Source organism: Candidatus Nitrotoga sp. M5, assembly GCF_927904885.1.
Classification (GTDB): Bacteria; Pseudomonadota; Gammaproteobacteria; order Burkholderiales; family Gallionellaceae; genus Nitrotoga.
This window is the reverse complement of the sequence record NZ_CAKMNW010000023.1, coordinates 1-115343: the sequence shown is the minus strand read 5'-3', so window position 1 is coordinate 115343 and position 115343 is coordinate 1. Positions and strand designations below refer to the sequence as shown.

General features: G+C 48.2%; 105 protein-coding genes, 1 tRNA gene and 2 pseudogenes (1 of these 108 running past the window's edge). 53 read left to right on the top strand and 55 right to left on the bottom strand.

Features of this window, described 5'->3' with window-relative positions:
• From MJ770_RS07010 to MJ770_RS06975, 8 genes are all read right to left on the bottom strand, one after another.
• Positions 1–353: the start of a copper resistance protein B gene (locus MJ770_RS07010; protein WP_239250895.1), read on the bottom strand. It extends 499 nt beyond the left edge of the window; the window shows 353 of its 852 coding nt (coding positions 1–353); its start codon is at positions 351–353; its stop codon lies off the left edge, out of view.
• Between the two features lie 10 nt (positions 354–363).
• Entirely contained in the window at positions 364–2190 is a 1827-nt protein-coding gene (locus tag MJ770_RS07005) for a copper resistance system multicopper oxidase (RefSeq protein WP_239250894.1), read from the bottom strand.
• A gap of 430 nt (positions 2191–2620) precedes the next feature.
• Positions 2621–2851: a hypothetical protein gene (locus MJ770_RS07000; RefSeq protein WP_239250893.1), complete on the bottom strand. Its 231-nt coding sequence runs from the start codon at positions 2849–2851 to the stop codon at positions 2621–2623.
• Between the two features lie 292 nt (positions 2852–3143).
• The gene (locus MJ770_RS06995; protein WP_239250892.1) at positions 3144–3476 is read right to left on the bottom strand and encodes a YnfA family protein; all 333 of its coding nucleotides are present in this window, start codon (positions 3474–3476) and stop codon (positions 3144–3146) included.
• A 63-nt stretch (positions 3477–3539) separates the two neighbouring features.
• Positions 3540–4487 carry a hypothetical protein gene (locus MJ770_RS06990; RefSeq protein WP_239250891.1) on the bottom strand — a complete coding sequence of 316 codons (948 nt, stop codon included), beginning with the start codon at positions 4485–4487 and terminating at the stop codon, positions 3540–3542.
• A 146-nt stretch (positions 4488–4633) separates the two neighbouring features.
• Entirely contained in the window at positions 4634–5029 is a 396-nt protein-coding gene (locus MJ770_RS06985; protein WP_239250890.1) for a hypothetical protein, read from the bottom strand.
• A gap of 55 nt (positions 5030–5084) precedes the next feature.
• On the bottom strand, positions 5085–5438 hold the full coding sequence (locus MJ770_RS06980; protein ID WP_239250889.1) for a DUF1428 domain-containing protein: 354 nt from the start codon (positions 5436–5438) through the stop codon (positions 5085–5087).
• A gap of 212 nt (positions 5439–5650) precedes the next feature.
• Positions 5651–7999, bottom strand: coding sequence for a heavy metal translocating P-type ATPase (locus MJ770_RS06975; RefSeq protein ID WP_239250888.1), 2349 nt, complete (start codon positions 7997–7999; stop codon positions 5651–5653).
• Positions 8000–8878: 879 nt separating this feature from the next.
• On the opposite strand from MJ770_RS06975, the gene MJ770_RS06970 reads away from it, so the two are divergent.
• Positions 8879–9505, top strand: coding sequence for a glutathione S-transferase family protein (locus MJ770_RS06970; RefSeq protein ID WP_239250887.1), 627 nt, complete (start codon positions 8879–8881; stop codon positions 9503–9505).
• Positions 9502–10449 (top strand): DUF5996 family protein, encoded by a 948-nt coding sequence (locus MJ770_RS06965; protein WP_239250886.1) that lies wholly within the window; start codon positions 9502–9504, stop codon positions 10447–10449. The genes MJ770_RS06970 and MJ770_RS06965 overlap by 4 nt, the downstream gene beginning before the upstream one ends.
• 145 nt (positions 10450–10594) lie before the next feature.
• Here the strand turns inward: MJ770_RS06965 and MJ770_RS06960 are convergent, their stop codons facing one another.
• The 4 genes from MJ770_RS06960 to MJ770_RS06945 all read right to left on the bottom strand — a co-directional run bounded on the left by MJ770_RS06960 (position 10595) and on the right by MJ770_RS06945 (position 12819).
• Positions 10595–10876, bottom strand: coding sequence for an MliC family protein (locus MJ770_RS06960; protein ID WP_239250885.1), 282 nt, complete (start codon positions 10874–10876; stop codon positions 10595–10597).
• A gap of 310 nt (positions 10877–11186) precedes the next feature.
• Positions 11187–11552: a VOC family protein gene (locus MJ770_RS06955; RefSeq protein ID WP_239250884.1), complete on the bottom strand. Its 366-nt coding sequence runs from the start codon at positions 11550–11552 to the stop codon at positions 11187–11189.
• Between the two features lie 88 nt (positions 11553–11640).
• Positions 11641–12258 (bottom strand): LysE family translocator, encoded by a 618-nt coding sequence (locus tag MJ770_RS06950; RefSeq protein WP_239250883.1) that lies wholly within the window; start codon positions 12256–12258, stop codon positions 11641–11643.
• A gap of 276 nt (positions 12259–12534) precedes the next feature.
• The gene (locus MJ770_RS06945; protein WP_239250882.1) at positions 12535–12819 is read right to left on the bottom strand and encodes a DUF3817 domain-containing protein; all 285 of its coding nucleotides are present in this window, start codon (positions 12817–12819) and stop codon (positions 12535–12537) included.
• Positions 12820–13572: 753 nt separating this feature from the next.
• Here MJ770_RS06945 and MJ770_RS06940 point away from each other — a divergent pair.
• The gene (locus tag MJ770_RS06940) at positions 13573–16008 is read left to right on the top strand and encodes a hypothetical protein (RefSeq protein WP_239250881.1); all 2436 of its coding nucleotides are present in this window, start codon (positions 13573–13575) and stop codon (positions 16006–16008) included.
• A 229-nt stretch (positions 16009–16237) separates the two neighbouring features.
• On the opposite strand, the gene ahr is transcribed toward MJ770_RS06940, so the two are convergent.
• The 5 genes from ahr to MJ770_RS06915 all read right to left on the bottom strand — a co-directional run bounded on the left by ahr (position 16238) and on the right by MJ770_RS06915 (position 19658).
• Positions 16238–17239: an NADPH-dependent aldehyde reductase Ahr gene (ahr, locus tag MJ770_RS06935; RefSeq protein ID WP_239250880.1), complete on the bottom strand. Its 1002-nt coding sequence runs from the start codon at positions 17237–17239 to the stop codon at positions 16238–16240.
• Positions 17240–17459: 220 nt separating this feature from the next.
• Entirely contained in the window at positions 17460–18089 is a 630-nt protein-coding gene (locus tag MJ770_RS06930; RefSeq protein WP_239250879.1) for a nucleotidyl transferase AbiEii/AbiGii toxin family protein, read from the bottom strand.
• Between the two features lie 61 nt (positions 18090–18150).
• Entirely contained in the window at positions 18151–18624 is a 474-nt protein-coding gene (locus MJ770_RS06925; protein ID WP_239250878.1) for a helix-turn-helix domain-containing protein, read from the bottom strand.
• Between the two features lie 399 nt (positions 18625–19023).
• Complete coding sequence (locus tag MJ770_RS06920) at positions 19024–19419, bottom strand: PIN domain-containing protein (protein ID WP_239250877.1); 396 nt, start codon at positions 19417–19419, stop codon at positions 19024–19026.
• Positions 19416–19658 (bottom strand): AbrB/MazE/SpoVT family DNA-binding domain-containing protein, encoded by a 243-nt coding sequence (locus tag MJ770_RS06915; RefSeq protein WP_239250876.1) that lies wholly within the window; start codon positions 19656–19658, stop codon positions 19416–19418. Before MJ770_RS06915 ends, MJ770_RS06920 begins: the two co-directional genes overlap by 4 nt.
• Positions 19659–20024: 366 nt before the next feature.
• Here MJ770_RS06915 and MJ770_RS06910 point away from each other — a divergent pair, with 366 nt between their 5' ends.
• Both MJ770_RS06910 and MJ770_RS06905 read left to right on the top strand, forming a co-directional pair.
• Positions 20025–23465 (top strand): TIR domain-containing protein, encoded by a 3441-nt coding sequence (locus tag MJ770_RS06910; RefSeq protein WP_239250875.1) that lies wholly within the window; start codon positions 20025–20027, stop codon positions 23463–23465.
• Positions 23466–23774: 309 nt separating this feature from the next.
• Positions 23775–25805, top strand: a complete 2031-nt coding sequence (locus MJ770_RS06905) for a hypothetical protein (protein WP_239250874.1) — start codon at positions 23775–23777, stop codon at positions 25803–25805.
• Positions 25806–26262: 457 nt separating this feature from the next.
• Here MJ770_RS06905 and MJ770_RS15605 read toward each other — a convergent pair whose 3' ends face one another.
• On the bottom strand, positions 26263–26337 hold the full coding sequence (locus tag MJ770_RS15605; RefSeq protein ID WP_445083133.1) for a hypothetical protein: 75 nt from the start codon (positions 26335–26337) through the stop codon (positions 26263–26265).
• 130 nt (positions 26338–26467) lie between these two features.
• Positions 26468–26677, bottom strand: coding sequence for a hypothetical protein (locus MJ770_RS06895; RefSeq protein WP_239250872.1), 210 nt, complete (start codon positions 26675–26677; stop codon positions 26468–26470).
• A gap of 107 nt (positions 26678–26784) precedes the next feature.
• Between MJ770_RS06895 and MJ770_RS06890 the strand changes: the two genes are divergently transcribed.
• Entirely contained in the window at positions 26785–27144 is a 360-nt protein-coding gene (locus MJ770_RS06890) for a type II toxin-antitoxin system RelE/ParE family toxin (protein WP_239250871.1), read from the top strand.
• A 5-nt stretch (positions 27145–27149) separates the two neighbouring features.
• Positions 27150–27473 (top strand): helix-turn-helix domain-containing transcriptional regulator, encoded by a 324-nt coding sequence (locus MJ770_RS06885; protein ID WP_239250870.1) that lies wholly within the window; start codon positions 27150–27152, stop codon positions 27471–27473.
• A 276-nt stretch (positions 27474–27749) separates the two neighbouring features.
• Here MJ770_RS06885 and MJ770_RS15600 read toward each other — a convergent pair.
• Positions 27750–27895 (bottom strand): annotated as a pseudogene (locus MJ770_RS15600) (IS4-like element ISCARN115 family transposase); the annotation flags it as partial.
• 167 nt (positions 27896–28062) lie between these two features.
• On the opposite strand from MJ770_RS15600, the gene MJ770_RS06880 reads away from it, so the two are divergent.
• A complete protein-coding gene (locus tag MJ770_RS06880; protein WP_239250869.1) occupies positions 28063–28695 on the top strand; it encodes a DUF4956 domain-containing protein in 633 nt (210 codons plus the stop codon).
• Between the two features lie 30 nt (positions 28696–28725).
• Here the strand turns inward: MJ770_RS06880 and MJ770_RS06875 are convergent, their stop codons facing one another.
• The gene (locus MJ770_RS06875) at positions 28726–28995 is read right to left on the bottom strand and encodes a type II toxin-antitoxin system HicB family antitoxin (RefSeq protein WP_239250868.1); all 270 of its coding nucleotides are present in this window, start codon (positions 28993–28995) and stop codon (positions 28726–28728) included.
• On the opposite strand from MJ770_RS06875, the gene pepN reads away from it, so the two are divergent.
• Positions 28972–31767, top strand: coding sequence for an aminopeptidase N (gene pepN, locus MJ770_RS06870; protein WP_338140727.1), 2796 nt, complete (start codon positions 28972–28974; stop codon positions 31765–31767). The genes MJ770_RS06875 and pepN overlap by 24 nt on opposite strands.
• A gap of 227 nt (positions 31768–31994) precedes the next feature.
• Here the strand turns inward: pepN and MJ770_RS06865 are convergent, their stop codons facing one another.
• The 5 genes from MJ770_RS06865 to MJ770_RS06845 all read right to left on the bottom strand — a co-directional run bounded on the left by MJ770_RS06865 (position 31995) and on the right by MJ770_RS06845 (position 36100).
• Positions 31995–32180 carry a hypothetical protein gene (locus MJ770_RS06865; protein WP_239250867.1) on the bottom strand — a complete coding sequence of 62 codons (186 nt, stop codon included), beginning with the start codon at positions 32178–32180 and terminating at the stop codon, positions 31995–31997.
• 24 nt (positions 32181–32204) lie between these two features.
• Positions 32205–32513, bottom strand: a complete 309-nt coding sequence (locus MJ770_RS06860; protein WP_239250866.1) for a hypothetical protein — start codon at positions 32511–32513, stop codon at positions 32205–32207.
• Between the two features lie 71 nt (positions 32514–32584).
• Positions 32585–33841, bottom strand: coding sequence for an NADH-ubiquinone oxidoreductase-F iron-sulfur binding region domain-containing protein (locus tag MJ770_RS06855; protein WP_239250865.1), 1257 nt, complete (start codon positions 33839–33841; stop codon positions 32585–32587).
• Positions 33838–35454 (bottom strand): FAD-dependent oxidoreductase, encoded by a 1617-nt coding sequence (locus tag MJ770_RS06850; protein WP_239250864.1) that lies wholly within the window; start codon positions 35452–35454, stop codon positions 33838–33840. Before MJ770_RS06850 ends, MJ770_RS06855 begins: the two co-directional genes overlap by 4 nt.
• Positions 35455–35473: 19 nt before the next feature.
• On the bottom strand, positions 35474–36100 hold the full coding sequence (locus MJ770_RS06845; protein WP_239250863.1) for a 2Fe-2S iron-sulfur cluster-binding protein: 627 nt from the start codon (positions 36098–36100) through the stop codon (positions 35474–35476).
• A 321-nt stretch (positions 36101–36421) separates the two neighbouring features.
• Here MJ770_RS06845 and MJ770_RS06840 point away from each other — a divergent pair, with 321 nt between their 5' ends.
• Positions 36422–37081 carry a GNAT family N-acetyltransferase gene (locus tag MJ770_RS06840; protein WP_239250862.1) on the top strand — a complete coding sequence of 220 codons (660 nt, stop codon included), beginning with the start codon at positions 36422–36424 and terminating at the stop codon, positions 37079–37081.
• The gene (locus MJ770_RS06835; protein WP_239250861.1) at positions 37078–37971 is read left to right on the top strand and encodes a carbon-nitrogen hydrolase family protein; all 894 of its coding nucleotides are present in this window, start codon (positions 37078–37080) and stop codon (positions 37969–37971) included. Before MJ770_RS06840 ends, MJ770_RS06835 begins: the two co-directional genes overlap by 4 nt.
• Positions 37972–38173: 202 nt before the next feature.
• Here MJ770_RS06835 and MJ770_RS06830 read toward each other — a convergent pair whose 3' ends face one another.
• Both MJ770_RS06830 and MJ770_RS06825 read right to left on the bottom strand, forming a co-directional pair.
• Positions 38174–38548 carry an Hsp20/alpha crystallin family protein gene (locus tag MJ770_RS06830; RefSeq protein WP_239250860.1) on the bottom strand — a complete coding sequence of 125 codons (375 nt, stop codon included), beginning with the start codon at positions 38546–38548 and terminating at the stop codon, positions 38174–38176.
• A gap of 14 nt (positions 38549–38562) precedes the next feature.
• Positions 38563–38982 (bottom strand): Hsp20/alpha crystallin family protein, encoded by a 420-nt coding sequence (locus MJ770_RS06825; protein ID WP_239250859.1) that lies wholly within the window; start codon positions 38980–38982, stop codon positions 38563–38565.
• Between the two features lie 487 nt (positions 38983–39469).
• Between MJ770_RS06825 and MJ770_RS06820 the strand changes: the two genes are divergently transcribed.
• The gene (locus MJ770_RS06820) at positions 39470–41683 is read left to right on the top strand and encodes an SdrD B-like domain-containing protein (RefSeq protein ID WP_239250858.1); all 2214 of its coding nucleotides are present in this window, start codon (positions 39470–39472) and stop codon (positions 41681–41683) included.
• 328 nt (positions 41684–42011) lie between these two features.
• Here MJ770_RS06820 and MJ770_RS06810 read toward each other — a convergent pair whose 3' ends face one another.
• The 6 genes from MJ770_RS06810 to MJ770_RS06785 all read right to left on the bottom strand — a co-directional run bounded on the left by MJ770_RS06810 (position 42012) and on the right by MJ770_RS06785 (position 48074).
• Positions 42012–42380, bottom strand: coding sequence for a hypothetical protein (locus MJ770_RS06810; protein WP_239250857.1), 369 nt, complete (start codon positions 42378–42380; stop codon positions 42012–42014).
• A gap of 245 nt (positions 42381–42625) precedes the next feature.
• Positions 42626–43186 (bottom strand): lipid-binding SYLF domain-containing protein, encoded by a 561-nt coding sequence (locus MJ770_RS06805; protein ID WP_239250856.1) that lies wholly within the window; start codon positions 43184–43186, stop codon positions 42626–42628.
• A gap of 974 nt (positions 43187–44160) precedes the next feature.
• Positions 44161–44826 (bottom strand): AbiU2 domain-containing protein, encoded by a 666-nt coding sequence (locus tag MJ770_RS06800; protein WP_239250855.1) that lies wholly within the window; start codon positions 44824–44826, stop codon positions 44161–44163.
• Positions 44827–44925: 99 nt separating this feature from the next.
• Positions 44926–46362, bottom strand: a complete 1437-nt coding sequence (locus tag MJ770_RS06795; RefSeq protein ID WP_239250854.1) for an exonuclease domain-containing protein — start codon at positions 46360–46362, stop codon at positions 44926–44928.
• 79 nt (positions 46363–46441) lie between these two features.
• The gene (locus tag MJ770_RS06790) at positions 46442–46948 is read right to left on the bottom strand and encodes a hypothetical protein (protein ID WP_239250853.1); all 507 of its coding nucleotides are present in this window, start codon (positions 46946–46948) and stop codon (positions 46442–46444) included.
• A 259-nt stretch (positions 46949–47207) separates the two neighbouring features.
• Positions 47208–48074: a YicC/YloC family endoribonuclease gene (locus tag MJ770_RS06785; protein ID WP_239250852.1), complete on the bottom strand. Its 867-nt coding sequence runs from the start codon at positions 48072–48074 to the stop codon at positions 47208–47210.
• A gap of 259 nt (positions 48075–48333) precedes the next feature.
• Here MJ770_RS06785 and rph point away from each other — a divergent pair, with 259 nt between their 5' ends.
• From rph to hemW, 3 genes are all read left to right on the top strand, one after another.
• Positions 48334–49050, top strand: a complete 717-nt coding sequence (gene rph, locus MJ770_RS06780) for a ribonuclease PH (RefSeq protein WP_239250851.1) — start codon at positions 48334–48336, stop codon at positions 49048–49050.
• Positions 49051–49056: 6 nt separating this feature from the next.
• Positions 49057–49650, top strand: coding sequence for an RdgB/HAM1 family non-canonical purine NTP pyrophosphatase (rdgB, locus tag MJ770_RS06775; RefSeq protein WP_239250850.1), 594 nt, complete (start codon positions 49057–49059; stop codon positions 49648–49650).
• A 317-nt stretch (positions 49651–49967) separates the two neighbouring features.
• Positions 49968–51161 (top strand): radical SAM family heme chaperone HemW, encoded by a 1194-nt coding sequence (gene hemW / locus MJ770_RS06770; protein ID WP_239250947.1) that lies wholly within the window; start codon positions 49968–49970, stop codon positions 51159–51161.
• A 216-nt stretch (positions 51162–51377) separates the two neighbouring features.
• Here the strand turns inward: hemW and trmB are convergent, their stop codons facing one another.
• The 3 genes from trmB to thiS are packed head-to-tail and all read right to left on the bottom strand — an operon-like array spanning position 51378 to position 53090.
• Positions 51378–52052 carry a tRNA (guanosine(46)-N7)-methyltransferase TrmB gene (trmB, locus tag MJ770_RS06765; RefSeq protein WP_239250946.1) on the bottom strand — a complete coding sequence of 225 codons (675 nt, stop codon included), beginning with the start codon at positions 52050–52052 and terminating at the stop codon, positions 51378–51380.
• Positions 52052–52837, bottom strand: coding sequence for a thiazole synthase (locus MJ770_RS06760; protein WP_239250849.1), 786 nt, complete (start codon positions 52835–52837; stop codon positions 52052–52054). Before MJ770_RS06760 ends, trmB begins: the two co-directional genes overlap by 1 nt.
• A 16-nt stretch (positions 52838–52853) precedes the next feature.
• A complete protein-coding gene (gene thiS, locus MJ770_RS06755; protein ID WP_239250848.1) occupies positions 52854–53090 on the bottom strand; it encodes a sulfur carrier protein ThiS in 237 nt (78 codons plus the stop codon).
• A gap of 7 nt (positions 53091–53097) precedes the next feature.
• Here thiS and MJ770_RS06750 point away from each other — a divergent pair.
• The 6 genes from MJ770_RS06750 (at position 53098) to MJ770_RS06725 (ending at position 62503) form a co-directional block, all read left to right on the top strand.
• Positions 53098–53171 (top strand) — tRNA-Gly (locus MJ770_RS06750).
• Positions 53172–53485: 314 nt separating this feature from the next.
• Complete coding sequence (locus MJ770_RS06745; protein WP_239250847.1) at positions 53486–56023, top strand: DEAD/DEAH box helicase family protein; 2538 nt, start codon at positions 53486–53488, stop codon at positions 56021–56023.
• Positions 56024–56440: 417 nt separating this feature from the next.
• Positions 56441–56893, top strand: coding sequence for an IS200/IS605 family transposase (gene tnpA, locus MJ770_RS06740; protein ID WP_239250846.1), 453 nt, complete (start codon positions 56441–56443; stop codon positions 56891–56893).
• Positions 56884–57192 (top strand): hypothetical protein, encoded by a 309-nt coding sequence (locus MJ770_RS06735; RefSeq protein WP_239250845.1) that lies wholly within the window; start codon positions 56884–56886, stop codon positions 57190–57192. Before tnpA ends, MJ770_RS06735 begins: the two co-directional genes overlap by 10 nt.
• 41 nt (positions 57193–57233) lie before the next feature.
• Complete coding sequence (locus MJ770_RS06730) at positions 57234–59897, top strand: N-6 DNA methylase (protein WP_239250844.1); 2664 nt, start codon at positions 57234–57236, stop codon at positions 59895–59897.
• The gene (locus MJ770_RS06725) at positions 59894–62503 is read left to right on the top strand and encodes an AAA family ATPase (protein WP_239250843.1); all 2610 of its coding nucleotides are present in this window, start codon (positions 59894–59896) and stop codon (positions 62501–62503) included. Before MJ770_RS06730 ends, MJ770_RS06725 begins: the two co-directional genes overlap by 4 nt.
• A 79-nt stretch (positions 62504–62582) precedes the next feature.
• On the opposite strand, the gene MJ770_RS06720 is transcribed toward MJ770_RS06725, so the two are convergent.
• On the bottom strand, positions 62583–62732 hold the full coding sequence (locus tag MJ770_RS06720) for a hypothetical protein (protein ID WP_239250842.1): 150 nt from the start codon (positions 62730–62732) through the stop codon (positions 62583–62585).
• Positions 62733–62840: 108 nt separating this feature from the next.
• On the opposite strand from MJ770_RS06720, the gene MJ770_RS06715 reads away from it, so the two are divergent.
• The 4 genes from MJ770_RS06715 to MJ770_RS06700 all read left to right on the top strand — a co-directional run bounded on the left by MJ770_RS06715 (position 62841) and on the right by MJ770_RS06700 (position 66622).
• Complete coding sequence (locus MJ770_RS06715) at positions 62841–63587, top strand: class I SAM-dependent methyltransferase (protein ID WP_239250841.1); 747 nt, start codon at positions 62841–62843, stop codon at positions 63585–63587.
• A gap of 337 nt (positions 63588–63924) precedes the next feature.
• Entirely contained in the window at positions 63925–64683 is a 759-nt protein-coding gene (locus tag MJ770_RS06710; protein WP_239250840.1) for a YdcF family protein, read from the top strand.
• A 170-nt stretch (positions 64684–64853) separates the two neighbouring features.
• The gene (locus tag MJ770_RS06705; protein ID WP_239250839.1) at positions 64854–65126 is read left to right on the top strand and encodes a hypothetical protein; all 273 of its coding nucleotides are present in this window, start codon (positions 64854–64856) and stop codon (positions 65124–65126) included.
• On the top strand, positions 65123–66622 hold the full coding sequence (locus MJ770_RS06700) for an ATP-binding protein (RefSeq protein ID WP_239250838.1): 1500 nt from the start codon (positions 65123–65125) through the stop codon (positions 66620–66622). The genes MJ770_RS06705 and MJ770_RS06700 overlap by 4 nt, the downstream gene beginning before the upstream one ends.
• A 453-nt stretch (positions 66623–67075) precedes the next feature.
• Here the strand turns inward: MJ770_RS06700 and MJ770_RS06695 are convergent, their stop codons facing one another.
• From MJ770_RS06695 to MJ770_RS06660, 8 genes are all read right to left on the bottom strand, one after another.
• Positions 67076–70186: an efflux RND transporter permease subunit gene (locus tag MJ770_RS06695; RefSeq protein WP_239250837.1), complete on the bottom strand. Its 3111-nt coding sequence runs from the start codon at positions 70184–70186 to the stop codon at positions 67076–67078.
• The gene (locus tag MJ770_RS06690) at positions 70186–71496 is read right to left on the bottom strand and encodes an efflux RND transporter periplasmic adaptor subunit (RefSeq protein ID WP_239250836.1); all 1311 of its coding nucleotides are present in this window, start codon (positions 71494–71496) and stop codon (positions 70186–70188) included. The genes MJ770_RS06695 and MJ770_RS06690 overlap by 1 nt, the downstream gene beginning before the upstream one ends.
• Positions 71497–71779: 283 nt before the next feature.
• On the bottom strand, positions 71780–72214 hold the full coding sequence (locus MJ770_RS06685) for a c-type cytochrome (protein WP_239250835.1): 435 nt from the start codon (positions 72212–72214) through the stop codon (positions 71780–71782).
• Positions 72215–72299: 85 nt separating this feature from the next.
• Positions 72300–72974: a DUF1264 domain-containing protein gene (locus MJ770_RS06680; RefSeq protein WP_239250834.1), complete on the bottom strand. Its 675-nt coding sequence runs from the start codon at positions 72972–72974 to the stop codon at positions 72300–72302.
• A 244-nt stretch (positions 72975–73218) separates the two neighbouring features.
• On the bottom strand, positions 73219–74163 hold the full coding sequence (locus tag MJ770_RS06675) for a multicopper oxidase domain-containing protein (protein WP_239250833.1): 945 nt from the start codon (positions 74161–74163) through the stop codon (positions 73219–73221).
• A 69-nt stretch (positions 74164–74232) separates the two neighbouring features.
• On the bottom strand, positions 74233–74583 hold the full coding sequence (locus MJ770_RS06670) for a c-type cytochrome (protein ID WP_239250832.1): 351 nt from the start codon (positions 74581–74583) through the stop codon (positions 74233–74235).
• Positions 74573–75253 carry a c-type cytochrome gene (locus MJ770_RS06665; RefSeq protein ID WP_239250831.1) on the bottom strand — a complete coding sequence of 227 codons (681 nt, stop codon included), beginning with the start codon at positions 75251–75253 and terminating at the stop codon, positions 74573–74575. The genes MJ770_RS06670 and MJ770_RS06665 overlap by 11 nt, the downstream gene beginning before the upstream one ends.
• Positions 75254–75255: 2 nt before the next feature.
• A complete protein-coding gene (locus MJ770_RS06660) occupies positions 75256–76212 on the bottom strand; it encodes a multicopper oxidase domain-containing protein (protein WP_239250830.1) in 957 nt (318 codons plus the stop codon).
• Between the two features lie 334 nt (positions 76213–76546).
• Here MJ770_RS06660 and MJ770_RS06655 point away from each other — a divergent pair, with 334 nt between their 5' ends.
• The gene (locus MJ770_RS06655; RefSeq protein ID WP_239250829.1) at positions 76547–76780 is read left to right on the top strand and encodes a hypothetical protein; all 234 of its coding nucleotides are present in this window, start codon (positions 76547–76549) and stop codon (positions 76778–76780) included.
• Positions 76781–76810: 30 nt separating this feature from the next.
• On the opposite strand, the gene MJ770_RS06650 is transcribed toward MJ770_RS06655, so the two are convergent.
• From MJ770_RS06650 to tkt, 6 genes are all read right to left on the bottom strand, one after another.
• Positions 76811–77155 carry a hypothetical protein gene (locus MJ770_RS06650; RefSeq protein WP_239250828.1) on the bottom strand — a complete coding sequence of 115 codons (345 nt, stop codon included), beginning with the start codon at positions 77153–77155 and terminating at the stop codon, positions 76811–76813.
• A 467-nt stretch (positions 77156–77622) separates the two neighbouring features.
• A complete protein-coding gene (fba, locus tag MJ770_RS06645; RefSeq protein WP_239250827.1) occupies positions 77623–78687 on the bottom strand; it encodes a class II fructose-bisphosphate aldolase in 1065 nt (354 codons plus the stop codon).
• 90 nt (positions 78688–78777) lie between these two features.
• Complete coding sequence (gene pyk, locus MJ770_RS06640) at positions 78778–80214, bottom strand: pyruvate kinase (RefSeq protein ID WP_239250826.1); 1437 nt, start codon at positions 80212–80214, stop codon at positions 78778–78780.
• Between the two features lie 15 nt (positions 80215–80229).
• Complete coding sequence (locus MJ770_RS06635; protein WP_239250825.1) at positions 80230–81414, bottom strand: phosphoglycerate kinase; 1185 nt, start codon at positions 81412–81414, stop codon at positions 80230–80232.
• An 87-nt stretch (positions 81415–81501) separates the two neighbouring features.
• Positions 81502–82500: a type I glyceraldehyde-3-phosphate dehydrogenase gene (gene gap / locus MJ770_RS06630; protein ID WP_239250824.1), complete on the bottom strand. Its 999-nt coding sequence runs from the start codon at positions 82498–82500 to the stop codon at positions 81502–81504.
• A gap of 618 nt (positions 82501–83118) precedes the next feature.
• Positions 83119–85134: a transketolase gene (tkt, locus tag MJ770_RS06625; RefSeq protein ID WP_239250823.1), complete on the bottom strand. Its 2016-nt coding sequence runs from the start codon at positions 85132–85134 to the stop codon at positions 83119–83121.
• 589 nt (positions 85135–85723) lie between these two features.
• Between tkt and MJ770_RS06620 the strand changes: the two genes are divergently transcribed.
• From MJ770_RS06620 to MJ770_RS06495, 26 genes are all read left to right on the top strand, one after another.
• Positions 85724–85927 carry a hypothetical protein gene (locus MJ770_RS06620; RefSeq protein WP_239250822.1) on the top strand — a complete coding sequence of 68 codons (204 nt, stop codon included), beginning with the start codon at positions 85724–85726 and terminating at the stop codon, positions 85925–85927.
• 1 nt (position 85928) lies between these two features.
• Entirely contained in the window at positions 85929–86342 is a 414-nt protein-coding gene (locus MJ770_RS06615; protein ID WP_239250821.1) for a putative toxin-antitoxin system toxin component, PIN family, read from the top strand.
• A gap of 63 nt (positions 86343–86405) precedes the next feature.
• Entirely contained in the window at positions 86406–86849 is a 444-nt protein-coding gene (aroQ, locus tag MJ770_RS06610; RefSeq protein WP_239250820.1) for a type II 3-dehydroquinate dehydratase, read from the top strand.
• 2 nt (positions 86850–86851) lie between these two features.
• Positions 86852–87295 (top strand): acetyl-CoA carboxylase biotin carboxyl carrier protein, encoded by a 444-nt coding sequence (gene accB, locus MJ770_RS06605; protein ID WP_239250819.1) that lies wholly within the window; start codon positions 86852–86854, stop codon positions 87293–87295.
• 3 nt (positions 87296–87298) lie between these two features.
• Positions 87299–88654, top strand: coding sequence for an acetyl-CoA carboxylase biotin carboxylase subunit (gene accC, locus MJ770_RS06600; RefSeq protein ID WP_239250818.1), 1356 nt, complete (start codon positions 87299–87301; stop codon positions 88652–88654).
• A 1-nt stretch (position 88655) separates the two neighbouring features.
• Positions 88656–89546, top strand: a complete 891-nt coding sequence (prmA, locus tag MJ770_RS06595) for a 50S ribosomal protein L11 methyltransferase (protein WP_239250817.1) — start codon at positions 88656–88658, stop codon at positions 89544–89546.
• Complete coding sequence (locus MJ770_RS06590) at positions 89543–90328, top strand: zinc-ribbon and DUF3426 domain-containing protein (RefSeq protein WP_239250816.1); 786 nt, start codon at positions 89543–89545, stop codon at positions 90326–90328. The genes prmA and MJ770_RS06590 overlap by 4 nt, the downstream gene beginning before the upstream one ends.
• Before the next feature lie 367 nt (positions 90329–90695).
• Positions 90696–92393, top strand: coding sequence for a type II secretion system ATPase GspE (gspE, locus tag MJ770_RS06585; RefSeq protein ID WP_239250815.1), 1698 nt, complete (start codon positions 90696–90698; stop codon positions 92391–92393).
• Positions 92394–92401: 8 nt separating this feature from the next.
• The gene (locus MJ770_RS06580; RefSeq protein ID WP_239250945.1) at positions 92402–93616 is read left to right on the top strand and encodes a type II secretion system F family protein; all 1215 of its coding nucleotides are present in this window, start codon (positions 92402–92404) and stop codon (positions 93614–93616) included.
• Between the two features lie 135 nt (positions 93617–93751).
• A complete protein-coding gene (gspG, locus tag MJ770_RS06575) occupies positions 93752–94189 on the top strand; it encodes a type II secretion system major pseudopilin GspG (protein ID WP_239250814.1) in 438 nt (145 codons plus the stop codon).
• Positions 94177–94632, top strand: a complete 456-nt coding sequence (locus tag MJ770_RS06570) for a GspH/FimT family pseudopilin (protein WP_239250813.1) — start codon at positions 94177–94179, stop codon at positions 94630–94632. The genes gspG and MJ770_RS06570 overlap by 13 nt, the downstream gene beginning before the upstream one ends.
• A gap of 128 nt (positions 94633–94760) precedes the next feature.
• On the top strand, positions 94761–95180 hold the full coding sequence (locus MJ770_RS06565) for a type IV pilus modification PilV family protein (protein WP_239250812.1): 420 nt from the start codon (positions 94761–94763) through the stop codon (positions 95178–95180).
• The gene (locus MJ770_RS06560; protein WP_239250811.1) at positions 95177–95854 is read left to right on the top strand and encodes a prepilin-type N-terminal cleavage/methylation domain-containing protein; all 678 of its coding nucleotides are present in this window, start codon (positions 95177–95179) and stop codon (positions 95852–95854) included. The genes MJ770_RS06565 and MJ770_RS06560 overlap by 4 nt, the downstream gene beginning before the upstream one ends.
• Positions 95851–96786: a type II secretion system minor pseudopilin gene (locus MJ770_RS06555; RefSeq protein WP_239250810.1), complete on the top strand. Its 936-nt coding sequence runs from the start codon at positions 95851–95853 to the stop codon at positions 96784–96786. Before MJ770_RS06560 ends, MJ770_RS06555 begins: the two co-directional genes overlap by 4 nt.
• 805 nt (positions 96787–97591) lie before the next feature.
• On the top strand, positions 97592–98941 hold the full coding sequence (locus MJ770_RS06550) for a PilN domain-containing protein (RefSeq protein ID WP_239250809.1): 1350 nt from the start codon (positions 97592–97594) through the stop codon (positions 98939–98941).
• Positions 98941–99519, top strand: coding sequence for a type II secretion system protein GspM (gspM, locus tag MJ770_RS06545; protein WP_239250808.1), 579 nt, complete (start codon positions 98941–98943; stop codon positions 99517–99519). The genes MJ770_RS06550 and gspM overlap by 1 nt, the downstream gene beginning before the upstream one ends.
• Before the next feature lie 53 nt (positions 99520–99572).
• Entirely contained in the window at positions 99573–100211 is a 639-nt protein-coding gene (locus MJ770_RS06540) for a hypothetical protein (RefSeq protein WP_239250807.1), read from the top strand.
• A gap of 221 nt (positions 100212–100432) precedes the next feature.
• Positions 100433–102721 carry a type II secretion system secretin GspD gene (gene gspD / locus MJ770_RS06535; protein ID WP_239250806.1) on the top strand — a complete coding sequence of 763 codons (2289 nt, stop codon included), beginning with the start codon at positions 100433–100435 and terminating at the stop codon, positions 102719–102721.
• A gap of 364 nt (positions 102722–103085) precedes the next feature.
• Complete coding sequence (locus tag MJ770_RS06530; RefSeq protein ID WP_239250805.1) at positions 103086–103520, top strand: hypothetical protein; 435 nt, start codon at positions 103086–103088, stop codon at positions 103518–103520.
• Positions 103521–103723: 203 nt separating this feature from the next.
• Entirely contained in the window at positions 103724–105211 is a 1488-nt protein-coding gene (locus tag MJ770_RS06525; protein WP_239250804.1) for a hypothetical protein, read from the top strand.
• Positions 105212–105767: 556 nt separating this feature from the next.
• Entirely contained in the window at positions 105768–106235 is a 468-nt protein-coding gene (locus MJ770_RS06520) for a hypothetical protein (protein ID WP_239250803.1), read from the top strand.
• A gap of 93 nt (positions 106236–106328) precedes the next feature.
• Positions 106329–107273, top strand: a complete 945-nt coding sequence (locus tag MJ770_RS06515; protein ID WP_239250802.1) for a peptidylprolyl isomerase — start codon at positions 106329–106331, stop codon at positions 107271–107273.
• Positions 107274–107276: 3 nt separating this feature from the next.
• Complete coding sequence (locus MJ770_RS06510) at positions 107277–108065, top strand: ABC transporter permease (protein WP_239250801.1); 789 nt, start codon at positions 107277–107279, stop codon at positions 108063–108065.
• A 263-nt stretch (positions 108066–108328) separates the two neighbouring features.
• The gene (locus MJ770_RS06505; protein ID WP_239250800.1) at positions 108329–109543 is read left to right on the top strand and encodes an ABC transporter ATP-binding protein; all 1215 of its coding nucleotides are present in this window, start codon (positions 108329–108331) and stop codon (positions 109541–109543) included.
• 218 nt (positions 109544–109761) lie between these two features.
• Positions 109762–109980: a DUF1840 family protein gene (locus MJ770_RS06500; RefSeq protein ID WP_320412221.1), complete on the top strand. Its 219-nt coding sequence runs from the start codon at positions 109762–109764 to the stop codon at positions 109978–109980.
• A 330-nt stretch (positions 109981–110310) separates the two neighbouring features.
• Positions 110311–110910 carry a TIGR02466 family protein gene (locus tag MJ770_RS06495; RefSeq protein ID WP_239250799.1) on the top strand — a complete coding sequence of 200 codons (600 nt, stop codon included), beginning with the start codon at positions 110311–110313 and terminating at the stop codon, positions 110908–110910.
• Positions 110911–110934: 24 nt separating this feature from the next.
• On the opposite strand, the gene MJ770_RS06490 is transcribed toward MJ770_RS06495, so the two are convergent.
• Entirely contained in the window at positions 110935–111816 is an 882-nt protein-coding gene (locus MJ770_RS06490) for an SDR family oxidoreductase (protein ID WP_239250798.1), read from the bottom strand.
• Between the two features lie 54 nt (positions 111817–111870).
• Here MJ770_RS06490 and MJ770_RS06485 point away from each other — a divergent pair, with 54 nt between their 5' ends.
• Positions 111871–112881, top strand: a complete 1011-nt coding sequence (locus tag MJ770_RS06485; protein WP_239250797.1) for a CDP-6-deoxy-delta-3,4-glucoseen reductase — start codon at positions 111871–111873, stop codon at positions 112879–112881.
• Between the two features lie 145 nt (positions 112882–113026).
• Here MJ770_RS06485 and msbA read toward each other — a convergent pair whose 3' ends face one another.
• Positions 113027–114781 carry a lipid A export permease/ATP-binding protein MsbA gene (msbA, locus tag MJ770_RS06480; protein WP_239250796.1) on the bottom strand — a complete coding sequence of 585 codons (1755 nt, stop codon included), beginning with the start codon at positions 114779–114781 and terminating at the stop codon, positions 113027–113029.
• A gap of 374 nt (positions 114782–115155) precedes the next feature.
• Positions 115156–115343, bottom strand: a pseudogene (locus MJ770_RS06475) (hypothetical protein); the annotation flags it as partial.

Here is a 115343-nt window from a genome sequence, read left to right as displayed (position 1 = left end):
TTATGGTCACCTTCTGATTTGAGATAGAGCTTGTTATAGTCATCACCTATCCATCCAGTAGTATCCCATAGCACCATCTCGTCTCCATCCTGAAAACGCTTCTCAAAGCGATTGGCACGTAAAATATAAAATAATTCATTATCATATATTGGGATAGAACCATAATTTAAGGCAGGCTGGCCATCTGGCCCACGTTTATATGTGCTGATTTCCTTGTCAAAGGTCACATCACCGTCAGACGAGCCTGATTCCATCGGCATGGTATCCATATCGGAATGATCCATCTGTTGTTGTGCATTAGCAGCAAAAGGTAGTACGGTCAGCAGTGTTAAACATACGAGATAGTGCTTCATAATATTTTCCCTAAGCGACCCGCACGACCTGAAACATACCGCCTTCCATGTGATATATAAGGTGGCAATGAAACGCCCAATCGCCTTTTTCTATAGGAGTGATTTTCAGCGATAACTTTTCTCCCGGTTTCACTAAAATGGTGTGCTTATATGGGATTTCATCATTGTTTCCGCCATTTTCCAGTTGCATCCACATACCATGCAAGTGAATTGGGTGTTCCATCATGGTGTGATTAACCAGCCACAGACGTAAACGCTCATTATGCTTAAACATATATGGTCCATCATGCTCGGTAAATTTTTTACCATCGAATGAGAACATATAACGTTCCATATTGGCGGTGATATTGATGGTCATCTCGCGATCGACGGCATCTTTGTATGGTTGTGGCTCGTTTGATTTGAGATCTTTATAGGTGAGTACTTTCCAGCCATCATCACCGAGTCCAATACCCGGCTCGGCCAACCGATCTCGTGGGCTCATAATAACCATCGCTACGTTGGTGTTGTTTTTGTCTGGCTTAAAGGGAGTGGGGCCTTTTGGACCCGGTACTTGTGGATCACCCATTTTCATTTGGCTATGATCCTGCATTTTTTTATCGTGCTCTTTCATTCCTGACATGCCGCCCATTTTGGCGTGATCCATGCCGCCCCCCAAGAAAGTCGCATCCATACCGCCCATACCAATTGCTTCGAGTGTCCTGACCGGACGTTTCCGCCGTATCGGTATCTCGGCACTCATGCCAGCTTCTGGCGCAAGCGTACCGCGTGCATGGCCACCACGATTCAAGGATTCGGCAAAGATGGTAAAGGCTTTATCAGCGCGAGGAGTCACCAGCACATCGTAAGTTTCCGCGACACCGATGCGGAATTCATGGAATGACACCGGCTTTACTCTTTTGCCATCGACCATTACCACGGTCATATCCAGGCCTGGAATCCGCACATCAAAATTAGTCATCGCGGCACTGTTGATAAAACGCAAGCGTACGGTCTCACCGGGCTTAAAAAGCCCCGTCCAGTTCATGTCCGGCGAATTCCCGTTCACCAGATACGTGTAAGTGGAACCGGTAACATCCAGTAAATCTACTGGTGACATTCGCATTCTGCCCCATGCCATCCAGTTCTTAGTCGCTTCATCAAAGCCTTTATCAGCAATGTCATCCGCATAATCAAACACGGTTCGTTTCTGATAATTATAATAACCACCCGCGAGATTAATATTGCGGAAAATGGTTTCCGGACTCGTAAACGACCAGTCCGACAGCACCACCACATGCTCACGATCATAAGCAAATGGTTCCGGCGTTTTAGGATCAATAATCAGTGGGCCATAAGTGCCCGTTTGTTCCTGGAACCCTGAATGGCTGTGATACCAGTAAGTTCCGGCTTGCTCTAAGCGATATTTATAATGGTAAGTGTCACCGGGTGCGATGCCTCTGAAGCTAAGCCCCGGCACGCCGTCCATATTGGGCGGTAAAATAATTCCATGCCAATGAATCGAGCTATCAGTATCCAACCCATTCGTGACATTCAGATTGACCATGTCACCCTCGCGCAACCGAATCAATGGCCCCGGCATTGTGCCGTTAATACCTGTGGCAGTGGTTTTACGCCCATCAATAACGATGGGTGAATAGCCAATATTCAGATCATAACGAGTTTTGATTTCTGTCTCACGCAGCCCGAGCGCAGCGGTTTTCGCCCACGCTGGAAGCGGTAGCATGGTGCCAAATCCTGTGACAAATAATCCTGCTCCGGCCATCTGCATAAACCTGCGGCGATTAGTATCTGACGGCGTAAGATTTGAATGCATGGCTGCCGGTTTGATTTTCATAAAGGCTCCTAGATTATTTGATATTTAATCGTAAAGCATTCTCAGTCTTGCAGAAAAAAATGTATGCGGTCATATCTGATCTAGCCTCCAATTGGTTGGCTCATTGGCGCTGCCAAATGCGATCAATTTTGAGTTTCAGGAAGAAACGCTCTGCCTTTGCATTGTCCCAACAGCTGCTCTTACAGCTCATGCTTGACTTTAAAGACGGTACCTGCCGCGATTTAATTTTAGAAATTACTTGAATTTGACTCCAGTTTTTCGCACCCAATCGAACATCTGATTTGGCATGTCGGTGCCCAAACATGATAATAACCATGCCGATCAAAACGACTCCTAGACCAATCCAGTCAGTCTAGTAGGGTGGGCAGGTTGTGCCCACGCGGGCAGCTTGCCAAAATCTCAATCGAACACCTTATTATGCGATTTTTGGCTACCATTTTATTTCTTGCCCTGACTCTACAACCATACCTGACGTTACAATGTTTGTAATAACGTGAACTTCGTTAATGGCAAACGCAAAATACTGCGATAGCGCTTTGGCTAAACCAATCTGAAGTGATGAGATATCAGAAGTTGACCACATTGATGGAAGCGACAAATTAGCCATTATTTTATATTTGTTTCCTAGCTGCTCGCTACTACTAACTATATTGATAGTCATGTGCTTAGATGATATGCCTGATTCATTAGCCCAGAGCTCAATGAGGTTTCCTGAACCCTGTGAACATTCTTGTGTGATTAGGCAATTAGCTATTGGCATAGTTAAATTTCTTGGCACCTGGTTTTAGTCTATCGTAGTTTATATTCTGGCAGCTTCAAATCGCAAAGTGCAACAGCTAATGCTGGCTGGGTGTGGCGCATCTCAACCGCGAGTAATACTTTTTTCGGTAAGCTGAACCCCAGTACTTTGTTAGTGCGTGATGGAGCCCCATTTTCTGCGAACGAACGTCTGGTTAGGCATGGCGGTGCCCAAACATGATAATGACCAAGCCAATCAAGACGACTCCTACACCAACCCAATCAGTTACCGTGGGCCGAATTGAATCAACTGCCCACAACCAAAGCAGTGCCACACTCACATATACTCCACCATAAGCCGCATATACACGACCAGCAGCTTGGGGATGCAGCGTAAGCAACCAAACAAAAGCAGCCAAACTGATTGCAGCAGGAATCAATAACCATACTGATCGATCCTGCTTGAGCCAGAGATAAGGTAGGTAGCAGCCGATAATTTCAGCTAGCGCTGTTATAACGAAAAGGCCCAGGGTTTTTATTAGGTCCATATTTTTTATTCTTTTCTTGGGTCCCTAACGCCTTGCATCAGCTGCAAATGACAAAAAAACCAGTTACTTGATGGTTTTTCGAACAAGAACGAGATTATCTAGAATCAAGTTTGATGACCAGATAAACTGAGCATCAGCACCCGAAGTATCGAAAACTTCAGTGAAGTTTGTGTAAGCAGGTTTATTGTCAACGCCCACGGTTTCATTGCTGTAGGTTGAGGCAAAAGGCCAGTTAGTGTCATCGAAATCTGATGCGGTCCAATCACCAGGCATTTGCCAATGCGCACCAGAATAAGACATCCCGTCGTTTGATCCAGAAACATCGCATTCAATACTATCACGTACATTTCCGTTCAACTTGAGACAAGAACGGTCTTTGACAGGGCCGATATAAAAGGTCTGCGCACGCCAACTTTGATCTGTCAGCGCAACCGTCTTACCGGCAGCATCCTGGATATGCATCACCAGTCCACCGTCACCGGGTTGAAAAGTATAACCTCGACCATTTTCCGAGCCGAGCCCCAGGTTTTCTTCCCAGTCGACCAGCTTCATGGCGATTGTTACGGGTCGATTCGCCTTAAATCGAACGATGCTAGCGTTAAAGGGCGTAAACGGGACAGCATCTACTGCCAACAATTTTCCGTTCACATGAAACTCAAAGTAGTTGTCGCCAAAAATATACGCAACAAACTCCTCACTCCCACCAGCATCAAGCACAGGCACTTTCGAAATATCCACTGCAGACAGGTTTTTCGGCGTGACGCCTGCACATTCATTATAGAGGTCAGCCGCTTTGGGGGCTGTCTTAAACTGAGTCTCGGCGGGCACAATCCAGTTGACTCCGTCTTCAGACTGAATGTCACCAACCGCGCTGACACGACCTTTCGAACCACAGTCGAAAAGACCTGGGTCAATAACTTCAGCCGCACCTTTTGTGAAGCCAGGTTCTCCAGCGAGCGCTGACAATGATATCAGCGCAACAACAATATAAGCAGCTGTAGATAAATTCATAACTAACCCTTCTGCGGCAGAAGATGATGTACAGGGCGGTTGGCTACATCGCACAATGTAGCCGTCCCTTCACTCGTGCAAACCGTCTGCGCTTTGTGACAAGTTAGAATGGCATTTTTGCTTGGGTCATTTACGTGATATAGATGTCATTGGTCGAGTTCAGCTTTGATTCCCGTAATGATTGTTGATGTCCAATCTTGCCCTGTGAGTTCAAGCTTCGAACGTTTCAAACTTTGCACTTCAATTGCATACACTGGAGCACCGTTACTCGCTGGACTAACAAAAACACCAACAACCTCACCCATTGTAGTTAATCCGACACCTCTTTCAGCTTTTAAGGTGCCGCTCTCTTTATTGTTTTCAACGATAGTAAAGCTGCGGCCTGCTGATCTTAATACAGCCTGCCATACTTCGTCATAAGTTTTGCCGCGAACCTCAAACGTGGAGCCACCTGTACCTGGTTGCAGTGCGTCAGTTGTAGCGCACCCCGAGATAGAAAGAAGCGCGAAGATAGCTGCGGCAAGAAAAGCTGTATATTTCATTTTTTTCTCCTTTTAAAAAGCTGAACGATCTTACGCCTAAAGAAACTACCAAAATCTATGCTTCAAGAATTGTGTCGAAGCCACCATATATTAAACGTTTACCATCAAAAGGCATTGGGTTTTGGTCGGGTTGCATTCTCGGATCTTCCATAATCGCTTGCCACCCAGCATCGCGAACTTCTTTAGATGGCCATACAACGCATGAAAACACCACTGTTTCTTCTTTGCTACAATTCACCGCCATTGGAAATGATGTTACTTTTCCGTCTGGGACATCGTCTCCCCACGCTTCAGTAATCTTAAGCGCGCCATGGTCTTTAAATACGACTGCAGACAGCCTCGCATGTTCAATATATTTTTCTTTATTTGCTGTCGGAACAGCCGCTACAAACCCATCAATATAAGACATTTAAAGTTCCCTTTTATTTAGGTCGATTTAGATTAAGTATCACACAACAAATAGAATTTATCTGCCGTCCCGCCGAAACTTGTTTAACTCGCATCCAGTATTGGCGGCATCAGTTCAAACCAGTGTCTTTAACTTCTCGATGGCAGCTCTAAAAAACCAATCTTCGTCACAATACACCGTTGTTCACAAAATTGGCTTTTGAGACGCGCCCTTTAGCTATCTTTATCCAATTTAACCACTCTCAGACGGAGCGCATTAATAACGACGCTGACCGATGACAGTGACATCGCCGCAGCAGCAAAAATCGGCGATAGGAGAACCCCGGTAAATGGGTAGAGCACACCAGCTGCAATCGGTACGCCGGCAGCGTTATAGATAAAGGCAAAAAATAGATTTTGCCTAATGTTACGCATGGTTGCTATCGATAGTCGACGCGCCTCCACGATGCCCATCAAGTCACCCCGCAGCAAGGTAATACCTGCGCTTTCAATGGCCACATCTGTTCCCGTGCCCATAGCCACACCTACGTCAGCCGTGGCTAGGGCTGGCGCATCGTTCACACCGTCTCCAGCCATTAACACAACACGCCCTTCATCTTTCAGCCGCTGGATAAACTTACCTTTGTCCGCTGGCAACACTTCTGCTTCTACTTCATCGATATGAAGTTTTCGGGCAACGGCCTCGGCAGAGGTCCGGTTATCACCGGTCAGCATCACAACGTGGATACCTGCTTTTTGCAACGCTGAAATCGCACTTTTGGTCGTTTCTTTAATCGGATCAGCAATGGCTATCAAGCCACAAACCTGCCCCTCCGCCGCAGCGAATATTACCGTTGCACCATCCGTACGAAGCTGGTCAGCCTCTTCCTCAAAAGCGGATATATCTACATTTTCTAATTTCATCAACAATTGATTACCAAGCAGAATTTTCTTTCCGTCGATCGTGCCGGTAACCCCTTTGCCATTCGGAGAGTCGAAATCTTCTGCTTCAGGCAAGGCCAATTGCATACCTTTCGCCTTATCAAGAATGGCATGCGCCAACGGATGCTCACTGCCTTTTTCCAGACCGCCGGCATACCGCATTAGCTCTGTCTCGTTGAAGCCGTTTAACGGAATCAGCTTCGTCACCTGAGGCTTGCCTTCAGTCATTGTGCCGGTTTTATCAACCACTATCGTATCGATTTTCTCCATGCGTTCGAGAGCTTCCGCATCCCGGATCAGCACCCCATTCTGAGCGCCTCGGCCGACGCCAACCATGATTGACATCGGCGTTGCCAATCCCAGTGCGCAAGGGCACGCAATAATCAACACGCTCACCGCTGCGATAAGAGCAAACGCCATCGGCGGTGTTGGTCCGTAAACTGACCAAACAACAAAAGAAACTACGGCGACAAAGATGACCGCAGGTACGAACCAGCCGGCCACTTTGTCTACCAAAGCTTGAATCGGCGCACGGCTGCGCTGCGCATTTGCTACCATCTGCACAATCTGCGACAGCATTGTGTCGCTACCGACTTTGTCGGCTCGCATAATAAAGCTACCCTGCTGGTTGATGCTGCCACCAATAACCTGGTCGCCTGCATTCTTACCCACGGCCAAGGGCTCACCAGTCACCATAGACTCGTCAACATTCGACCGGCCTTCGAGCACCTCACCATCCAGTGGCACTTTGTCTCCCGGACGGACACGCAGACGGTCTCCGACCTTGACCTGATCTAGAGAGACGTCCAGTTCGCCCCCCTCGTCGTCCAGTTTTCTTGCAGTCGCCGGAGCCAGGTCCAGTAGTGCTTTTATCGCACCTGAGGTTTTTTCACGGGCACGAAGCTCCAATACCTGGCCAAGCAACACCAGCACCACAATGACGGCAGCGGCCTCGAAATAAACGGCAACCGCACCATCCGCTTGGCGGAAAGCATCGGGGAAAATCTGCGGAGCTAATGTTGCGACAAGACTATAAATAAACGCCACGCCAGTACCCATAGCAATCAACGTGAACATATTCAGGTTGCCGCTAAGAACTGATTTCCAACCTCGAACAAAAAATGGCCAGCCACTCCAGACTACTACAGGCGTTGCCAACACCAACTGAATCCAGTTTGAGGTTTGCGGCGATACAATGTGACCAAGGTCCGTAAGGTGACTACCCATTTCAAGTACAAACACCGGGAGTACGAGGAGCAGACCAACCCAGAATCGACGATTCATATCCGTAAGTTCTTCGGACTGCCCATCATCGAGACTCACTTGCTCCGGCTCCAATCCCATGCCGCAAATCGGACAGTCACCAGGCCCTAGCTGACGGATTTCTGGGTGCATCGGGCATGTGTATATGGCACCCGGAGCGACCGACTCTGTAAGCTTTTGTTCTTTGCTGAGGTATTTTTCTGGTTCTTCATCAAACTTAGTCAGGCATCTCGCGGAACAAAAATACCATGTCTTACCAGCGTGCTGGCCGCGATACTCTGCCGTATGGGGATCGACCATCATTCCGCAGACTGGGTCCTTTACAGCGTGCTCATCATGATTTTCATGACTATTCTGGTTTTGTTGAAGGTTACTCATTTCGTACTCCTGTTTTGTCCGCTGGCCAATCTGCAAACTCAATGAAATACAGGTAAACCCGGTTCGCCATCGGAATAAGTATCAAGACCCGCATCCAACCTGGGAAGCCGGTACTTTGACAGACACGCCAAGCGGGCGATGACGACAATAATCACAATAGCTTATCTATAACCAACCAATGTCCCCACCCACACCGCGTTATCAACCATATGATTCTCCATCGTCAAAACACCACAACTCTAAGTAAGAAATATTGGAGCTCAGTAGCTAACTCTACTCACAGTCATGCTCGTTTCGTTATGCCATTCAATATCCATCTTCGAACAGATTTTTTGTACGATATATATTCTTCGCCAAAGATAGATGTTAATACCAGACTGTCCATTAGAATAATTTAATGAACAATGTGAGGAAGTTAGTAGAGCCTCCAAAGGCTATGTCGTAGTTAACCTTTAAACTGACTGTACTATTGTGCCGTATCCGGCCAATAGTAAGCACATATCATGCCAGGCAGGCAGGCAATACAACCAAGCATATTGATTAATATATTTAATTGTATTTAAAGAATAGAGAGGGGTGGGTCATGTCGTACCCATAAAAGTAAATGTTGCAGGATGTTAATTGGCTGGAAAACCTTGGTAATTAAGGAATGGGTGAGGTTGACCCACTTTCGGGTCTTTTTTAACCCAGAAGTGAATTTATGAAGTGAAAGTTGCCCCCTTAACTTAAGTCGCCACGATGAACCGTATTATGGCCGGCGGCCATAATATCTATAGGTTGAATGTGCGAGCCGATCCGGATATCCTATTGAATATGTTAAGAACCAAAGACCGTTTCCGTAGTCTAAGGCCCTGTAATCACTTCCAAGGAGGATTGAAAATGCCAACGCTTTACACCATGCCTGGAACATGCTCGCTTGCGCCCAATATCGCGATTGCCTGGCTTAATGCACCGGTCGAAATTCACAACATAGCCTATGGCGATCACAAGAAAGATGCCTTTCTCGAAATCAATCCTAAAGGCAAAGTCCCGGCAGTGCGCTTCGACGACGGCGATGTTTTGACGGAAGCGGCGGCAATCCTGTCGTGGTTAGGTGCGGCCCATGGCTTTGAAAAATATGCACACAATACCGAACTCGGCCGCAAAGAGGCTGAAGCGTTAGCCTACATGAGCTCCGAGGTTCACGCGGCCTATGGCGGCCATTTCGCCCCTGGCAATCTGGCCGACAGTGACGCGGCTCAGGACGAAATCAAGCGTAAAACATACGAGAATCTCAAGGGCCATTACACGCGACTGAACGACCAGTTGAAAGCCAACGGCGGCAGTTGGTATCTTGGCAAACGGACTTTTGCAGACGCGTTTCTTTATGTTCTGACGCGTTGGCTGGATAAGACACCGCTTTCGATAGACGATTATCCAGCGCTGAAAAAACACCGCGCCGTTATGGAGGCCGACGAAGGTGTGAAAAAGGCGCTCAAACTTCAGGATATGGAGCCGATCGGATGAAAGACGACAAAACCCTCTGGCCTGCGATTCCTTACTCGGATTGGGCCGGCACCTGCAGCGCTCTGCATCTCTGGACCCAGATCGTTGGTAAATATCGACTGGCCCATACCCCGTGGAACAATCACAGCTGGCATGCCACACTTCGCGTGACTCCTCGCGGCCTGACCACGAGTACAGTAATCGACGGTAAGACTGCAGTGACGCTGACTTTCGATTTTCAAGACCACCAGCTTGTCGGGGAAACAACGGATGCGCGTGAAAGTTTTGCGCTGGAGGCGATGAGTGTAGCCGATTTCTTTCATCGCACAGCTACACTCATCGAAAAGCTGGGCGGCCGACTGGAAATCCATGGTGCGCCGAACGAAATTCCCGACCCTATTCCTTTTGCTAAGGACACCGATATCCGCCCCTATGACGGCGAAGCAATTCAACGATTTCACCAGGCACTTCTCAGCATTGATAAAGTGTTCAATCACTTCAAAACCGGTTTCCTTGGTAAGGTTTCACCGGTGCATCTGTTCTGGGGTTCTTTCGATCTGGCCGTCACACGGTTTTCGGGTCGCGAGGCGCCGCGACATCCCGGCGGGATACCCAGCTTGCCCGATGCTATAACCGAAGAGGCCTATAGCCACGAAGTATCCTCGGCAGGTTTCTGGCCCGGCGGTGGAGGCGTAGACGAACCGATGTTCTATTCCTACGCATATCCGGTGCCCGACGGTTTCTCCAAGCGGCCTATTGCGCCAAACGCGGCGCGCTTCGATGAAAACCTCAAGGAATTTGTGTTGCCTTACGAAGCAGTACGTACCAGCGCCGATCCCGAAGAGGATTTGATGGCGTTTCTCCAGACGACCTATGAAGCCGCAGCAGAGACAGCCGACTGGGATCGCAAAGCGCTCGAATGCGAATTTGGCACGCCAGCGGTGCCTCGCAAGGTAAACAGGTGAGCCGGGGCGTTTAGCCCCACAGCACCTTTAACTGGGGCAAAGTAAACTTAAATTTTTGAGATGCTATCTTAAATTATTCATCTCACTAAATTTAGAGGTGTTCTTTACTCTGAACCCGGTTATAAAACTTACTCGTTAGACCGCATTAAAACTCTGTGCAAAACTCGATCAGTTCGCCAGAAGTGCCATCAGCCATGTGACGGAAAAGAGTACTCACAGATCCGGGGCCTGAACCCTTTGCCCACCACTCCAACTCGCCACCCACGTAACGCGAACCACTACCAGAAACCGCGATTTGCATGTTGTAGCTGCTACCCTTGTATTGGACCATGGCTGAGTCTGTGGAGGAGTAGGTTGTAGCAATTGTTTCGCCGCTCTCGCACTGATAGTTATGCACGGCAGACGTTGACGGTGCCGCAGCGTCCACGTAATCCTGCGGTGAGCTTGCACATGCAGAAACGAGCAGGACAGAAGCGAGCGACAAAGGAACGATGACTTTTATTCGAGCTTTCGTTTTGTGGGTGTGTGGTCTAACGACTAGTGTTTTTATCTGCCACCCCACCCAAACTTGTTTAACCCGCGTCCCAAATTAACGGCAGACAAACCTTGTTGGACTGAACCTTATGGAGAGCAGAACCTATGGGGATTGTATGGTTTTGCGACGGGTCGTCAACAGCATGATCGGGGGGTACGCACGTGGGTAAGAAATAAGCGGATGCACCTGCGCAAACGATTTGTCAGGCATCACCTTTCTGGTTTGAGTCAATAAGATCGAAAATATTCCCGAACGGGTCAGTTACCGAACTGCAACGACCACCCCACGAATGAACTTGAATTTCAGTTGCTTTTACGCCAAATTCTCTGGCTTTTTCAACGATGATATCTAGGTTTGTTGTTTCTATGAATAAACCGGAATGGCCAGAGCCATAATATGGTTCCAGCCATTCGTATATTTTTAAAACCATTCCACCAAGGTCGTAATTGGTGTACCGATGTGGGCCACTTTCATGTTCTCGAACGATGGCTAAACCCACGACTTCTTCGTAGAATTGTTTGCTCACCGCGTAATCAGATGCGGGAAAAGAAGTGAATAGTGCTTTCATGTACTTTCGTGGTACCTGACAAATAGCGTTTACCTACCGCCCAGTTCAAACTTATTTAACGCGCGTCCCGTAGTATTCTTAACGCACATCATGCCTTGGTAATCAACGCTGAACCACAGCCAATCATCAGCACCCCGCCCAAATTTCGCGGCACCGCTGACGACACTTTGCTTCGAAGATGCCCTGCAATTTGCGACGCAAACGCAACATAAACCAGTTTCACTCCCCCAACCGCTAAAGATGTAACAGCCACGATTATCGAGAATTCACGGAGCCCTACCTGTTCAACATCAATCAACGCCGGGAACAAACTTGCATAGAAAAAGATTGCTTTAACATCCCCGAGCGTGAGAACAAAGCCAGCCAAAAAATCCGCAAGCAATGTCGTATGACTCGGTTTATCTCGATTGACTAACAGTGATGGCCGAGATCGAAGCAAGTTAATACCCAAATAAATCAAATATGCGCCTCCGACATATTTCAAAACGGCGAACAATGCACCAAGTTGCTCCGCAAGGACGGCCATACCAAGCAGTGCCATCGCTATAAACACCAAGTCTCCGGCTACAATCCCGAGTGCTGCAAAGGCGCCATTGATTCGTCCAGAGCTCACCGACCTCGCCACCACCAATGCGACACTTGAACTGGGCATTGCAGCCAATGGAATAATGACAGCAATCAATGCCAGCGCTTCAAAGATACCCATTTATTAAATGCCCGTTTTCAATGGACCAGGATGCTGCATTTTCATCCTTCCAAATTATCAGCCAATTCGTATTAGTGCCCAACGAATAGCGTTTATATGCCGGCCCGCCCAAGCTCGCTTGACCCACGTCCAATATTAGCGGGAAATATTTCTTTTTTAACTGAACCTTACGGAGAGCGGAGTTCTATCGTGATTGTATGGATTTGAGGCGGGTCGTCAACTGCATGATCGGGGAATACGCAAATGAGCGAGGAAAAGATCGCAACAAAGTATGACTTAAATGGCTTTCACCTCTTTATTCATTTCTCTTCGTATATAAGCTTCGACTGCTATAAATGCAAATGGAACCAGAGATGCCAGAAATAGCAAAAACCAAGTTATTTCAGACCATTTCTGTTTATGAGAAGCATAGAGTGATAATGCCAAATATATAATAAATAGTACGCCATGCGTTGCGCCTAGGGGAAAGACGTATTCCCGATTGGTAATGCCTAAGGTAACGCTTAATATCATTAAATAAGAAATGCCTTCCGATAGACTTACAACTCTAAAATATTTCAAATCTAATCCTTTTTTACAGCGCTACAACTTCAAAGCGTTTATCTGCCGCCTCACCCTAACGTGTTTAACCCGCTTCCCGTATTGAAGGCAGATCAAGCATGTTGGACTGAACCCTACGGGGAGCGGAACCTAGGAGCCTGTAGGACTTAAAGCAAATCGGCTACAAATCGAGCTGAATGGTGAATATTTCGCCCCTTTTTAGGCAATGGAACAACTATTACCCTACAAAATCCTCAAGTGGGGTAAGCAGGAATTTTACCACGAGGTGCAAGCTCGCAAAATCCACCCTCGTCCCACTCAATTTTCGCTACGACTCTTTAAGCCTGACAGGCTGTTAGTGTGGTTGTTTAGTCGCGTCTGAGCCCGTAATATACGCAAAACGTTATTGCAGATACCATATAGTAATATTTTCGAAATACCGAAAAAAAGCATTGATAGTTTACTGAGTGGCAATACAGGAAAAGTATTTCGAGATTTATGTCGTCATGCAGGGGCAACGTTAGTTGAAAGTATAGAAGTACAACCCCCCTTTTTTGGCCACTTAACCTTAAGGGCACCTCTAAAAATTTAATCTTCGTCACAATACTGCGTTATTCGAAAAATTCAATCTTAGAAACGCCAATAAGTAATCGGAGTACGGTAATCAATTATCGCGGGCATATTGAAGAACAAAACTGGTTTGAGGTATTTGTCGAACCAAAGATCAATTCTTTATCCATATGTGGTTGCACCAGTGAGGTGTAGAAGGGAACTATGTCTGCACACGTTGACGATTTTGTTGCGCACATTCGCGACGACCTGAACCGCTCAAAAATGGGCGTACTGATTATCCACGGAATCGGCGAACAACAACCTGGGGCGTCGCTTCTTAATGCGACCGAACCGTTGCTGAGATGGTTCAGGTCAGAGTTCGGTCAGGACAACGTCGAAATACTATCAACGAATCTGAAAGGCAGTAGTCACGAGCCCGCCAATACAACCATCAGGGTCCAGGTTAATACCGAATACAATTCAAACAGGAAATATTCAAAGGACGAAAAAGCGCCCACACCACGTTACAAAACGTGCGTCTTTGCCGAAGCACATTGGGCTGATGCATTTATAAAGCCTGATTTTCGCGAACTCGTATCGTGGACGTTTCTCGCCATTCCCAATGTAATTGCCACGCAGTTTGTTCGTGGCGCGACCCGATTAAGTACAGAAGCAAATCGTATCAGTCGATTTCCAGGGTTGATACTTGCTGCGATCGCTCACTTATTGTCACTTCTCCTGGCCATATTCGTACAAATTCTCGTTGTTCTGATGTTGCCTCTTGCTCTGATACCGGGGTTGGGCTCATGGGTTATGAAGGTGCAGCAGATGCTGTCCTCGATCGTGGGAGATTCGTTGATTTTTGTGGGTAGCCCGATACAGCAAAGTGCCATTGTGTCAAAAGCTCACCAATCGCTTGAGTGGATTGGCGAACGCAGCAATGTGCTAGCGGTAGTCGCACATTCACAGGGTGCTGCTGTTGGCTACAAACTGATCCTGTCGGAAATCAGTAGTCCTCAGCGTGAAAAAATTAAACTGTTTTTCACACTGGGTTCGGGCCTGGGAAAGTTAAACGATCTGCAAATAAACTCTATCCCGGGCATGCACAGGTTGTGGGGATTGTTGTTCGTAGCGACGACCGTCGGCATTGTTGCGATGTTGCCTGACTTCGTGAATCAAATTTCTTTACCGATAGACAAAAAAACGGGTGATGCGGTTGCAGTGCTCGGGCCAATTTTCGGTGGAATTGCCTGGATGATTTTGTACTTCGTACTTTATTCAAAGAGCGGTGAAAATAGAGTCGATTTATTGACCAAGTTTCCAATGGATACGATCCACTGGGTGGATCGCTATGCAAAATTGGATATGGTTCCGGCTGGCCCGCTCATTGAGAATGCACCCGAAGAACACTACCTGCCTGACAGAAAGGAGCGACGGGAGAGCATCAATCGCTATATTACCCAAAGTGGAGTAGTAAGTAACTTAGATTCACTTTTTCGTGACCACACCAGCTATTGGCAGAACGAGGATGAGTTTGTGCCTACGGTCGGCCATCAGCTGGCCAAGGTTATGGGCGAAAGATCGGGATTATTTGATTTGGACAACAAGGTAGCCTGCCGCAGACGCTGGCGCCTGACATGGCGTAATGGCCTGACTCAATATGCCGTCGGTTTGTTGTTGCTATCTGTATGGATGTTTAGGGACCTGTTGCCAATCTGGGGAGAAAATATTCTCGCTAAGGTTGGCATTTACTTGCAGCGCGTGCCTGCCTGGCTCTATGAAGCACCTCAATTACCGTTAACGACCACGAGCAAACTCTTCACTGGTTTGTTAGTGCCAATTGGGGCTTTTCTGGCGTTGACCTGGGTCTTCAATTTTATGTGGGGGCAATGGAACAGCTACGATACACATAAGGGCCATACCGGTGATCTTGATGGCGGTGGGTTTCTATTTGCGATGATGCTGTGGGTGGCCATAGCCTTGCCCGGTGTTCTATTCCTTTTGTTGCCCGATACTCCGTCTCTCGTATTGCCCTTCGAAGAAAATACAATTGCACGAAACTTCATGACCTATCTTTGGATGATAGTGACATTAATCGGACTCCTGACGGCAGTTGCCATATCAAGAATTCGCAAAAATGAAGACTTTAAAACGTGGGAGCAAGGGTTCACTTACCTTCCGCTTGCGGTCATACTATCGTTCCCGTTTGCATTTTATATGGCGAATAATTTCTCTGATACTTATCTCACGTCTGGCACTGCAAGCACGGGCCGTCAAATACTGTCAGGTAGCCTGGTGCTTGTATTCATTGGCCTTGTTGCATTCATGGTTCTATTATTGCAACGATTTGGATCCATGCTGGATGAATGGTTGTTAAACGTTAGCGTCAACTACGGAAAAGTGAAACCCGGGCAATCTGAAACTACGATTGGATGGTTCGGTGTTGTATTGAGTTTGTTTGCCTTTGCGGTTTCGATGTTTGTACCCCAATTTCTTTCCTGGCAGGCACTGCTATTTAACGTTCTTTGTCTGGCAGCTGCGCTTGCTGCTATCAACGCGTCTCGCCGAGACGTGATCTTGCTTGATGTATTGACAGGCTCTATTTTGTTTTACGCCATTTTCCTGCATGGCCATCTTCGAAACTGGTGGATAGGATGAAAAGGCAGCCTTAACCATACCCCAGCACCGCTCTTACCATCGCAACAGTTCAGTCATGCGCTATACCCATCACGCACATAGAATCCGCGTGGGCACAAACAGCGTGGGCACAAAGGCGTACCCACCCTACATTACTCATTAAAGAGATACGCTGATTTTTAATCCGAACATACCCTTGTAGCTCTTCAGAAAACAACTCTGACTCCGGTTCCTTAGTACACAGCCATCATTATCGACACAACACAACGCGATAGCGTGCCTCGCCGCTCCGCAGTCTTTCGATCGCCTTGTTGATGTCGGTAAATTTGAATTTTTCGATCTCCGGCTTGATCTGATGCAGGTTGGCGAAATCCAGCATCTTGGCGACCGTGGCGGGGCTGCCCACCGGCGAGCCGGACACGGAACGTTGCGCGCTGATGAGTGAGAACACGCCGATATCCAGCGGATCCAGCGTCGCGCCGACGAAGTGCAATCTTCCGCGCGGACTCAGTGTGCTGAGGTAAAGGTTCCAATCCAGCTTCACGTTGACCGTAGAAAGAATGTAATCGAATCGCCCTGCCGCGCTCTTGATTTCGTTCTTGTCGCGGGAGTTCAGCGTATGGTGCGCACCCAGACTGAGCGCTTCTTTTTTCTTGCTGCCAGTCGAAGTGAAAGCCGTCACTTCGCAGCCCCATGCATTGAGGAATTTTAGCGCCATGTGCCCCAGACCACCGATGCCGATCACCGCCACTTTGTCGGTAGGTTTAATGTCGAATTGCAGCAAGGGATTGAACACGGTACTCCCGCCGCAGAACAACGGGCCGGCCGATTCAAGATCGATCCCATCAGGGATGGGCACCACGCTGTTTGAAGCGGCGCGCACCTTGTCCGCAAAGCCGCCGTAATGGCCAACGATAGTGGCCTGTGCATTGGCGCACAGGTTGTTATCACCCGCGTGACAAAGCGAACATTTGTTGCAATAGCCCGCGTGCCAACCCAGGCCGACGATCTGGCCAACCTTCAGATACCTGACATGGCTGCCAACCTGGCTGATCTTGCCCACCACTTCGTGACCGGCAACGACCGGATATGTGCTTTCCCCCCATTCGCTATCGATCACGCTCAGATCGCTATGGCAAATGCCGCAATAGTGAACGTCGATCTCCACCTCCATTGGTTTCAATTCGCCGGGATCGTACTCGAAAGGTTTGAGTTCGCCTTTGGGCTCGAATGCTGCATAAGCTTTGATCATTTTGTATCTCCTTGAAGTACTTTATAACTGTAATTAAAAAGGGCAGCATCGAATTGCTTGTCTGAAACCATTATTTTTCGCCGCGACGAAAAATTAATGCGAAGCGGGCCCATTTAGTCGTTATCGCTAGTTATAGTGTGGGGGGTTAAACAATATTGCGATGCTAACCCTTTTAATTGCATCTTTTTCGAAACGCCACTTCCGTCCCAAGTATGAATATCTATTGCTTGATTAATGTCAAAGGCGTCGGCGTGGATTTTTTTAACAGATCTGCCTTGAGGTCGTTTGCGCGATCCAGGCATTCATCGAAGCCAAGCTTGAATTCGATCTTCTCGATTTCTTCGAACACAGGCAACATGAAAGCTCTGCGCGAATAGCACTGTTCAGTGAATGCTTCAATTTTCTTCGCAAACACATCACTATGCTCAAGGATTTCACTGTAATGGTGCTCGATTACCAAAGCGAGATCGAGCAGGTCACGCGGCGTGGCCATATCGCCTCGATACCATAATTTTTTGGCTACAATTTCGATTGGGGTTTCAAGCAGAACTTTTCTGTCGAGCACTTCATACTCTTCGAACGGATTTTTAGTCAGCGTCGATGATGCGACAAAGTCGATTTCACCCTCGGGCAGGAACAGTTTAACGAATTCTGTACCATCCTTGTATTCGGTAGTGACTTCCTCACCCCTGCCGCCCAAGCGTGGATTTACATAGCCAAGAAACTGTGGGTCAGGGAAGAATATATCGATGTCCTTGCTCTTGCGGTGGGCATAGTAAAACATCAGCACCGTACCCCCGCCAAGGCTCCAGCGCGGGAGGGTGAATCCATCTGATTGGATGGATTCCATGAGCCAGAAAGCCCTTTCCAAAAGACTCTTCCATGGACCTTCTGGAAAGTTAAGAGGTGGCTTAACCAATGCTACTCCAGAACTTGTTGGGTGATTTGATTTCGGCGGCAACCTTGGCCAGATTCTTCCAGAGCAACTTGGCCTTGATGTTTTTCTTCGCGGCAACCTGCTTTACGCTGCCAGCGACCAAAGAGGTGGGTGTCTCATCAATCAGGTGCAACACTTGCCCCTCCAGCCCTGGTGGAATCTTGCCGCTGAGCATGAACTTTTCCAAGTCGGTAACGGACATAGCGGTCTTGTAGCTCGTGTTGACGTTACCTAGCGTCATCTTGATCGCATCCATTTTCTTCCCTTTTGAAAACAACGAAATTCCGAGACTTTCCGCAATCTCGGAAAGTTTGACAGCACCAATGTCGCCAACATTGCCATTCTCCAGGTTAACGATAGTCACCCTGGAGACATGCGATGCCACAGCCAGAGCACTTTGGGTTAAACCGCAGGCCACCCGCTCTTTTTTGATAATTGCGCCAATCATTAAAATATCCATTTTTTGCATTATAGTGAAGGCGAAAATAATGTAAAGTATACTTTACTTTTAATGGTTGTAATTAATTCAAAAAACATAGCATTTATAGATACATATAATACGGGCGGTTGTGCTTCTGGGGGTGAATCCGCCATGTAAAACTAAACCGAAGCCCATCCTTCTAATGGACAATCTCGCCGGTATAAAAGTAAAGCCCCCGACAGCTCGAAATCTGGCGCGCTGAAGTGTCGCGCATCGAATTGGCCCCGGAAGTGGGGGATGGTTTTGATTACATCCTCGATCACATTGCCGAATATGCATCGAGTTGATTGTCTGAAGCCATTACATTACACCACTACGTAAGTTTAAAGCGAAGCTGCGCTGACCTGTTTAGTCGAGAGTGGGCAATCAGGCAAATGGATTCTTGATTACCAAGCCGTCAATTTTCATCCCGCTTTGCATGTCCTCGGTCAGCAACGTTTTTGCACCGGACAAAATTGCTGCCGCGCAAATGTGCGCGTCATAAATAGAAAGCTGAAAACGCTTGGCAATTTGCACGGCCTTGTCATGCGATTCGACAGTGAGCGGGACGACGTCGCACGCGGCCTTAACTGCCAACAAAACCGCATCAATTTCTTCCCAGCTCATTTTGAGTTTGCGCAGGCAAACGGAAGTCACTTCGTTGAGCACCTGCACGCTGATGATGCCGCCCTTGTTCAGCAAGGCTTCAGCGCGGTCGGCCTTGGCGGCATCGTCAGACAGCAAATACAAAACCACATTGCTGTCGATAAAAACCGTGCTCACTTGGCAGGTGTCCGCTCGTTGGCTTCAAGCCGATCAAAGTGAAAATCGGCTGGCAAGCGACCGCGAAACTGCCGCAAGCGCGCCAGCAACTCTTTCACCTCTTTCTTCTTGGAAACCTCAAAGGTTCTGGAATCGACGGCATGCAAAGAAATCTCCTCGCCTTCTTTCAAGCCTAGCGCCTGCACCAGTGCGGCGGGCAATCTGACCGCCAGTGAGTTTCCCCATTTTGCAACTTGCATAATTTACCCCTTGTGGATATACGTTATCAAATAAGTGTATCACAACGTCCTGCTTGTTGGCATTGCAATACCAAAGAAATAGCTTGAGCCTGCAGCCATTGCGCGGCGATAACGTGACATAACTGTCTACTCAAAAATGACGAATCCGCGTGAGCACAAAAACGTGCTCACTCTACATGGCTGGATTGCCGACGCAACCCAAGCTGGATAAGGAAAAGCCTGACCATGTGATGAATCATGCTAAGAATATAGACCTAGCCCCGAGAGCGAAGTGAATAGTTGGTGGTGTCGTGATATTGTATATTCAGGAAAAAATTCGAAGCCGACCCCTTTAACATTCTCGACCCCTTTAAAATTCTGTAAATAATGTCTGATTCATTTTCATACGATGTCTTTCTTAGCCATAGTTCGAAGGACAAGTCTGTGGTGCGCGCGGTGGCGGGGCGTCTGCGGGCGGATGGGTTGCGGGTCTGGTTTGATGAGTGGGAAATCAAGCCTGGTGACAGTATTCCGGCGAAGATTGAGGCAGGGCTGGAGCAGTCTCGCATATTGCTGCTGTGTATGTCGACGCATGCGTTTAGCTCCGATTGGGCCACTTTGGAAAGCCAAACCTTCCGCTTTCGCGACCCGCTTAACAAGGAGCGACGCTTCATACCTCTGCGGTTGGATAACGCGCATCCCAAAGGCTCACTGTCACAATTTTTTTATATCAACTGGTTACCGGATGTGCGCGCGCAAGAGTATGCGACGCTCCTCGAAACATGCCGACCGCCAGCGAAGCGGTTTATTTCTGAAGTACTGGATACGCGCGAAAGGGTTGCAGAAAAATCCATCCTTCTTGATTACGAGGATGCACGAATCTACTCTTATGCATTCAGTCTAGATGGAAAGCGTGCCATCACCGGTTCAGCAGATAATACAATTCGAATTTGGAACTTAGAAACGGGGCGCTGCCTAGACTTGTTTGGAAGCAACGATTGGAACGATTGGATCGAGAGTGTGGCATGGAGTACCGACCAGCGTCGCATACTCTCTGGGGGGGGTAACAAAGCGTTGACGCTGTGGGACATAAAGATGCGCTGCCGGGGCTTTCTTGAAGGGCACACTAGACCTATATGGAGCATGGCATGGAGCATTGATCAACGACGTGCACTCACCGGTTCATGTGACAAAACCGTACGTCTGTGGGACGTAGAGGCGGAAAGTTGCCTGAACGTACTCTGTGGTCACACAGATGCCGTCGGTAGCGTAGCACTGAGTGCCGATCAACGCTTCGCACTCTCTGGCTCTGATGACAATACCATTCGAATGTGGGACCTGGAGACGGGTAGTTGCCTGCGTGTGTTTGAAGGACACACACTAGCCATCAAAAGCGTAGTGTGGAGCAGCGATCACCGCTATGCACTATCAGGTTCTCACGACAAAACCATTCGTCTATGGGATGTGGAATCGGGGCGCTGCCTACAAATACTCGAAGGGCACAGCAGCTGGATTGGGTGTGTCGTTTGGTGTGCCGATCAACGATATGCACTTTCAGGCTCCGATGATTCTACTATCCGTTTGTGGGATGTGGATGTGGGTCGCTGTTTGTGCGTGTATGAAGGCCATATTACCGAAGTTTGTAACATAGCGCTTAGTGCTGACCAACGACACGCCTTGTCCGGCGACGTTAGGGGAGAAATTAGAGAGTGGGATTTATCTGAATTTATTGCTGTCGCGCGTTCGTCGGAAATCCCCGCGCCTGCCTTGAAACCCATACCTAATCAGATTCAATATACTAACGCTAAAGTCTTGCTTGTCGGCGACACAAGTTCTGGTAAAACCGCACTTACCCATCGTCTGGCGACTGGCGGATGGAAGCCCAGCGATGAATCTACCGTCGGCGCATGGTGCACGCAATGGATATTGCCTGAAGTTGTTATCGAGGGTGTAGAACGAGAAATATGGCTGTGGGATTTTGGCGGGCAGGCTGACCAGCGTCTTGTGCATCAGCTCTATATGGATAACACCGCATTGATTTTGTTGCTGTTTGATGCGGACAAGGAGGATGTGTTGCCCGGCCTGCGCGATTGGCAGACCGCACTGCGCCGTTGCGTTCCAGCAGTGATACCTTTGCTGCTCGTGGCCGGGCGCATAGATGTGGGATTCAGGGCGAGCAGGTCAAAGTTGCAAGCCTTTGCCCAAGAGCAGGGCTTTCGTTACTTCGAGTCCAGCGCCAAGGATGGAACCGGTTGTCGAGAGTTGAGCCAGGCTATCAAGGATGGTATTCCTTGGGAGCAGATGGAGCATCGCACCTCACCGCTTATCTTCAAGCTCATCAAGGATGAAATCCTGAAACTTGGCGATGAGGGGCAGGTGCTCCATACGTACAAGGAGTTGCGCGAACTGCTCTGGCAAAGATTGACAGACGAGCCGCGCTTCGATGATGCGACCCTGAAAACGGTCATCGGCCTGCTGGATGGCCCCGGTGCGGTCCAGGAACTGGACTATGGCAGCTTCATCCTGCTGCAGCCGGAATGGATCAGCGCCTATGCGCAAGCGGTGATCCGCACTCTTCGCCAAGAGCCCTCCGAACTGGGCTGTCTGCCGTTGCGCAGCATTGCCGAAGGTAAGCTGTTATTCCAGACAGTCGAGCGTAATGGCGAGATTGTGGAGATGAAGCGTTTGCCCAAGAGTGATGAGCGCATCATTTTGCAAGAAATGGAACGGCAACTAGAAGAGCGCGGCCTGTGTTTACGTCAGGGAGACAAGCTAGTTTTCCCCAGTTACTGCGGTAGGGAACGCCCGGCGCTAAGGGATCATCCGGCAGTATTTGTCAGCTATGCCGTGCAGGGCTACCTCGACGACATATATGCTTCGCTGGTGGTCAAATTGGCCGAAAGTCATTCTTTTAAGCTCAAGGAACTATGGCGCGACGCGGCAGATTTTTTGACACTTTCCGGAGATCATCACATGGGCATCAAGCTTCGACGAGATGGCGGAGGAAATGGAGAGGTCAGCATTTATTTCGCGCCGGGCGTGACCCCGCAAGAGCAGGTAATTTTCGCCAACTACATCCACGCCCATCTTGAACCGCCTCGCTGCGAGGGTGTGCAGCGGCTACGCCATTACGTCTGTCCGTATTGTCATTCACCGAAAGGTAATTCTCAAGCACTGATGCAAAAACTGATGTCAAAAAAGGAACAGGCCACGGTGATGTGCGATACGTGTGATGAGTCGTTCAGCCTTTGGGATGGTCTGGAAAAGTTGTTCGCCAATAATGAGGTGCACAAACAGGTGGAGGGATTGCAAGGTATGGATTCTAACCGTCTAGACTCTCGTCGCAAAGGCAAGTTACTTGCCTTGGAGGTCGGATCGCGCATCACTAGCGCCGACCAAAAGTGTTTCGAGATTCCTAGCACGGAGGACGAGGGTATTGATATGGAGCTGGAGTTTACCGATGACGTAGGGCATGGAACAGGTCAGCGGCTATATCTGCAACTGAAGTCCGGTAACTCTCATTTGGAAAAGCGTAAGAACGGGTCGGAGATATTCAAGATAAAAAAACAGCGTTGGGTTGAATACTGGCTCAAGCAGCCACAACCTGTGATGTTGGTAATTGGCACCTTCACCGAGGATGAAAGATACGTCGGCAAGGAGAAGCTGGAGTTTGCCGAAGTGCGCTGGATGGAGATCAGTAGTTACTTGAAACGTGAAAGTGAAAAAAGTGAAAAACCGGTTACGCAAATTGAATTTAATGGTGAACGGCTGGACATGAGCAGCGTGCAGCGCTGGCGAAGGAAGATGTTGAATCCCGCGAACGAGTAGGCAAACTTAACTACTATTCACTGAATAGTGCATAGGTTAGCGCAGACAATGTGCAGACGATTAAAAATCGTCAAGTCGCGCACATTATCAATCACGCGCATAAGTCAAAAACTAAAGACATTGTGCTACGCACTAAAGTCTTGCAATAAAATTGCATAGTTTTTACTAACGACCTGTGACAATAAATAGGGGCAGAAGAACCATCGGGGTCAGGCCTTACATTTGACATGTTTTAAAATGTCAAATGTAAGGCCTGACCCCGAGCCCCCTCTTTATCAACTATTAAATCTGTGCCTGGGGAGGCATTCAATGAATCAGCAAGTAAAAAGCAAAAATAACTTTAAGACGCTAACTAGGAAAAAATCCACGAAATGGCCAACACAAAAAGGGTTTAAAACTGAAGACTGGGCAAAGGCTTGGGAACAATCTTCTAACAACCTCAGCGAGGACAAAATGCTGTACGAAGCTGGTATCGTCTTCGACAAAATTCTTTGTGAGCTAAGGGAGAATATTTCAGAGTTATATAAATCATCACCGAATCTAAATACATCGCAGTTAATTCGCGCTTATTGTGGAATCGCAAACAGAGACCGTGCGATCATAAATAATCAGCAAGCTCAGAAAGGTGTCGATCTCTCATCAATAACAACGTCTAGAAATAAGTTTAATAAACTAACTCCCCAGGAAGTCTCTGATGGTAGTGTCGATGGTGTCGAGTGCGCAATAAGATCAAATTTGACGAGGACAATAACTAAGGCACAGAAAGTTAATGACATCGATCCTTTGGCTTTTATGAATATTGAATTGCATATTTCTCAGTTATATGTAGCCTACGAGGCTTACTGGCTAGCACTGGTGTGGGGAGATTTTGAGTTCATCAATATAGGCGATAAAAACAATATATATGAGATTCGACAATTAGCATCTGACTTAGTAATTTCATATGAATCAAACTTGATTAGAATTCAGAAGCTGGAAGCGCAACTTATCCCAGCTATAGCAGACCCGAAATTACTATATTTAACGAATAATAAGGGCTGTATTGATATAAGACGTGAAGGTAAGAAAAGAAAGCTAGTTGCAAAAAAAGTGGCAGATTTAAACAATAAACAACAAATCGTAAACTCACTTTTTTTTGCCCAGGCACTTTTTGCGCAAGATCATTTTCCTAAAAGCTTTCTTACCGATGAGTTCAGCAATTGCGGTTTCACAATAAATGATGTTGTTGAAGTGTTTCGCATACTCGTCATCTTATCTGGGATTGTCTTAACTAAATTTCCAGAGGATGACAGTGTATATTCTTTTAAAAAGGCAATTGAATTTTGCCCCAAGATTAGCAAGGCGGAACTTATAAGGGGGGTAACTCAATCAACCGGTTTAAGTTTTGACAAGAGTGCAAGAATAATAGAGTTTTTGACATTTAAAGGGGGTTATGACACAGATTTATGGTGCCACCCAATAATTGGCCTTGAAAATAACTATGTGACATTCCTTGTGGCAGCACTATTTTCACCTGTAATAAAACGTTGCATTGAACACTGGCTAACAAGATTGAATGTAAGCCTATCCGACAAAGGTCAATCATATGAGAAGAAGGTTATTGATGATATAAGCAAGGCATTAAATGCCAACATCATCTTTAATGACCATGAATCGCCTTCCTCGGCCCGGATAAAATTAGCCAATAATTGTGAAGAAGAAATTGACCTGATTATTAGATTCGGTCACATCGTGATAGTAGGTGAAGTTAAATCAATCGTTACGACCGACTCCCCAATATCCCTCTATCGAACGAAGGAGATTATTCTGGGAGCAGCTGAACAAGCGAAGCGCAAGCTGCACTTTGTGTCTGAAAATACAGCCGAAGTATTCACGAAACTTGGATGGACATATGACAATGAATTGGAATATAAGCTTCTGCCTCTAATACTTACCAGCAACAGTGTTTGCGTTGGGTATTCCGCAAATGGCATCCCGGTCTGTGATTTGCGAATCTTTTTGAAATACTTCGAGAGCAATATTGTGCCGCTATTTAGTAAGAACAAGAGCGAGCATTTAGCATGGTTTCAGCTCTATGATAATTTCATCGAAGCTCAATCAAATATAGAACAATATCTAATCAGCCCGCCTCAATTGACCTTATCAAGAGATGATTTTACTTACGAGAAACTAAACTTACCTGCGACTAGTTACAATGCTCCTAAGATTAATTATTCGAGGCTTATTAAGAAACCCGCAAATATAGATAAATTGGTAAGAAAGGCCGATTCTTCGCCATTTTCGTTCCAACTATCGCCAAACTTTAAGGAAGAAATTAGTAAATTCGACATCATAGTCTGATTTCGAATTAAAGAACTACTTGGGGAATGCCATTGGGGTTAATCTGAATGCCACTAAGTTAAGTCTTTTTAGCAAGGCTAGGCTACTGTGGAACCCGCGTCAATACTGGCTTAAGTTCTTGTTTAAGCTATGCTGAAGCCCCTTAACTTAGTGGCATTCGGGTTAATCTTTAACATTTGACATACTTTAAAATGTCAAATGTTAAAGTATGTCAAATGTTAAAGATTAACCCGAAGCCCCCTACCACTCTTCCGCTTGCCACATCAGGCGCGACTCTCACGCTTGCCCAGCCCTTCGGCCAGCAGCATCGTCACCAGCGTATTTACGAGGTGCCTTCGGCCTTGGCTCGTGCCACAAGGTTGGCGTGGAGGCTGCGCGGCAGGCGTTGCATCAAGCGCACCGGCTCGGCGCTTTCACCGTGCCGTGTCGGTTTCGGGATGGGTTTTCCGATATGGGCTCACGCTGACATCCAGGCGGGAAATGCATCGCGTGCGTTGAGAACGGCCTCTGTCTCGGTTTCGCCATCTGACATGCAACCCGGAAGATCGGGAAAGGTAATCAGATAACCCTCGCCGTCTTCTTCCGTCAGCGGCTCAGCTACACATGGGCATAGGCTTCGAACGGATAAGGCGGTTCGACATGCGTGATCGTAATTTCGCTCATTATTGCAACTCCTTTGCCTTATCGACTAGCGCCACAAAATTGCGCACATACACTGGCTTGACAGGCCGGTGAGCAGGAACACACACATCATCCTCCACGCCAGGGAATGAAAACACGTGATGGCTTCCTCCCTCATTTCTCCAGTCGATGTCGAAGCGGTTGGCATGCGATTTCAGATCGTCTATGCGCCAGTCGCGCGGGTTTACCAATAATCAAACCTTACTAGAAAGGCTTAACTTGGTGGCATTCGGCTCCGGCCCCATGTAATTTAGCCAAATCGCTTGTCAAGTAGTAACGTAATCGTTACCATGGAAAAATGAAAATCAAAGTCGAAGAATACATCTGCGCGGATGGAACGAACCCGTACAAGTCATGGTTCGATGACCTTGATGCACAAGCAGCCGCCAAGATCGTGACTGCAAAATTGCGCATTGAGCTCGGTAACACTTCCAGTGTGAAATGGTTCGATGGCATAGGCGAATACATCATAGACTGGGGGCCGGGATACCGCATCTACTTGGCCTGTGATGGCGAAACACTCATCATCCTGTTTGGCGGCGGTACCAAGCGAGTGCAGCAAAAGGACATTGATCGCGCCAAGGTATTGCATGCCGAATATAGAGCGCTGAACAAAGCAAAGGCCGCAACAATCCACAAAGACAAACGAAAGAGGTAATCAACATGGCACTCACACGCAGCTTCAAACAAACTGTGGTCGAGCGCGTAGAGCGCGATCCGGAATTCGCCAAGGCGCTCTTTGATGAAGCGGCAACTTTATTTCTGAGCGGCGAGCCCGAAACGGCACGCCTCATCCTCCGTGATCTGGTCAACGCCACACTGGGATTCGAACAACTGGCCTCACTCACCGACAAACCGAGCAAAAGCCTGCACCGCATGCTGTCACCCAAAGGCAACCCGAGCATGGATAATCTCGCCGCCATTTTCGTTGCCGTCCGCGCCAACCTGAAAGTGGAGCTTGAAGTACACACGGTAGAAATGGTGTAACTAGAAAACCTTGTGACCAGACCCAACGCACAAAGACGGCAGGACATGCAAGCGTTGCGCAACGAGTAGGATCGCGAGCTGTGACGGCATGGTTGCTCGATAGCAATGCCGTCATCGGCTACCTGAATCAGGATACTGCCCCGGGCTTCATCGGCCACGTTGAATGCGTAATAATTGGGGGCAGAGTAGCATTTTCTGGGGTGTGTCAATTTTCTTTTGTGGTCGTCCTGCCATTCTTTGTATAACTAATATTACTCTAACCCCAATTATTAAATCCCTTGTGTTTGTCAGTAGCAGATATGGTTTGGGACGTCGCTTGATGCTCTTGGCTCGATTCGTCCGGGACGGCTGCCGACAGACTGCCCGGCCACCAGCGCCAGTAATTTTTCGAGGTTATCCTCGTCATCCTCTCGCGCTGACAAGCGCGGTATCAGGTCTTACATTTGACACACATAAAAAACGTAAGGCCTTTCCCGAGTCCCCTGTGTGTGTAACTTCTGTGTAACTTCTGTGTGCTAATTTATTTTGCGGCGAATTGTCGTCTCTGTTGGGTAGTTTTTTAATTGTTCCGATATGAAAAAGAAAAATCATGCTTGAAATATCACTTATGCTCGATACGATAATGCGCTTTGGCATTAACGTTGTCGCTATGCTGATTCTAATTTTTGGTCTCTATTACCGCCGCTATCGCGATAAAGAGCTAGTGACAGCGGCCTCGCTATTCAATATCTTCGCATTTGGAGTGCTGACCATTCTGTCTTCGGTGGAGTTTAGTCTTGCTGCTGGTTTTGGCTTGTTTGCTATTCTCGCATTATTCACGTTGCGTTCGGAACCACTCGAGAAGATCGAAATTACCTATTTCTTCGGTTCGATTGCAATTGCCGTAATTTGCTCTGTCCATGGTACTGCACTCGAAGTTACTTGCGTTGTAATCGGCATAGTGTTGCTAGGAGCCTATGTGCTTGACCATCCTCGTATCCTGCGCTCAGCCCATGGAATAAAGATCAAGATCACACTCGAGAAAATCGACCCCAATGTACTGTCGAACCCTGAAGAAATGCGCACCTATCTGTCGCGCCGCCTTGGGGTTGAGGTGATATCCCATAAAGTAGGCTCGGTTAACTACGTTAATGACATGGTGAGCATCACAGCCTTCTACCGCAATAATCCGGCCAATGAGTATCGACTGGCTAACCCACTCTTTCCACCCGATCATCCTTGACGCTTTATGCCATCTGGGTCAGGCGTTGCATCAAGCCACCGGCTCGGCGCTTTCACCGTGTCGTGTCGGTTTCGGGATGGGTTTTCCGATATGAACTCGCGCTGAAATCCGGGCGGAAAATGTATTGCGTGCATTGAGAACGGCCTCTGTCTCGGTTTCGCCATCTGATATGCAACCCGGAAGATCGGGAAAGGTAATCAGATAACCCTCGCCGTCTTCTTCCGTCAGCAGCTCAACTACATGGGCATAGGCTTCGAACGGAAAAGAAGGTTCAAAATGCGTGATAGTAATTTCGCTCATTATTGCAACTCCTTTGCTTTATCGACCAGCCCCACAAGCCCTAACCCTGTTAAAATTCGCTTCTTCTCACTCCCTCTTGACCTGCCGATCATGACCCAGAACTCGACACAGAACCTGCCCGTTACCATCCATCGCAAAGACTACACTGCCCCGGCCTATTGGGTGAACATCGTTGAAATAGGTTTCGATCTCGACCCCGCGGCAACGCGTGTGTCCACGCGCATCACGATGCAGCGCAATAGCGCATCACCCAACAAAGATGTGGAACTGCTGGGCGACGGCGTGAAGTTGGTGGCTTTGCGCATGAACGGCAAGACGCTCCGCAAAGGTGCCAAGGGTTACTCAATAGCAGACGGAAAGTTGCGCATCGCCAACGCACCGGACGAGATCACGCTGGAGGTTGAGACACTGGTTGAGCCGGAGAAGAATACCTCGATGATGGGTCTGTATGTCTCCAACGGCAATTTCTTTACCCAATGCGAGGCGGAAGGTTTCCGCAAGATCACCTGGTTCCCCGATCGCCCGGACGTGATGGCGAAATACACGGTGATGTTGCGCGGCGACAAGAATAGTTATCCGGTGTTGCTGTGCAATGGCAATCTGATCGAAGAGGGAGAGCTGCCCAATGGCCGCCACTATGCCAAGTGGGAAGACCCGTTCAAGAAGCCTTCTTATCTGTTTGCATTGGTGGCAGGCAAGTTGGTGTGCCAGGAAGAAAAATTCAAATTAAATAGTGGGCGAAAAGTGCTGCTGCAAGTGTGGGTGGAGCCGGGTAATCTGGACAAGACGCAGCATGCGATGGATTCGCTCAAGCACAGTATCCGCTGGGATCAGGAACGCTACGGGCTGGAGCTGGATCTGGACCGTTTCATGATCGTTGCGGTGGGCGACTTCAACATGGGCGCGATGGAAAACAAGGGCCTGAACATCTTCAACACCAAGTATGTGCTGGCCAACCCCAGCATCGCCACCGATACCGATTACGCCAATATCGAAGCGGTGGTCGGCCATGAATACTTTCATAACTGGACCGGCAACCGCGTAACCTGCCGCGACTGGTTTCAGTTGTCGTTGAAGGAAGGCCTCACGGTGTTCCGCGACCAGGAATTCTCCGCCGATATGATCGGTACGGACAGCGGTCGCGCAGTGAGTCGCATCGAAAATGTGCGCATGCTGCGCCAGGTGCAATTTTCTGAAGACGCGGGGCCGATGGCGCATGCGGTGCGGCCGGACAGTTTTGTGGAGATCAGTAATTTCTACACGGTCACGATTTATGAAAAAGGGGCCGAGGTGGTACGCATGTATCAGACCTTGCTAGGGCGTGACGGCTTCCGCAAAGGCATGGACCTGTACTTTGAACGGCATGATGGGCAAGCGGTTTCCTGCGACGATTTCCGCGAGGCGATGGCACACAGCAGCGGGCGCGACCTGAGCCAATTCGAACGCTGGTATAGCCAGTCCGGCACGCCGCAGCTCAAGGTGCAAAGCAAGTATGATGCCGCCAAACAGACTTATACACTGACGCTCAGCCAGCGCTGCAAGCCCGGTGCTGGACAAAAGAAACCGCTCCCGTTCCATATCCCCGTTGCGGTTGGCCTGCTCGATGCTAGTGGCCAAGACATGGCGTTGTATCTTGATGATGCAGCCTCTTCAGAACCAGCCCCCACCACTTGCGTGCTGGAGCTGACCAAGACGAAACAGACTTTCACCTTTAACCGCGTCAGCACAAAACCCACGCCATCATTGCTGCGCAATTTCTCTGCGCCGGTGGTGATGGAATACAACTATACCGACCAGGAGCTGGCGCAACTGATGGCGAATGACAGCGATGCCTTCAACCGTTGGGAAGCCGGACAACGCCTGGCGATGCAACGTCTGTTAAATCTGATTAAACAGGTACAGGCGGGTGAAGCGCTGACGCTGGATGAGTTGTTCATCAACGCCTTGCGCACCACACTCAACGACCCGTCGCTTGATCCGGCTTTCATTGAGGTGGTACTGACGCTGCCTTCGGAATTGATGCTGGCCGAACAGTGCGAAGTGATCGACCCGCAGGCGATCCACACTGCGCGCCAGTTCATGCGCAAAACGATCTCTGAAAGACTCAAGGCCGATTTCATCGCCGTCTATGCAGCCAACCAGACACCCGGCAAATACAGCCCCGATGCCAAATCAGCCGGCAAACGCGGGCTGAAAAACCTGTGCCTGTCTTATCTGCTTGGCTGGCAAGATGAATCCACGCTGCAACTGGCTCACGCGCAGATAGACGCAGCCGATAATATGACCGACCGCCTGGCCGCGCTGATGGCACTGGTGAATACCGGTAGCAAGACGGCACAACAGCCATTGAAAAACTTCTATAAGGATTTCAAAAACGAGGCGTTGGTGGTGGACAAGTGGTTCAGCCTGCAGGCAATCGCGATGCATACCGATGTAAAAGCGGTGCGCAAACTGATGACCCATCCAGCGTTCACGTTGAAAAATCCCAACCGCGCACGCAGCCTGATCTCCAGTTTCTGCAACGGCAATCCGTCACAGTTCCATGCAGCGGATGGCAGCGGCTATGCCTTCTGGACAGAACAAGTGATCGCGCTGAACAACCTCAATCCGCAGGTAGCCGCACGCTTGGTACGCACGCTGGATCACTGGAAAAAATACCAGCCCGCGCTGAAACAACAGATGCAGGCCGCGTTGCAGAAAGTCGCCGCAACCAAAGGCTTGTCCAAGGATGTGCAAGAGGTGGTGTTCAAGACTTTGGGTGAGGGAAATTAAAGGGGTAAGGCTCGGAATGGCACTATTGACTTGACCAGTAGGTAGGGTGGGTACGTTGTTGTGCCCACGCGGTCTGCGTCAATCATACCCTAGCACCGCATTTTCCATCGGATCAGACCAGCCATGCGCATAGCGATGAAATGTCGAATGCGGCCAATCAATCGCACGTTGTACACGCCCGTGTTTAACCGGGTTGAAATGAATACAATCGACATGGCGGGTAAAATTTATGCATCACGAATTTGGTGTTCCCAGAATCGCCGTTGCCAGATAGTCGATTCGCGATGTTTGAATTTTGATGCATTCACCCAGTCTGCACGACGATAATCTTCTCGGCAGGCCAAAGAAACCGCGCGCTTGATCATCATCCAACGGGTAGAAAAATCGGAATCACCGTCAGGCAATGTCCACACGCAATTTAGGGCGCCTCTAAAAATTCAATGTTCTAGGCAAGACAAGGCGCGAGTAAAAAATTGAACGCAGCATATATTTGATATGTAAGTGATAATTTTTTTCGAGTAACGCGGTATTGTGACGATGATTGGATTTTTAGAGGTGCCCTGTAAATGGTCAGGCAACAATACCCATGAATCAATGACGAAATGACGCGTTACACGCACCGTTTCGATTGAGGCACGCAATGCGTTACGAATTACTTCGTCACATAGAATCGACTGCCGCCGGTAAGCGACCACCGTAAAGAAATAGCTTGAGCCTGTAACCATTGCACGGCGATAACGTGACATTGCTGTTTACTCCAAAGTGACGAATCCGCGTGGGGAGAAAAACGAGAGTGGCTCTGTGCGTTATTTCACGGCTAATTTAAGTCGTCATTTAATGACTCTTTATATTCATCCAGAAAATGATAAAGCGAGCTATCTACAACTTTTACAGCACCATCCAATAAATGACAGCGCCCGCCTCCTGGTAAAATATTACATAAATCAACCAGGCTATCCAGATCGGCTTTTGAGCCTTGTCCCGTATCTATTTCACCTAACAACTGAGACATATAGTATGTACCCGTTTTACAAGCGGGGCATTGGCCACATGATTCTGCTGCAAAAAAATCAACATACTGCGCAACCCGTTTAACAATACCTGTCCCACGTGATACCACAATCATTGCACCTGTACCCAGAGCTGAACGTCTTTCTGAAACAGATTTAAAATCCAGATTAACATCCAGATCTTTTTCAGTCAGAATGGTATTTGATGGGCCGCCGGTAAATACTGCTTTCAGCTCCTTGCCTACCAACATACCCTGCCCATATTTAAATATGAGCTCCGTTAAAGGTGTGCCCATTGGCAATTCATACACACCGGGTGAAAGCACATCACCACTCAAGCAATATATTTTTGTGCCATTCGCTTCGCCTATGCCTAAATTTCGATACCATTGCACACCGTTACGCAAAATATGCGGGACGTTACATATGGTTTCTATATTATTTATCAGGGTAGGACGGCCATTTACACCTGAAGTAGTCGGACGCGTTTCTTTACCTCTTGGAAAAGGAAACTTGCCTTCGACTGCTTCAATGGCGGCTGTTTCTTCTCCGGCAATATAGTGTCCACTGCTGGCGACTATTGTGTATTTTAGGTTTAAGCCTTGCTGTAAAGCATTATTGTAAATTTCAGAATCTAGCCATTTTGCCAAGGCACTTTGCATAACTTCATGGCAGGATTTGAGGTTAGGATTAATATAAAAAACAACATTATTTATACCGCAAGCTAACGCTACAATTGTTGCGCCTTCAATCACCTGAAACGGCGTTTCTTCCAATAACACTCTATCTTTAAATGTACCTGGCTCATCTTCATTGCCATTACATATTAAATATTTTTCGGTATTTGTCTGATCAGCAATGGCTTGCCATTTTATATGTGTGGGAAAGCCGCTGCCGCCAAGACCAAGCAAACCTGCGTCTTTAATCTTGGAAATAATATCGGCAGGACGCTCCAAGGCATTTTTTAAACCTTGCCCACCCCAGCCATTTGCCCAGAGGTTATAGTCTGCACCCACTCTGCTATTTTTGTGCAACAGAACCTGATTAAGCACATTTTCCATCATTTACTCTTTTTATTTTTATGTAGCCCGGAATAGTCTGAATCTGTTTCAAACTTTGCATAAGCTGGAAATAAAATAGGACCTTTTGAGTCCATTGGCATATCGGCAAGCATCAACTCTCTGCGCAAACGACTTAAATGTTCAATAGAGATTTTTCTAAAGGGCTTTCTTGGTGAGTATTTGGCTGCATGGATGCCTGCTCTGCGACCGAAACTTATTATTTCCAGCAGTGAATTACCCATTAATCGGTTACGTCCATGAATGCCGCCGCTCACTTCACCGACACAATACAAGCCTGGAATATTTGTTTGTCCATGCTTGTCAATGATAACGCCACCATTCTGATAATGAAGTGTTGGATAAATAAGTAAGGGTTGCTTACGCGGGTCTATGCCGGACTTTTTGCCGATTTTAATTAATTTAGGAAATCGAGCATTAAAAATGCCAGGATTTTTAAGCTCTAAGCCAGGGGTATCAATCCAGATGCCTTGTATACCATTCCCTGCATCTACGCCCCGACCTTCTGCACATTCACGCATGATTGCCGCAGCGACTTTATCTCGCGGCTGTAACTCATCAACAAAGCGTTCTCCCTGAGCATTTAATAAGTATGCACCGGCAGATCTCACGCCTTCGGTAATTAACGTGCCTGATAAATGCTGCGGATACGCCAGGCCAGAGGGATGATACTGAAATGAATCAAGATCCCGCAGCTTCGCACCTAGCCTGTATGCTAAAACCAGCCCATCACCCGTTGCGCCGAAGTGGTTTGAGGTAGGAAAACCATTCAAATGCAAACGACCTATTCCACCCGTGGCAATGATCACCGACTTGGCTTTTACCAGCTTATAACGATTGTCCTCTAAAGAGGACAGCACAGCGCCTGTGCAATGGCCATCCTCATCGGACAACAACTCTACTGTAGGCACATAATCCAGCACCTCAATTTCAGTGCTGCGCACCGCCTCCTTTAGCACCCGCATCATTTCAAGACCGGTGTAATCCCTGAAATAGACCACTCGAGGAGCCGTGGTTCCACCAGCCTTTCGGGTAAGCAAATCACCATATTCATCCAGATCAAACTGCATGCCTTGCTGGATCAGCCAACGAATAACATCAGGCGCACTCATTACCATTTCAGCGACAAGTTTTTTATCTACCGGCCTGTCTGCACTGCGCAAAGTGTCATCATAATGCTGCTGTGGCGTATCATCTTTTTCTATAGAAACCTGCACACCCCCCTCAGCCATCACGGTATTACTGTCGCCTAAACGTAATTTAGTTGCGATAAGTACACGGGCGCCGGTCTCTGCAGCGGTGAGCGCGGCGGCACATCCGGCACCGCCACCGCCAATGATCAATATGTCTGTTTCAATGACTTGCGCACCTGCAAGGTCGGCCTCATCAATACGTGCATCAGCCTGTAACATCTCGGCTAATTGAATATGACAAATATCGCCCTTGTTCGGGCCAATCTTGAGTTGAACGCACGCGTCTTTGAAATAGTCCGGGTGATATTTTTCAAGCAACCCTTCATAGTTCACTTCAGGCAAAGGTCTTTCTGCGACAGCCTCATAGTTAGCTAATGCTTCCTGGTAAGAAATATTATTAGTCATATAATTTTTTATCTCTGCATCAGATGACGACTTTAAGCTCACCCTTGCGTAATCGCTCAAGCCTGTTTATTAAATTAGATGGACGTGTATGCAAGTGAGCAGTAACTCGACGAGAAAAAATGCCAACATGATTCGGGGCAATATTTTCAGGGCATGCGCTTTGGCAAAGGTCACACAGCACACATTCTGTAAAAAGATCACCGGCTTCTCTGAAACGTCCCTTGGCGGCAAGAATCACGCCTCTTTCGACATTGATCCCTTTGGGGCAAGTTGTATTGCAACCACCACAATGCCGACAATTTTCCGCTTCCGGAAAAATCGTATGGAAATTGTCCTGTACTTCCCATGAATTACGGATATCTTCTAGTTTGTAATGCTGCTGAGCAGGCGTTGGGAAAGCAAGGAAATTAACCTGCATGCCTTCTTCAATCAGCACCTGACAACCTAATTCAGTGGTTATGTTTTGAGAGTTTTGCCTGCGCACCAATACCCTGCAGGTGCCGCAAACACCCTCAAGGCAACCCACGCTTTTTATCCTGGGATAGCCCGCATGCCATAACGCCTGAATGACTGACAAATACTCTGGAGCGCTTATAGCTTTTCCATTAATAGTCGCATTTATTAAAGTTTCTGTAGTTTGGTTCATATTTTGACTGGCATATAGGTAAAAGTGTGTTCGTTTTTGTTGGCGCTGGCTTCGGATTGACCAGCAATGCTGGGCTAAAACTGACCAGATAGAAATTGTTGTATAGCGTACTACGCAGATCTAGATAAGTCGACAAAGACTGTAAGTGATTTTGACCTCCTGTTTGAGTTTATGTGATGCGATTTGGTGGGCCGCTAACAGTGAAGAGCACCCCTGAAAATCCAAATTTTGTCACACGCAAAGCGATGCGAATCTGGGGGCAATTGGATTTAAAAAAGCGTAAACTTGCCATTGGTTAAATCACACGGATCATAATTCAGTATGAGCAGGAAAGTCGTTATTCGCAATACCACCCATGAAGATGTAATTCCGTTGATCGAGTTGCAAAAGCACGTCTATCCGACTATCCCGCCCTGGCGTGAGGATCTGCTGCTGAATCAGCTGGAAGTGTTTCCTCAGGGGCAGTTCATCGCCGAGATCAATGGTGAGTTGGTTGGCGCGTCGAGTTCGTTCGTGGTGCTGTGGGATGAATGGCAGGTGGAACATACCTGGAAAGAGATCACCGCCCGTGGCAGCTTCAACACCCACAATCCCGAGGGTCGTACGCTGTATGCAGCCGAAGTGTTCGTACATCCGCACAAGCGCGGTGCGGGGATAGGGCATGCACTGTATAACGAGCGCCGGCGTCTGTGCCGTCGGCTTAACCTGAAACGAATATTGGCCTGCGGTCGTCTGCCGGGCTACCATCTTTATGCAGACCAGATGCCCGCCGAACTCTATGCGCAGAAGGTTGTGTGGGGCGATCTTCAGGATCCGGTGCTCAGCTTCCAGTTGCGCGAGGGATTTCAATACTGCGGTATCGTTGTCGGCTACATACCGGAAGATCAGGAGAGCCATGGTTATGCCGCCCTGATCGTGTGGCTCAACCCGCGTTACAATGCAAAGAAGCCTAGTCTCATCATGCAAGGAAAAGCCCCGTGAAAGTCCGCATCGCCGCCGTACAATATCTACTCCGCTCAATCAAAGACTGGGACGGTTTTGAAAATCAGGTTCGCTTCATGCTCAAGGCAGCCGCAGAATACAAGCCGAACTTTGTGATGCTGCCGGAGATTTTTACCAGCCAGCTGCTGTCATTCATGGATGCGGATACCGATATCAAGGCCGCTGTACGGCGCATGCACGACTTCACCCCGCGCTATCAGGATCTGATGATCGAAATGGCCAGAAAATACGGGTTTTACCTGATCGCCGGCAGCCACCCCAACCTGCGTGACGGCCTGCTCTACAACACCTCGTTCATGTTCTCACCGCAGGGCGAGATGTTCATGCAGGACAAAATCCACCGCACTCGCTGGGAGCGCGAAAAATGGGATACCTCGGCGGGGAGCAAGCTGCACCTTTTTCAAACTGAATATGGCGCGGTCAGTATCCTGATCTGCTATGACATCGAGTTCCCAGAATTGTCCAGGATGGTGTGCGAGGCGGGCGCGGATATTCTATTCGTGCCGTCATCCACTGACGACCGCCAGGGTTACTGGCGCGTACGCTACTGCGCCCATGCGCGCGCCATTGAGAACCAGGTCTACGTTGCGATGACCAGCACCGTGGGCAACCTAGCGGTGGAAGGTCTGGGGATGCATTACGGTCAAGCTTGTATCATGACGCCGTCTGATTTTCCGTTTTCGCGCGATGGCATTGCAGCGGAAGGCGTGACCAACATGGAACAGGTAGTGGTCGCAGATGTCGATCTCGATGCGCTGATGCAGAACCGCCTCAACGGCACGACTATCCCGCTCTACGACAAAATGCGCGAGGTGTATCTGAACCCTGTCGATATCGTTAAAACGCGGAGTAGCGCAACAAAATCTTGATAGGCTGACGCAGCCTGATGCTATGGGGCAAGCCGTTAAAATGCGGATGACTTTTGATCGGTGAACTTACACTGTAACTGGGGCTGGCCCTCTGCCAAGGTATTCCACCAGCCCCCTATTCTCTATAATTCTTTCAATTTACATGATAAACCTCCTTGTCGATATCCGGCAGTGGAGTAAACCCACCGCCGGGTGATGAAATTCAGGTAGCCTGCACTTCGATCCGGCGCGGCTGGGCATGCTCGGCCTTCGGAATGCGTAATTCCAGCACGCCATGTCGGAATCCTGCCGTTACCTTGTCTCCATCAAGTTCCCGCGACAGAGTGAATGCACGGCGGTAACGCGACAGATCCACTTCAGCGTGGATCGCCTCCATGTTCGGCGGGGAATTTATTTCCAGCTCGCCTTCCATAATTAGATTGTCGCCTTCCACATGGATGGACAACTTTTCTTTTGGTACGCCAGGTAAGTCGGCATACAGTGTAATGCCGGTTGCATCTTCGACTACCTGCACTGCAGGGCGCATGGCTGCATTCTCTTCACTCGCATTTTCACGTTTAACAACTTTCTCGCTCATGGCTTTCTCCTTTCTCATTGAACCGAAATCCGGCGCGATTGGGCAGCTTCCCTGCGCGCCACGCAGATGTGTAGCACGCCATCACGATAACTGGCTGTAGTCGAATTCAGCTCGATGTCGTCCGGCAGCGATACGACACGTCGGAAACGCCCGGTGAAATGTTCGCCAATATGTCTGGTCGCTCCCTCGGGCGGCACTATGTCTTTGCGCTCGCCACTGATGGTCAGCACGCCATTCTCGACTTGCACATCAAATTCCTCCGGTGTCATGCCAGGCGCAAAGGCATACACTTCAACCGACTTCGGTGTTGTGCCAACGTTCATGGCCGGATAGCCTGGAGCCGCACCGCGAATACTAGGGGAGCCGTCATAATCACGCTGCAACCGCTCCAGTTCCGCGAACAGATCGCGGGGAAAAATACCTCGATAATGCATGATGTCTCCTTTCAACGGGTTAATGCAGGCAGGATTGCCATACTCCACAATTTGTAGACACGAACATACAATTTCAAGTACTTGAAAATGGATAAATATGACCCATATACGGCGCCTCTGAAAATTCAAGTTTACGAGCAGCCGCTTCGCAGCTTACTGCTTATTTACCCCGTAGCCAGGCAAGACAAGGCGCAAGTAAGAAATTGAACACAGCATATATTTGACATGCAAGTGATCATTTTTTTCAAGTAACGCCGTATTGTGCCGAAGATTGGGTTTTTAGAAGTAACCTGTAAATGCTCAGGCGACTATACCCATGCATCAATGACGAAAGAACAAATTCACATGGGTTTACACCACGATTTTTGGTCATTTTGCGAATGATTTTCACCGTGTTTGACAACTGAGCCAGCTTTCCGTACCTTCAAAACTCATGGAAAAAGTGGTTTATTTTTCCTATACCCCTACGCTAACAAGGTCGATACCAATGGAACATGGATACCACCCGAAGAAATCGGGGAACCCGATAAATGCCTTTTCTGCGATCTTAATTCTTTATTTAGCTATCGCCAGCTCTGCCACTGTGGCGGCGCCATTATCCGTCGGCTCTACTGCTGTGGCGGCGCCATTATCGAGTCTTGGCAACCGCGTCTGGTTTGATACCAACAATAATGCCTTACTTGATAGTGGGGAAATTGGGCTTAATGGGGTCGTCGTTGAGCTCTTCCTGGATACAGGCGCAGGTATTGACCCTTCATCCGATACACCTTATCTGGTAACCACAACCAGCAACGATCTCACCAGCGGTGACGCCGGATACTATCTCTTTGATGATTTATCTGACGGTGATTACATTGTTCGTATTGCGCCATCAAACTTTGGTCCAGGCGGCGTATTGGTCGATGGGCTCGGTTCGCCCTTTTCCAGCAGTGAAAGTGGCGGTGCGACTGAAGCCACTTACCTGTTGGATAATCAACAAGACAATAACGATAACGGTATTGACGAAAACCTGCCGCAGAATAACGGTATTGTTAGTAACGTTATCCAGCTAACTGGCGCAACCGAACCCGATGGCGATATGACGATCGATTTCGGTCTCTATGCACCTGCTATGAGCATCGGAAATCGGATCTGGTTTGACTCCAACCACAACGGCCTTCTCGACACTCCCGGTGACGACAATCCGGCAGCACCCGGGAACCCCGGGATCGGCGGCGTCACTGTACTTCTCTATAATGCCGGCAACGATGGAAAACCCGTGGGGCAGCCAATCGCTCGAGACATTTTCTCCAGTTCAGGCTACTACCTGTTCGATCTCCTGGATACTGACGCCGCGTCGGCAACGGACGATGGAGATGGGCTCGGCGGAATAATATTCCCCGGGAATTACGTTGTTGTATTACCGCCAGAGAATTTCGGCAGCGGTGGCGCACTAGAATTTCATCTGCCCACCCGCTTCAATATTGACAATACCACAGGCGTGGAAGCCGTCTATCCAGCGTCCGGCGACGACGGCAACAGCAACGGTACGGCAAGTGCAAGCTATGGTGTCATCAGCCCTCAAGTATCGCTCGTGACAAGTAATGAGCGAGACGATGAATCGACTGGTTTGGAGCCGGGAATCGGAGATGGCGGCAACAACATTCAGCCCAGCAACAGCGACCTTAGCATCGACTTTGGTTTCTATATTCCCATGAGCATTGGCAACTTTGTGTGGGTTGATACCAATAATAACGGCCTGTATGAGAGTGCTAGCGAGAGCCCGGTGAATGACGGGACCTTACTCAGCCTTTATCAGGCAGACGGCGCCACACCTGTTGATGATCCTGCCAATCCAGGTACGCCGTACCAAACCGTAACAAGCAACGGTTATTACCTGTTCGAAGGTCTGCCTCAGGGCGACTATGTGGTTAGAGTAGACCTCCTGAACTTTCTCCCGGCAGGGTTATTGGCAGGCTACTTAAGCAGTGATGCTCTCGGGGCTGGGTTCCAGGACAATAGCGACACTGACTCGAACGACAATGGCTTTGATGACGCTCCAACTACTGCTGGAATAAAAAGTGGGGTGATAGCACTGACTTACAGTACCCAGCCCGTGTCCGAAACTGTCAGTGGGAATCCGGCTGATGGCCCGGATGGGTATGGCAATCTGGGTGAGCAGGACATTAACAGCAACCTGACCATCGACTTTGGTGTCTATTTACCTCCCACAGGAAACGCTGTACTCATCATCGCTAAGACACCCGACAACGGCACTATCACCGCCAATGATGATGCCGAGTTCACCATCACAGTAGAAAATACCGGCTCGCAAGCGGCGATCAATGCGACTCTCAGTGACCAACTTCCCGCTCCCGCGGCGACTCCCTGGATTGTAAGCGAACAACCCGACAGCGGAGCCTGCTCTGTTGACGGTAACAACCTGCTAACCTGCAATTTTGGCGATATCGGTGTGGGTGTAGTAAAAACGCTCAAAGTTAGCACCACCACGTCCCATAACCAATGTGGCAACTATGAAAATATCGCAGCAAGAGCGACTGCTGACAATGCATCACCAGTGATAGACGGTGGCAAAATTAACTGCCAAGTAACGACCACAACACCGCATGCTATCCCGAGTGGGAGTACAGCATTCTGGGCAATGACTGGGGTATTGCTGGGCTTACTGGCGATGGTGGAGTTGAGGCGGCGACGGGTATAGGCGAAACATTGGCGGAGGTGCAGTGACCACCTGATTGCTTCCACACCTACGGGTGGCGAATGCTGTTCTCCGCGTCTATGAATTAAGTAGGGTGGACACGGTTTTGTGCCCACGCAGTTTGCTTAGCGGTGAAATGTCGAATGAGGCCAATCAACCGCACGTTGTACATGCCCGTGTTTAACCAGGTGGAAATGAAATGTAGTCAACATGGCGGGCAAAATCATTTTCATCTCGAATTTGGTGTTCCCAGAATCGCCGTTGCCAGATCGGTAGGTTCGGCTGAAACCCACTTAACTTAGTGGCATTCAGCTTTGACCTCTTAGTTCCGTTAGGTATTTGCTCCCCCTTTCGACACCCATTCTCCCAGCAGAGCGCCACACCCTGATGCCAGTGCGATGAATGGGGCAGAAAGCAACATAGCGAAGAAAGTACTCTCGATGCCAATAAAGTCTCCGAAACCAAACGTTCCTGCAATGTAACCTCCAATACTCACGACGAGGATGGCCGGAATAAAGGTAGTAGCGCCAACTTTAAACTTGTTACGTGGCGCAAGGAATGCTGCCACGGCAGCGCCAATTAGCGGGATACACCAGCCCAAGAACATGACGAACTCATTGCACACAAAACCGATGACTACGTAGTAAACAACGATGCCGAGTATCAAGGCTCCAGTTGCAGAAAGAAAAGCTCTCAACATGTGCATGCCTAACGTTTTTTATCATTGGCAAAATAGGGCGGAGGAGTCAAGTAGCGTGGGCACGTCTTTGTGCCCACGCAAACAGCGTCAATCATATCCCATCACGCACATAGCGGTGAAATGTCGAATCCACGTGGCCACACATACATGCTCACCCTATATGGCTTCGGCAAATCTGTTTTAACCATTCATAGCCATTTTTTCTGAGGGGTAAATTGTTATTTCTCAATATCTTGCAATGCAATTCAACGCTTGATATGGGGAATTTTTGTACCTTCAATGCTTACGCTCGCCATGAGTCCCTGCATGTCAAATATGAAAGCATAGGCGTCATCTTTTAATGTTGTTGTGGAAACATTCTTAGCGACTCCTTCATTCATCACAACTACAGACGGTCCTACACCCACTTCCCAGCCCTTCGATTTCTCTAGATAATTTATGGCCTTATCGTTCATGAGAAACAAAACGTAACCATACGATTGTGCACCTGCCTGCAAACCCCAAGATACTCCTACCGAATTATAATATCCTGCAACAGAGCCATTTTTCATTAAGACCCCTTCACCATAGCTCCCTCCAAATACAAGTCCGGCTTTGACAATTTTGGGGAACACTAATACGGCCTTCGCCATTTTTGAAAAATCTGCTGCAACAGGATTGGACTTGATTAAACTTTGAAGTGCTTGAGTAGCCTCTTTGTTCAAGTCTTCCGCGGATTCAGCGGCATGGCTACTAGCTGTAGTTAATGAGAACATTACGACAGTCATGAGAAATAATCTGTGAAAAATTAGCTGGGCTTTCATCATCAATTATCTCCTTAAAAATTAATTTTAAAAAAGTCGGTTGCAATCAATAGTGCTAAATAATAAGCGAATTCATAATTGTAAGATTCACAAAGAACAAATCAGGCTCGATACTTATTGAACGATGGACGAATTTGGCAAGTTATTCTGTGCGCTAGCGCACTCTTCAGGCAGCGTCAATCATACCCTTCAGCACCGCACTTTCCATCGCAAAAGCCAAGTCATACGCATATTTTCCATCACGCACATGGCAAAGAGAATGAGGCCAATCAACCGCACGTTGTACATGCCCATGTTTAACCGGGTTGAAATGAATGTAATCGACATGGCGGGCAAAATCATTTTCATCACGAATTTGGTTTTCACGGAACCGCCGTTGCCAGCTCGGTAGGTTCGGCTGAATAAAATGAAGCCCAACATAACAGGAGGTGAATCAACTGATGCGTTACCAACGTAACGATTTAACGTAAGTCACATAAGGCCGGAGGCTCGCGGCGACTGATAAATGACAAGGGTATTCGTACCTGCCACCTAGCCAAGCGTGAGTGAGTTGTTGGGCTGTCTACTCCAAAATGACGAGAAGGATAGCAACCAAACATTATTTAAATGACTTTGACCCGAATGCCACTAAGTTAAGCCTTTTTAGCATGATTTGACTATTGTTAAATCCGCGTCAATGCTGACTTAACTTATTGTTTTAGCTATGCTGAAGCCCCATAATTTAGTGGCATTCGGCTTTGACCACTTTATTCGACCCCTTTATTCCATCAAGAATGGCAGGTTGAGCAGAAGAGGTTGCTGGAATGGTAACTATTTGCGGTGGAAGTTGGAGTTTCACGCGGAACAGAACCCGACGGCGCCGCTACGATCAGAGAGATATTTCCATAACAAGCAGATTCACAGCAGCCTCGCCGGGCTTGTCCAACAAACGGTTCAGATTGCGGCTCGCTTCGCGATCACAATCTAACCTTAATCAGTTAGCCCGTATTTGCATTTGTAGCACCACGCTGAGCGGTGTTGAGTAATCTCCCAAGGTCGTCCGGTGCACTCCACGAAAAGAACGAACCATCGAAATCGGAAGAGTAGTCATTGAGTACTGAGCCCATCACATCCCCTGCGGCCTCAATATCACCCCAAGTGATTTCAGCCTCACTTTGTAAACGCGACCTATCGTCGAAATATTGCCTATCAAAGTGGCCATGAAACTTGTCTCGGCGAAGCTTAATGCTTGGCAAGACAACGAGTGATCTAATTTTTTCGCGATCGGAATTTATTGAATCCAAAGTGATTGGTTTGCGATCTTTGAGCATCCAATAATCGTCAGAGTATGACCTTCGGCGTTGTAGTTCCTTAACTGAAAGCCACTCTCTGTTGTATTCGATAAACGTTAAAAAATGAAAGAGGCCCCTTTCGCCTTTTTCGTCAAAGAGCTTATGTGCCCACAAGATGACAATGTTAAAAAGAGCCTCTTCCGTTACATGAAAGAAACCTGGTGCAAGATTGATCTCGTGTAAGTGATCATATTTGTGATCGGAGATCTGTCGAAGAACCGAAACGCTGTCTCGGAAACAATGAATTTCCTTTCTCAAGTGCTCACGATATTGGGCGAACTCTTGCTCGAAAGCTGGGCAGGCGAGTTTCATGTGGGCTAACGTTTGACATGAGCGGCAGCCAACGGCGCCACCGACCTTGACGGAGCGAGCCAGTGTGCCCTGCCGTTGGATGTCCGCTCGATGGAAGGGTTAGGCATCTCTGTGCCCGGTGGATGTGCCCTTTGGCTGCTTCGAATTAGTTACTGTTGACTTTCGTCGCTTCTTCTTGACTCGAGGAGTGGGAATTTCGCGTAACGCCAAATATAAATGCCCGGTCGCAAGGCTGTCATCTTGAGCGCGGTGAGAACGGGCAGCTGGTAGTCCAAGGTGTTCTACAAGAGTTGCCAAGCGATGGCTAGACAGTTCAGGTAATTTTCGTCGGGCGATGGGCAGTGTATCGAGTATTCGACTCGGCGTAGGATAGTTAAAGTATTTCAAGTATCTTCCAATGAATCGCATGTCGGATGATGCATTGTGGAACACCAGCCGATGACTGGATATGAATGCCACGAAGTCTCGAATAACTAACTCAGGATGGGGAGCTTCCGAGATCATGGACTGAGTGATTCCGGTCAGTCGAGTAATCGCCGCCGGGATGACCTTCTTGCTGCGAACCAGCGAACAGAAGATCTCATCAACCTCGCCATCAGCGAACTTCACTGCGGCAATTTCGATAATCGAATCATCATTGGATAGTCCCGTAGTTTCTACGTCAACTGCCACGAACCGGGACGTTGCAGGCCTGCGCTTAATTGGAAATGACCGAGTGACCTGGAAGTCTGGATGCTGCTTGTTGTGGCACGGATGGCACAAAGTAGCAAGATTGGAGTCAGCGTTGGTACCACAGCGAGACAGCGGTAGAACATGGTGAACGTGAAGTTCCCCCTGGGCGAAGCCGCGTAGGCAACAAACACACCGATAGCTGTCGCGAGCGCGAATTTTCCTTTTCTGTACTTCGTATTCGAGCGGCTCGGGTCTTGCCAGCGCGGTTCGTTCAAAATTGATCAGGCCAACCAAGAATGCTCGGATGAGCCTTATCTCTTTAGACTTTGTTGGTTTGTCACTTTTGGCGTCATCTAGAAGTTGCTGAATCTCTTGTTCGACAATCGCGGGAATTCGAGTCACACTCGATTCGGCTGCACGAATCTTGGCGTCAATCTCTTGTTGTTTGAGCGCGTGATTTGCGATCGCCTCGCGGTACACAGCTAGCACTTCGTCTCTGCGACGTGCTACAACGTTTGCTATTTCTTCACGACGCCTTGTATCGTCAACCATCGATCTGTAAATCGACTGGAAGATGCCTTCGCCGCGTCTCACTGCTCCCTCTGCGTACGCATTGACGGCATCAAGCGCAGCGGCGGGCAGTTGTGGTGGCGTTGTCCGGAGGCCGCGAAGGCAGGCAAACTCTCTCTCGGTGGACTCCGTGTGCCGGGAAGTCGCTGAACTGCGTCGCTCACCAACAATCGTCGCCGGAGATATCTCCGAGCTCGACAGTTCGGTCACGCACCATTGGCAGATTGCCAATTGTTCGGTATGGAAGCGAATGCGCCGCTTCGGGTTGCAGCAAATTTGGCAGAGTGGCTGCATGGTCGGTGATTGAGATGCCTAACGCTCAGGTTGTGGAGCGCAAGGCGCGAAGCGGTGCAGCGTCCCAACGAACCACTTGTTAGCCTTCATTCTCGCCAATATCTTCGGCATACTGCGGGGCACCAATACCGTTCCATCCGGTATTAATTGATGCATTACAAACAGAACATACAAAATGGACTCTTTCACCCTTTTTTTGGTTAGTATTCAAGACTGATTTACTTTTTTGTTGAAAACAGTTTGGGCAGAGCCAATGAGGCTCATCTCCATTTGCGTGTGATTTCTTTAGGTGGTAAACGGAAACCGGTTGTCCAGGCCATGGCGACATTAATTGATATCGTGTCTTTTCAGATTCCCATTCACTAGACTGTGCAATTTGATCTTCCAGCTCTCTAACTTTATCTATAAGCCTTTGGCGCTCATCGTTAACTGCGAAGATGGCTTGCTGAGCTTCAATTAGCTTCGAGTTTAATTCTATAGAGAGTGCCGAAAGCTCTGCGTGATTGTGTAAAGAGGCTATTCCTTTAGTAATGTCTAAAGCGCCCTTAAGCGCAGTAGTGATTGCGGTAATGCTAGATATATCCATATTCTCCTCTCGATTCGGATTTGAAGGCTAACGTAAAGTAGAAACCCGAAAAAATGCCGATAAAGGCCCCTGTTAGGTGCACAAACTGGCGCTTATTTGATAATTCACTGTTTTAATTGAATGCAAAACCTGCATCACACCCGAATTTGAGTTGTAAATACACCATTTCATTTTTGTCATACACCATCTTCATTTTCCCAGTTCAACTAACGGCAGCTTTAGATACATCTCCTGACGTGCAACAACACAAAACAAAACACTACTCCAAGTTCTGTATCTGCTCACGCATCTGTTCAATCAGTAGCTTCATTTCCATGGATGCACGCGATACTTCTGCATCGACGGACTTTGAGCCTAGCGTGTTCGCCTCGCGGTGTAGTTCCTGCATCAGAAAATCCAGACGCTTGCCCACTGCCCCACCTTTGGCTAGCACTCGCTTCATTTCTACCAAGTGCGTTTGCAGACGCGACAATTCTTCATCCACATCAATTTTGCTGGCGAACAAGGTAATTTCCTGCCGCACGCGTTCATCATCGCCTGCTTGCAGCGCTAAGCGTAAACGCGCGGCCAGTTTTTCTTCATATGCCGCAATTGCTGTTGGGATGCGCGGTGCGACCAGGGTGCATAAAGTTTCGATTTGCTCTATGCGCTGTAACAGAAAGTCTTGTAATTTGTCGCCTTCGCGGCCACGTGCTGCGGTGAATTCGTTCAGCACTTGATTCAGTAGTTCGGGCACCACGGTTTGCAGTGTGTCGGTCGGCAGAGCGGCGCTTAGCAGCACGCCATTCCAACGCAATACATCGGCGACACTCAAGCCATCTGCTTTTGGCAAGATGGTCTGCACTTCGTCGTTCCATTGTGCCAGCTGTTGTACCAGAGGCTGATTGAGCTGGGCCGGATTTTGTACGGAGGGTCGTGAGGCGAAACCAATACGGCATTCCACTTTGCCGCGCGTCAGTTTCGCTGCGAGGATCTCGCGCAACATGGGCTCCAGCATACGTAGCTCGTCTGGCATACGTAACTGGAGGTCTAAGTAACGGTGATTGACTGCACGCAGTTCCACTGCAAGCGATCCGCTGTCGAGTTCTGTTGCGGCAGTGGCAAAACCGGTCATGCTAAAAATCATTGGGACTCCAGATAATATAGTTTGAATAATTGCCCAATCCAGTTCCAACGTTAATCAAGGCCATGATTTATTTATGTCTTGCAACGCATTTTTTTGAAATATGACTTGGGCTACAGCGTGTGCATTATATGATGATTGCATGGTGTGAATTTTGATATATACCGTTTAAAACGCATCTGCAGTAGTCGCGCGGGACTAATTCTGATGACTGCGGTGGCGCAAGTTATAATGCGTGCCATTTTATTTACAGGATTATGTTATGCGTCCCAGCCAGCGGCAATCAGATCAGCTTCGTTCCATTTTCATCACACGTCATTACACCAAGCATGCCGAGGGTTCGGTGTTAATCGAATGCGGCGACACGAAAGTAATTTGCACCGCAAGTGTGGAAGAACGTGTGCCGCCACATAAAAAGGGCTCTGGTGAAGGGTGGGTTACGGCGGAATATGGCATGTTGCCACGCTCTACCGGAAGCCGCATGGCGCGCGAAGCGGCCAAGGGCAAACAGTCTGGACGGACGCAGGAAATCCAGCGTTTGATCGGACGCAGTTTGCGTTCTGTAGTGGATTTGAAACTATTGGGCGAGCGCACCATCCAAGTCGATTGCGACGTGATTCAGGCTGATGGCGGCACGCGTACTGCCAGTATTACTGGTGCTTTTGTCGCCTTGCACGATGCCGTTAGTGGATTGATTAAGCAAGGGTTAATTCAAGAGAGCGCATTACGCGATTTCGTCGCTGCAATTTCGGTGGGTATGTATCAAGGTATGCCAGTGCTTGATCTTGATTACGCCGAAGATGCTGCATGTGATACCGATATGAATGTGGTGATGACCAGTGCGGGCCATTTTATAGAGGTGCAGGGTACGGCAGAGGGCCATGCTTTCAGCCGTGTTGAGATGGATGCCATGCTCGATTTAGCGCAGTCTGGCATCACAAAATTAATTGAGATACAGCGCACGGCGCTGGGGAAGTAGCTCACCATGCATAAGCTAGTTATCGCCTCCAACAATCCGGGCAAGTTACGCGAGTTGCAGTTAACGCTTGCGTCACTCCCCATTGAGATACTTACGCAGGCGCAACTTGGCATTGAAGAGGCTGAAGAGCCTCACGGCACTTTCATTGAGAACGCGCTGGCCAAGGCGCGTCAGGTCAGCCGTATCAGTGGCCTGCCCGCATTGGCGGATGACTCTGGAATATGCGTCGATGCTTTGAACGGCGCACCAGGTGTGCAGTCTGCGCGTTATGCGGGCGATCCGAAATCAGATTCACGTAACAATGAAAAGTTATTGCAAGCGATGAACGGCATGGAGGACCGGCGAGCGCATTATTATTGTGTACTCGTGCTGGTGCGACATGCTGATGATCCGCAGCCACTGATTGCAGAAGGCGAATGGCATGGCGAAATTGCTCAGCAGATGCTCGGGGAAGAAGGGTTTGGTTACGACCCGCTGTTCTGGTTGCCGCAGCTCAACAAGATGAGTGCAGAATTAAGCCGTGACGACAAAGCACAGATCAGCCACCGTGCGCAGGCATTGGAGATTCTGCTACAAAAGCTCCGACTAGAGGAGCCTTGAGAATGCTGGCGTTGCGGGAAGCTCTCAGTTATTTAAGCCGCGCGCAGTAGCAGGCGGAGTCGTTCGCGCTGTCATTTCTAATGGCAGTACTTATCCGCATTTTTCCAGATGCTGTTGGCGGTAATCCTCGGCGTGGCCAGTGGTGCCAGTGCATACTTCCGGATAAGTTGGATTGACCGTATTGACGCCAGTCTATCTAACGCTCGTTTCATGCACGTTTGGCGTCTGCCGAAATGCGGCTTCGCCGCCCCAGCAACACCCTGCTGCAAAAGTTGACTGTTCCATATTTTCTGCTCTCCGTTGGTACAATCGCACCCATGAATATTCAACTTTCACACCCACTCAACTCCACCACGCAAACGGTCAGTTTTAAAGCTTTACCGCCATTGTCTTTGTACATCCATATTCCGTGGTGTGTGCGTAAATGTCCTTATTGTGATTTTAATTCGCATGAGGTGCGCGAGTCTCTGCCAGAGCAGGAATATGTGGCTGCGTTAGTGCGCGATCTGGAGCTGGCTCTGCCGCAAATATGGGGACGCAAGGTATACACCGTATTCATCGGTGGCGGCACGCCCAGCCTGCTTTCTGCTCAGGCGATGGATAAAATTCTCACTTCAGTACGTATGTTGTTGCCGCTGGATCATGGCGCGGAAATTACGCTGGAAGCCAATCCAGGCACAGTAGAGGCAAGCAAGTTTGCCGGCTTTCGTGATGCAGGCATCAATCGGCTATCGCTCGGTATTCAGAGTTTTAACGATACTCATCTTAAGGCGCTGGGGCGTATCCACGATGCGTCCGAGGCGCGGCGGGCGGTAGAAATCGCACAGCATCATTTTGACAACATTAATCTGGATTTAATGTACGGCTTGCCGCAGCAAACGCAGGCGGAAGCGTTGCAGGATGTGCATGCCGCGCTGGAATTTGCACCGCAACATTTGTCCTGCTACAACCTCACCCTGGAACCAAATACACTTTTCCACCGTTATCCACCCGCCTTGCCGGACGATGATTTGTGTAGTGCCATGCAGCAGGATATTGAACAAATACTTAGTAAGCATGGCTATCAACATTACGAAACTTCGGCTTTTGCACAACCCAAAAAACAGTCACGTCATAACCTGAATTACTGGCAATTTGGTGATTATCTGGGCATAGGCGCAGGCGCGCACAGCAAGCTGAGTTTTCCGGACAAGGTGCTGCGACAAGTTCGTTATAAACAACCGCAGGCCTATCTGAAACAGGTCACGCAGGATTTGCCGGTGCAGTCCGAAGAGTCTGTGAAGCGCGAGGATTTACCGTTTGAATTCATGATGAATGCGTTGCGTTTGAATCAAGGTTTTGCTGATACGCTATTTGCCGAGCGCACCAGCTTGTCTTTGCTGCTGATCCGCCGCGAATTGGAGGAGGCCGAGCAACGCGGCCTGCTTGAGCGTGACCTGCAACGCATCGCACCGACCGCGTTGGGACGGCGTTTTTTGAATGATTTACTGCAGGTTTTTTTGCGCAAGTAAGATTTTGTGGAATTGCCAGCCCAGGGATTTTTATTAAACCAAGATAATCCATTAGACCTGATTCGCGCGATGACTTCGCATTTCCCCCCTCTGAAAAAGGGGGGCTAGGGGGGATTTGAGCATTGCAGGGACACAAAAATCCCCCTTTGCCCCCTCGCAAGCTCTCCCCTTTTTCAAAGGGGGAGGCTGGTTAAATTGCCTAATGGATTATCCGGGTTAGCGCTTCTTGAACACCAAATCCCAAACGCCATGACCCAGACGCAGCCCGCGTTGTTCAAATTTAGTAAGCGGGCGATACGCCGGGCGCGGCGCATAATCAGCCACAGTATTTTCCAGTAATTTTTCGCTGCTCAATACTTCAAGTACCTGTTCAGCATAATTCTGCCAATCAGTAGCAACATGGATATACCCACCCGGTTTGATTTTCTTCACCAGTTGAGCCACAAACGCAGACTGAATCAGGCGACGCTTGTTGTGGCGCGCCTTGTGCCAAGGGTCGGGGAAAAAAATATGGACACCGTCCAGCACGTTATCGGCCAGCATGTCACGCAGCACTTCAACTGCATCATGCTGGATGATACGAATATTTTTCAATCCCAACGTTTCAATCTGTTTGAGCAAACAACCTACACCCGGCGTGTGTACCTCAATGGCAAGATAATCATTTTGCGGATGTGACTCGGCAATGGCAGCAGTGGTCTCGCCCATGCCGAAGCCGATCTCAAGGATTTTAGTCGCAGCTCTGCCAAAGCTATTTTCCAAATCCAGCGGTTGAGCAAGGTAGGGGATGCCATAAATCGGCAGGAGCTCGTCGAGGCAACGCTGTTGCCCATTTGAGGTACGCCCTTGACGCAGCACATAACTGCGAATGTGCGGGGAGCGCTGCGGTATCAACTTATTAATCCACTGGTAGGTGAGCTGGGCGAAGCGCTATACAGCTTCTTTGGCATGCGCCCGGCCAGAAAGGCCATGCGGCCAGCATCCACGGCCAACTTCATGGCAGAGGCCATCAATACCGGCTGCTGTGCGGCAGCAATGGCGGTATTCATTAATACACCATGACAACCGAGCTCCATGGCGATGGCAGCGTCTGAAGCAGTGCCCACTCCTGCATCTACAATAACGGGTACCTGCACGCGATCCATGATGAGCTCCAAATTCCACGGATTGAGGATACCCATGCCGGAGCCGATCAGCGAAGCCAGCGGCATAATGGCGACACAGCCGATATCTTCCAGTTGCTTAGCAATGATGGGATCATCCGAGGTATACACCATCACTTGAAAGCCATCCGCCACCAGGGTTTTTGCGGCAGCGAGGGTCTCCACTACATTCGGATAAAGTGATTGCGGATCACCCAGCACTTCAAGCTTGACCAGACTATGCCCGTTCAGCAGCTCGCGTGCGAGCCGCAGAGTACGCACGGCGTCGTCTGCGCTGTAACACCCCGCCGTGTTGGGTAGCAGGGTATATTTCGATGGCGGAAGAACGTCCAGCAAATTCGGCTCGTTCGGATTTTGCCCGATGTTGCTGCGACGAATGGCAATGGTGATGATCTCAGCGCCGCTGGCCTCCACCGCCGCCTGTGTTTCGGCAAAGTCTTTGTATTTGCCGGTGCCGATTAACAAGCGCGAGTTATAGCTTTTGCCCGCGATGAGCAGTGTGTCTTTGTTCATTAAATGTGTTCCGAAATTAACCGCCACCGACGGCGACCACAATTTCAAGTTGGTCGCCATCTGCCAGCAGTTGTTGGTTGAATTGTCCGCGCGGCAAGATTTCACCATTGCGCTCCAGCGCAATACGCTTGCCCGTCAGTTGCATCTGTTCGAGGAGCGTAGCGACGGAAATAGAATTATCGAATTGGCGAACTTCGCCGTTAATTGAGATTGATATCACTTTCAAGTTTTGGTCGTGTGAGGTAGCATCCATTTTACATGCGGGCGTCGTATAATGGTAATACCCTAGCTTCCCAAGCTAGCGCCGTGGGTTCGATTCCCATCGCCCGCTCCACCTTCCTGTTTTTTACCATCCCTCTCTAGTTCATATAATCCACTGCAGCTTCTGTAAGATCAGGCTTTATTGCTTTACGCAGTCCATTCGTGTCTATCCGATGGTGCGCATAAACTTCCGACTCACTCCAAAAAAGACAGTCAAGTATTTCCCTCTCAAGACTCACTTGATCATCAATCCATATTACTATTGCTCATTCTGACAGGTAACCTTAAAACATATATTAAGAATTCAATCTGTTTGGTTTGCCGAGTAACTTAAACAGCCTGGTGATTACATAGGCTCTTGTGCAACTGCAGTGATACTAAATCCGAATGGCAAACAAAGAAGCCACAGCCCGCATCAAGATCAACAAGCTGCTCGAAGCGGCTGGCTGGCGCTTTTTCGCCGTAGGTAAATTACCCGCAAATATCCAGCTTGAACCCGGCGTCACGATCAAGACACCAGACCTTGATGCCTTCGGTGAAAATTTTGAGAAATCCTCCAAGGGATTTATTGATTTCCTTTTGCTTAACGAAAAAGGTTTTCCCTTCATCGTTCTCGAAGCCAAGTCAGAAGACAAAAATCCGCTCGATGGCAAAGAACAGGCGCGCAAATATGCCACCGCCCAGAACTGCCGCTTTGTCATTCTTTCTAACGGCAACCTGCATTACTTCTGGGATCTGGAGCGCGGCAACCCCTACTTAATCACCAACTTCCCGTCACCCGCATCGGTGATGGGTTATCAGAAAACCGCTCCCGACCTCGAGCGCCTGATCGAAGAAACGGTTTGCGACGATTATGTTGCACTTACGCAGCGTCCCGGCTATGCAGCCGAAGCTGCATGGAAAAACGAAGCAGAGCGCGATGGCTTCATCGCCGCCAACAGCCTGCGTTTCCTCCGTCCCTATCAAAAGAAAGCCATAACCGCGCTGCAACGCGCCATCAAAGCCGGTAAAGAGCGATTTCTCTTCGAAATGGCTACAGGCACGGGCAAGACGCTTACCGCTGCCGCTGTTATCAAACTCTTCTTGCGCACCGACAATGCGCAGCGCGTGCTCTTCCTCGTGGATCGTCTGGAACTGGAGGAGCAAGCCTGGAAAGCTTTCAAAAAGGGACTCGCCAACGATTACAAAACTGTCATCTACAAAGATAATCGCGACGACTGGCGACACGCCGAGATCGTGGTCACCACTGTCCAGTCGCTGCTGTTCAACAACAAATATCAGCAACTCTTCTCGCCGACCGATTTTGATCTGGTTATCTCCGATGAAGCCCATCGTTCGATTGGCGGCAATGCCCGCGCCGTCTTCGATTACTTTATCGGCTACAAACTTGGCCTTACCGCCACACCGCGTGACTACCTGAAGAAATTCGATAAAACGAAACCCAACACAAAAGACCCGCGCGAACTAGAGCGCCGTTTATTGCTCGACACCTACCGCACTTTCGGCTGCGAAGATGGCCAGCCCACTTACCGCTATTCCCTGCTCGATGGCGTAAAGGACGGCTACCTGATCAATCCGACAGTCGTGGATGCACGCAGCGAAGTTACCACACAGCTACTGTCGGAAGATGGGTTTGTCGTCGACTTCAAGGATGATCAGGGCGAAGACCAGAAAGAAACGTTCAGTCAACGCGAATTTGAGAAGCGCTTTTTCTCCGATGCCACCAACCAGCTTTTCTGCAAAACATTTCTGGAACACGCGCACCGCGACCCCATCAGCGGCGAAGTCGGCAAATCCATTATCTTTGCCGTGAGTCAGCATCATGCCGCCAAACTGACGCAAATTTTGAACCTGATGGCGGACGTGATGTTCCCCGGCAAATACCAGTCCGATTTTGCCGTGCAAGTCACCTCGCAAATTACCGATGCCCAGCAATTCACCATCAACTTCACCAACAACAAGCTGCTCGGTTCGGGCAACTTCCTGCCTGCCTACAAAACCAGCAAGGCGCGTATCTGTGTCACGGTCGGCATGATGACCACGGGCTACGATTGCCCTGACCTGCTCAATCTGGGTTTGTTCCGGCCCATCTTCTCACCCACCGATTTCATTCAGATCAAAGGGCGTGGCACGCGCAAGCACAATTTCCTCGAAGAGCTGCACGATAAAGATCACAAGGAAAGCATCGAGGATGTGTGCAAGACCTCCTACAAGCTGTTCGACTTTTTCGCCAACTGCGAATACTTCGAGGAGGAATTTAATTACGACGAAATCCTCAAGCTGCCAAAACTCAAAGGTAAGGGCAGCGAGGACACGGGCGGTGGTGAGATCAGCGAAATAGAAAGCTACGAACACCTCGGCGGCGATATCGTCGACTCGCTCAAAGTTGAACAAATTACTGCCGAGGGCATGAAAATAGACCGCATGTTTTACGAGAAATTCGAGGACGCTGTACTCGAGGATGCCACTATAGCTGCAGCCGTCGAGGCAGGACAGTGGGATAAGGTGATCGATTACGTCAACCGTGAAGTCTTCGACAAGCCTGCCGAGTATTACAATCTCGACAAGCTGCGCAAAGCCGCAGCCGTGGATCGCCGCCTTGGGCTGCGTGAAATTCTTGAAAAGATATTCGGCATGATCCCGCGCTTCAAATCCAAAGACGAACTGCTGGAAGAAGAATTCTCGAAATTTGTCGCCGACTACAAACCACAGGAAGCAGAGGCCATGCCCGCGCTCAAGAATTACTTCAAAGCCTACGCTACCAGCGAGGCGCTGCGTAACATCATCGAGAACGAGGAATACACCGACCTCGCGACCAACCCGTTTTTTTCGACCCGAGATTTCAAAGCCGTGCCCAAACAATACCGCGCGCTCATCCCGAATTACATCAAAGACTACGTGCCCTTGAATCAGTTCACAGCCTGAGCCATGACACTGACTATGCGTCGATTTAATTACGGCGAATCTACCAAATTTAAAGGCTATGTCGCAGTTAGTTGTTGAAATTGATTTGTGACATTACTTGATTTCCAGTTAATCAAAAGGTTACATGAATTTATAATTATCAAAAAGTCATTTATTTTCAAATAACTGTAAAATTCACTAAACACCTATTAATCATATGGTTAGACGTTCTTGCGATTAACTAAAAATCCTTCATAATTAAACAGTTACCAAGAATCAACAAATAGCTATAACTTAGCCTGTTTAAATCCCTTGAATACGAGGGATTTAAACAGGCCGCAGCGCCAAAGGCGCATCCACATCCCAGCCTGGGGCAACGCCCCAGGAATATGAAGCCAACCATAACAAGGGCTGAAAGCCCGCCCCATTAAGACAAACATGCCGCAATCCCTATCATTGCTTATCGCCCATATTGTCTTCAGCACTAAAGACCGTGCGCCTATTCTTGATGCATCTGTCAGGCCTGCCCTTCACGCTTACCTTGCCACCGTGGCGCGAAATAACGGTAGCGAGTGTTACCGCGTCGGAGGTGTAGCCGATCATGTCCATCTTGCCGTCCGTCTTTCGCGAACAATCAGCGTAGCAAATCTCGTCGAAGAGTTGAAAACATCATCCTCTAAATGGCTCAAGACCCAATCGCCCGAGTTGGTCGGATTTTCATGGCAACGCGGCTATGGTGCTTTTTCCGTAGGCCCCTCAAATCTTGAGGATTTGCTTCGCTATATAGACAATCAGGCGGAGCATCATCGTGCCCACAATTTTCAAAATGAGTATCTGGGTTTTCTCAAAAAATACGGCATCGAATATGATGAACAATATTTATGGGATTGAACGGTAGCGCGGGCTTTCAGCCCTTGGGCGGTATAAACATTATTCCTGGGGCGTTGCCCCAGGCTGGGATAGTTTACGCCATTGGCGCATCAAAAAACGACGCTGTCGCTACGATAAGTTACACCCACAGCGCACCAAAATACAACATCGGCCCCTTGATAAATTACACTAGTGTCGCACCGAAAATAGCGCCAAAGGTGCGTTTTATCCCAGCCCAGGGCATCGCCCTGGGAATCGGAAAAGCATACCAAACCAGGGCTGAAAGCCCGCCCTATTGGCATATCTTTAAAACCCTTTAAAACTTTAAATCCCGTAAATTATTAATTCATAATCCATCACAATGTTAGACACAGACACCAAACGCCGCATCGACACCGCCCGCGACATTCTCGTCGGCAAAGTACCCGACCCAAAATCGCAGGTCGAACAAATCACCATCGCGCTGATTTACAAATTTATGGACGACATGGATCGTGAGGCCGAAGATTTGGGCGGAAAACGAAAATTCTTCACTGGCGAGTTCGCCCGCTTCGGTTGGGAAAAGCTGATGAGCAAAGGCCTGGGCGGCCATGAATTGATCGCGCTATACGGTGAAGGCATCGACACCATGCCGGAAAACCCTGGCATTCCGCCACTGTTCCGCGACATCTTCAAGAATGCCTATCTGCCCTATCGCGACCCAGAAACGCTGAAAAGTTTCCTCAAGATCATCAACGAATTCAGCTACGACCATTCCGAGCGCCTCGGCGATGCTTTCGAGTATCTGTTATCCGTCCTCGGCTCGCAGGGCGATGCGGGCCAGTTCCGTACCCCGCGCCACATCATCGACTTTATCGTCGAGATACTCGCCCCGCAGAAAGGCGAGACCATCCTCGACCCCGCCTGCGGCACGGCGGGTTTTTTGATTTCCGCCTACAAGCACATCCTGCGCAGCAACACCGACGCGAAAAATCGCAGCACGCTTACCCCCGATGAAAAAGGCCAACTCGCGCAGAACTTCAAGGGCTACGACATCTCGCCCGACATGGTGCGCCTGTCTCTGGTCAACCTGTACCTGCACGGCTTCACCGATCCGCACATCGTCGAATACGACACCCTCACCTCTGAGGAACGCTGGAACGAATACGCCGACGTAATCCTCGCCAATCCGCCGTTCATGTCACCAAAGGGCGGCATAAAGCCGCACAAGCGTTTCTCGATACAGGCCAAGCGCAGCGAAGTGTTGTTCGTGGACTACATGGCCGAACACCTCACACCGTTCGGGCGCGCGGGCATCATCGTGCCCGAAGGCATCATCTTCCAGAGCCAGACCGCCTACAAAGCACTACGCAAAATGCTGGTGGAAAATTCTCTGGTCGCCGTGATTTCGCTCCCTGCAGGCTGTTTCAATCCGTACTCCGGGGTGAAGACTTCGATCCTGATTCTCGACAAATCCATCGCCAGGCAAAGCGACAGCGTCGCGTTCTTCAAGGTGGAAAACGACGGCTACGGACTCGGCGCGCAACGACGTGCCAATGCAGGTGAACAACTCACACAGGTGCAAGCCGAACTGGCCGAATACCTGCAAACGCTACGCAGCGACGCATGCAGGGCCAACGGCCCATCACTATCCCAGCCTGGGGCAACGCCCCAGGAATACGGTGCAATAAATACGAAAGGGTTGAAAGCCTGTTCTATTTCTCGCAATGAAGATAGGGCGGGCCTTCGGCCCTTGGATGTGGCGGGTATCCGCGAACCTGGGGCAACGCCCCAGGCTGGGATGGATTGCACCGTTGGTGCGAAATTCAGGCTCGGGCTGATTGTGGCGAAGGGAAAAATTGCTGCGAATGGCGACTACAACCTGAGTGGGGAGCGGTATCGGGAGGGGGCCATCAACAAAACGCATGATTGGCCTATGGTAGAACTGGGTAAGTTTGCCCGGTTGATCAATGGACGTGCTTATAAGCAAGAAGAACTGCTTACAGAAGGCCCAACACCAGTTCTAAGAGTCGGAAATTTTTTCTCTAATCGTGGCTGGTATTACTCTAACTTGGAGTTGGACGAAGACAAATACTGCAATACTGGTGATCTGCTTTATGCTTGGTCTGCATCCTTTGGCCCGCGTATATGGGAAGGTCCTCGAGCAATCTATCACTACCACATTTGGAAAGTTGAACCGACAGAAGCCATCGATAAGTTGTTTCTGTACCATCTTCTCGAAGCTGATTCGGCAAAGATCAAAGCCGAAGGAAATGGTATTGCGATGGTTCACGCCACAAAGGGAGGAATGGAACAACGCAAATTCCCCCTGCCGCCGCTAGATGTGCAGAAGGAAATCGTGGCGGAAATTGAGGGCCTCCAGAAAGTCATCGACGGCGCCCGCGCCGTGCTCGACAACTACCGCCCCCACATTCCCATCCACCCCGACTGGCCAATGGTTGAGCTTGATGAAATTTGCGAAATCAAGTCCGGGGGAACGCCGAGTCGTCCAGTGGATGCGTATTGGAACGGCAATATTCCTTGGGTTGGATCAACCGTATGCAAAGATGGGGAAGTTACCAAGGCCGAGGAATTTATCACGGAAGAGGGGCTAAAGAACTCAGCAGCCAAGCTCTTTCCAAAAGACACTACCTTGATCGCTCTCGTCGGAGCGACGATTGGAAAAACTGGCCTTCTTAAGTTTGAATCCACGACTAATCAGAACATTGCTGGACTGTATCCTAAATCGCGAGAAGTGCTTGATCCTTTATATCTCTTCCACGCAGCACAGAGGCTTTATCCAGAGTTCATGAGGTTGGGCGAAGGGAAGTTCCGCATGGCTAATATTTCTTTCGTCAGAGAACAGAAAATTCCCCTTCCATCCCTCGCCACGCAGCAAGCCATCGTCGCCGAGATCGAAGCCGAGCAGGCGCTGGTCGCCGCCAACCGCAAGCTGATCGCCTGCTTCGAGAAAAAAATCCAAGCCACCCTCGCCCGCATCTGGGGCGAAGACGAGGAAACAGCAGAGCCGGTGATATTACAATGAATGTCCTTCAGGAAATTCTCAAATGGTCAGAGGGTCGCCCGATGTGGCAGCGCAATGCCTTACGCCGTCTCGTGCTAAATGGCGAACTCTTGGATGAGGACATGTGCTCGCTGACGGAAATCTGTAAGAGCGCGTATGGTCTGGCGGAACAGCAGGAAACGGATCCGCTCGCCAAGGAGCACATGCCGGACAGGACGGCAGGCGCTGTCCCGGTATCGCTTGTCTCGATTTTTCATCGCCGCGGCGTGAACGCGCTCGCTGAGGATCAGACCCTCAACTTTGCTTCCGGTCTAACCGTGGTCTATGGCGATAACGGCGCGGGCAAGACCGGATATATCCGCATCCTCAAGAGTGCGTGCCGGGCGCGCGGGCAAGAGCACATTCTGGGCAATGTTGTCTCCGGTACATCGCCACTCGCCCCGGTCGTTGCGATCAAATACAAAGTCGGAACCGAACCAGAACAGCGGGAGTGGGTCGGAACCGGCGAGGATGAATTCGTTTCGCGCGTGAGTGTGTTCGATACGCAGTGCGCAGCCATCTATCTCACCGAGAAAACCGATGTCGCCTTCAGACCCTTCGGTCTGGACCTGTTCGACAAACTGGTCAAAGCCTGTAAGGCCGTACGCGCAAAACTCGAAGGCGAGCAGCGCGCACTGGCTTCGAACCTTCTCACAGTTGTCCAGGTGCAAATCCCAGTAGGCACGGCCGTTGCGAAGTTCCTGGCGAACATCAGTTCGCTCACCAAGCCGGACGCCGTCCAGGCGCTCGCGTGTTTATCGGCGGAAGAAGAAGCTCAGCTTGCGCTCCTGGAAAAGTCGCTTCTCGATTTACAGGCCAATGACCCCGAGAAGCTGATTAGACACCTCACCCTGCGTGAGGGACGCTTGCAAATGCTGGCCCAGCATCTCAAGGACATGGAAGCAGCGCTTTCAGCCGATGCCGTGGCCGCCGTGTTCAATGCGCGAACCGAAGGCCGCCGCAAGGGCGAAGAAGCAAAGCGATTGCGCGAGGCGACGTTTCCAGAAGGCATGCTAGCCGGGACGGGTTCGGAACCGTGGAAGGCTCTTTGGGAATCCGCCCGCCAGTTCTCGCAGGAGTTAGCCTACCCCGGCAAGGCGTTTCCTGTCGTAGAGGACGGTGCCCATTGCGTACTATGCCAGCAGGATCTCGAACACGCGGCGGCCCATCGGCTCAAACAGTTTGAATCGTTCGTGGCTTCGACCACGGAACGCGAACTCCGGCGGATCAGGGAGAATTTCGCCCGGTTGCGCAAGGCGTTCACCGAACTCAGGACGACGACCGAAGCCGCTGAAGAAACGCTCAAGGAAATCCGCATCGAGCATGAGGCCGTTGCGGACGCTATTGCCGCAGCTCTGGCTGCGAACGAAAGCCGCCGCAAGACTGTCGTTGCGGCGCTCGCCGATGATAAGGACCTTGCCGCCGATAGTCCCGTCCTCGTGTCCGTAGCCCGTGAAACCGAGACGCTTGCCGGGGAGGTCGAGGCCCGGATCAAGACGCTACGCACCAGTGCCACCGACGAGTCACGCAAGCGCATGACTGTCGAGGCGCAGGAGCTACGCGCCCGCAAGCTGTTGGCAACGTATCAGCAGACCGTTCTTGATGATATCGAGCGCCGGAAGAAGAACGCCGCTTACGGGTTGTGCATCGAGGAAACCAAGACTCAGGCGATTACGCAGAAAAGCACTGCCGTCACGAAGACCGTCGTGTCGCAACGACTGAAGCGGAGTTTCAGCGATGAGCTGGTCAATCTGACCTTCAGCCACGTCGAGGTCGAGTTGAAGGAACTCGGTGGTGCGGAGGGCGTCTTCTACCACAAGCTCGTTCTTACGCGCGCGCCCGGCGTTGACCTGCCTAAAGTCGTCAGCGAGGGCGAGCAGCGCTGCCTCTCCATCGCGGCGTTCTTTGCAGAACTCAGCACAGCCGACGATCTGTCCGGCATTGTGTTCGACGATCCGGTGTCCTCGCTCGATTACCAATGGCGTCAGGGTGTGGCGCGGCGTTTGATTCAGGAAACCAAGAAGCGGCAGGTCATCGTCTTCACGCATGATGTCGTCTTTCTGCTACTTCTTAAGCAATTTGCGGAGGAGCTAGAGGTCGAGCAGTTTGACCAGCACGTCCGGTTCCTTTCCAAGGGTGCGGGGGTATGCTCGGAGGAACTGCCCTGGGTCGCGCTACCGATCAAGAAGAAGATCGGCTATTTGAAGAATGGCTGGCAGGCTGCCGACAAGCTCTCTCGTGATGGTCATCAGGACGCCTATGAGAAGGATGCCAAGTATCTCTACGGCTTGCTGCGCGAAGCCTGGGAGCGCGCTCTTGAGGAAGTGCTTCTTGGCGGTGTGGTCGAACGCTACAGGCCGAGCATCCAAACGCAACAAGTTGCTCAGATCGCCGATATCACCGTAGAGGACTGCAAGACAGTTGAGACGGCAATGACGAAATGCTCGAAATGGCTGCCCGGCCATGACCAAGCCGCGGCAGCCCGTGCGCCGGTGCCCGGACCGGCGGAACTCAAGGCCGATATCGAAGCACTGGACAACTGGGTTGCGACGATCCGCAGTCGTCGCAAGAAGGGTGCGGGGGTCTGAAGCCATGGAATAAACCGCCGAACTCGCCAACCACCTGCCACTCTCCTTCAAAACCCAGAAGGAGCAGGAATACATCGAGTTATTGTGGGACGCCTACACATCGAACTACGAGAACCAGAAATATCAGTTCGACTTTCTCACCTGCCACATGCTCACGATGAGCCTCGTCTATTTCAATATCTGGCAGATCAAACAGAACAAGCCCAAAGACTTCGGAATAAAGACTCATCGGTTTCAGCAATCTTGATATTTCGTAAGATGGCTCGGTCTGGCTGTTTACCGAATGGATGGTTCAAGGGACAATAAGAACCTTGCCGCATACGAGTGCTATTTTGTTATGAACAAGAAACTCAGCCCCTACGAGATGCTCCGAGTCCATGAGTCTGGCGATGCGCCCTACCAGACACATTTCGTTCCTGAAGATGTCCGAAAAATATGTGTCGAGTTGGCGCCATCGACCTATTTAGACGTGGGATGTAATCGCGGCCAATTGATTGCTGCGGTCCAAAAAGGTCTTCACAACCGTGCCGTTTGTGTCGGTGTTGAAATGAACGCGTTTGCCGCAAAAGCCGCCGAGCAGATTTGTGATCGCGTTTATTCAAATACATTTGATGCAGCAGTCGGCGGAATCAAGGCAGACTACCCGGGTGGTTTTGATGTTATTTCATTTGCTGATGTGCTTGAGCACATGTACAACCCGTGGGAGGCCATGGTTTTGGCGAAGGAATTGTTATCCGAGCGTGGAAAGTGTGTATTTCAAATTCCCAATATGGGACATCGTTCCATTATTGGCGGACTACTTTCGAATCGATTCAATTATGAGTTGATGGGTTTGCTGGATGTAACACATATCCGTTTTTTTACGCCCGGATCATTTGAAGACGCCTGCCAACAGGCCGGATACAAGATCACGCGGAAGGTGCAAGTGATGGAGGAAAACCCGCAACCTGTGCTATCTGCGTTCAGCACGCTAATTAAAAGCTCAGAGGATGTTAAAGATTTCTTGCGAATATTGGGCGTGACACAACTTGATCTTTCTCTACTGGCAATGTGGCAAATTTGTTATGTCTGTGAACCTCTATAAGTTGGGCCGGCATGAGAGTCAATCTGTGATCTGGCCGATGATGACATCAAGTTGACAGTAGTTGATGGCCATCGATGCTGGCTAAGGTTGTACAATGATGCGGCTTGCCAGCCCTTTCAATCAATCGCCGTTATATGAATTTGCCATTCTGGTATACCAAAAAAGAGGGGAAGCACTTTAGGGCGTCTCTAAAAATTCGTCATTCCCGCCTTCATGGGAGTGACGTAAATTTAAATATTGAGAGGCACCCTTTATTTATTCAGCAACATCTCGAGCTTTTTTAATAACAATATTCATTCTCACAATTTATCTCAATCACATTAACTCCGTATAAAACATGTCTGATATATTTCTGCTTAAAGCCATCGCTAAAACGCTTATTCTGCCTCCCACAGGGTTGCTGTTAGCCATTTTTTTTGGCCTGTTACTGGTACAGCGATTTCCGCGAACGGGCAGAGCGATCTCAATTATTGCGACGGTTTATCTGCTCGCACTTTCCACTCCCTTTGCTTCGTATCAGCTGATGCATTTTCTCGAAACATCGCCTCCGCTCGACATTAAGGAAGCGCGGCACGCCCAAGCTATCGTTATTCTCGGCGGCGGAATTCGAAACAATGCGTTGGAATATGGCGGGGATACAGTGGGGCGACTGACCCTCGATCGCGTGCGCTATGGTGCACGGGTCGCCAAGCAAACTGGGTTGCCAGTGCTCGTCGCCGGTGGTTCGGTGCTGAGTGGTGAACCTGAAGCAAAATTGATGCGGGAAACAATGGAAAATGAGTTCGGCGTAAAAGTTCGCTGGAGTGAAGATAAATCACGAAATACGAACGAGAATGCGCGATTCTCTGCTGCGATACTGGCTAAAGAGAATATTCAGCATGTGGTACTCGTCACGCACAGCTTTGACATGCCACGGGCGAAAGCGGAATTCACTGCGGCAGGGTTGCAGGTGATTGCAGCTCCTACCGGAATTTTAAATGGCGATCTGCAATGGCCGTCGGATTATTTGCCTGGCATGGGAGGATTGCAGGCGAGTTACTACGTTTGCTATGAGCTTTTGGCGATGTTTGTCATGCGGGCATCCTTATCTCAATAAATTCGCCACAAGTGATTGATGATATTTATCATTCGCTGCTTGTATTGCAACATCAAAGTACTTTGATAACATTCCGCGTACCAAATTGATGGCAGCTTATTCATTATCAACAATGCCCATTGCGATACACTCACTCGAAATAACATTCGATCAGGGCATTTTATTGCACCATGCCACGCATTTTTGACAACATCTCGCAAAAGCTACTGGACGCGTTGCATTCAACGCTTGCAACTTCGAAACGTGAAGATTTTTGTGCGGGTTATTTTAATCTGCGCGGCTGGCAGGCGATAGATCATCTTATTGCGGATTGGCGTTCAGAAAGTGGCCAAATTTGCCGGGTGTTGGTGGGTATGCAGCGTCCGCTACAAGAAGGGATTAAGGCGCTTAAAATGGCGGCAGCCAACGCTTACCGCGATGTAGAAAGGGGATTGATAAAATGATTGAAATCGACCCCACTCAAGCAGCAAACCTCATCAACAAGATACTTGCCCTGCCCGAAAGCCGCACGCTGGATTTTAAGCGCGTCTCCGGTAAGATGGTGGGCAAAGCACTGGAAACACTGTGCGCCTTTGCCAATACCGATGGCGGTGCGCTGGCCCTGGGTGTGGAAGACCCGCATAAATCATCGGGTACGGCTCGTTTCTATGGTGTTCAGGAAAACCCCGAAGCAGTAGACGAACTGCAACGCAAGTTACGCACAGAGTTTCAACCGCCAATTCCAATTGAAACCTTCCGTTTTGTGCACGTTCCCTGCACTTTGCGCGATGGTACTGCCGGGCACTTGCTACTGGCGCATGTGACGAAGAGCGACAAGGTACATTCGATTGTGAATGACGGCACATGGATACGACTGGAAGCAGGTAACCGCCAAATGACCGCCGCTGAAATCACCGAACTTTCCTATCAGCGCGGCGTGAGGAGCGTAGAAAGCGAACCGTTGCCAATTAAATTGGAACTATTAACGACTGATGCATGGGCACGCTTTGTGGCGGCACGCGGATTGAAAAGTGGTACGCAGGCCGAACAGCTTTGTCGCATCGGATTGGCCGAAAAAATGAGTGGCGAAATCTTGCCACGACTTGCGGCGGTGTTGCTATTTGCCGACGAACCAGGCAGCTTGCTGGCGGCGCATAGAAAGCGTGCCGATATTCGTCTGATGGTGTATGACGGGAATGCGGTGACAGCCGGGCCAACACCCAATTTGCGCAAACAGCCTAAAACAATACGCGGGCCATTGATAGATCAGATCGACGAAGCCATACGGGCGGTGCAAGATGAATTGGCGCAGGGCGTTACCCTTTCCAGCAGCGGCTTCAAAACACGACACGTTTATCCTGACCGAGTGATGAAAGAGGCGATTGTGAATGCGGTGATTCATCGCGACTATCGCCTAAACCGCGACATTTTCATCCGTATTTTTGATAACCGCATCGAAGTGGAAAGTCCGGGTATATTTCTGGGTGCAATCACGCTTGCCAACATTGCGTCTGCTGGTTCAAAAGCACGAAATACTTTGATTGCCACTGCATTGCGGGAGTTTCCATCGCCGCCCAACATTGATGCGGGTGAGGGCGTGCGTATGATGTTCGCCGAAATGGCGGCTGCACACCTCTACCCGCCTCAGTACGCACAGAATACTGCGACAGCCGTTGAAAGCGTGACGGTCACGCTGCTGAATTTGGAACGCCCGAGCGTGTGGGATGAAGTCAGCGACTGGATTGACCGTAAAGGCCAGATTGCCAATATCGACTTGTGCCGGATTGCCCAAGTGGACACGCTCAAGGCTTCTCGTATGCTTAAAACATGGTTGGAACAAGGTGTGCTTGTAGCCCTTGCCAACCGTGCCAAGCGCAACATGGCTTACACCAAATCTACTCTAGTAGATAAGCCGGGGGATTTATTTTCATCGCCAACTGATTTTAACTCGGGGAGTTAGTACAAGCACTTAATAATCAGCTGTATGAATAAAGTTTATTATCATCAACTAAAGATAACAAACTCTGTTTTTCAAAAAAATAAATATAAATCAATGTACTAAATAAATGTTTATTATCTTGCTTGAAAAAATTCGGAGCTAACGCTTGTTGGCAATCGTGATTTACTCAGCTAGCCGCTGACCAGATTTTCATCTCATGCCAGTGTCTCGGCACGGTAATTCGGGCGGAGACAGTTTATACGATCAAAGAGTCGAGCAACAAAAATCCCATTAGACGCTGTGCAAGCGCAATTAGCATCAGCCTGGAAATAGGCGGTAGATTCCGTCAACTTGGCTTCCCACAATCTAATCAATGCTTGAGCAGCGCATTAGCACAGCGAATTATGGAGTGCTGTGAAGCGGGCAAGATGTAACATCGCTGACGCGATACAGGTCCATAGCAGCATTCCTTGATTAGTCCTTAACAATTTCCCGCCCTTGCCACCACGAGTAAAGCACTGGGATAACGATTAGCGACAACAGCGGAGCCGTTAGCATGCCGCCTACTAACGGCGCGGCAATGCGTTTCATAACTTCTGAACCGGCACCTTGGCTGAACATTACCGGCAGCAGGCCCACCACGATGACCGAAACGGTCATCATTTTTGGGCGGATGCGCAACAGTGCTCCCTGAATAATGGCGTGGTGCAAATCGCGACGATTGTTCAAACGTCCGGCACGACGTAAGTCTTCGATGGCATTGTCGAGATATAGCAGCATGACTACGCCAAATTCGGTGGCTACGCCAGCCAGCGCAATAAAGCCCACCGCTACGGCTACCGATAAGTTATATCCCAGCGCGTACACCAGCCAGAAGCCGCCGATCAAGGAAAACGGCAGGCACAGCAGCACCAACAGCACTTTGCCAAAATGGCGAAAGTGCATGTATAGCAACAAGATCACCAGTATCAAAGTCAGCGGGATGACCCACTGCATGCGTTCTTTGGCATGTTGCAAGTTTACATACTGGCCCGACCAGGCAATGGCATAACCGGGCGGCAACGTCACCGATTTTTCCAGTGTGCGTTTGGCTTCGCTCACATAACCGCCCAGATCGCGCTCGGCGATGTCGATATATACATAGGCGGTCAAACGTGCGTTTTCGCTTTTTATTTCCGAAGCCCCCTCATTGAAGTGCAAATGAGCCAATTCGCCCAACGGCACTTGCTCCCCGGAAGGCAGGATGATTCTGCTTGCCGCCAGTGCCGGTAGTGAATCGCGCATGGCACGTGGATAACGCAGGTTGATCTGGAAGCGTTCACGCCCATCAATCACTGTGCCGATGTTTTCGCCACCGATTGCGCCTTGCACGAGGCGCTGCACATCGGCCACGGTAACGCCATAACGTGCGGCTTGAGTCCGGTTAATGTCAATGTCGAGATAACGCCCGCCAGTGGAGCGGTCAGCAAATACGGTACGCGTGCCGGGCACGCTTTTGATCGCCGCCGCAATTTGCTGAGCAACATCAGTGATGCCAGCAAGATCCGGGCCGGTGACTTTAATTCCCAACGGGGTTTTGATACCTGTGGAAAGCATGTCTATACGGGTGCGGATCGGGTAACCCCAGGAATTGGTGAGTCCTGGCAGGCGCACTTGCTCGTCGAGTTTTTGTATCAATTGCTCTATCGTTTCTCCCGCTGGCCACTGGTCACGCGGCTTCAGCAGAATGGTGGTTTCCAGCATCGAAAGTGGTGCCGGGTCGGTCGCCGTATCGGCCCGTCCGGCCTTGCCGAATACTCGCTCGACTTCCGGCAGTGCAAGGATAAGACGATCGGTGATTTGCAAAATATTGGCCGCCTCGTCTACGGATAAGCCGGGCAGGGTTGTTGGCATATACAGCAAGTCGCCTTCATATAGTGGCGGCATAAATTCGCTACCCAGCTTTGACAGCGGCCATGCTACGGTAGCTAATAGCAGTAGCGTGGCGAATATGGTCAACTTGCGTTTGCTTAAGGCGGCCAGCAGGACTGGCCGGTACAGGGTTTGTAATATGCGGTTCAGCGGATTGCGCTGTTCTGGACGAATGCGTCCACGAATGAAATAACCCATCAGCACCGGTGTGAGCGTGATCGCCAGGAACGCGCTGGCGGCCATCGCGTACGTTTTTGTGTAGGCAAGGGGAGCGAATAACTTGCCTTCCTGCCCATCCAGCGTTAACACCGGCAGAAAGGAGACGGTAATTACCAGTAGCGAGAAGAACAGGGCTGGGCCAACTTCCAGTGAGCTTGCCTTCACCACCTGCCAATAATCGGGTTTAGCTCCGGCACGCTCCAGATGTTTATGCATGTTTTCAATCATCACAATGGCAGCATCGACCATCGCACCGATGGCGATGGCGATGCCACCCAGCGACATGATGTTGGCGCTGATGCCCTGTTGTTTCATGATAATGAAAGCGGCCAAGATGCCGACGGGTAATGTTACAACTGCCACCAGCGATGAACGCAGGTGAAACAGGAATAGCAGGCAGACCAGAGCGACTGCCAGTGATTCCTCGATCAGTTTCTCGCGTAAGGTGCTGACGGCACGATTGATCAGGCCGGAGCGATCATAAGTGACAACTAATTCCACACCTTGGGGCAATCCTGCTTTCAGTTCTTGCAAGCGCGTCTTGACTCGCTTTATCGTTTCTAGTGCGTTGTTGCCATAGCGCATTACGACGATGCCACCCACTACTTCGCCCTCACCATCGAGATCAGCAACGCCACGACGCACTGCCGGCCCAGTCTGGATATGTGCCACATCCTGCAAGCGGATGGGGATGCCTTGTCCGTCTGTGCCGAGCGGAATTTGCCGGAAATCATCCAGTGTTTTGAGGTAGCCGCGCGCCCTGATCATGTATTCAGCGCGCCCCATTTCTACTACTGATCCCCCGCCGGTCAGGTTGTTGTCGCGTACTGATTGTGCCACTTGGTCCAGTGTCAGTTTATACGCGGCCAGCCGTGTCGGATTTACTTCTATCTGGTATTGCCGCACCATTCCACCGACACTCGCTACTTCGGCGACACCGGGCAAACTTTGCAATTCGTATTTCAGAAAGAAATCTTGTAGTGCACGCAATTGGTCGGGATCGTGGCGATGCTGACGGTCGGTTAGCGCGTATTCAAAAATCCAGCCTACGCCGGACGCATCCGGCCCGAGTAACGGCGTGACGCCTGGCGGCAGCTTTCCCGCCATTTGGCTCAGGTATTCGAGCACGCGGGTGCGTGCCCAATAGGGATCAGTTCCATCCTTGAAAATGATGTAAACAAATGACTCGCCGAACATGGAAAAGCCGCGAACCGCAGTAGAACCGGGTACCGACAGCAATGCCGTGGTAAGCGGATAAGTCACCTGGTCTTCTACCGCTTGTGGAGATTGACCGGGATAAGTGGTTTTGATGATGACCTGGACGTCAGAAAGATCGGGGATTGCATCCAGTGCGGTATGACGCAAGGAATAAATGCCCCAGGCACTGATCAAAGCTGCAAGCAGCAAAACCAGCAGACGGTTGCGTAATGACCAAGTTATAACGCTTGCAATCATTAATGTTTGTGCGATTCCTGCATGCGTTGCGCGGCGTCATGCAGCGACGATGCCGCATCCAGCAGAAACTGGCCATTTACTGCGACTTCTGCGCCTTCCAGCAGCCCATCTACAACCTCGATCCAGTCTCCGCTTTCGATCCCTGTTTCGATATTAACAGGAAGGAAATGCCCCTCTCCTCTGGACAATATTACCCAATCTCCTTGTCCAGTGTGCATGACTGATGATCGCGGCAAAACGAGGGTTTCGTAAGGTTCGGCGTGGATGATAACGTCAACAAAGCTGCCAGGACGCAAGCGAAGATCGGTATTTTTCAGCGTTACCCTGGCGTTGATTTTATTGTTTTCAGCAAGCGGATTAATAAAGTCGAGCTTGGTCTGGATTTCCTCCCCATCGAGGCTTTTTATGGTCACGGCATCACCCTTCTTTACCCGGCCAGCCTGATCGGGGTAAAGCGTGATATCAACCCATACCGTGGAAACATCAGCCAGTGTAAACAGAGTGGTGGCAGGCGTAACAAAGTTACCTTCGCGCGCATTAACTTGTGTCACGACACCTGACTGACCAGACAGTATTTTAACCATATCAATTGGTTGAAGAGAGTCTTCCATATTGAGAACTGATTCAATGCCAATATCTTCATAGAGAAATTTAGTTCTTTCTCTGGAAAGGTCCTGCAGAAGTTCTATCACATATCGGTTGCCCTCTAGCGGGGAAATATTGCCTATCGTTTCTAACGTCTGATCACGGCGTTCCATAAATCTCAAGTAATCTTCCTGCTGTGCAATCAAATCAGGAGAGTAAATCTCATAGATGACTTGTCCATTGCGGATCTGCTGTCCTACAGAATTGATATTTAGCTTTTTGATCCAGCCATTGAATTTGGTATGGACGTTATAAAGTGTATTTCCATTGAACGTTATGTTCCCATAAGTACTGATTTGCTGACTGAGCGGGGCTAATTTTATACTTTCCAACCTGACACCAAGCTTCTGAATGGTTGCGGTATCGACATGAATACCAAGGTTGTGATTGTGCGTTGCGGAATTTTTAGATTGGACCAGATCCATGCCGCAAATCGGGCAATTGCCCGGATGATTCTGCATGATCTCTGGGTGCATCGGGCAAATCCATATTTTTTCCTGTCTGGCTTTGCCTATCTCAGATAAAGATAAGGTCTTGGTCTCAGGCGTTGCGGTTGGAGTCGTTTGAGTATCGAGCCAAGTAATAGAAATGCGCTGACTGAAGAAATACCAAGCCAGAATGACGATTCCTAACAGTACTATCCCTGCCGCTATTTTTTTCGTCATACTGATGTTCCGATTCCATCTGGCCTATCGCTAAACAATGCGCTTCATTTGCGATATAACTCCTACGTCCTTCTAATTTAAGAGGCAAAATTTATTACCTTCGCAACTGCTGGACTTAGAAGGAATTGGCTGAAAACTTAGCTGAACGGTGACTATTTCACCGCTTTTTTTAAGTCTGACAGGTTGCTAGAGGTATAAATAATATTCGAATGCCCTAGTCCCATGGCGGGCAAGGGTGCGTTGCAAACTTGATGAGGAGGAAGGATTGCCTTTTAAAAAAGGTCTACTTTCCCTCGAAGGTACGTATATATTGAATCACGTTCCAACCATCTTCCTCGTTTATATCCGTTCCAACCCGAATCGGCATTCCAGTTCCCGGACTTCCATTTTTTAAAACCCACATTAATTCTCCGTCAGTGCGAAGTTTCTGCCATTTTGCATCGGTAAAATCACGTGCAGAATGCCCTGGTAGACTGACGCCTGTACCATCCCTGCTATGGCAAGTTACACAAAGTCCAGCCCCAACATAAATTTTACGGCCTGCTTCAATTCGCTCTGGTGTTACGGGATAAGGACTTTTTACTTGCTGTTCGTGCTCAATAATCGCCTTAGGTACACGCGGCTCGTACACGTCCTTGTGAAAAGCCAATGTGCTTTGCGAGCAGACGCTCAGAAAGATAGCAATCCATACCCACGCATTTTTCTTTATAAAAAACATGACATCACCTCACATTTAAAATAAAAAGACACAGAATTCATCCCGTCATGGACAAACCCCGTGTCTCTTTAAGAAATAAAGAAACTTATTTTTTAGTTGCGTAATAGTTGTTGCTTGACGACCCGCTGCTTGACGACTCTTGGTGGTTCGCCCCGTGGTCGTGGTCGTGGTTCGCCCCGTGGTCGTGGTCGTGGTTCGCCCCGTGGTCGTGGCTCGACTCGTGGTGGCTTGACGATCCTTTACTCACAATTTTTCCATGTCTCGCTTCCCAATTTCCAACTGATTGAGGAATGTGGACAGAACCGTCAGGAATAGGGGCGCCTTCAGGCCAGAGATGGAAAATAATGCCGTCGGTGTTGCCTACATATTTCGCCAAGGCTTCTTGCTCTTTTGGGTCAGTTGGATTAATTATAGCAACGCGACCAGTGTCTATCTCCTCCTGGTGATCGTGCCAATTTTGCGTATGTGACCATTTTGGTAAGGACGTTCTGGCGAGCCTTTTGGAGACCATGTATTCGACTTCTGTCATACGAGCATTGGGCTGAGTTGATTCAAACAGAATGCATTGAATTATATCGGCATTAATTGCTTTGCAGTAATGATGATATGGGCCCATAATTTCTCCATTCATAACATGTGGAGCCGCAACATGAATTGTATAACCGGCCAGAGGACCATTGGCCGCAGCAACAGCTGGGGCAGACAAAAAACCAGCCGCGATTAGCGAGGAAACAAGAACACAGACTTTTTTAATTTTCATAATTAATCACCTTATAAGTTTGTATCGTTTAAGTTCGGATGATCTCCATCAGGTTCTATGCCAATACATTTTCATTTGTGGACTCTAATCCCCTCTTTTCGAAAATAGACATTCCAACGCGTTGGAGTCTTAATCATATTAGCTTTTATAACTAAGGGGCGCAATGTTATGTGATATGCCCGACTTTAATATCAGGAGGAGGCCAAGACCTCCTCGAAACTAGCGGGATTAGCTTTGCTAGAAATTATCTGATCAGAATTTCATCACCACGTCCTTTTGTCGGATCAGCGTCAGGCTTGTTCATTAACACTGTTATAGCACCGCGTAACGCCGCTCCCATCGCATGGTCAACTATTGCAACATTGGTCGGCCGATCAGCAGGCGAAACGATGTCTAGGGTAACGCCTGAAGCGACCGCCACGTTGTATGTTTGAATACCGTATAGCGTATTCTTCGGGTTACCGTTGATATAGACTCGATCCCAAATTCCTGCGATAGGATGCAGAGCAACCGGATTGTTGATGTTCGCATTTACAAAGAAAATACGGACACGTTCGCCTGGCTTAGACTCCAGAACCTGAGTTGCATTTGGCTCATGAACAGGATCGTAATGAAACATTTTGCCGTTGATCAGAGAACCTTTCCAATCTTTGTTTTCAAGCAAGGCAGTAATATTCTCGGTGTCCGGGAAATATTGCTGTTGAATCAGAATGTATTCACGGTCAGCTTTTGGATAGTCCTTTGTGTCTTTTGGCTCGACGATAATCACTCCGTACATTCCCTTTACAATATGCTGAACCATCGAGCTTGCGCCACAGTGATACATGAATACGCCTGGAACCTTGGCTTCAAACTTGAAATGTTTTTTTTGCCCCGGCTTAATTGAAGCGAACTCATTCAGCACGTCAACTTGAGCCGCATGAAAGTCCATTGCATGTGAATTTTTATTTCCGGCGGGATTAATCAAAGTGAAATCAATCGTGTCTCCTTCCTTTACGCGGACAGGCTTGCCCGGAATGGAGCCATCGAATGTCCAAGCTGCCATTTTGACATCACCCTTGTTATTCACAGGCAGGTCCAATTCCATCGCGGTCATCGTGACTTTAACGGTTTTTGCTAAAACTTGTTGCGCGGACATAAGGCCAGCAAGCATCATTACAGCAACAGCTGTATTTTTAATTATATTCATATCCCTCCCTATTTAAATTAAATACAAATCATCTACTTATTACCACTACTTCTGGCTACTGCCACTTATTTAGCCAAATTTGCACTTACATAACTTGCGTAGATACTGCACTAAATCATTGATTTCCTCGTCACTTAAGGTTGCACTCCAAGGCGGCATCAATATTGATTTGTTAATTGCAGTCCCACCCTCTTTAATAGCCTTGAATAATGTTTCATCCGAACGACCCGACATTGACTTTGCATCGGTATGATCACGCGGCACGACCGACATGTCCCGGGCGTTCACGCCTTTTCCTGTTCCTTCACTACCGTGGCATTGAATGCAATAGGCTTTATAGTTGTCAGCGGGCGTTTCTTTGCCTTGGGCTTGGACTGATGAAACTGCTAACAACAGCAACAAAATAAATTTACTTGGCATTTGCGGCCTCCTTACTCAGGCTCTCAAGATAACGAGCCATTTTCTGTATATTTGCATCAGATAGATTTTTGTTTGGCATCATGGATTTAGGATCCCAGGCTTGAGGCGACCTAATGAAGCTCAACATATATTGCGGCTGCAAACGCTTAGCCGCCGTATAAAGCTCTGGTCCCGACAGACCACCATATTCAGGCTCAATCAAGTGACATGCCATGCAGCCCAGAAATTTATCGAAGGCCATTTCCCCCATCTGCATTGATATCGTACCGGGCTCAACTTTTTCCTTTGCAATCAAATCATCATGCGGTTTCAACTTCATGAGTTCAGCCGCCACTGAGGTAGCATCGGCTTTGGAAAGTGCGGGATGTGTCGTGAGTGTCGACGTATCAATTTCATCACCTTTTACCCCAACCTTTATATGGTCGCCATGGAACATTCCGGCGGGACGGATTCGAGTAGGCTTTTGTAACCACGATACAAGCCATTCTTGACGGAATTTATTACCCGCGTAAAAGAGATCTGGCGCCTTTTTCTCAAAGACGGCTTTCAAAGTCTGTGCTGTCGGCCCTTTAATGTTGTGACAGGCGGCACAATCTCCCTGCAGCACACCTTCTTCAGCGACGGCTGCAGCTGAAAAACCTAGTAAAGCAACGACCAGTATTCGCTTCATATTTATCTCCTCCTTCTCCTCTGTTTGTTGACTGTGCCCATGAAAGGTGCGCTGTTAAAAAGTCCATATCCCTTTTTAAGCGAGTCACTGTAGAAAAAATTTGGATCGTACGCTTTACCGTGCCATACGTACCAGTCATCCGTTTTGATTCCTTCATATTCGAAAATGGTCACTGGCCCACCTAACGAAGCACCATTGTTTGTCATGTGCTTATCAATATGGTCGTGCATAATAAAACGACCCGGATTGTTCATCTTAACGATCACGTCATAACGCTCACCGGGCCCTACCGAAACAGTGTCCACATAATAAGGACTGGCCAGCGGATAACCGTCTTTGTGAGTGACAAGCATGTCGTGCCCATGCATATGCATTTGGTGTGTTTCATCCCCCGCGCCAATAAAACGCATTCTTAATACATCGCCTTTTTTAACCCTGATAGGCTGGGTTATTGGGAAGGATCTTCCGTTTACTGAAAAATAGTCAGAAACATCTTTAGGGCCGCCCCCTTGGCCAAATACGTTGGCATATGGAGATTGCCAAGCGCTCATCATCAGAATGGCATCCAGGGTAACTTCCTTTTCAAGTGCACTCGGGTTTTTGGGCTCAACGATAAGTGGCCCCCACATTCCGCGTATCGCGACATGCTCCCAAACGTTGACATGGCAGTGGTACCAAAGGCTTCCGGGACGATCTACATTGAATCTATAAGTATAAGATTCGCCAGGCTGGATCGCTTTTTGAGTGACGTCTGGCACGCCATCTTGTTGCCAACTACCGATCTGGTTAACTCCGTGCCAATGAACGGTATGGGGAAGAGTGCTGTTATTAGTCACATGCACCATCACATCATCTCCCTCTTTGACGTGGATGAGTGGCCCTGGCACTTGTCCGTTAAAAGCGAACACTTTATTGGAAAAACCCGGCGCAACATCTATGGTAACTTCATCAATACTCATATCGAATTCGTGCTGTGCTGCTTCGCATACAGTCGCAATTCCTGCCAATAAAAAAATTACTAAAATATTCCTGAAATAACAGCTCACAGAGGATGCTCGCAATATATTTAAGCTAATCGTCATTTTTTTTCATCCAGATATAATTTTTTATACGTTTTTATAAGATACATATTAAATGTATCTTTAATAAACCGTTTTGTCAAATGAGTTTTTGACAAACATATATTGAACAATTTGCGGTGCTAAGGCGAATGTCACTAAGTTAAGCGATATCGCAATTAGCTCTGAATTGAGTATCTAAGCGTCATACTCTGTGATTACAGAGACGCATATTATGAAAGCGACTGAGTTTAATCAGGGATGGAAGCGTTTCATCACATGGGCCGTGGTCAGTGGGATACGCTTGCGTGAACTGCTGCAAGGTAAAGTGACGAACGATGAATGTTTGCAGCTAATTGAGCAAAGCTTGGACGATTTATCATCTAGCCCGTATTGCGGCCATACAGAGCTATATCATTGGGCAATAACTGTGATTTGCGTTGAAGAAGCCAAGAAAATTGAATTTTAAGAGACGCTCTTAATTTAGTGGCATTTGGTTTTATGCCATTTCATTTATATGTTCTGTTATATCTGTATTTCTTTGCTTTTTGTGTCGTCTATCCAACTTTGAACGAAGCTCTAACAGTAGAGGCTGAGTTTGAATACGACGACAGATTTTTCGACGTTCACCCAGAGAAGCATCTGCATTTCGCTTTTCATCAAGTGGTTTAGCTAGGTTGTATTGATGTTCGGGTCGTGTAGTAGGTGGCTGAAATGCCTGCGACGGATGGGTGCGCTCAGAGACAGGCCTGACTGGTTCAATTTCAGTCAGCTTTTTTATTTCATTTTTATCTTCCGGACCGTTTAAACGCGGAGGAAGTGAATGATTTTGTACATATTGCATGATGTTTAAATATTCTGAATTTCATGCTTTTGGTAGTTCTATGTTACCAGCTTCACATGCTTTCCGATAATGCAAAAATATTTAGCGTAAGTAATCTTAATATTTTTTAAACTGACATGCACTACGGGATTGTTTAATACGAGGGTTAACAAATTTACGATAGATAAGGAGCGGCGGTTTCAAGTCCTAGTGCAACAGCCACTCCTTAACGAGCACTGGAATAACTTTATTTGCTACGTAAGCTACAGGGCAGCTGTAAAAATACAGTTTTCGTCACAATACCGTGTTATTTGCTGCGTTAAATTTTTTTACTCGCGACTTGTCTTGATTAGCAACGGGGTAAGCAGGAAAGCGGTTGCTTGCAAAATTGTATTTTTAGAGATGCCCTTCAGAGGTTTAGCTTTAATTCTGTGGATAAAAATAAAGCGGTTCGAAAACCGCTTTATTTAATTGTACTTATATTAAATTTATTTGACGATAGCCTTTAACTCACCTTTGGTATATCTATTGGCCATAGCATCTAGTGAAATTGGTTTTACTTTTGAGGCTTGACCAGCAGAACCGAAGGCTTCATAACGGGCCTTGCATATCTCTTTCATGGCTATGGTCGAATCTGCCAAAAATTTACGTGGATCGAAATTTTTTGGGTTTTGCGACAAGAAACGACGTACCGCGCCAGTAGACGCCATGCGTAGGTCAGTATCAATATTAACTTTTCGCACACCGTGTTTTATACCCTCGACTATCTCCGAAACCGGAACGCCATAGGTTTCCCCCATATCACCACCATATTGGTCAATGATCTTCAACCATTCTTGCGGTACAGAAGAAGAGCCATGCATTACCAAGTGAGTGTTGGGAATGCGGGCGTGAATCGCCTTTATACGATTAATATCCAGAGTGTCGCCGGTAGGTGGGCGTGTGAATTTGTAGGCACCATGCGAGGTACCAATGGCTATTGCCAGTGCGTCTACACCAGTCTTCCGGACAAAATCGGCGGCCTCTTCTGGATCGGTTAATAACTGCGAGTGATCAAGTTTACCTTCCGCACCTTGACCGTCTTCTTGCTCGCCCATGCCTGTTTCAAGTGAGCCCAAGCAACCTAACTCACCTTCAACGGATACGCCCACTGCGTGAGAAATATCAACAACTTTCTTGGTTACTTCAACGTTGTACTCATAAGAGGATGGAGTCTTGGCATCTTCCTTCAAAGAGCCATCCATCATTACACTGGAGAATCCGGAACGAATTGCGTTGATACATACAGCCGGCGAGGCTCCGTGATCTTGGTGCATGACTACTGGAATGTGCGGATAAGTCTCAACTGCAGCAAGAATCAGGTGGCGCAAGAAGGCTTCACCCGCGTATTTGCGGGCACCAGCTGAGCCTTGCATAATCACTGGACTGTTAGTTTCATCCGCCGCCTCCATGATTGCCTTAACCTGTTCCAAATTATTGACGTTGAATGCGGGCAGACCGTATCCATTCTCGGCTGCATGATCCAGCAGCTGGCGTAATGAAACAAGAGCCATTTTTTTCTCCTAGTAAATTTATAAATTATCAAACAAAATCAAAAAATAGAGTCTGGCAGCGTACGGGAAACTCGGCTGTTCTTAGACTACTCAAAGTTTATGGTGATCACCTACCCGGACAACTTTCATGGTATTGGTATGGCCAGCCTGACCAACGGCTTCGCCTATAGTCATCACAATCATGTCACCGTCTTGCACTAATCCCAATCTTACCAGCTCATCTTCAGCTGCACACAATTCTACCGATGGAATTTTGGAGGTAGTGTTAAACGCAATCGGATGTACTCCGCTAAACAGCGTAACTTTACTCAAGGTTGACTCAATCGGTGTTAACGCAAAAATCGGCACTCCTGCATTCACACGTGAAAGCCACAGTGGCGTTGAACCGGACTGGGTCAGCGCTACAATTGCTTTAACTGAAAAGTGAGACGCTGCATATAACGCAGACATGGCGATAGCCTGATCGATACGTGAAAATTTCGTTTGTAGACGATGGCTGCTGGATATATCTTCCACCTCACTTTCCGCGTTAACACAGATACGTGCCATGGACATGATGGTTTCAATGGGATAATCGCCCACCGCGGTTTCAGCTGACAGCATTACCGCATCGGTACCATCCAGCACTGCATTTGCCACATCCGATACTTCCGCACGAGTAGGGATCGGGTTAGTGATCATGGATTCCATCATCTGTGTAGCTGTAATAACCAACTTGTTTTTGGCACGCGCCATACGAATCATGCGTTTTTGCAAGCCCGGTACAACTGCATCCCCCACTTCCACAGAAAGGTCGCCTCGTGCCACCATAATAGCGTCGGACGCATCAATAATTTCGTCCAGTACGGGAATGGCTTCGGCACGCTCAATTTTGGCCATCAACAAACTTTTACCGCCAGCTTCATGCATCAATTTTCGCGCCAACTTCATGTCATCAGCCGAACGCGGGAAGGAAATTGCCAGATAGTCCGCTTTAATTAAGGCTGCGGTCTTAATGTCTTCCCTGTCTTTGTCGGTAAGCGCAGGGGCAGTCAAACCGCCGCCCTTGCGATTGATCCCTTTATTGTTGGATAACACACCGCCACAAACAACTTTGCATATGACTTGTGCGCCTTTAACTTCGATTACATCGAATTCCAACATGCCATCATTTAGCAACAGTACCGAACCTTTGCTGACATCCTTGGGCAATTCTTTGTAGTCTAGTCCTACGCGTTCCTGATTACCGAGGCCTGTCCATTCTGCATCCAGGATAAATGTGTCCCCTTGCTTAAGAATGATCTTGTCATTCTCAAGTTTTCCCACACGAATTTTGGGCCCTTGAAGGTCGGCAAGAATTCCTATAACACGGCCACATGCAGCCGCTGCAGCACGCACTTTTTCAACATGCGCCACGTGGTCCTTCGCAGTGCCATGCGAAAAGTTCATCCGCACCACATCCACACCTGCAAGTATCATTCGTTCCAGCACTTTCTGGTCGCTGGAAGCTGGCCCCAGAGTTGCAACAATCTTAGTTCTGCGTAACATAGTCTATCGTCTTAATTATTTCGCAGCACGTTGCTCAAGAATTTCTACCGCAGGCAATTTTTTTCCTTCGAGGAATTCCAGAAATGCACCACCGCCCGTGGAAATATAGCTTACTTGATCACTGATATTATATTTGGCAATCGCTGCCAGCGTATCTCCACCACCAGCTATAGAAAATGCGGAACTTTCCGCAATCGCCATGCCTAGAACTTTGGTGCCAGCGCCAAACTGGTCAAATTCAAATACACCTACCGGGCCATTCCACACGATGGTTGAGGCTTTTTTCAGATGGGCGGCATAAGTCAGGGCAGTTTCAGGACCTATATCGAAAATCATATCGTCATCGGTAATATCAGCCACTTTTTTAACTACGGCAGGCTCATTGGTGTCAAATTTTTTGCCTACTACCACATCGGTAGGTACCGGAATCGATCCGCCCTTGTCCTTGGCGGCTTGTATTAAACGCTGGGCTTCAACTACAAGATCGGGTTCATAAAGAGATTTACCGACGTTATATCCAGCCGCTTTAATGAAGGTATTGGCAATGCCGCCACCGACAATCAATTGATCCACGATGTGGGACAGCGATTCCAATACGGTCAATTTGGATGAAACCTTTGAGCCACCGACGATAGCTATCAGCGGGTGCGCCGGATTTTTCAATGCTTTGCCTAAGGCATCAAGCTCTGCTGCCAGCAGTGGTCCGGCGCATGCCACAGGCGCATACTTAGCTACACCGTGGGTGGAAGCCTGCGCTCGATGCGCGGTACCGAATGCATCCATCGCAAAGATGTCGCATAGCTTAGCCATTTTTTGGGACAATTCGTCGTTGTTTTTGCCTTCACCTTTATTGAAGCGCACGTTCTCAAATAATACGACTTCGCCATCGGCAACGGTGAAATCGCCGTCTAGCCAATCCTTAATTACCTTGACCTCTTTACCTAATAAATCAGACAAACTTTTGGCTATAGGCTTTAGGGAGTCGGCTTCGGAATATATGCCTTCTTCAGGACGACCGAGGTGGGACATTAGCATTACTTTGGCACCTGCCTTCACGGCGTGCTGAATGGTAGGCATGCTTGCCCTGATGCGGGTATCGTCGGTTATGCGACCGTCATCAGCTTGAGGAACATTTAAATCTTCGCGGATCAGGACACGTTTGCCCTTGAGATCCAAATCAGTCATTTTGATTACGGACAATTCTTTCTCCAATTAATCGATCGTGGTAAAGCGCAAGAGAACATGCATGCAAGGTACGGGCACTTCTTTCTCACCTTGCGTGCATTTTTATTTAGCCATGACGCGAACCATCTCCAGAACCTTGCTGGAGTAGCCCCATTCGTTATCGTACCAAGAGACAACCTTGACGAAGGTGCCATCCAGAGACATGCCAGCCTCAGCGTCGAAAACAGAAGTGCAGCTCTCGCCTCGGAAATCAGTAGAGACCACTTTTGCGCCAGTATAGCCAAGTATGTCCTTCATTGAGCCCTCGGACGCAGTCTTCATGGCATCGCAGATTTCCTCATAAGTCGCAGCCTTGTCCAACTCCACAGTGAGATCAACCACAGACACGTCAGAGGTAGGTACGCGGAATGCCATGCCGGTGAGTTTTTTATTCAGTTCAGGAATAACAACGCCAACGGCCTTTGCCGCACCAGTCGAAGACGGAATGATGTTTTCAAGAATGCCGCGACCACCACGCCAATCCTTGTTAGAAGGACTATCCACGGTCTTCTGGGTAGCGGTGGCTGCATGAATAGTGGTCATTAATCCGCGCTTGATACCCCAAGTGTCGTTTAGCACCTTGGCAACCGGGGCGAGGCAATTTGTAGTGCAAGAAGCGTTGGAGATGATAGTTTGGTTAGTGTAAGTCTTGTCATTTACACCGTAAACAAACATAGGCGTGTCATCCTTGGATGGCGCTGACATGATGACTTTTTTGGCACCAGCAGCGATGTGCTTTTCAGCGGTTTCTTTAGTGAGAAAAAGACCGGTAGATTCGACGATTATTTCAGCACCAACTTCATCCCACTTTAGTTCAGCAGGATCTTTGATGGCAGTCAAGCGTATTCTTTTGCCGTCGACGACCAAAGTATTACCATCAATGGCGACAGTGCCGTCAAAGCGGCCATGCACGGAGTCGTAGCTCAACATATAAGCTAAGTAGTCTGGTTCAAGCAGGTCATTAATACCTACGATTTCGATGTCCTTGAAATTTTTTACCGCTGCGCGGAACACCATACGGCCAATTCTACCAAACCCATTGATACCAACTTTGATTGTCATGTTTCTCTCCTGATTTTATAACTAAAATTGTAACTGCTCAGACAAATTATGATTACGATAATAAATAAAACATTTAAACTATTCAGGATTTTTCAACGGTGCCCCACCGCAAATAACCAAACAACAGAATAACCATGAGTGTGATGCTAGTCCTACCACTGCGTCGCTAAGTATTCACTTCGGTGGAAGCGAACATTATGTGAGTCTCGTTTATTGCATTAGCTACTACAATCGAAACACTGAAGCCAACTTGATATGATCTTTCGATGATCATCGTGTCAAGATGCATGATGGTCACTGTCTGCGTTCTCAAAATTGCACAAATATCGTTGTGCTAGCTCTACTATCAAAATTACTCTGTGGGCATACTCTATGCAGCACTCACTTGATCTGCGAAATTGATATTCAAAGCTGCAACGCACTTTCTGACGCATACACACTTAAAAATTGACCTATTGTGACTGGCCAAATTCCTTGCTGCCTATCCCACAAAATATTTAGTGAGATTAAATCGAACTCTGCGCAAGGAAATGGTAGTTTACCAATATTTTAACCATCGTTTTTCAGGGGCAACCCGTTGAGCAAAGCTCATAGGGCGGTCGAATCGCCACCTGAAATTCAGATAACGCTTTTCACAGCTTTCACCACATTCTCTATGGTAAAGCCGAAGTGTTTAAACAATTCGCCTGCCGGGGCAGATTCACCAAAAGTATCTATGCCAATTACTGCACCGTCCAAACCAACATACTTATACCAAAAATCCGTCACACCAGCTTCGACAGCTACGCGCTTGCAGCCTTTGGGCAAGACGCTTTCCTTGTACGACTGATCTTGGCGATCAAATACGTTGGTGGAAGGCATAGAAACTACCCGTACATTAATACCGTCTTTAGCCAAAGCCGCTTGTGCATCCATTGCCAGCCCCACCTCGGAACCCGTCGCGATAATGAGCGCTTGAGGTGTCCCGTTGGCGGCTTCCGACAACACATAGCCACCCTTGCGAATGTTGACGATTTGAGCCTCATCACGCTTTTGGAATGCCAAGTTTTGGCGACTGAATATAAGGCTGCTCGGACCAGTTTTGCGTTCAACCGCTGCAACCCATGACACGGCAGATTCAACGGTATCACAAGGACGCCAAACGTCCATATTCGGAATATAGCGAAGCGTAGAGACTTGCTCCACTGGCTGGTGTGTTGGACCATCCTCACCCAAACCGATAGAGTCATGTGTATACACGAAAATGACGCGTTGTTTCATCAGTGCAGCCATGCGCAGTGCATTGCGCGCATACTCAGAGAACATCAGGAAAGTGCCACCAAATGGGATCAACCCGCCATGCAAAGCCACGCCATTCATAATGGCTGACATGCCGAATTCACGTACTCCGTAACTGATATAGTTACCTGTTGATTTACCATGAACGTGCTTGGCACCCGCCCAGTTGGTCAAGTTAGAACCAGTCAGATCCGCCGAACCGCCAAGAAATTCTGGTAGCGCCGGCACCAAACCGTTAATCGCATTCTGTGAGGCCTTGCGCGAGGCAATAGTTTCCGCCTTTTCATTAGTCTTGGCGATCAAGTTTGCAGCGTGTTGTGCCCAGTCTGCTGGCAAATCACCCTTCATACGTCGCTCAAATTCAGCCGCCTCTTGGGGAAAGTCCTTACGGTACTCTGCAAATTTGCAGTCCCACAACTTTTCTTGACCTTCTCCCTTAGTACGTGCATTCCACGCTTGGTAAACATGCGCTGGAATTTCGAACGGCGGGTATTTCCAGCCTATGTGTTCACGTGTAGCCGCGATTTCCGCATCACCCAATGCAGCACCATGCACTTCATGCGTATCAGCTTTGTTCGGGGAACCCGCTCCGATAATGGTTTTGCAGCATATCAGCGTGGGCTTATCGGTAACTGCTTTGGCAGTCTTGATAGCGTCATTGACTGCTTCAGGATCATGGCCTTCTACATTGGCGATCACATGCCAACCATAAGACTCGAAGCGTTTGGCAGTATCGTCGGTAAACCAGGCTTCAACATGCCCGTCAATGGAAATGCCGTTGTCGTCCCAGAAGGCGATCAACTTGCCTAATCCCCAAGTACCGGCCAGTGCGCAAGACTCATGCGAAATACCTTCCATCATGCAGCCATCACCTAGGAAAACATAAGTATGGTGGTTAACAATTTCATGACCGGGCCGATTAAATTCATTAGCCAGCATTTTTTCTGCCAGAGCAAAGCCGACCGCATTGGTAATGCCTTGACCTAGCGGGCCCGTAGTGGTTTCAACACCAGCAGTATAGCCATACTCAGGGTGACCTGGAGTCTGAGAATGCAGCTGACGGAAACGCTTCAACTCATCAATCGGCAAGTCGTAACCAGTTAAATGAAGTAAGGCATAAATCAGCATCGAGCCATGTCCGTTGGAAAACACGAAACGGTCACGGTCGGCCCATTGAGGGTTGGCTGGATTGTGACGCATATGGTGAATCCACAGCGCTTCGGCAATTTCTGCCATGCCCATAGGCGCGCCAGGATGGCCAGAGTTTGCTTTCTGAACTGCATCCATTGCCAAAGCGCGGATCGCTCCAGTTGTATCATTAAATTTGGGGGGGTGTACTTTACGCGCCGCAGCCATCTTTCACTAACCTCCTGAACATCTTTATAATAAGAATAGATAAATAATTTTTGCAGCAGGTTTCTGCAACAAACATTAGGTGATTATGCCGCACTGCCCTTCTTTGGGCAACAAGAGAAAACAGTTATCAATAATTAATCCAAGATGTTGTAATTAACCAGGCTGCAGAAAAATCCTGTTCCGGACGAAAAAAGGTGCTGTAACTTATTGATTTTTCATAAAGCGATTTTCACAATTTTGTGTTTTTCTACAGCCCGAGCGTTCTTTTTCAGGTATTTTTTATTCCAACGAGTCCTTCGTTCTTCATTTACACGGTATTCAGTCCGAGTAACCGTTTATTTGGCCGCCCGCATTTGCCGAAGCGCGTTTAATACTCAAGAACAATGATTATTTATTACCCAGATATAAACGAAATCCATCTCCCGCCTGGCAAAAGCTACTCATCTGCAGGATCAACAAGGCCGGAAATGCCTACCTGCTCCTTAATTTGGACAATGGCTTGAGCTTGCGTACGTACATTTTCTTAAGTACAATTTTGACCTGATCTACCTTTATTTATTACTTTTTGTTTACCGTTAAGGTAACTACTATGCAAGTCAATATAATTCCGAATTCCCAAATCCCTCCGTCAGATGAAATTGCTTCTCAAGTTGAAGTTGATAGTACTGCTGCGGCTTTAACACCAGATTTAGCTCAAAGCGCCGAAGCCGTACGTGAAAAATTGATTGTATCAGGCATTTCCGAGAAAGATGTAGCAGACGCCTGTGCTTGGGCCCGTCAGCCCAAAGAATAATATGCGCGTCGTTCTCGATACTAAAGTAATACTTTCTGCATTGTTGTTCGCCAACGGGAATTTGGCGTGGCTGAAAAAGGCTTGGCAAGCGAAGTCTATATGCCCGGTGATCAGCAACGCAACGAAGGAGGATCTGTTCGACTCAATAAATTACCCAAAATTCAATTTGTCGATCGCTGAGCAGGATCTGTTGCTGGAAGATTTTTTTCCATACTGTGAAGTCGCTTCCATATCCAGCTGGATGCCATCACATGGCCCCTTTAGTCAAGTATTTTTGGCAGTGGCACACAAAGCGAAAGTAGATGCACTGGTGAGCGTTGAGAAAGATATACTCGCATTGCGAGGAAGCTTTACCCCCTCCATCCTCACCGTTGAGGAATTGCGTAAACGTTTGCAAGAAGAACGTCTCGCATAACTACCCCGCTCAATTTCTTCTAAAAACTAGACAACTTGCCCTAATTTACGGCAAACTGCGCTCATGAAAACCATTCTGGTTCTACATGGTCCCAATCTGAACTTGCTCGGTAGCCGCGAGCCAAGCATATATGGCCATATTACTTTAGACGAAATTAACAACAAGTTGCAGCAGTTGGTACATATGCAAGGTTCAAACCTGATGCATTTCCAGAGTAACTCTGAATCCGCCTTAGTGGATCGTGTACATATTGCGCGCCAGGACTGCACCGATTTTATTGTCATTAACCCCGCTGCATTTACGCATACCAGCGTGGCTTTACGCGATGCACTGACTGCGGTGGCTATTCCATTTATTGAGGTCCACCTTTCCAATGTGTTTGCGCGTGAACCGTTCCGCAAAGAATCATACTTCTCTGATCTTGCTATCGGCGTTATCAGCGGCCTGGGTGCAACCGGTTATGAACTCGCAGTGCAATACGCGCTGCAATATTCTGTTAGGAAATAACCATGGATTTACGAAAACTTAAGACCTTAATTGAGCTGGTTGAAAACTCTGGCATTGCCGAGCTGGAAATCAGTGAAGGTGAAGAACGTGTGCGCATTGTTCGTTCTGGCGCTGCGACACAGCAAACATATGCTGCGCCACAGCATATGGCAACACTTACCCCACAACTTGTGGATGAGCCTGCTGAACCAATCAAACCTACAACACCAGATGGTCACGTAGTTAAATCACCGATGGTCGGTAGCTTCTACCGCAGCCCGTCCCCTGGCACCAAACCTTTTGTGGAGGTTGGCCAAAGCGTAAGCGTGGGCGACACCCTCTGTATCATTGAAGCGATGAAACTGCTTAACGAAATCGAAGCTGATCAAAGCGGTGTTATTAAAACGATTCTGGTTGAAAGCGGCCAGCCGGTGGAATATGGTCAACCTCTTTTTATCATCAATTAAATAATGTTTGAAAAAATTCTCATCGCAAATCGAGGCGAGATTGCCTTAAGAATTCAGCGCGCCTGTCGCGAAATGGGCATTAAATCCGTAGTAGTGCATTCCGAAGTTGACGCAGATGCCAAGTATGTCAAGCTGGCCGACGAATCGGTGTGCATAGGCCCGGCTTCCTCGCTGCAAAGCTATTTGCATATACCAGCGATTATTAGCGCAGCGGAAGTTACAGATGCACAAGCCATCCACCCTGGCTATGGTTTTTTGTCTGAAAATGCTGACTTCGCCGAGCGGGTGGAAAAAAGCGGATTTGTATTCATTGGTCCGCGCCCGGAAACTATTCGTTTAATGGGTGACAAAGTATCTGCCAAAAATGCAATGAAAAAAGCGGGCATTCCCTGTGTGCCAGGCGTGGATGGCGCATTGCCGGACAACCCAGCCGAAATCACGAAGATTGCTCGTAATATCGGTTACCCGGTCATCATAAAGGCGTCCGGGGGCGGGGGCGGACGCGGAATGCGCGTGGTACATACCGAAGCTGCATTGCTCAATGCCGTAACCATGACTCGTAACGAGGCACAGACTGCGTTTAATAATCCTGTAGTGTATATGGAAAAATTTTTGCAGAATCCACGCCACATCGAATTTCAAGTGCTGGCTGATTCTTATGGCAATGCGGTATATTTAGGTGAGCGTGACTGCTCCATGCAGCGCCGCCACCAGAAAATCCTTGAAGAAGCACCAGCACCTCTGCTCAACACTCGTTTTCGTAATAAAATTGGTGAGCGTTGTGTAGCAGCTTGCCGCAAAATTGGCTATCGCGGTGCGGGAACTTTTGAATTTCTCTATGAGAACGATGAATTTTTCTTTATTGAAATGAATACTCGAGTACAGGTAGAGCATCCGGTCAGCGAAATGATTACTGGCATTGATATCGTGCAACAGCAGATTCGAATCGCTGCCGGTGAAAAACTTAGTTTCAAGCAAAGTGATATTACTCTCAAAGGGCATGCCATCGAATGCCGCATCAATGCCGAACATCCCTACAAGTTCACGCCATCAGCCGGCCGTATTACCACTTGGCATACTCCCGGTGGGCCTGGTATCCGCGTGGATTCGCATGTGTATGCTAATTACTTCGTGCCGCCGCATTACGATTCCATGATCGGGAAGATCATCGCATATGGTGATAACCGCCAACAGGCGATAGCCCGCATGCGTACTGCCTTATCGGAAATGGTGGTAGAAGGTATAGAAACTAACATTCCGCTACATCAGGAACTGATGTTAGACGCTGCTTTTATACGGGGTGGCACCAGCATTCACCATCTGGAACACAAGCTAGCCGAACGCATTAAAGTTAAATAACATGGCTTGGCTTACGCTGACGATCACTGCATCTGCATCCCAAGCGGAGATGCTAAGCGAGGCTCTGCTAACGCTCGGTGCACTATCGGTTGACATCCACGATGCTGATGTAGATACACCGAATGAGCAAGCCATGTTTGGCGAACCGGGCGAACCCGCCCCCCATCTTTGGTCACACAATCGCGTTACTGCTCTGTTTGTTGAGGACACGCCGATAGACGCAATCATGCTGGAAGCGGCACATGCCATTGGGCTGAAACAGCCGCCAACCTATGTCATCCAAACCTTGGAAGACAACGACTGGGTGCGTCTGACTCAATTGCAGTTTAACCCCATTCGCATTTCGCAGCGCCTATGGATTGTGCCGACCTGGCACACCCCGCTTGATCCCAGCGCCATCAACATTACGCTCGATCCTGGCTTGGCTTTTGGTACCGGTAGCCACCCCACTACCCGTTTGTGCCTGCGCTGGCTGGATCTTAATTTGCAGGGCGGTGAATCCGTATTGGATTATGGCTGCGGCTCGGGCATCCTCGCCATCGCTGCGCTCAAACTTGGCGCTGCCAGTGCCACTGGCGTGGACGTGGACGCTCAAGCCGTACAAGCCAGCCGCGACAATGCAATGGCTAATCAAGTTGACGCACAGTACCACCTGCCTGATGCCGAGCAGAAGCAACAAGCCGACATTGTAATAGCCAATATTCTTACCAACCCTCTTAAAGTACTCGCTCCGTTGCTGGCAAGCTCAACTAGGCAAGGCGGCCAGATTGTGTTGTCTGGCGTACTCAGCGAACAGGCCGAAGACGTTATGAACGTCTATGGTCAATGGTTTGATTTCAGGCCACCAGTTATGGAAGAAGGCTGGGCATGTTTATCTGGAGTGAAACGATGAGCGCAGTCACCCAATGTCCAGATTGCAGCACTCGCTTTAAGGTTAACCAAGCTCAGCTGAACATGTCCAAGGGCATGGTGCGTTGCGGAAATTGCCAAGCGGTATTCAACGCAACTAAACAATTGCATGACAACGAACCCAGCCCGCAAGTTGCCCCAACCCTTGATCAGGAAAAAATGCAGCAAGCGCCTGTCGAAAATCCGGCAGAGTATACCCCCGCAGCCCAAGATAAATATGATTTTAGCCATCTTGCTACGGCCAGTCATGAAGAAACACTGGAAACTATCCCTCCAGCCATCAAAAAAAAAGTTCACTGGTCCTGGTTGGTGGCCATGTTACTGTTACTCATAGCATTTCTGATACAGACTACGTATTTTTTCCGTGTCGAACTCGCCGCACACCTGCCGAGCGTGAAGTTAGCTCTCGTATCCTCTTGCAAGCTATTCAACTGCGATATCCCGCTGCCGAAAAAAATTGACCAGCTGAGTATCGAATCTTCTGACCTCGAATCCAATCCGAAACGTCCAAGCGTCATCGCTCTCAATGCCAACTTGCGAAACCGCGCGCCTTACGCGCAAACATATCCCAATCTCGAACTTACATTAACCAACTCGATGGATGAAGCACTGGCACGTCGCATCTTCTCCCCTGCGGAATATCTCAAACCCGAAGAGAATGAAAAACACGGGTTGCTATCCAATCATGAGATTAGCATCAAACTGCATCTTGATACTGCTGACCTTAAACCAACTGGATATCGCTTGTTTTTGTTTTATCCTTAGTAACGCACCCTCATTAAATCTGAACGATTAATCATACTTAATATCAATCATTTGATTCACCATCAATTACCGAAGTGTTGAGATTCGATTGGCTTCGCATTAAATGGAATACGATGCGATTGCGTGGAGACTGAACATCCATTTAAAGAACCGACGAACATCACTCGGGCAAAAATGATCCGCATAATTTTTCACGCTGAACGCTTTTGACTTCAAGCCCGCATCATGCTGCGGTTTTGCACTTATAACTGCCTATACACATTTCATATTGCGGCTCAACTATAATCGAATTCGGGTAGCCTGCTTACGCGGAGATCCGCATGTTCGTGATACCATTCCCACATTTTTTCGCGCAGAAAGCATCAAGTTGAGGAAACGTTTAGGAGAATGGCTAGTTGAGCAGGGGAAGCTGAATACACTCGAGCTGGAGCGGGCGCTAGACTCACAGAATGATGAAGTCAGTGAACATGAACGTATCGGCACGCTGCTATTAAAGCAAGGGGCGGTTACCGCCCGGGATGTGGCAGAGGCATTGGCGGTACAGCTTGGACTCACACTAGTGGAGCCGACTGACTATCCCCAAATGCCCTTATTGGAAGAATGTGTATCGGTACGTTTCCTCAAAGAGTCTAAAGCATTGCCGCTACATGAAAATGAACACGAGCTCGTACTGGCACTAGTGGATCCACTTGATCAATACGTCATCAATGCTTTTGGCATGCTAACGCATCGTTCAGTCAGCGTTCGTGTGGCAGTACAGCAGGATATGGAAAGCGCTTTCGAGCGTCTTTATGGCGGCGCCAAGGCGTCGTCGATGGGGGAAATTGTCGGCGACATCGAAACCCTCGAAGAAGAAGGTGTAAGCGACGATGTGCAACATCTTAAGGATCTTGCCAGCGAGGCGCCGGTTATTCGCCTTGTTAACTTGATTATTGGCCATGCGGTGGAGGCACGCGCATCTGATGTTCACATCGAACCATTCGAAAACCGCCTAATAGTGCGTTACCGGATAGACGGGGTGATGCACGAGGTAGAATCTCCGCCCCGCCGCTTGTCCGCTGCCGTCATTTCACGTATTAAAATCATGGCAAGCTTGGATATTGCGGAACGGCGTCTGCCGCAAGATGGTCGCATCAAATTGCGCATTAAGAGCAAGGAAATTGATTTGCGTGTTTCCACAGTACCGACCATGCATGGTGAAAGCGTGGTTATGCGGATACTCGACAAGAGTGGTACTACCCTGAATTTCGCCGCACTTGGGTTTGACGATGATGTGCTCAAAATATTCGTAGATATATTGCAGCAACCCCATGGCATTATTCTGGCCACCGGCCCAACCGGTAGCGGCAAAACCACCACGCTCTATACCGCATTACAAACGTTAAACAAATCAGATGTGAAGATACTTACTGTGGAAGACCCAGTTGAATATCAGATGGAAGGCGTAAACCAGATTCAGGTAAAAGCGCAGATTGGTCTTACCTTTGCCAACGCCCTTCGCTCTATTGTGCGTCAGGATCCAGACGTTATCATGATCGGCGAAATCCGCGATTTAGAAACCGCACAAATTGCCGTACAGGCCGCACTTACCGGCCACTTGGTACTATCCACCCTGCACACCAACGATGCTGCCAGTACGATCAACCGTCTACTCGATATGGGCATGGACGATTACCTTCTGACATCCACTGTTATTGGCATTCTGGCACAGCGACTAGTGCGCACACTGTGCGAACAATGTCGTCAATTGCGAACAGTGCTGCCCGAAGTGGTTGATGAAATGGAGTTACATCGCTTTACTACAGCGGATCCGATTGAACTTTATCATGCGGTTGGCTGTCCACATTGCGGCCATACCGGCTACATAGGCCGAGTCAGCATTGTGGAAATACTGACGATGAGTGATGGTATCCGCAGCTTGGTGATGCAGCATGCAACTGCTGGGGAAATTCGCAAGCTCGCGATCGATCAAGGCATGCGGACCATGTTTGACAATGGCTTGCGCAAAGTGATGGCAGGGGTTACTACCATTGAGGAAGTATTGCGCGTAACGCGGGAGTCCTGATTTTGCCGGTGTTCCAATACAATGCGGTTAGTGCGGACGGTGAAGCGCTTGATGGCGAAATGGAGGCCCGTACCAATGAAGCGGTAGTAGAACGTTTGCAGGCGATGGGCTATATTCCAATTCAAATTGAACTGGCGCAGCTGGAAAAAACTACAGGAAACACATCATTCGGATGGCTGCGCACCAATCGAGTTAGTCAGGCTGAAATTGGCGTATTCACGAGTGAAATTGCAACGTTACTTCATGCCGGTTTGCCGCTTGACCGCGCCTTGGAAATTTTGGTCGAGCTATCGGAAAACGATAAAGTGCGCAAACTGCTAACGCAGGTACGCGATGATGTGCGTGGTGGAGTTTCACTTTCTTCAGCGATGGAAACACAGAAAGGCGTGTTCTCCCGCTTTTACCTCAATATGGTTCGCGCTGGTGAGGCTGGGGGCGCACTTGGTCCAGTGCTGACGCGAATTACTGAATTCATGGAACGCGCCAAAGCACTTAAGCAAACCGTTACATCTGCATTAATTTATCCTGCAATCCTCATGCTGGTGGCAGCTGGCTCTGTGATGATGTTGCTTATATTCGTTGTGCCGCAGTTTTCACTGATGTTTGAGCAATCCGGTAAAACCTTGCCTCTACCAACTCAAATCGTCATTGCCGCAGGTGACTTTTTACGCCACGACTGGTGGATCTTGCTGATTGGCGCCATAGCCATTTATGCACTGATTAATCAACAAATGCGCAATCCTGCCAGTCGCTACCGCTGGGATGGGATTTTTCTGCGTTTGCCGCTGATAGGTGACCTGCTGGTAAAAATCGAGGTCGCCCGCTTTAGTCGCAGCTTGGGTACTTTGCTGGGCAATGGAGTGACTTTATTGAATGCGCTCGTTATTATCAAAGAAACCTTGAGTAATAGCGTCATGGCTGAAGGACTTGACAGTGTGGCGAATCAGCTCAAGCAAGGCTTAGGGTTGGGTAAACCAATGATGGAAACGGGATTGTTTCCCAAGTTAGCTGTTCATATGGTAGTAGTTGGCGAAGAAACAGGCCAGCTTGAAGAAATGTTGCTGCGTGTTGCAGATGTGTACGACAATGAGGTGCAAACTACGGTCAAGCGCATGTTAAGTCTAATGGAGCCAGTGCTGATTTTGGGGCTAGGGCTGCTAATTGGCGGCATCATTATGTCGATTCTGCTCGCCATTCTCAGTGTCAACGACTTGGCGATGTAATTAAGGATGGGGATGGGGGATCTCCGACTGCACACAGTGCCCAGTCTTATCGAACCCCATCATAAACTTATGATGTGTTAAGAAACATAAAGAGCATATAACAATAGAAACGCTACATTTTTAGAGAGAGGCAATATGAAAAAAAAGCATCAGGTACGGAGGGAGACAGGATTTACCTTGCTCGAATTGCTGGTCGTGTTAGTAATTCTGGGCCTGTTGGCTGGTCTGGTGGGGCCGAAGGTAATGGATTATCTTGGCACATCGAAAAGCAAAACGGGTCAGCTGCAAATCGAGCAACTTAGTCAAAGCCTGGAATTATTCAGACTGGAAGTAGGTCGCTACCCTAATTCACAGGAAAGCTTGTCGGCATTGATCGAGGCTCCACCTGGTGTGACCGGCTGGAACGGCCCATATATTAAGTCGAAAACAGTGCCAAAAGATCCGTGGGGAAACGATTACCATTACGCATCGCCAGGACAGCACAATACAGATTATGACATCAGCTCACTTGGTCTTGACAACCGAGAAGGCGGCGAGGGCGAAAACAAGGACATCAATAATTGGGGCGAATAAAATCGCGTGCTAGCGCCGGTTTTACCATACTTGAATTATTAGTAGTACTGACGCTAATGGCGATGGTATATGCCTTGGCGGTACCGATGATCTCTGCTGGCATGCCCGGCACCGAACTTAAAGGTGCAGCACGTCAACTGGCGGCTGGCTTACGCCAAGCGCGTAGTCAGGCAGTCACACGAAAAGTAGAGTCAACATTGACACTGGATGTTGAAAAGCGAAATTTTAAGGTGAGCGGCGACCAGCGCCAATACGCCTTGCCCGCAAAGCTGGACATCAGTTTGTTCACAGCGCAATCCGAATTACTGCCCGACAAAATCGGCGCAATCCGTTTTTACCCGGATGGAAGCTCCACTGGCGGTCGTATCACAGTAACATCTGGTGATCGCAAATACGATGTTAATGTCGACTGGCTGACCGGCCAAGTTACCATTCTCAATTAAGGGCTATATGTGAACTTGGACATTTTAGAAATTTTGGCTGTATATCATGCAAGTAGTAGTTAATATGGCATTGAATCAGTTAAGACTCACGAAAATGTTTAGGTTATTCTCTGACAATCCCCTTAGGCATGCATAAATTCAATCGCGGTTTTTCTTTGCTTGAAGTGCTGGTGGCATTTGTAATTCTGGCACTGATTTTGAGTGTATTGATGCAAATTTTTTCTGGCGGTTTGCGAAATGCCAGTCGTGCTGACGAATACCAGCAAGCTGTGTTGCTAGGGCAAAGCAAGCTAGCATCAGTTGGCATCGAGACGCCACTGGAGGTAAGTGAGGACAGTGGCGAATTTGATGCCGTTTACCGCTGGCATGTCAGCATTCGACCATACCTGGAGACTGAGGCACAGGCAAGCGAGCAAAGTGGATTGCCTGTGCAAATTTTACCCGTGTCACTGCTGGAAGTTGAAATCCAGGTGCTATGGGGCGGTAGCGACCAGCCACGTTCGGCCAGCCTCAAAACTCTAAGACTGGCAAATAAGGTGGCGTTGTGAAACTGGACAAACACAAAAGTGCCGGCTTCACCTTGCTCGAACTGTTAATCGCCATGTCTTTGCTCGGCTTTATCTTGGCCTTGTTGTATGGTGGCATGCGGCTAGGTGCACGTAGCTGGGATGCCGGCGAGATACGCACAAAAAATTCGACACACCTGGCTTTGGTACAAGGATTTTTACGGCGTGAATTAAGTCAAGTAACCCCATATCAATGGAAGACAGAAGCAGAGATGAATCTGGCATTCATCGGGCAGCCAGACAGTCTCAAGCTGGTGGCTCCAATTGCTGTTCGCTTAGGTGCAGGAGGCCTGTTTCTAATTGGTTTCGAACTGGCGCAAGATAATAATGTTGGTCAACTGGTAATGAGGCGTGCCATTCCAAATGCAGACAGTGTTGATTTTACCGCATTGGAGAATGCCGAAACAATCGTACTGGCGGATCACGTGGAGGAATTAAGTCTCGCCTATTTTGGTGGTAAAACCAAAGATGCCAAACCGGAATGGCTGGATCAATGGGGGGATCTGGATACTCAGCAGCACCTGCCCTACCTGATCCGGTTCCGAGTCAAGTTTAGTAATGGCCGCGTTTGGCCGGATTTAGTAGTAGCTCCGTTAATCGGCTCTGATACTGGTTGTATGTGGGACAGCTCGACCAATAGATGCGCGAGTGAATGAAGACCGTGACCACCAAAAAACATCAACATGGTATCGCCTTGGTGTTAGTGTTGTGGGCGACCACATTATTGGCTGTGATTGCTGCCAGTTTCGCTTTCAGCATGCGTACAGATATGCTGCTGGCACAAAACTTGGCCGCTTCAGCGCGTGCCCAAGCGGTGGCGGATGCCGGCATTCAGCGCGCTGTGTACGAAATATTCAAATCCATCGACGATCTGCAACGATGGAAGGGCGATGGCGTGCCGCACCTGTGGACATTCGGGGGCGCCAAGCTCAGTATCACACTTTTGGATGTGTCCGGTAAAATTGATATCAACAGCGCATCAGACGAGTTGCTGAAGAGCTTGTTAAAAAGTGTGGGGCTTAACGAGGAAGAAAGCAATATCCTACTGGACGCTATTAAAGATTGGCGCGACGGCGATGATTTGCCACATCCCAAAGGTGCCGAAGTTTCGGAATATCAAGCTGCCGGATTGAAATACCGTCCGGCCAATGCACCGTTTGAAACTGTTAACGAACTGCAGCGGGTATTAGGTATGACACCGGAGTTATTCGCTAATCTGGCAGACACACTGACTGTAGATTCACATCAAGCTGGAATAAATGCTGTCATTGCACCGAGAAATGTTTTGCTGGCACTACCCGGCGCGACTGTAGAGCTGGTTGACGCATATCTTGCAGAACGTCAGGAGGCCTTGCTAAAAAATTTGCCGCCGCCGCCGTTTGCGCCAGCTGCCGCTGCTGTAGCGGGTGAAGACGGTTCCGTGTATAGTGTTCGCGCCGAAGCGGCATTGCCAGATGGTACCGTATTTGTCCGAGAAACTGTGGTAAAAATTGATCAAGGCGCCGTTCGCAAAGTCATTTATTTTTCCTGGAAAGAAGGGGAAGCGTCTCCCAAACAGATCGGTGAGGGACAAGCAACTATCAACTAAAAAATTACGCGCACCTATCCCCCTTCCATTTGAACGAGAGTGATGAATAAAAGAGCTGATCGCAGAATTCCCATGAATTGCGGCTGCTAGCCTGAACCCAGAGGATATTCAAGTTCAAGCTAAATCCGTTCGTCCTATTGGAGGGATGAATTGCCAAACTAAGGACAAGTGAAATATTTTGAGTTTACATTCTCTGCTTTGCTGACGGTGGCTATTGCGCCAATCATACCGACAATCTTGAAGTGCGCGTCGCGCCAATACCATGCCGGATAATGTGAAGGTTATACCGCAACGCACTGTTCGGTGAAACTTGCTTACAGATATGGGTACGCAAGAAGAAAGAAGCCATGGTGAGCGGCGATTCAGCAGAAATATATCGCTCGGAACATGGTAAATCGGTTAATCCCTCGACAAACTTAGGACTAACGGATTTATTTTTCTGCGAGAGGTATGTTGCTTCTGCGAGAAACTGAAAGTTGATTATCCACTCTTGGGCACCTCTAAAAATTCAAAGTTCTATGCCAGACAAGACACGAACAAAATATTTGAGCACTATATATATTAACATCGCATTGAGACGAAACAAGGTAAGCAAGCCCCGAAGCTGCTGCAAGATTGGATTTTAGAGGCGCCCTCTATTTTAGATAGAGCTTTTTTTTGATGAGCATAAAGCTTTGGTTGAACTTAACGATAATGAACATAACTGATTGTCATGCGCTTCTTCACTTTATCATACAGGGCCCATTACCCTTATACCTCTCATCGCCAGAATGAGAGACATCTCACAGGTATACTTCAGTTTTAGATGATAAATAAAATTCTAACTGCGCGGCACCCGCGCTTTACTTTTGACAGAAACTCAGCGCTTGGGCGCTTTTGGCGTTGGTGGTCGAGCGAACTCATTGCGCTCGTGCCGCAATGGATGCGGCAATCCAGCGCAAACGCTGCAAATGGATTGCTGATAGAAGTCACGCCTCAAACCGTTATATTACAGCGATGGCTGCAAGGCACCTTGACCGAGCAAGATCGAGTCGAGAGGCACTCTGGAGACCTTGATACACAAGGTAATACTTTTCAAGCACTTTTTACCAAACTGCATAAACGCGATGAGCAGGTTGCATTGTGGCTCACTGATACTCAATGCCTTGTCAAGCAGATCGAACTACCTCTGGCCGCGGCCAAAAATCTTCGCCAAGTACTAGGTTTCGAAATGGATCGTCATACCCCTTTCAAAGCTGGACAAGTTTATTTCGATTTTCGCGTGTTGCGTGTGGATAACCAAAAAAATCGGCTTGTCGTCAAACTGGTGGTTGTACCACGCTCAGCGATGGATAGTTCACTGGACCTGCTGGAGGGTTGGGGGGCACCAATCACAGCAGCATATGTTGCCGGCACTGCTGTACCAGACGGCAATACCATCAACCTGATACCAACTGAGCGACACGCTACTCGGCCTTCCAAGCTACGTGGAATCAACCCCATGTTATTCCTGTTAACGTTTATTCTGGCAATGGCTGCCATAACCATACCGATTTGGCAGAAGCGACAAACCGTGATTACACTGTTGCCGATAGTTGACCGCGCCAAGCAGCAAGCGCAAGAAACTAACGCATTGCGAAGCGAGCAGGAAAGGTTAGCCGCAGAATACAATTTCATGCTGAAAAAAAAACAGGAAGTCCCGCCGTTAGTAGTATTGCTGGACGAGTTATCTCTACTGTTACCAGATGATACATGGGTACAACAATTTAATCTTAAAGGCAAGGAACTGCAAATCCAAGGGGAAACCGGCACTTCGTCGAAATTGATCGCATTGTTCGAGTATGCAAAAATTTTGCATGGTGCCAACTTTCGTTCGCCGCTGACCAAGGGGCATATGCCAGACAAAGAACGTTACCATCTAGCAGCAGAAATAACGTCACTACCAACCGCAACAATCGTTACGCCAGCGCCCGAGCCTGAATCTGAACCAGGCATACTCGATAACACCATTAGTCAGTCAGAGCAATCCACATCTGAATCCAATAAACTCGAAGCGGAGAAGTTTAATTCGCCGTTGCCGCTTAGAGTCCCAGCCCTCAAGCCAGCACTGCCAGCTTCGAATACGCCAATTAAACAGACAATGAAAGCCGTGCCTAATCTAAAGGCTAAATTCTGATGCGTACCCTCAGCAAAAATCAAAGTCGTAGCCTGGCCATTGGGCTGTTAATCTTATTCATAATGATTGGCGTTTTGTTGATATTCATCCCAATTAACATGTTGCATCGCCATTACGACCAGTCGTTGGATAGCATGATCGACCATTTGGAGCGTTACCGGCACATTGTAGCGAGCCGTGCCGAAATCCAGTTGGCGCTCGATCAAGTGAAGAAAAAAGAAGGCCGCCAGCATTTCCTCAGAAACACCGGCGCCGCACTAGCCGCCTCGGAAATTCAGGAAACCGTAAAAAATACGATTGAGGCCAATGGTGGTAAGCTGGTCAGTATGCAAGTGGTGCCATTTAAAGATGACGGTGGTTATCGACGCGTCACTGTCAACATCCAATTTATCAGCGACATGTCTGCACTGAGAAATATTCTTTATACCGTAGAAACAGTGCGACCCTATCTGCTACTTGATAATGTCAGCATACGATCACAGAGCAATTTTTCGCGAAAAGGCGCGCCTGTGAAAGAACCGGAACTCAGAGCACAGCTTGACGTAACCAGTTATGCGTTGGTAGCGGATAAACAATGAAATTGCCCTTCGAACCTCGTTATTTCACGTCCATATTATGGTTGGCATTAATCATGTTCCTGATCTGGACAATTGGAACCGAACTTGGCTGGGGTAACCGTGACAATATAGCACTGCCGCAGTCAAAGCCGCAAAAAGCTAGGCCAGTAGTGGTGCCACTGCAGCCAGAGTTCGCTTTACTGCCGCTGGATCAATACTATACAGAGATATTGACACGGCCACTGTTTGTGCCAACCCGCCGTCCGCTGCCGCCCGAGCTCGTATCTTCTCTCCAGCAGCAGCAGTCGTCGTCTGAGCCGATAGCGCCTCCCAAACCAACCATGCGCAAAGGGCAGTTTATTTTGGACGGCATCATTATTACCAAGGACAAAAAAATTGCGCTGTTGCGTGAAGTCGCCACCCGCAAGATGGTACGTGTCGAGCTAGGCCAAGAAATAAACGGTATGCAAATTGAGAAATTGGACCGTGATAAAATCACCTTCAAACAGGGCGATGAGTACGAAGAAATAATACTGAAAATCAAGGCGGCGTCACCGCCGGCAGGACAGTATGGCAATACGGGAAGGGTTGCGCCCCCAGCATCCGCTGAAACAGTGCCGGGAGCGCCAATTGCAGCTCCGACTTCGAACGCTGGTGACCCACGGTCTGTTTTCGAACGCCGCCGTGCCTTGCGACAATTGCCGCCGCCGTAACAAACACATTTTTAATATGTTCTACAGAATTGATAGTGAAGCACCATTCAAGAAATACAAGATTAACAACTAAAAATAGTCAGCTACAATCCGTTCGTTCTGAGCCTGACGAAAAACAATCGGATTTGTTTCTTCTGTAAAAGATTTACATTTTCAGCGGGAGATTAAAGCTTTATTACTCACTCTATTTCGCATAGAGCCATTTTGATTGAGAAGCCAATATGCTATTACACAATAAAGAGAACGGCATGGATAAAACTCGCCTGACTTGGGTACTGATTATGATCACTCTCCCTTTACTGGGAGGGTGCACTACCTTTTTCAAGACGTTCGAAGCGAAGAAAATCGATGAGAAAAAAATCGACGTAAAGAAAATCGAAAAAGTCGTAAAACCGCATTCTATTACACAGAATAGTGATGGTGTCGAAACCAGGAATGTGCCAGCGGAACAACCTGCCGTCATCGATAGCTTGGAAAAAACCAAAATGTATCCTGGCACGGGAGTATTTGTCAAAGCACCAGAGCCAGCTACAAACGTGGCCAAACTAGCTACTGGCGACACAGTAATGCTTAATTTCGAGGGCGCTGATTTGCGCGAGGTAGTCAAAGCGATAGTGGGTGACATATTCAATGAAACTTACATAATTGATCCCAAGGTGCAAGGAGTAATCAATTTGCATACCAGCAAACCCCTTCAGCAAAAGGACTTGCTGCCAACACTGGAAACACTGCTACGCATGAATGGTGCAGCGATCATCAGAGAAGATGAGATTTACAAAATAGTTCCTGCAGCGACTGCCACGCGCGGCTCGATCACGCCGCAACTAGGAGACGACAAAGTAATATTGCAAGGCGGCCGCGGTTACAGCGTTCAGATCGCGCCGTTAAAATTTATCGCCGCCAGTGAAATGGTAAAAATTCTTGAGCCATTTGTTTCTGAAGCAAAATCCGTGCGTATTGATGAAGCACGCAACCTGCTTATTCTTTCTGGTACCGAACGCGAATTACAACATTTGCAGGACACTATCACCATGTTCGATGTCGATTGGCTAGCTGGCATGTCAGTCGCTCTTTTCACACTTGAAAGCGTCAAAGTAAAGACCGCCGTGGCAGATCTTGACAAAATCTTTGACGCTAAAGCACTTAGTCCTTTGGCCGGCGTGGTCAAACTGGTTCCGATCGAGCGTCTGAACGCCATTTTGGTGATCACCCAACAACCCAAATATCTCGAGCAGGCAAGATTATGGATTGAACGTTTTGACCGCACTGGCGGAGCCGAGACCACTGCCGGCATGCGCTTATTCGTTTACCCAGTGCAAAATGGAATGGCTGAGAAATTGGCAGAATTGCTCAATAAAGTATTCAAAAAGTCAACGGCTTCAACATCGCAACCACCTGCGCTTGCTCCTGGCTTGGCTCCAGCACAGGTAGAGTCGACAAAATCAACTCCCGTGAATACAACCTCGGAACCACAAGAGGCAGCCGGTGATAGTGTCGCGGTATACGGGGATATTCGCGTGATCGCCGACAAAGACAACAATTCATTGCTAATTATGGCCTCGCCGTCCAATTACGAAAAAATAGAAGCCGCCATTCGCAAGCTAGATGTGCCTCCGCGACAGGTTTTAATTGATGTAACAATCGCCGAGGTAACGCTCTCTGGTGATTTAAAATTTGGATTGGAATGGGCATTCAAAAATGGAAACGGTAACGGCAAGCTCGATACCGGCGGCCCAGGAATTAGTGCATTAGCTCCCGGCTTTTCCTATGTGTTGAGCAATTCAAATGTAGCGGGCGGGGTGTCCGCTGCGCTCAATTTATTGGCAACCGATTCACGCGTCAAGGTAATTTCCTCGCCACATTTAATGGTCACTGACAATCAAACCGCCAAAATCCAAGTCGGCGATCGGGTACCGATCACCAGCCAGACTCAAACTGTTTTAGGCTCAGCCACAGGGCTAATTGCTTCAATACAGTATATTGATACCGGAGTTCTGTTAAAGGTTACGCCACGCATCAATGCCGGTGGTCAAGTTACTATGGAAATTGATCAAGAGGTTAGCTCAGCCTCCTTGACCACAACATCCTCTATTAATTCTCCTACTATCAGCAAGCGCGCGATAGAAACTACGGTCGTGGTTAAATCCGGTGAGACAATGGTGTTGGGTGGATTAATTAAGGATGATAATAACAGGGGAAGCAGCGGATTGCCGTACCTGTCTAAAATCCCGTTTATCGGTGGATTATTCGGTGTCCAGACATTTAACAAAACCCGCACCGAGCTTGTACTTTTGATAACACCACGGTTGGTGGCTAATAACCAGCAAGCGCGCGAAGTCAGTGATGAATTCCGAAAAAAACTCAGCGCCTTACACGACCTTTTAGAAGATACCGGAACCTCTAGCGATATACCAAAGAAACCTGACACTTTGAACGAGCAGTTGGGAAAAGCTGGGGTATCTGGCAACACATCCAAACTAATAGAAAGGAAAATTGAGCAGGCTCCTTAACTCAGGTCGTTGCCTGATAATATTACGAACAACACTAATGTGTCCTAAAGAATTTCTACTCCATGCCGTAAACTGATTTGGTTTAAATTATTAAGATGCGCAAAGTGAATTTCTGTTATTTGCATTGGGCAGACCGAATTCTTAGTGGAAAATATTGTGCAGAAATTTCAGGTTGTAAATTATTTGATGCTGGAGTTATGAAAACAGTCGAATAATTACAAAAATGCTCGGTTTATCTATCTTAAACGTATATATGTTGCATAAAAGAGACATCGCAACAAAAGAATTTAGATTGACCTTGACAGTTCATTCACGCAAGAGTGACTATAGTCAATATAAAAACTATAGATGTTTGGGTGAATTCTTGAAAAAACGGATGTGCAGAATTACTTTTAAACTACAAAGTACCGCGGCGGCGCTTGTCCTAAGTGCTGGAGTAGTAGGTTGTGCTGGATCAGGTGGAGGTTCAATATCATCTGTGCAGAATGAACCGCAAAAGATGGTTTCCGACTTGGCAGTTGCTCGTTGGGAAGCTCTAATAAAAGGGGATTTTGCAAAAGCGTACAGTTATCTGAGCCCTGGTACACGTGAAGTTATGTCGTTGGATTTATATAAAGCTAAAATTCGTGGTGGCACTTGGGAAAAAGCCAATGTGAATTCTGTTTCATGTGAGCATGATCAATGCGAGGTGACGATGGCAATTGAGTATAGCTATCGTGATATGAAATCAATTGAGACTATTCTCAAAGAGAATTGGTTACGCCAAAACGGAAAATGGTGGTTTGTCCAGCGTAGATAATTTGTAGTTATGGATTTTTAGATAGGAGGATTATGTGTATAAAAAATCACTTGTAAAATGAAACAGCTATGATATACAATAACATCGCAGTAATTTCTAAAGTCGACTGTAGTAATTATTGAAGTATCACTTCCATAAAAGAATTCATCTTTTATGAGGTTAAACTTTAACATTTCGTAACAAAATTAAGGAGTCTAGCGATAATGCAAAAATTTAAAAGAAAGTCACTGTATCTTGCTATGGTAGCGGCGGTAAGCACAGTTGGTATGGCGAGTAATGCAGCAAATGCGGCTGTGCACGTAAATTCAAACGGTCTGGGCGAAGTTCTGATTTACCCTTACTACACCACACGCGCTGGAATGGACACATACATGTCCGTAGTGAACACTACAAATTCTTCCAAAGCCGTAAAAGTTCGTTTCACCGAAGGCAAGAACAGCCGCGAAGTACTTGACTTTAACCTCTACCTGTCCCCGAATGACATGTGGACTGCTGCAGTTGTTAATACAACTAACGGCGCGAAGCTTATTACTTCTGACAAATCATGCACAGCCCCTGCGATTCCTGCTGGTGGTAAAGAGTTTGTGAACTTCGCATTTTCCGGCGCTGCTCTTGAAGGCATTCAACAAAGTGGCGGAGACGGCGAGACCCAATCTTTGGATCGTACCCGTGAAGGATATTTTGAAGTTATCGAAATGGGCACAATCACGAATACCATGATCGACGCAGCTGTAACTCACGTCGGTGGTGTCCCAGCTAATTGCGCGCTAGTTCAGGCAGCTAACATGGATATGGGCGCTGGTAGCGCATTGGTAGTGGGTGGTCAATCAGCAAGAGCCAACCCTTCAACTGGTGGATTGGCAGGTACAGCTTCTCTGATAGGTGTTGCAGCTGGAACTGATTTTGGCTATGACCCAGTTGCGTTGGATGCCTTCGCACCATCTCATCTCCAAAATATCTGGAATCCTCCGGGCAGTATTTTCCCGGATCTGACGTTCGCAGATACAACCAGTGTTGTGTTTAACGGTGGCTCCGTTGTAACCAGTTCTTGGTCTAGCGGTGACGCTACTGTCAGTGCGTTGCTGATGCACAACAATATTATCAACGAGTATGTTCTGGATAATGCAACCCTGTCCGGTACTGACTGGGTGATAACAATGCCAACCAAACGCTACAATGTACCCGTCCATAACCCGGCATTGACTCCAGACGCCACACAATTGTTTAGTCCATTCACCCACAAATTCTGGCTTAACGGCGCATGCGAACCTGTTGGCCTGAGCTACTGGGATCGTGAAGAGGGTAACGTCAGCATCGTTGATTTCTCACCACCTGCTCCAGGCGGCGGCACTTCATTGTGCTGGGAAACAACAGTTGTTACGTTTAATAACAGCCATGTATTAGGATCTGCCAACGAAGTAAATGTTCCAGTTAACTTCGAAAATGGATGGTTGCGGATGGCCTTTAATGCATCTGGAATCACCGCTGTTAATGGACAAATTGATGGTAATGGGGTTACTCATGGAACTGCTGCTCAATCTCTAACAAGTCTTGATGGCGATATTTATACCGGCTTGCCTACTGTTGGATTCATGTTGCAAGATTTCATTAACCAAAATGCAGCGCCTGGAATTATGGCAACATACGGCGGTAATTTCAATCATAAGTATACGGTTTCAATTGTAGATTAAGTATACGACTACGATAACGCCATCTTTGTAATTTTGTTACTGATGGTGAAGCTACACGCAGCTTACTAGTGTGTAGCTTGAAAAGGGGGGTGCGAAGAAATTCCACTCCCTTTTTTTATTGAAATTAGATATCTTACTAATAAAAGGGTGCCTCTAAAAATTCAAATTTCTAAGCAGAACACGAGTAACAAATTGAGCTCGGTAGATATGTTGATATATAATCAACCAATATTGAGTAGTGTCGTATTGTGATGCAACGGGGTGAGTAGGCACACTACGAAGCGGCTGCTCGCAAAATTGGATTTTTAATGGCGTCCTATTGCACTTTTCCAGAAAGTGTTACTGGGAATCGCCACTCATTCCCATATTATTACCACCCAGCAGAATGAACTAGCAACTAGATGTTATGGTCTGTATTGTGTAACTATAGCTGGGGTATGATTTAAAATGAAATGCTTCGAACCAAATGCTGGTTATATTTTCATGATGTATTCCTCGCTTTTATATAAAGCGCGATTCCGAGAATCGGTAATTAAACTAATATTAGGAGACTAGTATGAATCAGAAATTAAGAAACACAAAAGTCGCAGCTTGCGTTTTGGCTTTTACGATGGCCGGCACGGGCTCAACCTTGGCTGGTACAGCAACATTGAACGGAGCAACAGGGAACTCATGTGCCTATGATAGCATGAGCTTAGGTGTCGACGGCAACCTGACAATAAACTGCAGTGGTAGCTCACCGACACCAACACCAACACCAACACCGACACCAACACCAACACCAACACCGACACCAACACCAACACCAACACCAACACCAACACCAACACCAACACCAACAGAAAGCGGCCAGCCGCCAACATCATCTTCTCCTCTCTCAGAAATTAGAAAATGGAACTATGCTTTCGAATCAATAAATTTCTACCCGCATAATGCGAAAGTTGAACCAGTGGGGACTATGGAATACTATAAAGTAATCCAAAGAAACAAACCGACACAACTTCATTTACCTAGCACTTGGTAGATTTTAAACAGGTCTGACCGTGTTTATGCTAACTCCCCCATCTTAAAGATGGGGGAGTTTTCTTGTATTTAATTTAACTTGAGGTTGAAAATAATGAGACAACTGTTGCTAAAACAGTGCGCAACGTTAGCCGTAATGGTTTGCTTCACTGCTCCGGCGTTAAGTGTGGAGCAGGTCTTAGTCGAGTCCAATCAGGTCCGAATTACAAACCTGGATTTCGAGGCGGATCTGATGCGCATACCTTCAGAACATCGCTCAGAGGTACTGGCAAGCAAATCCCGCATTGCCAAGCTACTGGAAAGCATACTGATCAACAAAACGTTAGCTGCACAAGCACGCGATGCCGGAATTGATCGTGAACCTGTAATGAGCAAACAGATGGATATGGCAGCGGACAAATTGCTGGCACAGGAACAAATCAATCGTATCACTAAGGAAGTTAAGTTACCCAACTTCGACGCACGTGCCCGCGAGCTATACAAGGTAAATATCGATAAATATACTGTGCCAACGAAAGTACACGTTTCCCATATTCTGGTGGACACAAAAAGCCGCACACAAGAAGAAGCGCAGCAGCGTATTAAGCAAGTTCGCGAACAGGCAGTTGGCGGCAAAGAATTTGAAGCGTTAGCGCTGGAATACTCTGATGATCCGAGCGCTAAAGGAAATAAGGGTGACCTTGGTTTTTTTGAAAAGGGGAAAATGGTCAAACCATTCTCCGACGCGGCTTTCGCCATTACCACTCCAGGCGATATCAGTGAACCGGTGAAGACAGTTTTTGGCTATCACATTATTCAGCTTCATGAAAAAACACCCAAACAGGTGCGTTCGTATGAAGAGGTCAAGGAAGAAATCATACAGGTGGAGCGTGAAAAATTTTTAAATGAATACCGCAAAACGCTTATCGGTAAGATACTACTCGATCCGTCGTTGAAACTAAATGAAGAAGCCGTCAATCGCTTCTGGACAAATCCTGATATGAAATTAGGCGATGTTAATGCATCTGAAAAAAACAAGTCCGAGGCCACCAAGCAGTAATTCATGCCCATAAGAAATCTGTGGCCGTACCGCTGGCTGCTACTTAATTTCCTATCACGAGAAATTAAAAGTCGATATATCGGCAGCGTCAGCGGAATTTTCTGGGCATTACTACACCCACTCGCGCTGTTGGCAGTTTATGCAGTGGTATTTACAGCTATTTTCAAGGTGAAGTTTCCTGAGCTGGAAGGTCACAGCTTTATCCTGTTTGTTGCGGTAGCGCTATGGCCTTGGTTGTGCTTTCAGGAAGGAGCGCAACGTGGGGCACTGTCGGTACAAAATGGTGGAGGTCTTATAAAAAAAGTCGCCTTCCCACATGAGCTGCTGGTGTATGGCGCGGTTCTTTCCACGTATGCTGTCCACGTGAGTGGATTTCTCCTGGTGCTTGTAGTACTTGCTCTCACCGGCAGTGATTTGCACTTTTCATCTCTGCCACTGGTATTGCTGCTATTCAGTATGCAGTTATTATTCACTAGCGGTCTAGCACTTATTCTTGCAGCGTTACAAGTGTTGCTCAAAGATGTTGAGCACTTCCTTACGCCGCTGTTTATGGTCTGGTTCTACGCAACCCCCATACTTTATCCGGCAAGCCTGGTACCGCAGCAGATACAGCAAATCATTGCATTGAACCCACTTTCCTACTTTATTACCAGAGTTCGTGAGCTGCTGATGACTGGCAATAGCCAGATCGGTTGGCAGGATTTGGTAATGCTGCTGAGTTGTATGTTGTTTTTTTTGATCGGGCGCTGGTTTTTTAATCGCTTGTCACCTTATTTTGAGGATTTTATTTAACATAAAATTCGTGGGAATTTAAACATTGATAGTAGCTCTATTAGAATGCGCTGATCCTGAATTTGTTGATAATGGGCAAATTTACATCTTCTGCGGCAGGTTTAAAATTGATTACCTGCTGCGTTTCGTATAGAGACAAGTTACTTATTGAAAAACAGTTAGTTAATATGTTTAGCAAGAGCTGTTACATTAAACTATCTGTTAAAATGACCATTTTCCCCAAATTTAAACTCCCCCTCTAATTTGTAACTGACACGAATATTGTGCAAAGACCACTTATCAGCCTAAGCAACATTGGCAAGAATTATCCCAGCGTAGCCACTGGTGGTAACCGATTACGCACGATTGCCGCTTTACTCTTCAAGCGTGGTGAAGTGCCCCATTTCTGTGCGTTGCAGGGGGTTAATCTAAAGCTGAAAGCAGGTGAATCACTTGGCTTGATCGGCGAAAACGGCGCGGGCAAATCTACCCTTTTGAAAATCATCGCAGGTGTGGTCAAGCCTTCCACAGGTCAAGTAGTGGTAAATGGTCGTATTGGCGCCTTGCTGGAGCTGGGCAGCGGTTTCCACCCCGAATATAGCGGTCTGGAGAACATCCATCTGGCAGCCGCACTGATGGGCATGAGCAACGCAGAAATCGACAGCAAACTGGATTCCATAATTGAATTCGCCGATATAGGTACCCATATTGCGGAACCGATCAAACATTACTCATCCGGCATGGTGGTTAGGTTGGGCTTTGCCGTGGCAACCGCCATGCAACCGGACATCCTGATTACTGACGAAGTACTGGCTGTTGGGGATGAATCGTTCCAGAAGAAATGTATCCGCTGGATTGAAGGTTATTTGAGTCAAGGCGGGACACTACTGCTGTGCTCGCACAGCATGTTCCACATTCAGACCCTGTGCCAAAAAGCAGTATGGATTCATGATGGGCAGTTACATATGTATGGTGATAGTTTTGACGTGACGCGCGAATATCTGACCTACCACGAAGAGAAAAATAGCAAAGCTGCGCACTTGGAACGCGAGGTGCTGCCAAGCGGGGTATACCAAATTCGCAAACTGTGGTTGGAGAATGATTCGGGCAATGTAACTACGTTGGTTGACATAGGTGGAGTATTACGTATTTGCGGTGTAGCACACTCTCCAGATGACCGACCGCCTGTGATTTTGTTTGGAATAGTCCGAGCTGATGGAGCGCCAATATACGGTACGCATTCAAACGAAACGGCGTATCTTCCAAACCAAATTGCTCCTTCACAATATGGATTTTGCGTTCGCTTTTCAAATCTGCAGTTATTGCCTGGTAAATATACCATTCGCGCTCATGCAATGGATCCTGAAGGGTTGCGTCTTTTTGATACGGTGAGCACTTCGGTTCGAATCACCGGGCAAACCCGCGATTACGGCTTATGCCGTTTAGAGCATGAGTGGATGGCCGCGAGAGAAGATTTTATTGCCATGGAAGATAATTGAGCTTGAGAGCAGTCACTGTTATTACTACTATACCTTCAGACTTTGAATAACTTATAGTCATGACATTTGTGAACTATTTCGACTACTCAGACATGGATTTGCTGAAAATATGTGACATGATTTAAATTCGTACATGCCAATATTTGGCAAATATGAATTTTCCTAAAAGCAATCTATGTTGATTAACGTTCACTTCTAAAGCCTATCCTGATATCACCATGTTCGGTGAGTCAGCGCTACAACTGATCAAGATGATGGGACACAGTGGCGTTGTGCCTAGCGCCATTATGGCCGAAGATGTTCCTGCAGCACTCGACCGCCTGGAACACGGTATCCAGTCAGAGTGCAAAGTGCTGCCACCAGAAAAATCCAGCGATGTTCCAGATACAGAATTGCACGAACAAAGTGTGAGCCTAAAAATAGGGCTCTTCCTTTGATTGAACAACTCTCAGCGGCTACAAAAGAACATTGTGATGTGAAAAACAATGTAGGTGTTTAGGTCAGATTTTCACCCGACCAGGGATGACTTTTTCAGAATTGATATTCGTTCTTGACCCATCAAAACAGATCTGGGCAAATCAAGTCTCGGCCAATAAATACCACAAAAAATATAATGGATATAGTGTTTCATACTGAAACAAGTAAGTATAATGAACCATACTATATAATTTTCGTAAGGGCATTTATAAACTGATAATTGCATATGTTGGCTACCAAGTTACTTATGCTTTTCGCCGTGATTTTTGAAGTTCAGGAGATGTGACGAGATGAACCTTGATACCTATTTTTCGACACCTGTTTGGTGGGATGAGCTTGATGTTGATGCTGATGCCATTTATAACTTTTGTCATCAATTAAAGCAATCCGATCCACGTGGGAATGAGGTTAGTAATGTTGGGGGGTGGCAATCAAAAGAGTTTTACTATGGCGACCATCCTGAATTAACGCCGTTATTAAATGAGATTTTGCACAGATCAAAACAATGCTTATCTGATTTTGGATATGACGATGTAAATTTCGAGACCTATATGGATAATGTATGGGTAAACAGTAATAACTTAAACAATTACAATAAAATTCATATTCATTGCTCATCGTTTATATCTGGTACTTATTACGTCACTGACTCGAATGCTCAAATCGAGTTTTACAGGAATTTTCAAGAACAGTACTCCATAGAATCTTTAGCGCCCATTTCTGAGCTTAACGCAATTAATACGCCAAAATTTTCATACCCGGCGAGAAAAAATTATTTAGTTATGTTTCCGTCCTGGGTGCCTCATTCAGTCGAACCCAATCAAGAAAACATTGAAAGAATATCAATATCTTTTAATATAAGAATAAGAAAAAAAGGAACGACAAGATAAGATTTGCATCTCACCTCAAAGAGATTAGGTACCCGAATTGTTTTTTTGAATAGTCTTCAGCGTATCTGCCACTGTCGGATAGTGCAACTTTACTTTCAATTCGCGTTTCATACGCGTGTTCATCAGGCGGCGTGATTCATTAATGAACGAAAGCAAGGTCTTTGGCAAGATTTGCTGTGCCCGTTCACGGCTAACACGCGGCACATGCGGTAAATCAAATGTATCTGCTACTCTATCAAAATAGTCCCCTAACTTTAGTTCGCTGTCATCACTGGTGTTGTACACCCGGTTCGGTTTTGCATAGCGTAATGCTGACATAACGATATGCGCGAGATCGTCTGCATGAATGTGATTGGTATAGCTATCTTCTGCTGCCACGATTGCCGGTAATCTTTGCTGCAAGCGTTGCAGTGGAAGGCGATCCGCTGCATAGATACCCGGGACACGCAGGATAGTGCTACGCACCCCGGTGCGTTTTGCCCAACGGCGAATTATATTTTCAGCAGCCACTCTGCGCAGAGCGCGTGCAGTTTGCGCATTTAATGTACGGGTCTCTGTAACATACTCCCCAGCGCAATCGCCATATACCCCGCTGGTGCTGATATATACAAGACTCCCAGGTAATGTGCTACGCGATAAAACGGCTAGCAAATTGCGGGTGCGTGTATCGCTTTCGCCAGTATTAGGAGGCGGGGAAAAATGAAGCACGGTGTGCGCCAGCCCGGTTAATCGACTCAGGCTGAGTGGATTATCCAGATCTCCCAACAGCGGTGTAATGCCTGCAGCACGTAGCTCAGCGCAACGCGCAGTATTACGTAGCAGCCCAAACAAACGGTATTGGCCGCTTAATAGACGCGCAACTCGCATGGCGATATCACCACAGCCAACAATCAAGATTCGTTTCATTGCATGATTATGCGTTAAAATTACCCTTTTGCGTATGTTGCAAACGAGATATTAATGGCATTTAACATTCTCATTAAACCGAGCGATCATAGTTTCATCATGGAGGCCGACGAAACCATCCTTGAGGCAGGACTAAGGCATGGTTTCATTTTGCCTTATAGTTGCCGCGATGGCGCATGCGGCACGTGCAAAGGCTTGCTGCTGCAAGGGACAGTGGATTACGGCAAGTATGAAAGCAACATGCTCAGTGAAGCAGAAAAAGCGGAGGGTATGGCCTTGTTTTGTTGTGCTAAGCCTACGTCCGATCTGATCATCCAGTGCCGCGAAGTGGATGCCGTAAAAGGCATCCCGGTGAAAACTCTACCTTGCCGCGTGCACAAACTGGAACGACTTGATGACGTGATGGTGCTGAATCTGAAGTTGCCTGCCAACGAGCGTTTACAGTTCCTTGCAGGACAATATATCGATATTCTTATGAAGGGCGGCAAAGCGCGCAGCTTCTCGCTGGCCAACGCCCCACATGATGACGAACTTTTGCAGCTGCATGTGCGCAACATTTCAGGTGGCGAGTTCACAAAGCATGTGTTTACGCAAATGAAAGAACGCGACATTCTGCGTTTTAAGGGACCACTAGGTACTTTTTTCCTGCGCGAAGATAGCAGTAAGCCTGTAGTGTTTGTTGCCAGCGGCACTGGCTTCGCACCAATTAAATCCATCATCGAACACGCACTCCACATTGGTGTGAAACGTTCTATGCATTTTTATTGGGGGGTACATAATTTGAATGGCCTCTATATGCTTGATCAAGCCAAGGAATGGGAAACTCATGGTATAAAATTCACACCGGTCTTGTCGGATGCTTTGCCAGCGGATGACTGGCAGGGCAGGACGGGTTTCGTACACAAGGCCGTACTGGAAGATTACCCCGATTTATCCGGCTACCAAGTGTATGCCTGTGGCGCACCAATAGTAGTAGAGTCGGCACACCGCGACTTCACGACATTGCGCGGATTGCCCAACGATGAATTTTTCTCCGACGCATTTACTCCCGCCGTCAAAGTTTGATTCAGGCGCTCTACAACTGTTGCTATAAAATTATGTTTCTATTTCCATGTTCTATGAATGCTGACAATATCAGCAAACACTTACATATGAGGAAACAGCTGATATCCCTTAACCTCTGTTGTTAGTGAGCCAAATATATTGGTTATCATTGATTGTCACGGTCAATATCATTCCACATAAACTGTGTACTGTGCAGCTGTGCGTACACACTTCCCTTGGCAAGTAATTCTTGATGGGTGCCAATTTCGACAATTTCCCCTTTTTGTAACACGACAATTCTGTCGGCTTTTTCAATGGTAGACAAACGATGGGCAATTACTAACGTGGTTCGTCCCTTCATCAAGGTCTCTAGCGCAGCTTGCACATGACGCTCAGACTCGCTATCCAAAGCGGACGTGGCTTCATCCAGAATAAGGATAGGTGTGTTTTTCAGAATAGCTCGAGCGATGGCAATGCGCTGGCGCTGCCCACCAGACATACGCACCCCCCTTTCACCCACCAGTGTTTGTAAACCTTGCGGCATTTCACAAATAAATTCCATTGCATGGGCAGCTTGAGCGGCGGCAATTATTTCTGCCTCAGGTACTTCGCGCTTCTGCCCATAGGCAATGTTGGCTGAAACGGTATCATTAAATAACACCACATCTTGGCTTACCAGTGCAATTTTAGCGCGCAGGCTGGCCAGCGTGAGATCCGCAAGATCATAACTGTCCAGCGTAATGCGTCCGCTGCTCGGAGAATAGAAGCGCGGCACGAGGTTGACCAAAGTGCTTTTGCCACCGCCTGAGGCACCTACCAGCGCGACTGTCTGCCCTGCAGGAATCTCCAAATTGATGTCTCGTAATGCCAGCTTTTCACCTTTCTGATATGAAAAGTTTACATGTTCAAATTTTAATCTGCCGGAAGCATGAGTAATTGATTGATTGCCTGAATCCAGTTCACTTGGCGTATCAAGCAGCTCAAACACACTTTCTGAAGCAGCCAGTCCGCGCTGCAAATGCTCGCTGACGCTGGCGAGCCGTTTCAGCGGCGAGGTCAGCATCAACATGGCTGTAATGAAAGAAAGGAAGCCACCCACCGTAGTTTCATCGCTGCGCGATTGCTCGGTAACAAGATAAACGATAGCCGCAAGCGCCACTGCTGACACCATTTGCACGATGGGTACATTGGCGGCGGCGGCCGCCGCCTGTTTCATGGTGTGACGGCGCACCCAGTTAGCCTGGCCATTAAAACGGTGGCCTTCATACTGCTGTCCACCGAAAAGTTTAACCACTTTATGCGCTGTTACACTTTCTTCAATTACCTGGGTGATGTCTCCCATAGCGCGCTGCGAATTGCGGCTGGCGACACGCAACCGGCCACTGATGATCTTTATGATAAATACAATAACCGGCGCCATTAACAGGCTGAGTAAAGTGAGCTTCCAGTTGAGGTAAAAAAGCCAGCCTAGCAGCCCAACGATCATAAGAGAATCACGGACACCAATGGTCACTACGGTTGTTGCGGCAGCCGTTACCTGTGTTACATCAAAGGTCAATTTTGAGATTAGATTGCCAGTCGCATGATCATCATAAAACCGCGCAGGCAGAGAAAGTAGCTTACTGAACATTTCAGTGCGCAAATCCATCACTACTTTATTTCCTACCCAAGTGATAGTGTAGGTGGCAACAAAAGTTGCAAGGCCGCGTACAAAGAAAATAACCAATATAAATAGAGGAATCAATCTAATAATGGCCTCATCTTTATGCACGAATGTGCCGTCTAGCATGGTTTTTAGCAAAATTGGCAATAACGGCTCAGTAGCCGCAGCCACTACCATGCCAAGGATGGAAAGTGCGAATATGCGCCAGTAAGGTTTGACATAGCCGAGCAACCGCAAATAAAGCTGTGAACTGGTCATATTTATAACGCGCTAAGTTTGCAGAGTGATTACATTTTTCGACCTGATTTACAATGCACTGTAAATTGCCACTAAGCTTCTGAGGCAGGTATGGTGAAATAGTATGTTACGAGCAGGCCGACTGCTAATTAGCTAAAAAAACTCTTGTGAATTGCTTCAGCCATTTTACGGCCTAGCATCATTCGCTTACAGCAAAAGGTTACCGTTTTACTGCATTTCCCCTGCCTTGTCTGCCTTGTTTGATATCGTTAACAGCGAAACCAGCTCGCGACACGCCGACAGTAAAGAGGACAAGGCGCATACAAACGTACTGCGCCCAGTGGGGCAGCTTCGTAAGCAGCAAGCTGCTCTATAACCTGCACTCGCAGGCTACATTAATGTAGCTTGTCGGTGCCTGCTGGCTTAGTTGGATAAGGCCAAGTTGCAGCTGGGCGCACGGGTGACGAAGATGGGACTGTCTTGATTTTGGCAACAGGGGCTTTTTCAGGTGTAGCCGTTTTAGCTACAGGTTTCTTGGCAGCTACTGCTGTTTTAGCTGCGGGTTTCTTGGCAGCTACTGCTG

What these genes read in the sequence shown, in the direction of transcription:
- MJ770_RS07005 (WP_239250894.1), bottom strand. Translation starts at nt 2,190, where the DNA reads ATGAAAATCAAACCGGCAGCCATGCATTCAAATCTTACGCCGTCAGAT.
- MJ770_RS07000 (WP_239250893.1), bottom strand. Translation starts at nt 2,851, where the DNA reads ATGACTATCAATATAGTTAGTAGTAGCGAGCAGCTAGGAAACAAATAT.
- MJ770_RS06995 (WP_239250892.1), bottom strand. Translation starts at nt 3,476, where the DNA reads ATGGACCTAATAAAAACCCTGGGCCTTTTCGTTATAACAGCGCTAGCT.
- MJ770_RS06990 (WP_239250891.1), bottom strand. Translation starts at nt 4,487, where the DNA reads ATGAATTTATCTACAGCTGCTTATATTGTTGTTGCGCTGATATCATTG.
- MJ770_RS06985 (WP_239250890.1), bottom strand. Translation starts at nt 5,029, where the DNA reads ATGAAATATACAGCTTTTCTTGCCGCAGCTATCTTCGCGCTTCTTTCT.
- MJ770_RS06980 (WP_239250889.1), bottom strand. Translation starts at nt 5,438, where the DNA reads ATGTCTTATATTGATGGGTTTGTAGCGGCTGTTCCGACAGCAAATAAA.
- MJ770_RS06975 (WP_239250888.1), bottom strand. Translation starts at nt 7,999, where the DNA reads ATGAGTAACCTTCAACAAAACCAGAATAGTCATGAAAATCATGATGAG.
- MJ770_RS06970 (WP_239250887.1), top strand. Translation starts at nt 8,879, where the DNA reads ATGCCAACGCTTTACACCATGCCTGGAACATGCTCGCTTGCGCCCAAT.
- MJ770_RS06965 (WP_239250886.1), top strand. Translation starts at nt 9,502, where the DNA reads ATGAAAGACGACAAAACCCTCTGGCCTGCGATTCCTTACTCGGATTGG.
- MJ770_RS06955 (WP_239250884.1), bottom strand. Translation starts at nt 11,552, where the DNA reads ATGAAAGCACTATTCACTTCTTTTCCCGCATCTGATTACGCGGTGAGC.
- MJ770_RS06950 (WP_239250883.1), bottom strand. Translation starts at nt 12,258, where the DNA reads ATGGGTATCTTTGAAGCGCTGGCATTGATTGCTGTCATTATTCCATTG.
- MJ770_RS06940 (WP_239250881.1), top strand. Translation starts at nt 13,573, where the DNA reads ATGTCTGCACACGTTGACGATTTTGTTGCGCACATTCGCGACGACCTG.
- ahr (WP_239250880.1), bottom strand. Translation starts at nt 17,239, where the DNA reads ATGATCAAAGCTTATGCAGCATTCGAGCCCAAAGGCGAACTCAAACCT.
- MJ770_RS06930 (WP_239250879.1), bottom strand. Translation starts at nt 18,089, where the DNA reads ATGGAATCCATCCAATCAGATGGATTCACCCTCCCGCGCTGGAGCCTT.
- MJ770_RS06925 (WP_239250878.1), bottom strand. Translation starts at nt 18,624, where the DNA reads ATGATTGGCGCAATTATCAAAAAAGAGCGGGTGGCCTGCGGTTTAACC.
- MJ770_RS06915 (WP_239250876.1), bottom strand. Translation starts at nt 19,658, where the DNA reads ATGCAAGTTGCAAAATGGGGAAACTCACTGGCGGTCAGATTGCCCGCC.
- MJ770_RS06910 (WP_239250875.1), top strand. Translation starts at nt 20,025, where the DNA reads ATGTCTGATTCATTTTCATACGATGTCTTTCTTAGCCATAGTTCGAAG.
- MJ770_RS06905 (WP_239250874.1), top strand. Translation starts at nt 23,775, where the DNA reads ATGAATCAGCAAGTAAAAAGCAAAAATAACTTTAAGACGCTAACTAGG.
- MJ770_RS06890 (WP_239250871.1), top strand. Translation starts at nt 26,785, where the DNA reads ATGAAAATCAAAGTCGAAGAATACATCTGCGCGGATGGAACGAACCCG.
- MJ770_RS06885 (WP_239250870.1), top strand. Translation starts at nt 27,150, where the DNA reads ATGGCACTCACACGCAGCTTCAAACAAACTGTGGTCGAGCGCGTAGAG.
- MJ770_RS06880 (WP_239250869.1), top strand. Translation starts at nt 28,063, where the DNA reads ATGCTTGAAATATCACTTATGCTCGATACGATAATGCGCTTTGGCATT.
- pepN (WP_338140727.1), top strand. Translation starts at nt 28,972, where the DNA reads ATGCGTGATAGTAATTTCGCTCATTATTGCAACTCCTTTGCTTTATCG.
- MJ770_RS06875 (WP_239250868.1), bottom strand. Translation starts at nt 28,995, where the DNA reads ATGAGCGAAATTACTATCACGCATTTTGAACCTTCTTTTCCGTTCGAA.
- MJ770_RS06860 (WP_239250866.1), bottom strand. Translation starts at nt 32,513, where the DNA reads ATGTCACGTTATCGCCGTGCAATGGTTACAGGCTCAAGCTATTTCTTT.
- MJ770_RS06855 (WP_239250865.1), bottom strand. Translation starts at nt 33,841, where the DNA reads ATGATGGAAAATGTGCTTAATCAGGTTCTGTTGCACAAAAATAGCAGA.
- MJ770_RS06850 (WP_239250864.1), bottom strand. Translation starts at nt 35,454, where the DNA reads ATGACTAATAATATTTCTTACCAGGAAGCATTAGCTAACTATGAGGCT.
- MJ770_RS06845 (WP_239250863.1), bottom strand. Translation starts at nt 36,100, where the DNA reads ATGAACCAAACTACAGAAACTTTAATAAATGCGACTATTAATGGAAAA.
- MJ770_RS06840 (WP_239250862.1), top strand. Translation starts at nt 36,422, where the DNA reads ATGAGCAGGAAAGTCGTTATTCGCAATACCACCCATGAAGATGTAATT.
- MJ770_RS06830 (WP_239250860.1), bottom strand. Translation starts at nt 38,548, where the DNA reads ATGAGCGAGAAAGTTGTTAAACGTGAAAATGCGAGTGAAGAGAATGCA.
- MJ770_RS06825 (WP_239250859.1), bottom strand. Translation starts at nt 38,982, where the DNA reads ATGCATTATCGAGGTATTTTTCCCCGCGATCTGTTCGCGGAACTGGAG.
- MJ770_RS06820 (WP_239250858.1), top strand. Translation starts at nt 39,470, where the DNA reads ATGGAACATGGATACCACCCGAAGAAATCGGGGAACCCGATAAATGCC.
- MJ770_RS06810 (WP_239250857.1), bottom strand. Translation starts at nt 42,380, where the DNA reads ATGTTGAGAGCTTTTCTTTCTGCAACTGGAGCCTTGATACTCGGCATC.
- MJ770_RS06805 (WP_239250856.1), bottom strand. Translation starts at nt 43,186, where the DNA reads ATGATGAAAGCCCAGCTAATTTTTCACAGATTATTTCTCATGACTGTC.
- MJ770_RS06800 (WP_239250855.1), bottom strand. Translation starts at nt 44,826, where the DNA reads ATGAAACTCGCCTGCCCAGCTTTCGAGCAAGAGTTCGCCCAATATCGT.
- MJ770_RS06795 (WP_239250854.1), bottom strand. Translation starts at nt 46,362, where the DNA reads ATGCAGCCACTCTGCCAAATTTGCTGCAACCCGAAGCGGCGCATTCGC.
- MJ770_RS06790 (WP_239250853.1), bottom strand. Translation starts at nt 46,948, where the DNA reads ATGGATATATCTAGCATTACCGCAATCACTACTGCGCTTAAGGGCGCT.
- MJ770_RS06785 (WP_239250852.1), bottom strand. Translation starts at nt 48,074, where the DNA reads ATGATTTTTAGCATGACCGGTTTTGCCACTGCCGCAACAGAACTCGAC.
- rph (WP_239250851.1), top strand. Translation starts at nt 48,334, where the DNA reads ATGCGTCCCAGCCAGCGGCAATCAGATCAGCTTCGTTCCATTTTCATC.
- rdgB (WP_239250850.1), top strand. Translation starts at nt 49,057, where the DNA reads ATGCATAAGCTAGTTATCGCCTCCAACAATCCGGGCAAGTTACGCGAG.
- hemW (WP_239250947.1), top strand. Translation starts at nt 49,968, where the DNA reads ATGAATATTCAACTTTCACACCCACTCAACTCCACCACGCAAACGGTC.
- MJ770_RS06760 (WP_239250849.1), bottom strand. Translation starts at nt 52,837, where the DNA reads ATGAACAAAGACACACTGCTCATCGCGGGCAAAAGCTATAACTCGCGC.
- thiS (WP_239250848.1), bottom strand. Translation starts at nt 53,090, where the DNA reads ATGGATGCTACCTCACACGACCAAAACTTGAAAGTGATATCAATCTCA.
- MJ770_RS06745 (WP_239250847.1), top strand. Translation starts at nt 53,486, where the DNA reads ATGGCAAACAAAGAAGCCACAGCCCGCATCAAGATCAACAAGCTGCTC.
- tnpA (WP_239250846.1), top strand. Translation starts at nt 56,441, where the DNA reads ATGCCGCAATCCCTATCATTGCTTATCGCCCATATTGTCTTCAGCACT.
- MJ770_RS06735 (WP_239250845.1), top strand. Translation starts at nt 56,884, where the DNA reads ATGGGATTGAACGGTAGCGCGGGCTTTCAGCCCTTGGGCGGTATAAAC.
- MJ770_RS06730 (WP_239250844.1), top strand. Translation starts at nt 57,234, where the DNA reads ATGTTAGACACAGACACCAAACGCCGCATCGACACCGCCCGCGACATT.
- MJ770_RS06725 (WP_239250843.1), top strand. Translation starts at nt 59,894, where the DNA reads ATGAATGTCCTTCAGGAAATTCTCAAATGGTCAGAGGGTCGCCCGATG.
- MJ770_RS06720 (WP_239250842.1), bottom strand. Translation starts at nt 62,732, where the DNA reads ATGAGTCTTTATTCCGAAGTCTTTGGGCTTGTTCTGTTTGATCTGCCA.
- MJ770_RS06715 (WP_239250841.1), top strand. Translation starts at nt 62,841, where the DNA reads ATGAACAAGAAACTCAGCCCCTACGAGATGCTCCGAGTCCATGAGTCT.
- MJ770_RS06710 (WP_239250840.1), top strand. Translation starts at nt 63,925, where the DNA reads ATGTCTGATATATTTCTGCTTAAAGCCATCGCTAAAACGCTTATTCTG.
- MJ770_RS06705 (WP_239250839.1), top strand. Translation starts at nt 64,854, where the DNA reads ATGCCACGCATTTTTGACAACATCTCGCAAAAGCTACTGGACGCGTTG.
- MJ770_RS06700 (WP_239250838.1), top strand. Translation starts at nt 65,123, where the DNA reads ATGATTGAAATCGACCCCACTCAAGCAGCAAACCTCATCAACAAGATA.
- MJ770_RS06695 (WP_239250837.1), bottom strand. Translation starts at nt 70,186, where the DNA reads ATGATTGCAAGCGTTATAACTTGGTCATTACGCAACCGTCTGCTGGTT.
- MJ770_RS06690 (WP_239250836.1), bottom strand. Translation starts at nt 71,496, where the DNA reads ATGACGAAAAAAATAGCGGCAGGGATAGTACTGTTAGGAATCGTCATT.
- MJ770_RS06685 (WP_239250835.1), bottom strand. Translation starts at nt 72,214, where the DNA reads ATGTTTTTTATAAAGAAAAATGCGTGGGTATGGATTGCTATCTTTCTG.
- MJ770_RS06680 (WP_239250834.1), bottom strand. Translation starts at nt 72,974, where the DNA reads ATGAAAATTAAAAAAGTCTGTGTTCTTGTTTCCTCGCTAATCGCGGCT.
- MJ770_RS06675 (WP_239250833.1), bottom strand. Translation starts at nt 74,163, where the DNA reads ATGAATATAATTAAAAATACAGCTGTTGCTGTAATGATGCTTGCTGGC.
- MJ770_RS06670 (WP_239250832.1), bottom strand. Translation starts at nt 74,583, where the DNA reads ATGCCAAGTAAATTTATTTTGTTGCTGTTGTTAGCAGTTTCATCAGTC.
- MJ770_RS06665 (WP_239250831.1), bottom strand. Translation starts at nt 75,253, where the DNA reads ATGAAGCGAATACTGGTCGTTGCTTTACTAGGTTTTTCAGCTGCAGCC.
- MJ770_RS06660 (WP_239250830.1), bottom strand. Translation starts at nt 76,212, where the DNA reads ATGAGTATTGATGAAGTTACCATAGATGTTGCGCCGGGTTTTTCCAAT.
- MJ770_RS06655 (WP_239250829.1), top strand. Translation starts at nt 76,547, where the DNA reads ATGAAAGCGACTGAGTTTAATCAGGGATGGAAGCGTTTCATCACATGG.
- MJ770_RS06650 (WP_239250828.1), bottom strand. Translation starts at nt 77,155, where the DNA reads ATGCAATATGTACAAAATCATTCACTTCCTCCGCGTTTAAACGGTCCG.
- fba (WP_239250827.1), bottom strand. Translation starts at nt 78,687, where the DNA reads ATGGCTCTTGTTTCATTACGCCAGCTGCTGGATCATGCAGCCGAGAAT.
- pyk (WP_239250826.1), bottom strand. Translation starts at nt 80,214, where the DNA reads ATGTTACGCAGAACTAAGATTGTTGCAACTCTGGGGCCAGCTTCCAGC.
- gap (WP_239250824.1), bottom strand. Translation starts at nt 82,500, where the DNA reads ATGACAATCAAAGTTGGTATCAATGGGTTTGGTAGAATTGGCCGTATG.
- tkt (WP_239250823.1), bottom strand. Translation starts at nt 85,134, where the DNA reads ATGGCTGCGGCGCGTAAAGTACACCCCCCCAAATTTAATGATACAACT.
- MJ770_RS06620 (WP_239250822.1), top strand. Translation starts at nt 85,724, where the DNA reads ATGCAAGTCAATATAATTCCGAATTCCCAAATCCCTCCGTCAGATGAA.
- MJ770_RS06615 (WP_239250821.1), top strand. Translation starts at nt 85,929, where the DNA reads ATGCGCGTCGTTCTCGATACTAAAGTAATACTTTCTGCATTGTTGTTC.
- aroQ (WP_239250820.1), top strand. Translation starts at nt 86,406, where the DNA reads ATGAAAACCATTCTGGTTCTACATGGTCCCAATCTGAACTTGCTCGGT.
- accB (WP_239250819.1), top strand. Translation starts at nt 86,852, where the DNA reads ATGGATTTACGAAAACTTAAGACCTTAATTGAGCTGGTTGAAAACTCT.
- accC (WP_239250818.1), top strand. Translation starts at nt 87,299, where the DNA reads ATGTTTGAAAAAATTCTCATCGCAAATCGAGGCGAGATTGCCTTAAGA.
- prmA (WP_239250817.1), top strand. Translation starts at nt 88,656, where the DNA reads ATGGCTTGGCTTACGCTGACGATCACTGCATCTGCATCCCAAGCGGAG.
- MJ770_RS06590 (WP_239250816.1), top strand. Translation starts at nt 89,543, where the DNA reads ATGAGCGCAGTCACCCAATGTCCAGATTGCAGCACTCGCTTTAAGGTT.
- gspG (WP_239250814.1), top strand. Translation starts at nt 93,752, where the DNA reads ATGAAAAAAAAGCATCAGGTACGGAGGGAGACAGGATTTACCTTGCTC.
- MJ770_RS06565 (WP_239250812.1), top strand. Translation starts at nt 94,761, where the DNA reads ATGCATAAATTCAATCGCGGTTTTTCTTTGCTTGAAGTGCTGGTGGCA.
- MJ770_RS06555 (WP_239250810.1), top strand. Translation starts at nt 95,851, where the DNA reads ATGAAGACCGTGACCACCAAAAAACATCAACATGGTATCGCCTTGGTG.
- MJ770_RS06550 (WP_239250809.1), top strand. Translation starts at nt 97,592, where the DNA reads ATGATAAATAAAATTCTAACTGCGCGGCACCCGCGCTTTACTTTTGAC.
- gspM (WP_239250808.1), top strand. Translation starts at nt 98,941, where the DNA reads ATGCGTACCCTCAGCAAAAATCAAAGTCGTAGCCTGGCCATTGGGCTG.
- MJ770_RS06540 (WP_239250807.1), top strand. Translation starts at nt 99,573, where the DNA reads ATGTTCCTGATCTGGACAATTGGAACCGAACTTGGCTGGGGTAACCGT.
- gspD (WP_239250806.1), top strand. Translation starts at nt 100,433, where the DNA reads ATGCTATTACACAATAAAGAGAACGGCATGGATAAAACTCGCCTGACT.
- MJ770_RS06525 (WP_239250804.1), top strand. Translation starts at nt 103,724, where the DNA reads ATGCAAAAATTTAAAAGAAAGTCACTGTATCTTGCTATGGTAGCGGCG.
- MJ770_RS06520 (WP_239250803.1), top strand. Translation starts at nt 105,768, where the DNA reads ATGAATCAGAAATTAAGAAACACAAAAGTCGCAGCTTGCGTTTTGGCT.
- MJ770_RS06515 (WP_239250802.1), top strand. Translation starts at nt 106,329, where the DNA reads ATGAGACAACTGTTGCTAAAACAGTGCGCAACGTTAGCCGTAATGGTT.
- MJ770_RS06510 (WP_239250801.1), top strand. Translation starts at nt 107,277, where the DNA reads ATGCCCATAAGAAATCTGTGGCCGTACCGCTGGCTGCTACTTAATTTC.
- MJ770_RS06500 (WP_320412221.1), top strand. Translation starts at nt 109,762, where the DNA reads ATGTTCGGTGAGTCAGCGCTACAACTGATCAAGATGATGGGACACAGT.
- MJ770_RS06495 (WP_239250799.1), top strand. Translation starts at nt 110,311, where the DNA reads ATGAACCTTGATACCTATTTTTCGACACCTGTTTGGTGGGATGAGCTT.
- MJ770_RS06490 (WP_239250798.1), bottom strand. Translation starts at nt 111,816, where the DNA reads ATGAAACGAATCTTGATTGTTGGCTGTGGTGATATCGCCATGCGAGTT.
- MJ770_RS06485 (WP_239250797.1), top strand. Translation starts at nt 111,871, where the DNA reads ATGGCATTTAACATTCTCATTAAACCGAGCGATCATAGTTTCATCATG.
- msbA (WP_239250796.1), bottom strand. Translation starts at nt 114,781, where the DNA reads ATGACCAGTTCACAGCTTTATTTGCGGTTGCTCGGCTATGTCAAACCT.